Source organism: Stenotrophomonas sp. 28608_Sma, from assembly GCF_056486185.1.
Genome location: NZ_CM151308.1, coordinates 4,081,802 through 4,193,964, shown reverse-complemented (window position 1 = coordinate 4,193,964; position 112,163 = coordinate 4,081,802). Strand labels below are relative to the sequence as shown.

Here is a 112,163-nt window from a genome sequence, read left to right as displayed (position 1 = left end):
GTCGGGCTTGCCGTCATGACGGGTGACCGTGGCGCGCAGGGCTTCGGCCTGCAGCGAGAACGGGCCGCGGATCCAGATGCCTTCCAGGCCGGTGCGGCGGATCTGGTCGGCGGTGACCAGCGCGCCGGAATCGACATAGCGGATGTCGGTCAGGCCGGCTTCCGGACGTGCGCGCAGGCGCGCGCTGGCCTCGTGGTGCACGTCGCGGCCATCGCTGTAACCGCGCGGATTTTCCTGCGAGTAGGCCAGGCCCAGGTGGATCACGTCACCCGGCGCCTTCACCGGGGTCCACACCGCACGCACGGCCTGGGTGGTGCCCGGGTTGTCACCCTGCAGGTCCTTGCCGCCATAGGCGCCGGCCTGCAGCAGGTACTGCGGGCGCTCCAGCACCCATTCCACACCCGTGCGGCGGCCGGCGTAGAAGGCCTGCACGGGCAGCGCGGTTTCCAGGAAGCTGCCGGCGCGCGAGGACGTGTTCGCGTCCAGACCGACCGGGGTCTTCATGTAGCCGAAGCGGAAGCGGCCGATGTCGCGGCCGAAGAAGGCCTTGCTTTCGAAGCGCACGAACACGTCCAGCCAGGTATCGGACTGGAAGTCGTAATAGACCATCGCGTCGTAGACGCCCTTCTTCTTCAGCGTCGCACCGAACTCCTTGCGGCGCACGGCGTCGTCGTCCTCAAGGCCGCTGCCCGAGGAGAAATCGTTGTAGTCGTAGGCGATGTTGGCGGTAGCGGCCAGCTCGGTGCCGTCGCCGAAGGCGTACTTGGTCGGCCAGTTGTCGAAATCGGCAGCCGAAGCGAAGGCGGGAAGCGCGGCCAGCGACAGGGCCAGCAAGGTGGGAATCGGGCGCATGTTGGGTGCGGCTCTCTCAGATTGCGTGTGGACAGGACAACAACGGCCGCAAGGGCCGGAACTTTCGCAATGACGCGCCCGGCCGTTCAGCTCGGGCCACCGGCCTCCCCGTGATCGGGCGGTGCGGCGCCAGTGTAGGCATCGCGGCCACCTGAACCGGGGGGCTAGTACCAATAGGTTATCTGCGCCAGCGAGCCCGGCGCGTACAAAGGCGTCCATTGGTCGCACCCCCTGCGCGTGCTGCACAGGGCCTGCGGTCAGTTTCCACGGTAACGGTTCCCGTGCAGTCCCGGGGCCGTACGTGCCTGAAAATGCCCCTTCCGGAGTCCGCCATGCACATCCCGACCGCAGCACCGGTGCCTGCAAAGCCGTTGCCGATCTATCGCCAGCTGTACTTCCAGGTGATCGTGGCGATCGTCCTGGGCGCCATCCTCGGCCACTACGAACCGTTGATCGGCGAGAAGATGAAGCCACTCGGCGATGCCTTCATCAACCTGGTGAAGATGATCATCGCACCGGTGATCTTCCTGACCATCGTCACCGGCATCGCCGGCATGACCCACCTGCGCACGGTGGGCCGCGTATTCGCCAAGGCGATGGCGTACTTCCTGTTCTTCTCCACGCTGGCGCTGATCGTCGGCATGATCGTGGCGCACGTGGTGCAGCCCGGCGCCGGCATGAACATCAACCCGGCCGAGCTGGACCAGACCGCGGTGCACAGCTACGTCGAGAAGTCGCATGACCTGACCCTGGTCGGCTTCCTGATGGACATCATCCCGAAGACGCTGCTCAGCGCGTTCGTCGATGGCAACATCCTGCAGGTGCTGTTCGTGGCCGTGCTGTTCGGCATCGCGCTGGCATCGGTGGGCGAGAAGGGCAAGCCGATCGTGAACTTCCTGGAGGCGCTGGTCGCCCCGGTGTTCAAGCTGGTGCACATCCTGATGAAGGCCGCGCCGATCGGTGCCTTCGGCGCAATCGCCTTCACCATCGGCAAGTACGGCGTTGGCTCGCTGATCAACCTGGCCTGGCTGGTGGGTTCGTTCTACCTCACCGCCTTCCTGTTCGTGGCGGTCATCCTGGGCCTGGTCTGCCGCCTGTGCGGCTTCTCGGTGTTCAAGCTGGCGCGCTACCTGAAGGCCGAACTGCTGCTGGTGCTGGGCACCTCCTCGTCGGAGTCGGCGCTGCCGTCGCTGATGGAGAAGATGGAACGCGCCGGCTGCAGCAAGTCGGTGGTGGGCCTGGTGGTCCCGACCGGCTACTCGTTCAACCTGGACGGCACCAACATCTACATGACCCTGGCGGCGCTGTTCATCGCCCAGGCCACCAACACCGAACTGACCCTGGGCCATCAGATTGCCCTGCTGCTGGTCGCCATGCTCAGCTCCAAGGGCGCGGCCGGCGTCACCGGCGCCGGCTTCATCACCCTGGCCGCCACCCTGGCCGTGGTGCCGGAGGTGCCGGTGGCCGGCATGGCGCTGATCCTGGGCGTGGACCGCTTCATGAGCGAATGCCGCTCGCTGACCAACTTCATCGGCAATGCCGTGGCCACCGTGGTGGTCTCGCGCTGGGAGGGGGCGCTGGACCGCAACCGCCTGAAGCTGGCGCTGGATGGCCGCGAAAGCGAACTGCCGCCGCTGATCGATGCCGTGCCCGAGGCGCTGCCGGCCAGGGGCTGATCCAGGTGTGTGGTACCGCGGGGCCGATCACGACAGTGGTACGGCCCCGCGGCGTTTCAAGGCGTCCCATGGCTGTCATGGGACGCACCGAAGCTGGTGTCGCGGTACCGTCGCATACGGCACGGAATTGTGCGGTCGCAGCATGCCTGCGACAGGATAGCGACAGGTCCAGACGCTCCAACGGGGGTATCATCCCCTGTCCCTTCTGCCCATTCATGTAACCCACATCGATGTCCAACGAAGATTTCAAACAGGCCGCCCTCGATTACCACCGGATGTCCCCGCCGGGAAAGATCAAGGTTTCCGCTACCAAGCCCATGCTGACCCAGCGCGACCTGTCGCTGGCGTATTCGCCGGGCGTGGCGTACGCCTGTGAAGCGATCAAGGCCGACCCGCAGCAGGCCAGCGAGCTGACCGCCCGCGGCAACCTGGTGGCGGTGATCTCCAACGGCACCGCGGTGCTGGGCCTGGGCAACATCGGCGCGCTGGCCGGCAAGCCGGTGATGGAAGGCAAGGGCGTGCTGTTCCAGAAGTTCGCCGGCATCGATGTGTTCGACATCGAAGTGGACGAAACCGACCCGGACAAGCTGGTCGACATCATCGCCTCGCTGGAGCCGACCTTCGGCGGCATCAACCTGGAAGACATCAAGGCGCCGGAATGCTTCGTGGTCGAGCGCAAGTTGCGCGAGCGCATGAAGATCCCGGTGTTCCATGACGACCAGCACGGCACGGCGATCATCGTCGGCGCAGCGGTGCTCAACGCCATGGCGATCACCGGCAAGAAGATCGAGGAAGTGAAGCTGGCGACCACGGGCATGGGCGCGGCCGGCATTTCCTGCGTGAACATGCTGGTGCAGCTGGGCCTGAAGCCGGAGAACATCCTGGCCTTCGACCGCGAGGGCGTGATCCACACCGGTCGTACCGACCTGGACCCGGAAAAGCAGCGCTATGCGCGCGACACCGACAAGCGCACCCTGGCCGAGATCGTCGACGGCGCGGACATCTTCCTGGGCCTGTCGGCGCCGGGCATCCTGACTGCCGACATGGTCAAGACCATGGCGCCGGATCCGGTGATCTTCGCGCTGGCCAACCCGACTCCGGAAATCATGCCGGAACTGGCGCGCGCCGCCCGTCCGGATGCAATCATCGGCACCGGCCGTTCGGACTACCCGAACCAGGTCAACAACGTGCTGTGCTTCCCGTACCTGTTCCGTGGTGCGCTGGACGTGGGCGCGACCGCGATCAACGAGGAAATGAAGATCGCCTGCGTGCGCGCCATTGCGGCGCTGGCGCGTCGTGCGGCGACCGACATGGGTTCGGCCTATGGCGGCGAGACCCCGAGCTTCGGTCGTGAATACCTGATCCCGCGCCCGTTCGACCGCCGCCTGCTGGTGGAGCTGTCGGCCGCCGTGGCCCAGGCCGCGATGGACTCGGGCGTGGCCTCGCGCCCGATCGACGACATGGGCGCCTACCGCGACAAGCTGGCCCAGTTCGTCTACCGCACCAGCCTGATGATGAAGCCGGTCTACGACCGCGCGCGCAGCGACAAGCAGCGCGTTGTGTATGCCGAGGGCGAAGAGGAAGTGGTGCTGCAGGCGGTGCAGAACGTGGTCGATGACGGCCTGGCGCACCCGATCCTGATCGGCCGCCCGGAAGTGATCGAGTCGCGCATCGAGCGCCTCGGCCTGCGCCTGAAGATCGGCGAGAACGTTGAAGTCACCAACATCAACGACGACCCGCGCTTCAACGAGTACTGGCAGTACTACCACGGCCTGACCGGCCGTCGTGGCGTGACCGTGGCCGCGGCGAAGAACCTGATGCGTTCGCGCCCGACCCTGATCGCGGCGGTGATGGTGGCCCGTGGCGAAGCCGATGCGATGCTGACCGGCATCGTCGGCCGCTTCCACAAGAAGCTGGGTTACGTGCGCAGCGTGCTGCCGCTGGAGCCGAAGGTCACCTCGACTTCGGCGATGACCGGCGTGATCAACCAGCAGGGCGTGTTCTTCTTCGTCGACACCCATGTGCAGGAAGACCCGACCGCCGAGCAGCTGTGCGAAGCGACCCTGCAGGCCGCCTACCGCATGAAGCTGTTCGGCATCGAGCCGAAGGTGGCGCTGCTGTCGCACTCCAACTTCGGCAGCCACGATTCGAAGGACGCGCTGAAGATGCGCCAGGTGCGCGAGCTGCTGCTCAAGCGCAACCCGCGTCTGAACGTGGACGGCGAAATGCAGGGTGACACCGCATGGGACGAAGCGCTGCGCCAGAAGCTGCTGCCGGGCTCGACCCTGCAGGGTCGAGCCAACCTGTTCGTGCTGCCGAACCTGGAAGCGGCCAACATCGCCTACAACCTGGTGCGTGTGTTCACCGACGGCGTGGCGATCGGCCCGATCCTGATGGGCGTGAACAAGCCGGTGCATATCCTGACCACCAGCGCGACCTCGCGCAGGATCCTGAACATGACCGCCATTGCGGCGGTGGATGCGCAGATCCGCAAGCAGCTGGAAGCGGAAAAGAAGGCGTAAGCCTTCTTTCCAGCGTCAGCTGCAGAAGCGCGCCCCCGGGGCGCGTTTCTGTTTCCGCAAAGCGGAAACGGGTAGTGCCGGCCGCTGGCCAGCAACCGCAATCATGTCCACCACCACCGCAGCCGGCCAGCGGCCGGCTCTACCGCCCGCCGGCCTGTGCCACACGCGCTACGCCGCCCGGTCATGTCCCTGCAACGCCGTTGCGGCCCAATACGCCCACGCGGCCCGGCCGTGGGAAGGGACCGGACCGGCCTTCCCACCCTGGGCCCGACCAACTTTTCATGGGCGAGGGTGTCATGCGCAATCGAGTGACGCGGCGGTACTTCCAGCAGCTGTTCGCGCTCTACGCCGGCTTCGTGCGGTCGCGCTGAGGCAGCGATGTGGTAGCGCCGGGCCATGCCCGGCGAGCGCGCAGCGTGGCGAATCAGGCATTTCGCCGGGTGTGGCCTGGCGCTACTGAGCGAACGTGGCAACCAAGGTGTGCCGCAGTGGTAGCTGTTGAGCTACCGAAATATCTCCGATGGTCACCCTTCCTCCGCCACCATATCCCCGGCTACATTGCAGGCCTTGCCGCAGTAGAATTTCCCAACCGACGCTGCGATTGCTGTGCCACCCAGGCACGCGACCACGATCATCAGCCAGCGATTGCGTTTCGACTTTCCTTTCATTTCATTTCTCCTTTTCTTCGATTCGATATCTCGATATGCCATCGGTTCGATTCCCGTTGCTGGTCCGGTGAGAGTTGGCTCCAGAGCCGCTCGGCATAGCGAAGCCCCTTGCCGCCACTGGCCTGGCTGAATGCGCGCGCATAGGCGTGTGCGCGTGCTGCATCGCGAGGCACATGCAGGCCATCCTCAAAGGTGGCCGCAAGAAGCATCAGGGCATTGCTGTCACCCGAGTCCGCGGCTTCGTTGAGGAATCTCACTGTCGCTTCCTTGAATCGCTTGACGAGCTCTTCATCGAACATGGAGTGCTCATCGTCGAACTGATGAGATGCCAGTCCCGAGAACATCAATTTCGCAGTGGAGTCGCCGTCTGACGCCGCGTAGTAGGCGAGGTCATAGATGGAGTGTTCTGATTCAAGAGCGGAGCAGTCTGAGTCACCCAGAGCGTTTTCCCGGAACTCACGCTGCTGGTCGGGAGTCAGTCCCGTCGGAATGTCTGTTTCCGCCAAGCTTGCGGCGTTTGTGCAACGCGCTATGTCCTGCGCCAGCAGAAGGGCCTGCTGGGGCGACAACTTTCGGCGAATTGCAATCAACTGAGTCCCGGCGGCGGCAACGCTTGCGGCCTGCGTCGTCTCGATCGCAGCATCTTTTCCGTTGATACGAACCCGTACGGTCTGCTGCTCTTGGGGGGCAACAGCGAGAACGCTCGGCGTGTTGCTTCTCGTCCAGATCGCGGTCGTAATCAGTGCAATGGCTGCTCCTGTCACCAGCACAACGACCGCTTTGCGCCTACCGACCTTGGTTCTGATTTTCATGCAAGCAAGGTTAGCGACCCTCGCTCAGTCACGATGTCGGTTGCTGCCGCGTGCTGTTGTGAACAGGCGCCTATCCGACTTGTCGGATTACTCCGCGCGAGATCGTAATGAGATCCCGTTGGGCAGGTCGTGCCGGGCCATGCCAGGCGAGCGCGCAGCGCGGCGAAACAGGCGTTTCGCCGGGCAAGCCACGGTGCTACCTGCGGTCAGCGCTTGCCGCGCCGTGCCGGCGCCGGCGCCGGTGCATCCGAACGCGGCTTGGCGTACTGGGCCCACAACGCCGGCAGTGCCTTGCCGGTGTGCTTCTGCCACAGCGCCGGTGCATAGCGGCCGTCGCGCAGGGCCTTGTCCAGTGCCAGCACCAGGCCGGGATGTTCCGCCTCCGCCCACTTCAGGAACGCACCGGTCACCCGGTAGCCGCTGTCGACGTTCTGCCCCTTCTCGACCTTCACCGGCAATGCCCAGCCAGCAGCGGCGTTGTCCATGCCGTAGCGGTCGCGCGCGTAGTCGGCGATGCCTTCCACCAGCCAGCCCGGTACCCGTGCATCGCCGTAGCCGGGATACCCCTGCACGATGTGCATCGCCTCATGGGTGACCAGGTCGATGTCGTTCGGATGCTGCGCCAGCCAACCCGGATTGATGGTGATCGTCGCTGCCTGGTCCTTGTCGCCGACGAAGGCGATGCCGGTGTAGGCCGGATCGATCACGATGCGCACCATTGACGGCGCAGCGGGATGGAAGTCCGCACGTTCGCGCAGGTACGCGAAGAAGAACGTATCGATCACCCGCTTGCGCTGCGGTGCGGCCAGGGCGCCACGGGCGTCCTGGTAGTTCAGCGTCACGCCGTCGCGGGTCAGCTGCGTATCGAACGCCTGGGTCTGGCCGAAGCTTGAGAAGGACAGGGCAACTAGGGCCAGAGGCAGTAGACGGAAGCGCATGCAGTTCATTGTACGGTGCCGGGCGCCAGCAGTTCGATCTCCGCCAGCGGCAGCCGTGCCGGTGCCGCCAGGCGCAGGCGGTACTCGCTGTAGCGGCCAGGCTTGGCGATGCGGAACGGACGGGTCTGGCGGGCGGATGCGAAGTCTTCGCCGCTGCGCTGGTCGAGCACGGCCCAGCTGCCGCCGCCGTTGCGCGCCTCCAGCGTCCACTCACCGCCCTGGATGCGGCCGTCACCGCTGGTCAGCGTGTACATCGTCGGGGTGCCCTCGGCCAGGCCGGTCAGCGCGATGGTTGCACCGGCGCCCAGACCCACCGTGGTGCCGGCATCGTCATCGACCAGCGCGGGCAGGGCACGGCCATCGGCCAGCGTCGCCTTCGCGCCGCTGCCGAGCAGGTCGTGCAGCAGCTGCGGGTGCTGGCCGCGCGCGGTCAACGAGCGCGGCACATCGTCCACGCCGCTGCCCCAGCGCGAGGGGCGGGGTCCCATCACGAAGTCGAGGGTCGCGCCCTTGGCGATCAGGTCGTGCGGCACCCAGGTCTTCGTCCACGGCGTACCGTTGATCTTCAGCGACTGCACGTAGACGTTCTCACGCGAGTTGTTGGCCGCGTTCACGGTCAGCACCGCGCCACCCTGCAGCTCCACCCGTGCATGCTCGAATGCCGGCGAGCCGATCACGTACTCCGGGGCGCCCATGCGCAGCGGGTACAGGCCCAGCGAGGCCAGTACGTACCATGCCGAGGTTTCACCGTTGTCCTCATCACCCGGGTAGCCCTGGCCGATCTCGCTGCCGACGTACAACCGCGACAGGATCTCGCGCACGTGCTGCTGGGTCTTCCACGGCTGCCCGGCGTACAGGTACATCCACGGGATGTGGTGCGCCGGCTGGTTGCTGTGCGCATACATGCCCATGCGCACGTCGCGCGCTTCGGTCATCTCGTGGATGGTGCCGCCGTACGAGCCGGCCAGTGCCGGGTCCGCGGTTTCCGGCGTTGCGAAGAAGGTATCCAGCTTCGCCGCCAGCTTTTCGCGGCCGCCATACAACGCGGCCAGGCCTTCGCCGTCATGGGCGGCGGTGAAGGCGAAGGTCCAGCCATTGGATTCGGTGTAGTCGTGGCCCCACACGCGCGGATCGTAGGCCTTTGCGTCCACGCGCCAGCGACCATCAGCCTTGCGGCCCTGGAAGAAGCCTGCCGCCGGATCGAACATCGTCGCGTAACTGGCGGCGCGATGGCGGAAGTAGTCGGCCTCGGTGCTGTAGCGCTCGCGTGCGGCGGGCGCGGTCGCGCGCTTGGCCAGGGCATCGGCCATGTTGGCGATGCCAAAGTCATTGAGTGCGCCTTCCATCGTCCACGACATGCCTTCGTGCACGTCGGCACTGGCATAGCCGCGGAAGGTCGAACGGTTCATGCCCTTGCGGCCGACATGGCGGTCCGGCGGCACCACGGTCGCGTTCTTCAGCGCGGCGGCATAGGCCTCGGCCGGATCGAAACCGCCGACGCCCTTCAGCCATGCATCGGCGAAGGCCACATCGGAGCTGGTGCCGACCATCAGATCGGCGTAGCCCGGCGACGACCAGCGTGCGATCCAGCCGCCGGCGCGGTACTGCTCGATGAAGCCCTGTACCAGCTGCCCGGCATCGTCGGGCGTGAACAGCGCATAGGCCGGCCAGGTGGTGCGGAAGGTGTCCCAGAAGCCGTTGTTGACGAACACCTTGCCGTCGCGCACGGCGGCATAGCTGCGGGTCGCGCTGCCCTCGGTGTTGTCATCGCTGGCGCTGGCCTGGTTGGCGTAGCGCCACTCCGGTGCGGCGGCGCTGCCCACGTTCTCATGGCCGGAATTGGGGTACAGGAACAGCCGGTACAGGCTGGAGTACAGCGTGGTCTTCTGGTCGTCGCTGGCATCGCCGATGTCGAAACGGGCCAGGCGCGCATCCCATGCATCCTGCGCACGGCCGGCCACGCTTTCCAGCGTATCGGCTGCGGCGATTTCCAGGGCCAGGTTGTGCCGTGCCTGCTCCATCGAGATCAGCGAGGTGGCGATGCGCATGGTCACCCGCCGGTCGCTGCCGGCATCGAACTTGATGTAACCGGTCGGTCGGCCGGTGTTGAGGCGCCCACTGCTGCGCCACGGCCTGTCGAAGCTGGCCACCACGTACATGCGGCTGGCGCCGTTGGACAGGCCGCTGCGCGTATCGGTGTAGCCGGACAGTGTCTGCGTGGCAGCGTCCAGGGTCAGGCCACCGCGTGCATCGACATTGTCGAACAGCAGGTTGGCGTCGCCGCCCTCGGGGAACTCGAAGCGGAACAGCGCGGCATGATCGGTCGGCGCGATGGCGGCCGCGATGCCGTTGTCGAAGCGCACGTCGTAGCGATACGGGCGCGCGCTTTCATGGCTGCGCTCGAATGACAGCGCGCGCTTGCGACGGTCGGCCTCCGGCACGCCACGGCTGGCCGAGGGCATCACCTGGAAGGTCTGGCGGTCGCCCATCCACGGGCTGGGCTGATGGCTCAGCGCAAGCGCCTGCAGCTGCGGACGGTTCTGTGCGTCGTTCTGTTCGTTCCAGCGGTACAGCCAGTTCAGTGCGCCAGCATCGGTCACCGGGGTCCAGAAGTTGAAGCCGTGCGGTACCGCGGTGGCCGGGAAATTGTTGCCGCGCGAGAAGGTGCCGTTGGCCTGGGTGCCACGGGTGGTCAGCACCCAGTCGGAGACGCGCGCTGGCTGCTGACGTGGCACTGTGTCCAGGCGCACGTCATCGATCCAGCCCGAGACCGGTGCACCGTCGGCACTGGCCACCTCCAGTTCGATCGCCACCACGCGGCGGCCCTTCAGCGCGGGCACGTCGCCCAGCCGCACCGCCGTGCGCGCCCACTGCTGCGGATACAGCGTCTTCGAATCGCCCTGCGCGCGCGCACCGATGGCCACGCCATGCTGGTCGCGTGCAGCGCTGGCCGAAACGCGGCTGCCATCGTCCAGCAGCAGGTCCAGTGACACATAGGTCGAGGCCACGGTGTCCTTGCCGACGATCTCCGGCAGCACCAGCCACGACAGGGTGGTATCGGCCTCGATGGTCATGTCCGCCTTGAACAGCTCGCGTCGCGCGCTGCCGCCTTCGCTGCTGTAGCGCAGTGCATGCAGGCCGCTGTAACCCGCATTGCGCTTGGCGGCGTAAGGCGCAGCAGGGCCGTTGCCGATCGTGACCTGCAGTGCGCCTGCGGCCGGTGCCGGAGCCGGCTGGCCCGGTTCGAACGAGGTCTGCAGTCCCTGTGCCAGCACCGGCATCGCGGTAGTCGCACAGGCCAGGGCCAGGGCGAGCGGAAGCAGGGCGCGGCGTGGATCGGACAGGGTCATGCAGGGGTCTCCCGGAAGGGCAGGCGGCGGGCAGAACCCGCATCGGCGGACACCACGGACAGCATCGCTCCGCCCGCCGGGATGGCAGTGGAAGAAGCGATGCCGGTCCGGTGGGGGCGGGCCATGCGATCGGGTCGGATTGGAGTGGGCCGGTTTACGACCTGGCCCGATCCTGCAACAGCCGTGGCAACCTGACAAGTGCCATTTAGTTCGATCCAAATGCGGGAAATATCGTTGTCGGCGGATTTTCGGCGTGAACCTGCAGGATCGATCGGGAATTTCCACCGGCACCCCGTCCCGAGGTGGCATGCAAGGCAGCAGGGAATCGGCCCGGTACGCGCAAAGACCCGTTGCGGCGCAATGTCGGGGCGGCCCAGATGCTAGAATCACAGGCCTCGCAACCCGTTCATCGACATCCGCCATGAGCCATACCGCCACTGCGCCCGCCAACGCCGAGAAGCGCTACACCGTGCACCGCAGCGATCTGCCGCTGAGCTGCCCGACCCCGGAAATGGCGCTGTGGAACTCGCATCCGCGCGTGTACCTGCCGATCGAAGACGAGCCCAACGGCGAAGCGCAGTGCCCGTACTGCGGATCCGTGTTCGTGCTGGCCGACTAAGCGGCCGCCCCTTCGATGCGCCGATTGACCGTGGTGCAGTTGCTGCCGGCGCTGCACTCCGGCGGTGTCGAGCGCTCGACCCTGGAAATCGCTGCGGCCCTGGTCGCTGCCGGCCATCGTGCGTTGGTGGTCTCCGCCGGTGGCCGCCTGGTGCAGCCGCTGCTCGATAGCGGTGCCGAGCACCTCACCCTTGATATCGGCCGCAAGTCGCTGCTGACCCTGCGCCACCTGCCGACCCTGCGCCGCCTGTTCGCTGAAGTTGGCGCCGACATCGTGCATGCCCGTTCGCGGCTGCCGGCCTGGCTGGGCCTGTACGCGATCCGCGCGATGCCTGCCGCACAGCGCCCGCATTGGGTGACCACCGTGCACGGGTTGAACTCGCCCAGCCGCTACAGTGCGGTGATGACCAGCGGTGAACGCGTGATCTGCGTGTCCAACACCGTGCGCGACTACGTGCAGCGGCACTACCCGACGGTTCCCGAAGCGAGGCTGCGGGTGATTCCGCGCGGCGTCGATGTCGCACAGTTTCCCCGCGTGGCCCGCGCCGACCGTCGGCCACGACTGGCGCTGGCAGCCGATTACCCGTGGCTGGCGCAGGTTGAGGGCCCGCTGCTGCTGCTGCCGGGGCGTGGCACCCGGCTGAAGGGGCATGCTCATGCGCTGCAGTTGCTGGCGGATGTACGCGCGGCCGGTGTGCCGGCACAGCTGTGGATGCTGGGCACCGATGAACCCGGCCGTGAAGCCTACGTGGCCGACCTGCGCCGGCAGGCGGCTGCTTTGGGCGTGACCGACGTCGTGCAGATCAGCACGCCGACCGCGCGCATCGCCCAGGCCTATGCGGCCAGCGATCTGGTGCTGCAGCTTTCGGACAAGCCCGAAGCGTTCGGCCGCACCGTGGTCGAAGCGTTGTCGGTCGGTCGCCCGGTACTGGGCTGGGACCATGGCGGCGTCGGCGAACTGCTGCAGCAGCTGCAGCCGGCCGGCGCCGTGCCGCTGGGCGATGCACGGGCGCTGGGTGAACGTGCGCTGGCCCTGCTGGCGCAGCCGCCGTCCTTGCCGACCCGCATCCCGTTTACCCTGCAGGCCATGCAGCGCGACACCCTCCGCCTCTATGCCGACCTCGCCGGCTGACCCCGCAACCCTCGTGCGCGAGGACCGCGCCGGGCGCTGGGCGCCCTGGTGGGTGCTGGCGTACGTGGCGCTGTGGCCGTTGCCGGGCATCGCCGAAACCGTGCTGGGTCTTGGCGCGCTGTATGCCGCGGTGCGCATGATCATGCGCCGCCTGCAGCGCCGCCCGCACCTGCTGACACCCGTCGCGTGGGCGCTGACCTCGATCCTGTTCCTCGGTTACTGGCTGCCGCAGGCGTTCTCCGCCTTCGATGCGATCGATCCGGCGGCGTCGTGGACCAAGGCGGCCGCCGGCCTGCGCTACCTGCCCTTCATGTGGCTGGTGGCGATCGCCGTGGCCACGCCGGAACGCCGGCGGCTGACCTTCGGTGGCCTCGCATTGATTACCGCTGCGTGGACGCTGGATGCACTGGTGCAGGCGGTCGTGGGTACCAGTCCATGGTTCTGGTCACTTGAGCAGCTGAAGTTTGCAGTAAGCGGTCACGCGTTGTGCCCGGCCAGCGAGGCAGCATGGGTCGATCGCCTCAGTGGCGCGCTGGGGCCGTGCAACCTGAAGTTCGGCCAGGTCCTGGCCAGCCTTTCACCGTTCCTGTTGCTGCCGCTGGCGCGCCGCTTCGGCAATCCAGGGTGGGTCCTGGCTGCGGCGGCGCTGGGCTGCGTGCTGCTGCTGGCCGGCTCGCGCGCGTCGTGGATCACCTTCGCGCTGGTGCTGGCCTACAGCGGCGTGCGCCAGTTCGGCTGGAAGCGGTTGGTGCTGCTGGGGCTGGTCGCTGTCCTCGGAGCGGGTGTGCTGACCGCCAGCGTGCCGCAGCTGCGTGAGCGCTTCGCACGTACGGCGATGGCCTGGGAGGGGAGCGAACGCGGTGTCGACGAGGCGTTGTCGGGGCGCGCGCGGATCTGGGACGCCGCGGCCTGCATGATTGAAGAGCACCCGATCAACGGGGTCGGCGCGCGCGGTTTCCGCGATGCCTATCCGGCCTGCGTGTCTGGCGACGAACCGGCGGTGTGGGGCGATGCCCCGGCGTTGCATGCCCATCAGATCGTGCTGGAGATCCTGGCGGAAACCGGCGTGCTCGGCCTTCTGCTGTGGTTGGCTGCGGTGGCCCAGGCCTGGCGGGCCTGGCGATATGCACCGGCCGCCGCCCGTGAGCGTGCGCGCCCGGCGATGCTGGCGCTGGCGGTCACCGTATTCCCGCTCAATACCCATCTGGCGTTCTATTCCGCGTTCTGGGGGGGGCTGACGGTGATGCTGGCCGCGTTGTTCGCCGGCAGCCTGTTGGCCCGCGAAACGGACGACACGCCGACGGTGGTGTGATCGTCCATCCACGCATGGCGTGGCTCTACTCCACGTACCGAACAAACGTCCCCATGGTGGATCCACGCCATGGCGTGCATGGGGCGGTCACCGAACGAACGTCGCCGTAGTAGATCCACGCCATGCGTGGATGGGGCTTTACCGACGCAAACACGCGCCAACCTCCACTAGCCGTGCCTCCGTGTGTATCGCACGCTGAGGCCATGGCCAGCCCAAGACTCCGCTACGGTCGTTACTCCTGCACCGGTAACGTCTATTCATTGACTACGGTAACCCTCGATCGTGAACCCTTCTTTGCCGATGCTTCCAACGTAGCGATTCTGGTTGAAGCACTGCGCTTCGTAGAGCGCAAGGGCGTGAGCCACAGCTTCACCTGGGTGGTGATGCCCGACCATCTGCACTGGTTGATGGAATTGCGCGGGGGAACCCTGGCCGAGTGCATGGCCCTGCTCAAATCACGCAGCAGCCGGCTGCTGAATCGGCGATTGGAGCGGCGAGGGTCGCTGTGGCAGCACGGTTACCACGATCACGCCGTACGCAGCGATGAATCCCTTCACGAGAAGGCGATGTACATCCTGGCCAATCCGATCCGTGCGGGCTTGGCGTGCGTGATGGGGGAGTACCCGTACGCCTGGTGCCGCTGGCCGTTGTGAATCCCGGCACGGAATCGAAGAGCATCCACGCATGGCGTGGATCTACTTCAGAATGCCCCACGTCATTGAATCCACGCCATACGCGGATGAAGCCGCACAAGGCAGTAGATCCACGCCATGCGTGGATGAAGCCATCCCTCCCACCGCTACTTGTAGAAATCGCTCCGGCCGCCGGGCTGGCGCTTGAACCGCCGATGGATCCACAGGTACTGGTCCGGGGCTTCGCGCACCATCTCTTCGATGGCCTGGTTGACCCGCGTGGTATCGGCTTCCACATCCTCGCTGGGGAAATTCTCCAGCGGTGCGCCGATCTTCAGGAAGTACTTTCCGCCCTCGCGGCGGTGGAAGTACGGAATCACCGCGCAGCCGGTCATCCGCGCCAGCTGGTGGGTGGCGGTAATGGTGGATGCGGTATGGCCGAAGAACGGCACGAACACGGTGTCCTTGCCGCGCATGTCCTGATCCGGCGCATACCAGAGGAAGCCGCCCTTCTTCAGGTGGCGCACGGTCGCGCGGATGTCCTCGTTGGCGAACATCGCCTTGGCATAACGCAGGCGGCCGAACTTCACCGCCCATTCGTACACCGGGTTCTTGTGCTTGCGGTACATGCCTGAAAGATCGACGTAGTCGCACAGCAGGCGGCCGCACATCTCCAGGGTCATGAAGTGGCCGGACACCAGCAGCACGCCGCGGCCTTCGGCCTGCATCTGCCGCAGATGCTCGAGGCCTTCGATCTTCACCTGCGGGCGGATGCGGTCGATGCTGCCCCACCAGGCGCGGATGCACTCGAGCACGCCCACGCCCAGCGCGTCGAAGCTGTCGCGCACCAGGCGCTGGCGCCAGGCTTCGTCCTTCTCCGGGAAGCACAGCTGCAGGTTGACCTCGGCGGCGCGACGGCGGCTGCCGAGCAGGCGCCAGCTGATCCAGCCGACGCCCCGGCCGAGCGCACGCTGCAGCATCCACGGCAGGCGGGCGATGGCGAAGGCGCCGAGCATGGCGGCGAACATCGGCCAGTTGCGGGGATCGCGCAGCGACGGGCGGACGGCGGTGGTGGCATCTGACATGGCGCCATTCTACCAACCCGGCTGCGTGTCTTTCCCGGGGGGCTCCCGTATCCTTGCCGCATGCGTAAAGACCCTGTCGAATGGATCCTGCGCGGCCTGTACTCGGCCGTGCTCTACATCCTGCTGCCGATCACCGTGTACCACCTGGTCTGGCGCGGTTTCCGGGTCCGTGAATACTTCCGGCGCTGGGACGAGCGTTATGCCTCGTATCCGCAGCCGACCGGCCAGCCGCGGGTCTGGCTGCACGCGGTCTCGGTGGGCGAGGTCAATGCCGCCGCGCCGCTGGTGAATGCCCTGCGCCAGCAGCGTCCGGACATCCGCTGGGTCATCACCACCATCACCCCGACCGGTTCGGAGCGCGTGCGCGCGCTGTGGGGAGACGCGCTGGACCATGTCTATCTGCCGTACGACGTACCGGGCAGCGTCAACCGCTTCCTCGGCCATTTCCAGCCCAGCCTGGCACTGATCCTGGAAACCGAGCTGTGGCCGAACATGCTGTTCGGCTGCCGCGACCGTCGCATCCCGGTCTACATCCTCAACGCCCGCCTGTCCGCGCGTTCGCTGCGCGGTTACCGGGTGCTGGCGGCGCTGATCCGCCGTGCGCTGCGCACCGTCACCTGCGTGGCCGCGCAGTCGCAGGACGATGCCGAGCGCTTCGTGCAGCTGGGGGCTGCGCGTGAACAGGTGCAGGCGCTGGGCAACCTCAAGTTCGATATCGCCACGCCGGATGTGCAGGGCTTCGTCGAGCAGTTCCACGCCTGCGTGCCCGCCGGGCGCCCGGTGTGGATCGCGGCCAGTACCCACGATGGTGAGGAGCAGGCGGTGATCGACCTGCATCGGCGCCTGCGCCAGCAGCACCCCGACCTGTTGTTGCTGTGGGCGCCGCGGCACCCCGAGCGCTTCCCGAAGGTGGAGGCGCTGGCGCGCGAGCAGGGCTGGAACGTGACGACCCGTCGCGCGAAGCAATGGCCGGAGGCCGGCACGGATGTATTCGTCATCGACACCCTGGGCGAGCTGATGCCGTTCTATGCCTGCGCGCAGGTCGCTTTCGTCGGCGGCAGCCTGCAGCCGATTGGTGGCCACAATCTGCTGGAACCGGCGGCGATGGGCACTGCCGCTGTGACCGGTCCGCACCTGCACAACTTCGCCGAGATCTCACGGCGCATGCGTGAGGCCGGTGCCTTGCTGATCGGCGAGGACGTGCAGGCGGTAGGTGACCTGCTGCAGCACCTGCTGGGCGACGCAGCGGCGCGCGAGGACATGGCCCGTGCTGGATGCACGCTGGTCAGCAATGGCCGCGGTGCCCTGCAGCGCACGTTGGCGCTGGTCGCGCCACATCTGCCGCCGCCGCGCAGCTGAGCCGGGCAGCAACACCGCCAGGGCGGACACTACGTGGACCGACTGACGTGATCGACTGCATCAATTCTGCTTAGCAACCGGATTCCTGTCGCAGCAGGACCGGATGCGTGGCTGCGAACGTGTTTGTGGTCACATCGCGATGCGCACGGTACGGATTCTGATACCGCCCTTTGGCGCAGGCTGCCAGCCTGCTGTCGACCGCGCATGGGCGGAATCAAGAGGGCTTGCGATGGACAGCGACAACCGCCGTGGCCGGCACGCGCTGCTGGGAATGGATCACTTCGCGTTGGTGGCGTTGACCCTGTTGCTGGGGGGCAGCGTGATCGCCCTGGTCGGCCAGTACACCGCCGCCCAGGCCGGCCCGGCCATCGTACTGAGTCTGCTGCTGGCCGCACTGGGCACAGCGCCGATGCTGTATTGCCTGCACGTGCTGAACCAGCAGCAGCCGGAAGCCGATGGCCTGTACGGCCCGCTGCGGGCCGCCTGGGGCCCGGCAGTCGCGCGCCTGCTGGGTGCTGTGCTGCTGCTGGAGCTGGTGGTGACCAGCGCCGGCGTGGCGCAGTCCATGGCGGGCCACGCGCGTGCGGTGTTTGCCAGTCGCGGTATTGAAACCGGCAGCGCATTGCCGGATCCGGTGATGGCCGTCACCAGCCTGCTGGTGCTGGGTGCGTTCGTGTTGCTGCCTCCGCGTCGCATCGCGCTGATGGTCTGCGTGCTGTTGACGGTGAAGATCGGTGTTGGGCTGTTGCTGCTGGCGCTGGCGGTCCGCCACGTGCACTACGCGAACTGGATCCCGTGGCTGCCGGACGCCACCGCGCCCTATCGGTTCGGACCCGGCGGGGTGCTGGCGGCAAGCGTGCCCTTGCTGGCGGTGTTTGCCAGTGTGGGTCTGGCATTGGGGTTTCCTGGGCGTGGCCCGCAGGTGCGTGCGCGGTCACCAGGGCTGCTGGCGGCCGCGCTGCTGCTGGCAATGCTGCTGCTGATCGTGCTGGCGGCGTTGCAGGCCGGCCTGGTCGAGTTCCCGGCATTGGCCAGTACGCGGCCGTTGTCGGTGGCATTGCAGGGCCATCCGCAGTTGCAGTGGCTGCTGCCGTTGCTGCCGCTGGCGGGCATGGCTGGGCTGGCAGCACTGCTGCTGGTGCTGTTGTCGTTGGCCACACAGCTGGCAGCGCAGCTCTGGCCTGTGGCCGTGGATGAAGCGCCCGGGTTCCGGACACGGCTGATACCGGTCACCGTGGTGCTGGCGGCGCTGCTGGCGTTGGGAACGCCCGTCGATGCATTGCCGGTGCTGCCAGGTCCGGCAACCCTGCTGGTGATGGCGGCTTTGTGCCTGGCAGTACTGCGTGTGCGCGCGCCGATGCCGGGTGCTGCGATGGTGCTTGCGCCGCTGGCCGCGGCGCTATGCGTGCTGGCCGCAGTGGAGCGGGCAGGCGCGTGGCCGGGCTGACGGCCGGCGGATCTGCGCCATGTCTGGGTGGGGCCGTACGCGCTGCCCACAAAAAAGCCACCCTCCCGGGTGGCTTCTTCGTTGCCGGCAGGGCGACGACTCAGTGCGTGGTCGTTGCCGGGTTGCCCGCGTCCTGGGTCAGCAGGCGGTTCACGTCCTGCAGCTCGGCCACATCCAGCGCACCCAGCGACTGGCTCAGCAGCAGGCGGTTCTGCAGGAAGGTGTAGCGGGCCTGTGCATAATCCAGCTGCGCCGAGAACAGGATGCGCTGGTTCTGGATCACGTCCAGCACGGTACGGGTACCGACTTCCAGGCCGACCTGCGACGCGTCGTACGCGCTCTGCGCCGAGACCACCGCCAGGCGGCGGGCTTCCACTTCGCTGATGCCCTGCACCAGGGTCTGGTAGGCATTGCGGGTGTTGCGGTCCAGGGCACGCTTCTGCTGCTCGTAGCCGTCCTGGGCGATGTCGCGCTGGGCCAGTGCCTGGCGCACGCCGGACTGGGTGGCACCACCGGCGAAGATCGGCACGCTCAGGGTCAGCCCGATGCTGTTGGTGCGTGCATCCGGCGACAACGAGCCGGCACCGGTGCTGTCGCCCCAGGTGGCGGTCTTGCCCCAGCTGCCGCCCAGCGACAGGGTCGGGTAATGGCCGCCACGAGCGGCCTGCACGCCAGCCTCGGCGGCGCTGACCTTCAGTTCCTGGGCCTTCAGCGCCGGATTCTGGTTGGTGGCCTGGTGCACCAGCTCATCGATGTTGCCACGGTTGGCCGGCACTTCCGGGCGGAAGTCCGCCGGCAGGCCGCGCAGGTTGACCACCGGCTGGCCGGTCAGTTCGGTCAGGGCCTGGTAGTTATCGGCCAGGGTGTTCTGCGCAACGATGGTGTTGGCACGTGCCTGGTCGTACTGGGCGCGTGCTTCGTGCACGTCGGTGATCGGCGCCAGGCCCACTTCCAGGCGCTTGTCGGCGAAGTCGAACTGCTTCTTCGCGGCCGCTTCATTGGTCTGTGCGGCGTTCAGCGATTCGATCGCCACCAGCACGTTGAAGTAGGCCGCCGAGGTGCGCACGATCAGGCTGTCGTTGGCCGAATCGAGGGTGAAGTCCGCCGCCTTGCTCAGCTCGCGCTGCGAACGCAGGTTGTTGATCTGGGTCCAGTTGAACAGCGTCTGGCTCCCTTCGATCGTGTAGTTGCGGCGCTTGCTGGTCACGGTGCCGGAGTTGGCGTCATGGTCCGCCTCGCTGCGCGAGCGGTTCAGCGTGGCCTGGCCGTTGATCTGCGGCAGCAGGGCAGCGCGGGCCTGCACGGCGCCTTCCTTGTCGTACAGCCGGGTGGATTCGGCGGCGGACAGCTGCGGATCGCCATTGCGCGCCATTTCGTAGACCTGCAGCAGGTCGGCGGCATGGGCGGACAACGGCAGCAGGGCAGTGGCCAGCGCAACAGCGAGGGATCGGCGGATCATTGCGGCTTCCTTGGACTCAGAGGTGGAACTGGGGGGCCGGGGCGGCACCACGCAGGTAATCAATATCGGTCTCGAACAGGGACTCGCTGCTGCCGTCGGCCTTGACCAGCAGGGCCTCCATCGCCGGCGAGCGGCCGTGGATCACGAACAGGCGACCACCCGGACGCAGCCACGAGGCGAACTGTGACGGCACCACGTCGACCGCACCAGTGACACAGATCACGTCAAAGCGGCGTTCGGTCTGCCAGGACAGGGCGTCGGCCACTTCCACGCGGACGTTGGTGCCCAGGCCGGAAGCGTCCAGGCGGGCACGCGCGGCGGCGGCCAGTTCCGGGTCGATCTCCAGGCTCAGCACGTCGCGCGCCAGCGCGCCGATGCAGGCTGCCAGGAAGCCGCTGCCGGTGCCGATTTCCAGCACTTCGTCACCCGGCTGCAGATCCAGTGCCTGCAGGGTACGGCCCTCGATGACCGGCTTCATCATCTTCTGGCCATGGCCGATCGGGAGTTCAACATCGGCATAGGCCAGTGCCCGGTGTGCATCGGCGACAAAGGCCTCGCGCGGCAGGCGGGCCAGGACGTCGAGCACCTTGATGTCCAGCACGTCCCAGGGACGGATCTGCTGTTCCACCATCAGTTCGCGGGCGTGGGCGTAATCAATCGTCATGAGGTTCAAATCCAGCGCAGTGGGCCGGCCATTTTACCGGTGCCGGAGGCCGGCGGCGCGCCCAGAGCATCAGCTGCCGGGTGGCCGGGGTCGCAGTGCCGGAAGTCATCGCGACCTCCGGTTCGTTCAGTTTTGGTTATCCGGCCGTCCCGGCCCCTCTTGGCGCGTAGGCGCGCAGGAAGAAGTCGATGCTGGCGGTCACATGGGCAAGAGGGTCGCACTCCACCGGTGACAGTGGCATGCCGCACATCATATGCATGTGCACTTCGCCCTTGACCAGGGTCAGGAACTGCTGGCCAGCCAGGTAATAGTCGGGGATGTCCAGTTCGCCGCGTTCGCCGCGCGCGCGCAGGAAATCGGCCAGGGCCTCGCAGGTACGTTCCGGGCCGGCCTGCCAGAACAGCTCGCGCAGGCGTTCGTCGGTCTCCGGCGCCATCATCATGCGCTGGATCGAGATCGCTGCGTCGGAGGTGATCAGCTCGAAGAAGGCCAGGCCGATGCCGATCAGCTGGTCGCGCAGGGGGCCGTCCGCGTCGGCCACGAACAGCGCATCAGGCAGCATTTCAATGCATTTTGACTGCACGGCCTCGGAGAACAGGGTCTCCTTGTCGCCGAAGTGGCTGTACACGGTCAGCTTCGAGACGCCGGCCTGAGCGGCGATGGTGTCCATGCTCACGCCGGTATAGCCCTGTTCGATGAACAGTGCCTTGGCTGCTTCAAGGATCGCCGCGCGCTTGCCGAGGTCCTTGGGACGCCCGGGTCCGGCGGCCTTGGCAGCGGGCTTGGCCGACGGCTTGCGGGAAGTGGGAGAACTCATCGCGACAATACTAGACCAAGCGGTTCGATATTTATACTATACCGGCCGGTTTATTAAATTGGGCCGGCAGTCGCGGCTCCCCCCTTAGTTGCAACCCTGCGTTTTCAGGACGTTGACCGATGAAGATCGTGCGCTGGATGGGCGGTATGGTGTGGGTGGCTGCGCTGGCAGCCTGTTCGGGACAGGAACAGGCGCCACAGGCGGCCGTACCGGTGCTGGTGGTTCACCCCGGCGAACAGGCCGGGCAGGCGCCGGCGGCGTTCCCGGGCACGGTGCGTGCCCGGCAGGAAAGCCCGCTGTCGTTCCGCGTCGGTGGCAACCTGGTCAAGCGCCATGTCGATGCCGGGCAGCGGGTCAAGAAGGGCGATGTGCTGGCCGAGCTGGACGTGGCCGACTTCGCGCTGCAGGCCCGCGCCTCGCAGGCGCAGCTGGCTGCGGCCGAAGCCGATCTGGTACGTGCCCGCGATGACCTCAAGCGCTACCAGGTGCTGGCCGACCAGCAACTGGTCAGCCGCTCGCAGCTGGACCAGCAGTCCGCCGCCTTCAAGGCCGCGCAGGGCCAGGCCAACGCCGCCCGCGCCAACCTCGATGTGCTGCGCAACCAGGCCGATTACGCCCAGCTGCGCGCACCGGCCGACGGCGTGATCGCCAGCCGCGAGGCCGAGGCCGGGCAGGTGGTGTCGGCCGGCCAGACCATCTTCAACCTGGCCGCCGATGGCGGGCGCGAAGTGCTGATCGACCTGCCCGAGGCCACCATCCGCGACTATGCGGTGGGCCAGCCGGTCGAGGTGGAGCTGTGGAACCGTCCTGGCCAGCGCCTGCCGGGCACGATCCGCGAGATCGCCGCCGCCGCCGATCCGCAGGCACGTACCTACGCGACCCGGGTCAGCCTGGCCGCCGATGCGCTGGCCGATGTCGAACTGGGCCAGAGCGCACGCGTCTACAGCAGCGCCGGCCGCCACGGCACCCTGCAGCTGCCGCTGGGCGCGCTGCAGCGCGGTGCCAACGGTACCGCCAGCGTGTGGCTGGTCGACCCGGCCAACAGCACGCTGAAGGCTGCAGCGGTCACCACCGGTGCGTTTGGCAGTGAGACCGTGCCGGTGCTGTCCGGCGTGAGCGCAGGTGACTGGGTGGTTGCTGCTGGTGGCCATCTGCTGCGTGCCGGTCAGCCGGTGATCGCCGTGGACCGGCAGAACCGTCCGGTGCTGAAGCCGGCCGCGCCGGCCGCTGCCGCCAAGGCCAAGGAGTAAGCCGGTGCGCCGCTTCAATCTCTCCGAGTGGGCGCTGGCCAACCGACCCCTGGTGCTGTTCGCGATGCTGGCGTTCGCGCTGATCGGCGCGTGGTCGTACAAGCATCTGGGCCAGTCCGAGGATCCGCCGTTCACCTTCAAGGCGATGGTGGTGCGCACGCTGTGGCCGGGCGCTACCGCCGAACAGGTCTCGCGGCAGGTGACCGAGCCGCTCGAGAAGGCGCTGATGAATACCGGCGAGTACGAGTTCATCCGCTCGTATTCTCGGCCGGGCGAGTCGCAGATCATCTTCATGGCGCGCGACAGCCTGCGGTCCAAGCAGATCCCCGACCTCTGGTACCAGGTGCGCAAGCGTGTGGGGGACATCCGCCCGACACTGCCGCGTGAAATCGTCGGTCCGTTCTTCAACGATGAGTTCGGCGATACCTACGGCAACATCTATGCGTTGACCGGCAAGGGCTTCGACTACGCGGTGATGCGTGATTACGCCGACCGTATCCAGCTGGAGCTGCAGCGCGTGCCCGACGTCGGCAAGATCGACCTGGTCGGCCTGCAGGACGAGAAGGTGTGGATCGAGCTGTCCAACACCCGCCTGGCCACGCTGGGTGTGTCGATGCAGCAGGTGCAGCAGGCACTGGCCGACCAGAACGCGGTCACCGGCACCAGCTTCTTCGAGACCGCCACCGACCGCGTGCAGCTGCGCGTGACCGGCCAGTTCAACGACATCGACGCCATCCGCCAGTTCCCGATCCGTGCTGGTGACCGCACCGTGCACCTGGGCGACATCGCCGAGGTCAAGCGCGGCTTCGCCGACCCGGCGTCGCCGAAGATGCGCTTCATGGGCGAAGAGGCCATCGGCCTGGCGGTGGCGATGAAGGATGGCGGTGACATCCTCAAGCTCGGCGCCAACCTCGATGCAGAGTTCGAACGCCTGCAGAAGACCCTGCCGGCCGGCATGCAGCTGCGCAAGGTGTCCGATCAGCCGCAGTCGGTGGAGGAGTCGGTCGGCGAGTTCGTGCAGGTGCTGACCGAAGCCGTAGTGATCGTGTTGCTGGTCAGCTTCTTCTCGCTGGGCCTGCGCACCGGCCTGGTGGTAGGTGTGACCATCCCGCTGGTGCTGGCGATGACCTTCTTCGTCATGCACTACTTCGACATCGGCCTGCACAAGATCTCGCTGGGCGCGCTGGTGCTGGCGCTGGGCCTGCTGGTGGACGATGCGATCATCGCGGTGGAGATGATGGCCACCAAGATGGAGCAGGGCTACGACCGCCTGCGTGCGGCCAGTTTCGCCTGGGAGTCGACCGCGTTCCCGATGCTGACCGGTACGCTGATCACGGCGGCCGGCTTCCTGCCGATCGCCACGGCGGCATCGAGCACCGGCGAGTACACCCGTTCGCTGTTCCAGGTGGTGACCATCGCACTGGTGGTGTCGTGGATTGCCGCGGTGCTGTTCATCCCGTACCTGGGCGACAAGATGCTGCCGGACCTGTTCAATCCGCAGCCGCCGAAGCCGGGCAGCTTGTCCGCGCGCTGGCTGGCCAAGCGCCAGCAGTGGGCCGACCGCTATCCGGCGCTGGCCAACCTGATCGCGCCGCCGCAGCACGGGCACGACCATGATCCGTACCAGCGCCCGTTCTATCGCAGCTTCCGTCGCTTCCTGGATGGCTGCCTGCGCCACCGCTGGTGGGTGATCGCCGCGACCATCGCCCTGTTCGTGTTCTCGCTGATGATGTTCCGCTTCGTGCCGCAGCAGTTCTTCCCGGATTCGACCCGGCCGGAACTGATGGTGGACATCGAGCTGGCCGAGGGTGCGTCGTTGCGCTCGACCCAGGCCCAGGCCGAGAAGCTGGAGAAGCTGCTGTCCAACCGCGATGGCATCGCCAACTACGTGTCCTACGTGGGCACCGGTTCGCCGCGCTTCTACCTGCCGCTGGACCAGCAGCTGCCGGCCACCAACTTCGCCCAGTTCGTGGTGCTGGCCAAGGACATCAAGTCGCGCGAAAGCACCCGTGACTGGCTGCTGCATGAGGTGATCCCGAAGTTCCCGGACGTGCAGATGCGCGTGACCCGCCTGGAGAACGGCCCACCAGTCGGCTATCCGGTGCAGATGCGTATTTCCGGCGAGCACATCGAGAAGGTGCAGGCGATCGCACGACAGGTCGAGGCCAAGGTGCGTGAGAACCCGCACGTGATGAACGTCAACCTGGACTGGAGCGAGCCGAGCAAGGTGGTGCGGTTGGTGATCGACCAGGAGCGTGCGCGCGCGCTGGGTGTGAGCAGTGCCCAGGTCAGCCAGTTCCTGTCCAGCTCGCTGGCCGGGCAGTCGGTGAGCGTGTATCGCGAAGGCAACCGCCAGATCGAGATGCTGCTGCGCGGGCCGGCCGATGAACGCAACCAGCTGGAGCTGCTGTCCAGCCTGTCGATGCCGACCGCCAACGGCGGCAGCATCACGCTGTCGCAGGTGGCGACGATGGAGTACGGCTTCGAGGACGGCATCATCTGGCACCGTAACCGTCTGCCGACGGTGACCGTGCGCGCCGACATCAGTGATGGCATGCAGCCACTGGACGTGGTGCATCAGATCCTGCCGACGCTGGATGGCATCCGTGCCGAACTGCCGAATGGCTACCTGCTGGAAACCGGCGGTACCGTGGAGGATTCGGCACGTGGCCAGAACTCGATCAAGGCCGGCATGCCGCTGTTCCTGGTGGTGGTGGCCACGCTGCTGATGCTGCAGCTGCGCAGCTTCTCGCGTGCGGCGATGGTGCTGGTGACCGCGCCGCTGGGCATCATCGGTGCGACCCTGTTCCTGCTGCTGTTCCGCGCGCCATTCGGCTTCGTGGCGCTGCTGGGCACGATCGCGCTGGCGGGCATGATCATGCGCAACTCGGTGATCCTGATCGACCAGATCCAGCAGGACATCGATGCCGGGCATGACCGCTGGCATTCGATCATCGATGCGACTGTGCGCCGTTTCCGCCCGATCGTGCTGACCGCGCTGGCGGCCGTGCTGGCGATGATTCCGCTCTCGCGCAGTGCGTTCTATGGCTCGATGGCGATCTCGATCATGGGCGGCCTGATCGTGGGCACGGTGCTGACCCTGGTGTTCCTGCCGGCGCTGTACGCCGCGTGGTTCCGGGTCAAGCCGGACGAATCCGGGGCGTAATGCCCCGGGTTCGGCGGCCACTGCCCTGGTAGGTGCCAACCTTGGTTGGCACTGATGCACGCATCCACGCATGGCGTGGATTTACCGCAGCGGGTCTTGGCCCTGGTAGGTGCCAACCTTGGTTGGCACTGATGCACGCATCCACGCATGGCGTGGATTTACCGCAGCGGGTCTTTGCCCTGGTAGGTGCCAACCTTGGTTGGCACTGATGCACGCATCCACGCATGGCGTGGATTTACCGCAGCGGGTCTTTGCCCTGGTAGGTGCCAACCTTGGTTGGCACTGATGCACGCATCCACGCATGGCGTGGATTTACCGCAGCGGGTCTTGGCCCTGGTAGGTGCCAACCTTGGTTGGCACTGATGCACGCATCCACGCATGGCATGGATTTACCGCAGCGGGTCTTGGCCCTGGTAGGTGCCAACCTTGGTTGGCACTGATGCACGCATCCACGCATGGCGTGGATCTACTGCAGCTGCAGGCCGCTCCGCAGCACCGGCAGCAGCCATTCGATGAACACCTGCACGCGTTGCGCGCGGTGCTGCCGATGCGGTTGCAACAGGGTCACCGGCAGCGGTTGCGCCACGTGCTGTGGCATCACTTCCACCAGCGCACCGGATTGCAGTTCGGCCTGCACGTCGTAGCGCGGAATCTGCAGCAGGCCGAGCCCCGCCACGCAGCACGCGATCGAGGCCTCGGCGCTGTTTACCCGTACCCAGCCAGGCATTGGCAGCGTGCGCAGCTGGCCACCGTCCTGCCATTCCCACGGTTCCACCCGCGCCGTGGTCGGCGATGCGTAGTTCACCGCGCGGTGCTGCTGCAGGTCGGCAGGATGCTGCGGTACGCCGTGTTCGCGCAGGTAGGCCGGCGCGGCGACGTTGACGAAGTCGAGCTGTCCCAGCATGCGGGCCACCAGGCTGGAGTCACCCAGCTGGCCGACCCGCAGCACCGCATCACAGCCGTCTTCGATCAGGTTCACCGCGCGGTCGGTCATGCCCAGGTCCACTTCAACCTGCGGATGGCGCGCGAAGAAGTCGGGCAGGGCCGGGGCGAGGATGCGGCGGCCGATGCGGCTGGGCACGTCGATCTTCAGCAGGCCCACCGGCTGTGCGTCATCCTGTCGGAACAACGATTCGGCGTCTTCAACCTCTGCGATCAGGCGCAGGCAGCGGGCATGGAACACGTCGCCATCGTGGGTGGTGGAGACCCGCCGGGTCGAGCGCTGCAGCAGGCGGGTGCCGAGCCGCTGCTCCAGCTCCGCAATGGCCGCCGAGACGGTGGAGCGGGGCAGGCCGAGCTGGTCGGCGGCGCGGGTGAAGCTGGCGCATTCCACCACCCGGGTGAAGATGCGGAAGCGATCGATCCGGTCCATTGTTCGCCTATTCTGGAAAGTTAAGTCAATGTGGCGGGCTTTATCCGCATTTTCTGCACGATATCGTCGTCAGGGCAGGGTTGCCACCCCGGGCAGCCCCCTCCTGAGACAAACGCCATGACCGACCATTCCCTCAAGGGCAAGACCGTGCTGATCGCCGGTGGCGCCAAGAACCTGGGCGGGCTGCTGGCCCGCGACTTTGCCAACCAGGGCGCCAAGGCCATCGTCATCCACTACAACAGCGCCGCCACCCAGGCCGATGCAGAAGCAACCGTTGCCGCCGTGCAGGCCGCTGGCAGCAAGGCGGTGGCGCTGCAGGGCGACCTGACTTCGGCCGCAGCGATGGAGCGCTTGTTCGCCGATGCCGTGGCTGCAGTCGGCCGGCCGGACATCGCCATCAATACCGTCGGCAAAGTGCTGAAGAAACCGATGCTGGAGATCAGCGAAGCCGAGTACGACGAGATGAGCGCGGTCAATGCGAAGTCCGCGTTCTTCTTCCTCAAGGAAGCCGGTCGAAACGTCAATGACGGCGGTCGCATCTGCACCCTGGTCACCTCGTTGCTGGGCGCGTTCACGCCGTTCTATTCCAGCTACGCCGGTACCAAGGCGCCGGTCGAGCACTTCACCCGTGCGGCGTCGAAGGAGTTCGGTGAGCGCGGCATCTCGGTGACGGCGATCGGCCCCGGTCCGATGGACACGCCGTTCTTCTATCCGGCCGAGAGTGCCGATGCGCAGGCGTACCACAAGACGGCTGCGGCACTGTCGCCTTTCACCCGTACCGGCCTGACCGACATCGCCGACATCGTGCCGTGGATCCGTTTCCTGGTCACCGATGGCTGGTGGATGACCGGGCAGACCATCCTGGTAAATGGCGGTTACACCACCAAGTAGAGACGAATCACGCGCGATTGGGGAGGACCTGAAGCGTCGCGCCATGCTCGACGCTTCATCCTGTAGGCCGTCCACGGGCACAATAGCCGGCTGTTCTGGGCCCGGAGTGCCAGCATGTTCCCTCGCACGTTCCAAGCTTTCACGTTGATGTTGATTGCCTCCAGCGGCGTTGCCGATGCAACGCCCGCAGGAACCGATGCCCAGCAGTTCCAGCAGAACCTGATCGCAGTGCTGGAATGCCGCGCGACACCTGCGGTGCGGCAGGCACTGGGCAGCCAGCTGCGGGTCGTCCGCTATGGCTCTGCAACGGAACGACCTGCGCACCTGCGTGGCTGGCGCTTCATCGCAGCCGATCACCCCGAGATCGAGAGCGCGGTCACGCGCATCGAACTGCCTGGGCCCATCACCGCCAACGGCATCACCACCCGCGAGCTGCTGGCTGACGACCTCGGTCTGGGCATGTTCCTCGATGCGGTGCAGCGTGAGCGGATTGTGGCTGAGGACGGCCTGCGGATGCGGACCAGCACGCTGCACGAGCCGTTCCGGGCCTGGTGGCAACCAGCGTCGGACGTTGCTGCGGCGGCACAGGCCTGGCGGGTGATACGAAGCGAAGGCGCAGGCAACCGCCTGTCGTGTGATTACCTGGAGCGATATCAGAAACTGGACGACCAGCAGGCGGCCGACCGCCTGCGCGAGGACCTGGTAGCGGTTCTGGAGTGCCGCGCGGACGCGGCGGCCTGGCAGCGCTTTGGCGAATTCTGGACGCGTGTCAGCGCGCACAGCCCGCTTGGGTGGCCGGCGCAGGTACGCGCGCTGGACGCACCTGCATGCATGGCTCGCGAAGGCGGCTCCCGTTGTGAGCGGATAACGCTCGATGCGCCGATCACCGTGCATGGCCTGACCGTGTCGTCGGTGATGATCGAGCCCAGCTACGCGTCAGGCCATGTTGCAGCGGACCTGGGCATGGTGCCCGTCGACGATGCACTTCAGGCGGCGATTCCAGGTGCTAAGGCGGCCGGGGAAATCATCTGGACCTTGCCGGCATCACCTCTGCAGGAGCGGCCGCGCGAGCGCTTCGTGGTGCGCACCGCCGATGGGCGCACACTGATGGGGTGTGCGACGTCCAAGGCGGTCCACAGAGGACGGTAGCCCTATGCGTGCATGACGGTGCCGGGCAATGCCCGGCACCGTCATGCATCAGCCCAGCTTCGCCAGCACCGCATCTGTCGCGGCGGCGGTACTCACCGCCTGGCCCTTGGCGGCCAGGTCGGCAGTGAACACACCATCATCCAGCACGGCGTGCACCGCCGCTTCAACCGCGGCGGCTTCCGCTTCCAGCCCCAGCGAATGGCGCAGCAGCATCGCCGCACTGAAGATCGTTGCGTAGGGATTGGCGATGCCCTTGCCGGCGATGTCCGGGGCCGAGCCATGGATCGGCTCGTAGATGCCGACTGCGCCCGGCTCACCCAGCGAGGCCGACGGCAGCAGGCCGAGCGAGCCGGCCAGCATCGAGGCTTCGTCGGTGAGGATGTCGCCGAACATGTTCTCGGTCACGATCACATCGTACTCGCGCGGCTTGGCCAGCAGGTGCATCGCCATCGAATCGACCAGCTGGTGCTCCAGCGCAACGTCCGGGAACTCCTCGCGGCCGATGCGCGCGGCCACGTCACGCCACAGGCGCGAGGTTTCCAGCACATTGGCCTTGTCCACCGAGGTGACCTTGCCGCGGCGCTGCCGGGCCAGGCGGAAGGCACTGCGCAGCACGCGTTCGATCTCGGCCACGGTGTAGCGGCACAGGTCGCTGGCGCTGTCGGCGTCGCGGGTCTTGTCGCCGAAGTAGATGCCACCGGTCAGCTCGCGTACCACCACGAAGTCCACCCCCTGCAGCAGCTCGGCCTTGATCGGCGAGGCGTGCAGTGCGGCTTCGTGGGTACGCACCGGGCGCAGGTTGGCATACAGGCCCAGCGCCTTGCGGATCGCCAGCAGGCCCTGTTCCGGGCGCACCTTGGCGTTGGGATCGGACCACTTCGGGCCGCCGACCGCACCCAGCAGCACCGCGTTGGCGGCCTGGCAGGCGGTCAACGTAGAGGCGGGCAATGGCTCGCCATGGCGATCGATGGCGACGCCACCGATGTCGTGCTCGCTGAAGGTGAAGGTGTGGTTGAAGCGTTCGGCGACGGCCTTCAGGACCGCAACCGCGGCGGCGGCCACTTCCGGGCCGATGCCATCACCGGGCAGGACAACAATTTCAGCGTGCATGCTCACTCTCGTAACGTTCAATTTCAGGGACACGGCCCAACAGATACCCCAACTGGTCGACACCTTCCAGCAGGCAGGTCTGCGAGAAGCCATCCAGCGGGAAGGAATAGACGCGCCCATCGGGCGTGCGCAGCTCACGCGCGGCCACGTCGATGGTCAGCTCGTCGTCCGGGCGCTGCATCAGCGCCTGCACGTCGGCTTCGTCCAGTAGGATCGGCAGCAGGCCGTTCTTCAGCGAGTTGCCGCGGAAGATGTCGGCGATCTCGCTGCTGACGATGGCGCGCAGGCCCAGGTCGGTCAGTGCCCACGGTGCATGCTCGCGCGACGAGCCGCAGCCGAAGTTGCGGCCCGCCAGCAGGATGCTGCGGCCGGCGTTGTGCGGCTGGTTGAAGGCGAAGTCGGCCACCGGCGAGCCGTCGGCCTGCCAGCGCCAGTCATTGAACGCGTTGCGGCCCAGGCCGGCGCGTTCGGTGGTGGACAGGAACCGCGCCGGAATGATCTGGTCGGTGTCGATGTTGGTCTGGCGCAGCACCACGCTGGCCGAGGTCAGGGTACGGAAACCGGCCATCACGCCACCTCCTGTGCGAACAGTTCGCGGGTATCGGCGACGTGCCCGTTCACCGCGGCCCACGCCGCGCTCATCGGTGAGGCCAGCAGCGTGCGCGAACCGGGTCCTTGGCGGCCTTCGAAGTTGCGGTTGCTGGTGCTCACGGCCAGCTGCCCGGGCGCGACCAGATCGCCGTTCATGGCGATGCACATCGAGCAGCCCGGCTCGCGCCACTCGGCACCGGCCGCGCGCACGATCTCATGGATGCCTTCGGCCTCGGCCTCGCGCTTGACGATCTCCGAGCCCGGCACCACCAGCATGCGCACCCGCTCGGCGACGCGGCGACCGCGCAGCACCTGGGCCACTTCGCGCATGTCGCTCAGGCGGCCGTTGGTGCACGAGCCGACGAACACCACGTCCACCGGCGTACCTGCCAGCGCCCTGCCGGCCTGGAAATGCATGTAGTCCAGGCCTTTCTGTGCGGCAGCATCGTTGGCCGCCGGAATCGGCGCATCCACTGCGATGGCGGTGCCCGGATGGGTGCCCCAGGTCAGGGTCGGGCGGATATCGGCAGCGTCGATGTGCACTTCACTGTCGAAACGCGCGCCCTCATCGCTGCGCAGCTGCTGCCAGCGCGCCACGGCAGCGTCGAAGTCGGCGCCCTTGGGACCACGTGGGGTCGCGGCGACGAAGTCGAAGGTGACCTGGTCCGGCGCCACCATACCGGCGCGTGCGCCGGCCTCGATCGACATGTTGCACAGGGTCATGCGCTGTTCCATGTCCATCGCTTCGATGGTGCTGCCACGGAATTCGATCACGTGGCCGGTTCCGCCGTTGACGCCAATCACGCCGATGATGTGCAGGACCACGTCCTTGGCGCCAACGCCGGGAGCCAGCGGCCCATCAACAGTGATCGCCAGCGTCTTCGCCTTGCGCTGCAGCAGGCACTGCGTGGCCAGCACGTGGCCGACTTCACTGGTACCGATGCCGAACGCCAGCGAGCCGAAGGCCCCGTGGGTGGAGGTGTGGCTGTCGCCACAGACGATGGTCATGCCGGGTTGGGTGAAGCCTTGTTCCGGCGCGATCACGTGGACGATGCCGCGATTGTCCGAGGCCATGTCGAACAGCTCGATGCCGTGCTCGGCGCAGTTGCGTGCCAGCGTGGCGACCTGGGCTTCGGAGGCGGCGCTGGCATAGGGCAGCGTGCCATCGGCGGCAGCCGGCAGGGTCGGCGTGGAGTGGTCCATCGTCGCCTTGGTGCGATCCGGGCGGCGCGGCGACAGGCCGCGCTCGCGCAGTTCGGTGAACGCCTGCGGCGAGGTCACCTCGTGGATCAGGTGCAGGTCGATGTACAGCACGGCGGGCGCGCTGGCGGATTCAGGGACAACCACGTGGGCGTCCCACAGTTTGTCGTACAGGGTGCGGGGTGCGGAAGTCATGCGGGTGCCTGGCAGAAGTACGAAGGTGCGGACATCAGGAAAGATAGCGAAAAGGTCATGTCAGCGACGGCGGGCGAGCACCCGCAGCCGCACGTAGTCGGCCAGCGGCTGGCCGGCGGCATTGCGCGGCAGCTCGGCCAGCAATGCGGTGGCGGCCTCGCGCACGGTGGCGCGTGCCTCGGCCGGCAGGTCGTCCAGCAGCGGCGCAGCGAATACCCGCAGCCAGCCGGCAACGCCGGTAGGCAGTGCGGTCGGGCGCGGCGTGCACTCGATCAGCTGCACCTGGAAACCATGCTGGCGCAGGCGGTCGGCATAGGCATCGGCAGTGGGGAAGTACCACTGGAAGGCACTGGCGCCGTGGCCGTGGGCCACGCGCGCGGCCTGCACCGCCGCGATGATGGTGGCCACGTTGCCATGGCCGCCGAATTCGGCGACGAAGCGGCCACCGGGGCGCAGGGCGCGGCGCACACCTTCCAGCACCTGGTCGGGGTTGCTCATCCAATGCAGCGCTGCGTTGCTGAATACCGCATCGAACTCACTGTCGAACGACAGCGCGTGGCCATCCATCACCTGCGCATCGACGCCGCGCGCACGCGCGGCGATCACCAGCTCCGGCGAGGCATCCACGCCGTGGATGTGTGCGCCGCTGAGCGCCAGCTCAGTGCTGAGCACGCCATCGCCACAGCCCAGGTCGAGGATGCGTTCACCGGCGCGCGGGTCGAGCAGGCGCGATACCGCGCCGCCGAGCAGCGGCACGAAGCCGGCGTCGATCGCATAATCCTGGGCGTTCCACTGCTGGCCAGCGGCGCTGGTCGGGGTGGGGGTGTCGAAGGCGCTCATGGCGGGGTCCTCAGGCGGTGGCGGGGGTGGCAACGTCGGTGTTGCTGTGGGCGGCAGCCTGGCGCTGGCGCAGCAGGCGGTTGGCCACATCCAGCCAGGCCAGCGCAGAGGCTTCGATGATGTCCTTGCTGGTGCCGGTGCCGTCGTACTCCACGCCCTCGTGGCGCACGCTCAGATTGGCTTCGCCGCGTGCATCGGCGCCGATGCCGACGCTGTGCACGTGGTAGCTGTCCAGCATCAGCTGCACGCCGGTAGCGGCCGACAGCGCGCCGAACAGCGCATCGACCGGGCCATCGCCCTGCGCGGTCTCGGCCACGCGGTTGCCGTCCGGGTCGGACAGTTCCACCAGCGCATTGGCGCGGCTGCCGACGTCGCTGATGGTCATCGACGCCAGGCGATAGCCCTGCGCGTTGGAGCCGCCCTGCATCAGCGTCTGCAGGTCGGCATCGGTGACCACGCGCTGCTGTTCGCACAGGCCCTTGAACTGCTCGAACACCAGCTTCAGTTCGTCTTCGTCCAGCCAGAAGCCCAGCGCACGCAGGCGCGCTTCGACGGCGGCGCGGCCACTGTGGCGGCCCAGCACCATCTGCGAATCCTCCCAGCCCACGTCTTCCGGACGCATGATTTCGTAGGTGCCGCGATGACGCAGCATGCCGTGCTGGTGGATGCCCGATTCGTGGGCGAAGGCATTGGCACCGACGATGGCCTTGTTGCGCTGTACCGGCATGCCGACCAGGCGCTGCAGCAGCTGCGAGGTGCCGACGATGCGCGGGGTGTTGATCGAGCTGTCCTGTTCGTAGAAGGCCTGGCGCACCTTCAGCACCATCGCGATCTCTTCCAGCGAACAGTTGCCGGCGCGCTCGCCGATGCCGTTGATGGTGCACTCGACCTGGCGTGCACCGCCTTCGATGGCGGCCAGCGAGTTGGCCACGGCCAGGCCCAGGTCGTTGTGGCAGTGTGCGCTGAAGATCACATTGGCGGCATTCGGCACGTCGGCGACGCCGGCGATGACCTGCTGGAACATCGCGCGGATCTCTTCCGGCGTGGTGAAGCCGACGGTGTCGGGCAGGTTGATGGTGGTGGCGCCGGCAGCGAGGGCCATGCGCGCGACTTCGATCAGGTAGTCCAGCTCGGTGCGGGTGGCATCCTCGGCCGAGAATTCGACATCGTCGATATAGGACCGGGCCAGCGATACGTGCTTGCGTACCGACTCCAGTACCTGCTCGCGGGTCATCCGCAGCTTGTGCTCGCGGTGCAGCGGGCTGGTCGACAGGAACACGTGCAGGCGCGGGTTGGCAGCGGCCTCCAGCGCACGTGCCGAGGTTTCGATGTCGGCCTGCAGGCAGCGCGACAGCACCGCCAGGGTCAAGCTCGGGCGGCGCAGTTCGCGGCCGATCAGTGCCATCGCCTCACGGTCGGACTGCGAGCTGGCCGGGAAGCCGGTCTCGATGATGTCCACGCCCAGTTCGTCCAGCGCACGCGCCATCACCAGCTTCTGCGGCGGACTCATGCTGCAGCCGGGGGACTGCTCGCCGTCACGCAGGGTGGTGTCGAAGATGCGGATGCGCGGGGTGGTAATTCGTTCGATGGTGGTCACAGGGAAATCTCCTCGACAGCGGGTGCGACGGCTTGCAGGGGGGAAGGGGAAGAGGTGGGGGAAGCGATGGCGCTGGGCTTGGCGGGCGAGCGCGGTGTTTCGCTGCGCCGTCGCCGTGGTTTGCGTGGCGGGCGCGGGCGGATGTCGGTGAGCAGGCCGGCGAGGACGCCGGCATCGATGTTGCCGCCGGAGACCACCGCACACTTGCGGCGGCCGGCGACGCGGCGGCCGGCGGCCAGTGCCAGCGCACCGGCGCCCTCGGCGATGATGTGTTCTTCCAGTGCCAGGCGGACCAGGGTTTCGCGCAGTTCGGCTTCGCGCACGATCACCACATCGTCCAGCAGCGAGGTGCACAGGCGGCGGGTCAGGAAGCCGGGAATCTTCACCCGCACGCCGTCGGCCAGCGAAGCAACGGGGGCGATCTCGCGCACGTCACCGTGGATCGCGCGGGCCATCGAATCGACGCCTTCCACCTGCGCGCCAACGACGCGGACGCCCTGCGATTTCAGTGCCAACGCAACGCCGGAGGCCAGCCCGCCGCCGCCGATCGGCACGATCACCACGTCCGGCGCGTGTGCGGCCAGCTCGATGCCGACCGTGCCCTGGCCGGCGATCACGTCGGCATCGTCGAACGCGGACAGGAAGCGGTAGCCGTGGCGTTGTGCCAGTTCGACCGCGAAGGCGTAGGCCTCGTCATAGCTGGTGCCGTGCTGGCGCACGGTCGCGCCCCAGTGGGCGACGCCGGCGATCTTGGTGGCGGGCGCGCCATGCGGCATCACGGTGATGGCCGGCACGTCCAGGCGGTAGGCCGCCCACGCCACGCCCTGGGCATGGTTGCCGGCCGAGGCGCAGATCACTGGCCGGGTATCGCCGCGCTCGCGGCCGGCCAGCAGCGCATTCAATGCGCCGCGTACCTTGTAGGAACCGGTGCGCTGCAGGTTCTCCAGCTTCAGCCAGGTACCGAAGCGTTCGGCATGGTGCAGCGGGGTGGGCGGCAGGAAGCGGCGCAGACGAGCCTGCGCCGCCAGTACGTCGGCGACGCTTACGTCGCCGACATCGCTTTCCTGGCTGGTGTCAGCGGCCGGCATGGGCCACCAGCGCAGTGCAGAAGACCGCCGCATGCGGGCACGGGCGGCGAAGAAGACGCCTCCGTACCGGCACCGTGGTCGCTACGGTACGGGTGTTCATACGGATGCTCCTTCCACGGCGGTGACCTGCACGGACACGCAGTCGTAGATCTTCTCGATCTGCCGGCACAGCGTTTCCGCCGGACGCTGGCCATCCACCACCAGCTGCAGGTGCCAGCGGCCATCGTCGGCGGCCACCGGCGCACCACTGATCGCACGCGGCGCGAAGCCACGGCGTTCGGCCATGCCGATCACGCGCAGCAGCGCGCCTTCGGCCGGGTGCAGCACCAGGTCAAGCCGGTATTGCATTGGGGGTCTCCTGGCGGGCGTGGGCGGGATTGCTTTCCAGCATCGTGCTGTTGGCAGTGTTCGGCGGCACCAGCGGCCACACGTTGGCGCGTGCATCGATGGCCACGTGCAGCAGCGCCGGGCCTGGTTCGGCCAGCAGTGCGGCCAGGCCGCCCTCCACGTCGTCGCGGTTGTCGATGCGGGTGGCGGCGATGCCGAACACCTGCGCCAGTGCCACGAAGTCCGGGTTGTCGGACAGGTCGATCTCGCTGTAACGCTCGGCGAAGAACAGCTCCTGCCACTGCCGCACCATGCCCAGCGAACTGTTGTCCAGCAGCACGATCTTCACCGGCAGGCGGCAACGCGCGATGGTGGCCAGCTCCTGCACGTTCATCATGAAGCTGCCGTCGCCGGAGACCAGCACCACGGTGCGCTCGGGGCATGCGAACTGCGCACCCATCGCGGCCGGCAGGCCGAAGCCCATGGTGCCCAGCGCGCCACTGGTCAGATGATTGCGCGGGTGGTTGAAACGGCAGTGCTGGGCGACCCACATCTGGTGCTGGCCGACATCGCAGGCGATCACTGCATCTGCCGGTGCCAGCTCGCTCAGGCGCTTCAGCAGCGCCGGGGCGTAGATATGCTGGCCGGGGGCGTCGTAACGCGCAGCGAAACGATCACGATGCTGTGCACAGCGCTTGCGCCAGGCGTCCTGGTGGGCCTTGGGGGAGGGGAAGGCCGCACGCAGGGCGCGGATGGCGTGGCCGACATTGCCGGGCACGGCGACGTCGGCGCTGCGCAGCTTGGAGATCTCGTAGGCGTCGGCGTCGATGTGGACGACGCGGGCGAACGGTGCGAACTCGGCCAGCTTGCCGGTGGCACGGTCATCGAAGCGCGCACCCAGCACCAGCAGCAGGTCGCTTTCCTGCACCGCCATGTTGGCCGCGCGGGTACCGTGCATGCCCAGCATGCCCAGCGACTGCGGGTGGTTGGCCGGCAACGCGCCCAGCCCACGCAGGGTCATCACCGTGGGGATGGCACTGGCCTCGACGAAGTCGCGCAGGTCCTGCACCGCGTCGCCCAGCGCGATGCCACCACCGGCGTAGACCACCGGCTTTTCGGCGGCTGCCAGTGCGGCGATGGCCTCGGCGATGGCCGCTTCGGCCGGCGCAGGCGGCGGCTCGATGCTGCTCGGCACGTGCGCTGGCAGATGACTGGCATCGGCCAGCTGCACGTCCTTGGGCAGGTCGATCAGCACCGGGCCGGGCCGGCCTTCGCGGGCGATGCGGAACGCATCGGCGACCACGCGCGGCAGGTCATCGACGCTGCGCACCAGCCAGCTGTGCTTGACGATCGGCATCGTCAGGCCGAACACATCCAGTTCCTGGAAGGCGTCGGTGCCCAGCAGTGGCGTGCCGACCTGACCGGTGATGCAGACCATCGGTACCGAATCCAGCATCGCATCGGCAATGCCGGTGACCAGGTTGGAGGCGCCCGGGCCGGAGGTGGCCACGCAGACACCCACCTGGTTGCTGGCGCGGGCGAAACCGTTGGCGGCCAGCGCCGCGCCCTGCTCATGGCGTACCAGGATGTGCTTCAGCGACGAATCCACCAGCGCGTCGTAGAACGGCATGATGGTGCCACCGGGATAGCCGAACAGCGTGCGGACGCCTTCGGCCTCCAGCGCCTGGGTCAGCCAGCGCGCGCCGTTGGGCGGCGCGCTGCGATGTGTCGAAGAGTTCATGGGGGAACCTTGCAAAGCGGGTGGGGGAGGGCCGCGCGGTTACGCGGCCTGTCCTTGCAACCAGACCATCTTGGCGCGCAGTTCCTTGCCTACCTTTTCGATCGGGTGCTCCAGGTCGGCCTGCTTGAACCTGTTGTAGTTCGGCAGGCCCGCTTCGTACTCGGCCACCCAGTTCTTGGTGAAGGTGCCGTCCTGGATGTCCTTCAGCACTTCCTTCATGCGTGCCTTGGTGCCGGCGTCGATCACCCGCGGGCCGCTGACGTAGTCGCCGTACTGCGCGGTCTCGGAGATGAACTCCAGCATGCGCGAGATGCCGCCTTCGTAGAACAGGTCCACGATCAGCTTCAGTTCGTGCAGCACTTCGTAATAGGCGATCTCCGGCTGGTAGCCGGCTTCGACCAGGGTTTCGAAACCGGCCTGCACCAGCGCCGAGGCGCCGCCGCACAGCACCGCCTGCTCGCCGAACAGATCGGTCTCGGTTTCTTCCTTGAAGGTCGTCTGGATCAGGTTGGCGCGGGCGCCGCCGAGGCCGGCCGCATAGGCCTGCGCGTGCTGCGCAGCCTTGCCGCTGACATCCTGGTAGACCGCCCAGATGCACGGTACGCCGCGCCCGATCTCATACTCACGACGCACCAGCGCACCCGGGCCCTTCGGCGCAACCAGCACCACGTCCAGGTCGGCGCGCGGCTCGATCATGCCGTAGTGCACGTTCAGGCCATGCGCGAACAGCAGGCAGGCGCCCTGCTTCATGTTCGGCGCCAGCACGTCGTTGTAGAGCTTCTTCTGCACCATGTCCGGGGTCAGCACGGCGACCAGGTCGGCGTCTTTCACCGCTTCAGCGGGCGCGATCACGGTGAAGCCATCGGCCTGCGCCTTGGCTTCGGTCGGGCCGCCCGGACGCAGGCCTACCACCACATCGAAGCCGGATTCACGCAGGTTCAGCGCGTGGGCGCGGCCCTGGCTGCCGTAGCCGATGACGGCGATCTTGGTCTGGGGCAGGTCGTTGGTGCTCATGGGGGAGGTTCCTTGCGGTGGGAAGAAAAAAGAACGGCCGGTCGTCGAGGTGACGTGCCGGCCGGTCAGGGGAAAGCGGTGGAGGAGGCGCCGCGCGTTGCACAGGCACAGCCACCACGAGGCGTCGCGGTGGTGCAGGTCCGGGTTGTGCGATCGGCGTTGTGCATGGTGGTTGCGTCTGAAACCAGGTTCTGAAATGAAAAAACCCGCACCGGGGCGGGTGCGGGTTTTTGAAGAGTTCCGGTGTGTTTGTTGCTTACACGCTGGCTCGTCCCGCACCTGTTGGTTGGGTAATAAGTACGAGCACAAGAATCGAACGCAGCGAGGCGGCGCCGATGTCGGCGGCTTCGATGTGGGTTCGCGGTGGCGTGTTGTGATGCAACATGTGATCGAGAGAAACACAGCCGTTTCGGCGCTGTCAACCCTCGCAACGGATTTTCTATCGGTTTCCGGTGCATCCAGCGCAATCGCTTGCGGCACAAGGATGGTTGCCGCTGAAAGTGTTTCGGTGAACCCCAATTCACTCCTTTCAGGCCGGCTTTTGCGCGGAATTCGGCGGATTTTCGCCTTGGCGGGTGCGGAGCTTCCGCACCCCGTCCCAGGATCAACGTCCATGACCTCTGCCCGATACCGCGTGAAGGCCGCAGCGGCGAAGATCGAGGGACCACCCTTCCATCGGAACCCGACCGTGTCCCGACGCCTTGCCCGTTCCCTGCTGGCCGCTGCTCTACTGGCCGCTGTGCCCGCACTGTCTTCTGCCGCCGACCGCATCACCGGCCACACCTTTGCCACCCGTTCGGAGGTGATCGCCCCGCATGCGATGGCCGCCACCTCGCAGCCGCTGGCCACCCAGATCGCGCTGGACGTGATGAAGGGTGGTGGCTCGGCGGTGGACGCGGCGATTGCCGCCAACGCCGCGCTTGGCCTGATGGAGCCCACCGGCAACGGCATCGGGGGCGACCTGTTCGCCATCGTGTGGGACCCGAAGACGCAGAAGCTCTACGGCTACAACGGCTCGGGCCGCTCGCCGAAGTCGCTCACCCTGGCCGAGTTCCAGCGCCGTGGCCTGAAGGACATCCCGGCCACCGGTCCACTGCCGGTGTCGGTACCGGGCGCTGTCGACGGCTGGTTCGCACTGCACGACCGCTTCGGCCGCAAGCCGATGGCGGACAACCTGGCACCGGCCATCCGTTACGCCCGCGAGGGTCACCCGGTGGCTGAGGTGATCGCCTACTACTGGGACCGCTCGGTGCCCAAGCTGTCGCAGTATCCGGGGTTCAAGGAACAGTTCACGATCAACGGCCACGCCCCGCGCAAGGGTGAGATGTGGAAGAACCCGAATCTGGCCAGTACGCTGCAGAAGATCGCCGACGGTGGCCGTGATGCCTTCTACAAGGGCGATATCGCCCGCACCATCGGCGACTATTTCAAGGCCAACGGTGGCTACCTGAGCTACCAGGACATGGCTGACCACCACGGTGAGTGGGTCGAACCGGTCAGCAGCAACTACCGTGGCTACGACGTCTGGGAACTGCCGCCGAACAGCCAGGGCATCGCCGCGCTGCAGATCCTCAACGTGCTGGAAGGCTACGACTTCTCGAAGATTCCCTTCGGTTCACCGGAGCATGTGCACCTGTTCGTTGAAGCGAAGAAGCTGGCCTTCGCCGATCGCGCGCGCTTCTATGCCGACATGGCGTTCCAGCCGGCGCCGGTGCAGAAGCTGATTTCCAAGGACTACGCCGCACAGCGCCGCGCGCTGATTTCCATGGACAAGGCGCTGAAGGAAGTGCAGCCGGGCACGCCGAAGCAGCTGGAAGAAGGCGACACCATCTACATGACCGTGGCCGACGCCGACGGCATGATGGTTTCGCTGATCCAGTCCAACTACCGCGGCATGGGCAGCGGCATGGCGCCGCCGGGGCTGGGCTTCATCCTGCAGGATCGTGGCGAGATGTTCGTGCTGCAGAAGAACCATCCCAACGGCTATGCACCGGGCAAGCGCCCGTTCCAGACGATCATCCCGGCGTTCATCACCAAGGGCGGCAAGCCGTATGCCAGCTTCGGCGTGATGGGTGGCGCGATGCAGCCGCAGGGCCACGTGCAGATCGTGATGAACCTGGTGGATTTCGGCATGAACCTGCAGGAGGCCGGTGATGCACCGCGCATCCAGCATGAAGGCTCGACCGAACCGACAGGTCAGGCCACGGCGATGACCGACGGTGGTGAAGTGAATCTGGAAACCGGCTTCCCGTATGAAACGGTGCGTGCGTTGATGCGCAAGGGGCATCGCATCGTGTTCGCCGATGGTCCGTATGGTGGGTATCAGGCGATCATGCGTGATCCGGAATCCGGCGTTTACTACGGTGCGTCTGAGAGTCGAAAGGATGGGCAGGCGGCGGGGTATTGAGGTTTCCCGGCCACCGGGCGCAGCCCCCTCTGCGGTGATGGTTCAGCGATGCTTGGCTTGGCCGGGCGGGTGGGCTGGTCGGGGGACGCCGTGAATCCGTCCCTGGAGGCTTGGCCGCGGCATCCATGCCGCGGACACCCCCGCCCAGCCCACCCGCCCGGCCACGGATAGTTTCCGTGTCCATCACCGCAGGAAAAGAAAAAAGAAGATCAAGAGCAAAGGCAATGGCAACAGCCGCGTGCTGTGGGTTGGGGTCGGATCCGTTTTCCACAGGAAAACGAATCCGACCCCTTCTTGTTTTCCGATACACCTCATCCACGCATGGCGTGGAAAACCCACCGTCACCGGGAAACTGTCGGAGGCGGAGAGGGGGCAGATGGCGGGACCGTCCACGGCATGGATGCCGTGGCCGAGCCTTATCTGATCGGAATCTGGCAGCGTAGGCGTCGAGAGCCGGCGTGGGCCGCCGTGCGAGCCTAGATCTCGACGATCCGTAACCAGGATCGCGACGATCGCCATGTAGCTTGGCGCCCACGCCGGAATCTCCCTTGATCCGCCCGAACAGTTGCTGGAGCGACCACTCGAAGCGATAAGACTGGGCAAGCGGGGGAGCTCTCGACCCTTCCAGACTATACGGAGTCAGGTGATGAACGGGATCGGGATTGATGTCAGCAAGCGTCAGCTGGATATCGGTACGACGGACGGAGAAACCCTGCAGGTCGGCAACAACCGCTCCGGGTTTTCTGAACTGGATGTTTGGCTGAAGAAGCGTCCGACCCGCCAGATCGTGCTTGAAGCCACAGGTGGCTATGAGCAGCCGGTGCTGGATTTCCTGCACAAGGCCGGTCATCCGGTGGTCCGTGCCAATGCCTTGCGCGCCCGGAAACTGGCTCAGGGGTTGGGTCAGATTGCCAAAACCGACCGTTTGGATGCCTACGCGTTGGCGCAGATGGCCGCCCTGGTGAAGCTGCCTCCCTATCAGCCGCTGCAGTCTTGGCAGCAGAAGATGCGGGAGTTCGTTCGGGCACGTCGGCAGGCGATGGACGCCCTGACCATCGCGCGGCAGCAGCAGGAAATGGTGCTTGATCGTGAACTGCGCCGACTACTGCAGGGCAACATCACCCGCCTACAAACGTTGGTTGAGCGTCTGGGCAAGCAGATCGTCGAGCAGGTTGGTCAGCAGCCTCAACTGAAGATGCTGAAGTCGATGAAGGGCGTAGGGCCTGTGCTGCAGGCAGTTCTAGCCAGCTATCTGCCAGAGCTTGGCAGGATCACTGGCAAGCGCATCGCCAGCCTGGTCGGGGTAGCCCCGATGTCCCACGACAGCGGCACGATGAGAGGAAAACGAAGCATCCACGGTGGAAGAGCCGAAATCCGGCAAGTGCTCTACATGGCGGCAATGTCGGCCATGCGGCATGAACCTCGGCTGCGCGATTTTTACCAGTCGCTACGAGCCCGCGGCAAGGAAGGCAAGGTGGCCATCGTGGCAGTAATGCGGAAGATGCTGGTCATCCTCAACGCCCGTGTGCGCGACGCTGAAAGCGAGCTAGTCCCCGCCTGAGGCGAGCCAGGGCGAAAGACCAAAGGCTGCCGGCCAGCGGCCGGCACTACCGTGCCCGTTTACCTGACGGGCCTGAGACTCTCCAGCAACACAGTTGCTACAGGGACGTACTTGCGGCGTGTCCCGCCATCTGCCCCCTCACCGCCAAACCAGCAGCAACCCAGAGCCGCTTGTGAAGTTGCTGTTGCAGTTGCCGTTGCTTGAGAAAAGCGGTGCAGCCGCAGGCTGCAAAACACCCTCAATCCTGATCGTGCGCGCGCGCCGCCTCCGCCTGGGTCTCCTCCTGCGCCGCCATCTCGCGCGCGATCCACGCATCGATCATATGCCGCTGGCGCTGCGCCTGCCGCCGCTCGCGCGTGTACTCCTGGTCCAGCACCCGGTACAGCGACACCATCACCAGCACCATCAGCAGCGCGAATGGCAACGCCGCAATCGTGATCATGCCCTGCAGTGCATCCAGGCCACCGGCCAGCAGCAACGCCGCTGCGATCAGCGCCACCGCGATGCCCCAGGCCAGCTTGCGCTTCAACGGCGGATCGCCTGCCTCGTCAGTGGACATGCTGGCCAGTACCAGCACCGCCGAATCGGCTGATGTCACGAAGAAGATCATCAGCAGCACCAGTGCGGTGCAGGAAAGCAGCAAGGGCAGCGGCATGCTGTCAAACAGGGTGAACAGCACCGTTTCATAGCCATTGCCCAGCGCCTGCACCAGGTCGGCGTGGCCGAAGATCTGCGCCCACAGCGCAGTACCACCAAACACCGCGAACCAGAAGAAGCCCAGCACCGTGGGTGCCAGCACGACGCCGATGACGAACTCGCGGACGCTGCGCCCACGCGAGATGCGCGCGATGAACGAGCCGACGAACGGGGCCCAGGAAATCCACCACGCCCAGTAGAAGATGGTCCAGTCCGCCACCCATGTGCTGCCCGAGAACGGCGACATGCGCAGGCTCATCGTCACCAGCTGGTTGAGGTACGACCCCAGTGTGGTGGTGAACGTATCGAAGATGAATCCGGTCGGACCCAGCACCAGTACGGTGGCCGCAAGAAGCGCGGCCAGTGCAAGATTGAAGTTGGACAGCCACTTCACCCCGCGCTCGACACCGCTGGCGGTGGAGGCCATGTACAGCACGAACGCGATGGCGATGATGGTCAGCTGCAGTGGCACACCCGCGTGCAGGCCGAACACGCGTTCCATGCCGGCAGCGATCTGGATGGTACCGAACCCCAGCGTGGTGGCCACGCCAATGGCAGTGGCAACAACCGCGGCGATGTTGACCACGCGTCCGATCCAGCCGCGATGGTGCCGGCCGATGATCGGTTGCAGCATGTCACTGACCAGTCCACGGCCATTGCGGTTGAACTGGAACCAGGCCATGGCCAGGCCGATCAGCGCGTAGATCGCCCATGGATGCAGACCCCAATGGAAGAATGCATAGCGCATCGAAGCCCGCGCCGCGTCCATGCTCTGCGGTGCGAGGCCTTCCGGAGGCTTGGTGAAGTGGGAAATCGGCTCGGCGGCGCCCCAGAACACCAGGCCGATGCCCATGCCGGCGGCGAACAGCATCGACATCCAGCTGGCGCGCGAGAACTCCGGCTCGGCATCTTCACCGCCGATGCGCAGGTTGCCGAAGCGACCGAATGCCAGGTACATCAGGAAAGTCAGCGCCAGGAACACGACCAGAAGATAGAGCCAGCCGACACTGCGGATGACATCGGCCAGTACCGACTGCACCACGGTATTGAAGGGGCCGGGTGCAACACCGGCAAGCAGCACCAGAAGCAGAACCAGTGCGATGGAAACGCGAAACACCATGAAGGAGCTTCTCCGATCAAGGGATTGAGGGGAGCGAGCAGAGCTTGCTGCGAGGGGCCGGCGACATGCAGCACAGACCGGGCAGGGGCCGCGAAGGCGGCGGGGAAACACCGGCCGCAGCGGCACGATGCGCGTGCACGTTACTGAATGCGATGTCACGGTTCTGTTAATACAGAAACAGCGGATCCACGCCGTGCGTGGATGGAACAGCCAGGAGCTGCAGTGCGTTCTATGCTCTAATGCACACCAAGAAGCGGGGGTACCGCGGCCATGTGGCCACGGTTGAGACAGTCCCTTGGAACCTGATCCGGCTCATACCGGCGTAGGGAAGCTTTGCAGTGCAGCCATGTCCGGACTCCGCCCAAGGACCGTCCGGGCGCGGCAGCAGTGCGCCGCCGCTTCGTCCCTGACCTTCCTGGACGATGCCCGATGAACGCACAGCTCTCCGCCCTGCAGCAACAGGCCCAGCAACTCTCCGAATCCGTGACCCGGCCCATTCCCGGCTCGCGCAAGATCCACGTGCCCGGTTCACGTCCGGATCTGCAGGTGCCGATGCGCGAGATCGCGCTGACCCGCACGCCGACCTTGTTCGGCGGCGAAGAGAATGCACCGGTGACCGTTTACGACACGTCGGGCCCGTACACCGATCCGGAGGTGCGCATCGATCTGTCCGCTGGTTTGCCGGCACTGCGTCGCGGCTGGGTGGAAGAACGCGGTGATACCGAGCGGCTGGAAGGACTGAGCTCTTCGTTCGGTCGCGATCGCGAGCATGACCCGAAGCTCGATGCGGTGCGCTTCCCCGCGCGCAGCCTGCCTCGCCGTGCGCGTGCAGGTGCCAACGTCACCCAGATGCACTACGCGCGCCGCGGCATCATCACGCCGGAAATGGAATTCGTCGCCATCCGCGAGAACCAGCGGCTGGACGCGATCCGCGATGCCGGCCTGCTGCAGCAGCACCCGGGCGAGGCGTTCGGCGCTTCGATCCAGAAGATCATCACCCCGGAGTTCGTGCGCGACGAAATCGCCCGCGGCCGTGCGGTGCTGCCCAACAACATCAACCATCCGGAGAGCGAGCCGATGATCATCGGCCGCAATTTCCTGACCAAGATCAACGCCAACATCGGCAACAGCGCCGTGTCCTCGGGCATTGCCGAGGAGGTGGAGAAGCTGGTGTGGGCGATCCGCTGGGGCGGTGACACGGTGATGGACCTGTCCACCGGCAAGCACATCCATGAGACCCGCGAGTGGATCATCCGCAACTCGCCGGTGGCGATCGGTACCGTGCCGATCTACCAGGCGCTGGAGAAGGTCGATGGCCGCGCCGAAGCACTCACCTGGGAGATCTTCCGCGACACACTGATCGAGCAGGCCGAGCAGGGCGTGGACTACTTCACCATCCACGCTGGCGTGCTGCTGCGCTATGTTCCGCTCACCGCCAAGCGGGTCACCGGCATCGTCAGCCGCGGTGGCTCGATCATGGCCAAGTGGTGCCTGGCACACCACAAGGAGAACTTCCTCTACACGCATTTCGAAGACATCTGCGAAATCATGAAGGCCTACGACGTGACCTTCTCGCTGGGCGATGGCCTGCGCCCGGGCTGCATCGCCGATGCCAACGATGCCGCGCAGTTCGGTGAGCTGGAGACGCTGGGTGAGTTGACGAAGATCGCCTGGAAGCACGACGTGCAGACCATGATCGAAGGCCCCGGCCACGTGCCGATGCAGCTGATCAAGGAGAACATGGACAAGCAGCTGCGCGAGTGTGGCGAAGCGCCGTTCTATACGCTGGGCCCCCTGACCACCGATATCGCACCGGGCTACGACCACATCACCAGCGCGATCGGTGCGGCGATGATCGGCTGGTTCGGTACGGCGATGCTCTGCTACGTGACGCCGAAGGAACACCTCGGCCTGCCCAATCGCCAGGACGTGCGCGACGGCATCATGGCCTACCGTATCGCCGCGCATGCGGCGGACCTGGCCAAGGGACACCCCGGCGCGCAGGTGCGCGACAACGCGCTGAGCAAGGCGCGCTTCGAGTTCCGCTGGGAAGACCAGTTCCATCTCGGGCTGGACCCGGAGAAGGCCAAGGAATTCCATGATGAGACCCTGCCGAAGGATGCGCACAAGCTGGCGCACTTCTGCTCGATGTGCGGCCCGCACTTCTGCTCGATGAAGATCACCCAGGACGTGCGCGACTACGCCGAGGCCGGCATGAAGGAGAAGTCGGAAGAGTTCCGCGCCGCCGGCACCGAGGTCTATCACCAGGGCTGACGTGTAACGGGTAGTGCCGGCCGCTGGCCGGCATTCCGTCGTGCGTGGGACCGGGGAGAGTGCCGGCCAGTGGCCGGCACTACCGCTCATCACGCCGCTCCCGGCTATCCTCCGCCCATCACCCTGGGGAAAGGACGCCATGCCCGTTGCCATCACCACCCGCTGGCTGGCCATTGCCCGCCGCCATCCTTCGGCCTGGCTGCTGGGTGCCCAGTTGATCGCGGTGCTGCTGTATCCCGCACTTGATGACACCGCCGGCGGCCGTGCGGCACTGGGCATGTTCGGCATGGCGGTACTCGGCCTGGCGCTGTGGGTGGTCCAGCGCAGTCCGCTGGGCACCTGGCTGGCACTGCTGCTGGCCATTCCTTCGGTGGTGTTCTCGCTGGTCGGCGCACTGCTGGATCGCAGTGCGCTGCTGACCACCGCGCAGCTGCTGGAAAGCCTGCTGTACTTCTATACGGCCGGTGCGCTCATCGCCTACATGCTCCAGGACCATAAAGTCACCCGCGATGAACTGTTCGCAGCAGGTGCGACATTCACATTGCTGGCGTGGGCCTTCGCGTTTGCTTTCGCCGTGTGCCAGCAATGGTATCCGGGCAGTTTCCAGGGCACCGGTGGTGGCGCGCAGCGCACCTGGATGGAGCTTCTTTATCTGAGCTTCAGTTTGCTCTCGGGTGTTGGCTTGAGCGACGTTGTGCCACTGCATCCGCAGGCGCGCGCCTTGGTCATGCTGGAGCAGTTTTCAGGCGTGATGTACGTAGCTTTGGTGGTTTCGCGACTGGTTGGATTGACCATGCTGCGGCGCATGTGAAAATGAACGCCAGATAAAAATTTCGCGCCCCGCAGGGCGCGAATGGTGCAGCAAATTATGTGAATGCGTCGGCGAGAGAGAGCCTGGATGTCGACCACGCGATAGGCGAGGTAACCCGCATAGGCTAGTATTCGCCCGCTTCATTGTTTTTGCGGTATGCGCCGATGCTTTGTGCGGAGTCTGGCTTTTTGCTGTTCCCAGGACGGGAGGGTATCGAAGGCAAACGCTGCCCCGGACCTGTCTCTACTGTGTAGCGGAAAATGAACAGCAGTGAAAACCAGCCCCCCGGATTCGATCGGATCCGGATAGGAGAGTGCACTGTCACTCTGTCCTCGCGCGAAGTCGAGGTCGTGGGTGCGCGTCGCCCGCGTCGGCTGACGCCGAAGGCGCTGGGCGTGCTGCGTGTGCTGCTGCGCCAGCCGGGGCGTGTTGTCACCCGCGATGAACTGTTCGCGGAAGTCTGGCCGGACACGCTGCCGACCAATGATGTGCTTACCCAGGCCGTCACCCAGCTGCGCAAGGCGTTCAGCAACGACGACGACAACGGCCAGGCCTATATCGAGACCATCGCCAAGACCGGCTATCGCCTGCTGGTGCCGGTGCAGGTACTGGACGATGTCGAGCCGGCGCCGCCCGCGGGAGCCGATGACGAAATCGTGGACATGCAACCGGCGATGGCCATCGCCGAGGTGATGCCGCCACACGTGCAGGCATCGCGCCGCCGCTGGCGCCACGTCCGCCGACGCGTACTGCTGGTGCTGGGCGTGCTGATGCTGGCCACGGTGGTGGTGCTGACCGCGCTGCTGCTGCAGCGGGCACCGGCCAGCAGTTCAGCTGTGGACGCGGCCGTGGAGAACGGCACGCGCGTGATCGGCAGCCCGCAGCGTCCCTATCGGTTGATCACCGCGACCAGCGGCTTTGAAACCTATCCCACGCTTTCACCCGATGGTTCATTGGTGGCCTATGAGGGCGCCAACGAAGACGGGCAGGGCGGTGGCGCGATCAAGGTGCAGACCTCCGGCAACGCGCCTGCGCGGCAGCTGCTGGCTCCGCCGGCCGGCTCGGTCGATCGCTTCCCGAGCTGGTCGCCGGATGGACGCGAGATCGCCTTCGCGCGGTTCAGCAACAACGGCGGTTGCCAGGTGCTGATCGCCAGCGCGACCGGTGGTGCCCTGCGCCAGGCCACACGGTGCGATGGCACCGAGCTGCTCAGTTTCGACTGGACTCCGGACGGCCGTGGTCTGGTGTTCGGCAGCATGGTGGGGCGCTATGCCCATCGCGGCATCCGCAAGCTTGATCTGGCCAGTGGCCAATGGGAGGCGCTGGACTACGGTGTCGCCGAGGATGACTTCGACTATGCGCCGCGCTACTCGCCTGATGGCAAGTGGCTGGTATTCGTGCGCAATCCGCAGCTGGGCGACCTGTGGCGCATGCCGGCCGCGGGTGGCACGCCCGAGCAGCTGACCAACGAGGCCGCTGAACTGCGTGGCTGGGCCTGGTTGCGTGATGGCCGGACGATCGTGTTTGGACGCCGTGTCGACAGTGAGGTGCGCCTGTATTACCTGGACGTCGAGAGCCGCACGCTGCGCGACGCCGGGCTCGACGACGCACAATGGCCGGCGACGGCGCGCCGCGCGGGGATGCTGGCCTTCGTTCACCGCCGCGCGCAGTTCGGCATCTTCAAGGTGCCGATGGAGGGCGGTTCACCCCCGCAGCGCCTGTTTGCATCCAGTGGTCGGGATGGGCAGCCGATGGCGGCGCCGGATGGACGCCAACTGGTGTTCACGTCCGATCGTTCAGGCAGCTTCGCGCTGTGGTGGGCGGACATGGAGCGCCCCGATTCGCTGCGGCCTATCGAAGGATTGCGGCCTGAGGCACGTCAGGCACCGGACTGGTCGGCCGACAGCCGGCGGTTGCTGGTGGTCGGGCGCGACGAACACGGACGTACGGTGGTCTATGAGATCGCACCGCGTGACGAACGCGTCCAGCCGTTGCCGGTACCGTCGGAGCAGCCGCTGCAGGCACTGTACGGCGCAAACCCGGACCAGCTGCTGGTAGTCGAGCGCGATGACCAGCAACAGACCCGGCTGAGCCTGTTTGATCGAAGCGTGCAGCCTTGGCGCCGCCTTGCCAGCATCGAGGGCGTGTCTCAGGCGCGGTTCGATCGCAGCAGCGGGCGAGTGCTGTTCACCCGCCTGGCGGCAGGTGGCCTGTGGTCGGTGGATGCGGCGCTGGCGCCAGGCAGCGTGCAGCAGATCAGCGATGACCAGCCCAGCCGGTGGCGGTACCGGGCCTGGACCGTGGCCGGCAACAGTGCGATCGGCTATCTCGGTACGTCCACCCGCTGCGGTACGACACTGGTGCTGATCCAAGCCGGGCGCGAGGAACCGGAACGCTGCCTGGATGCGGAACGCCTCAGTGCCGGCAACGGGCTGAGTGCCGGCGCCGATGGGCGCACCCTGTTCGTGGCAATGGCGGTCAGCGACGGTGCCGACATCGGTGTGATGCGTTTGCCCGAGCGCTCGCCGATGCTGCTTCCGGCGTTCTCCAAGTTGTTGTTGTTCAACGGAAATGGGCCTTCGTAATTTCTTCGTGGCGACCTCGCCGCGAATTCGTGGCGATCTCGTCTGACTTTCCTGACGTGGTGCCGCCTGATTTGGCAAAACGGAGGCCTGTACTAGGCAAATCCGTGGTGCCCCCATGCGTCAACTCTCGCTGGCCGATCGCGGCCAAACCGTCTCTCTGGACCGGTCGCTCGACGATGCTGCGCCGACCTGCCTGGGCGTGGCCCGGCTCGGCAGCCTGCAGACCGCAGGCAGCAGCTTCACTGTGTGGATGCAGGTGCGCGGCAGCTCCTGGGTGGAAGCCAAGGAAGGACGCTTCCGCTTGCGCCAGGGCGAGTGGATCGCCTTCGAGAAGGAGTCGCGGCCGCTGGTGCAGGCCGGTCGCAACGGCTTGTGCGTTGGCCTGAACCTGACGGTCGAAGCGCTGCGCGTGCTGGCCGAGATGGCCGATTGCGGTCTGTATGCCGGGCGTGGCCGCATGAACCGTGGCGATGCCCGCGTTGCGCTGCGCCTGTGGCGCGATGCGCTTGCCAGTGGCCAGCCGGCACAGGCACTGCGCCCGCTGCTGCTGCACCTGGCGGGCCTGCAGCGTGGGCTGGCCGACAACGTGCAGCGTTGCCCGGGGCGCTCGCGCAGCCGCAAGCGCCAGGTGTTCGGCCGCATGCAGCGCGCCCGCCTGTACCTGGAAGGCAACAGCCACCGCGTGGTGCGCATCGGTGAACTGGCCGAGCTGACCAACTTCTCCAGCTGGTATCTCTCCAAGACCTTCCAGAGCCTGTACGAGGAAAGCCCGCAGTCGCTTTCGGCGCGGCTGCGCCTTGAGCGCGCTGCCGACCTGCTGCGTGACACTGACATGATGGTCGGCGAAGTTGCTGCAGCCAGTGGCTTCGACAACTGCTGCAGCTTCGCGCGTGCGTTCCGCGCCCGCTACGGCCAGTCCGCATCGCGCTTCAGGGAGAACGGCGGCTTGCTGCCGCCACAGTCTGCAAAGTCTCCGGTTGGTTCGCGCAAATACAGCGCTGCAACGCAATCGTAACGTGCTGGGGTGTTTTAACACGCTGCTAACACGTACCTTGGAGAGATAGATGAACGTTCGTAATCCCGCAGTGCGGCTGGGCCTTCTGCCGGCTGGCATTGCGTTGGCGCTGACGCCCGCCTTTGCTTCTGCACAGGAAGCAAAGGATGCGACCACCCTGGATCGCATCGAAATCACGGGCTCGCGCATCCGCGGCGCCTCGATGGAGACCCAGCAGCCGGTCCTCACCCTGAGCCGTGAGAACCTGGAAAAGCAGGGCTACACCACCGTCGCCGATGTCCTGCAGAACCTGACCTCGGCAGGTTCGCCGGCCATTTCCCGTGCGGACTCGCTGTCCTCCGGCGAAAACGTTGGCGGCTACTACGTCGACCTGCGCAACCTGGGCGCGCAGCGCACCCTGGTGCTGATGAACGGCAAGCGCCTGGGCGCGACCACTGCCGGCTACCAGGATCTGAGCCAGATTCCGATGGCCGCCGTCGAGCGCATCGAAGTGCTGAAGGATGGCGCCTCCGCCATCTACGGTTCGGACGCCATCGCTGGCGTGGTCAATGTGATCACCCGCAAGCGCTTCGACGGTGCTGAAGCCAGCGTCTACGTCGGCCAGTACGGCCGCGGCGACGGCGACACCAACACCTACTCGTTCACCCTCGGCTCCGAAGGCGAGCGTGGCGGCGTGACCCTGTCGGCCGAATACTCCAAGCAGGATCCGGTGTGGGCGAAGGATCGTTGGTTCAGCCGCGACGGCGGCCTGGGCCCGAACACCACCTCCGGTGATTGGAGCCCGCTGAGCCAGAACAGCACCTGGTGCGACCCGCGCGTGTGGGGCGACTGCAAGCCGCGCGCTGCAGGCCAGCCGCAGCCGGAGTGGATGACCCTGAATCCGGGCGGTGACCCGAAGAATGCGGCCGACTACCACCAGCTGACCCCGGCCGAGTACTCCAATGCCAACCAGCAGATGATGGTGCAGACCGGCATCGAGCGTAAGTCCGTGTACGTCAACGGCAGCTACGATCTGGCCGACTCGATCACCTTCAATGCTGACGTGCTGTACAACCAGCGCACCACCGACCAGCAGATCGCGGGTTACCCGTACCAGTCGCTGTCGTTCGGTACCCCGCTGTCGAAGGACAGCGCGTTCAACCCGATCGGTCAGGACGTCGAGTTCCGTCGCCGCCTGTGGGAAGTGCCGCGTACCACCAAGAGCGATCTCAAGACCCTGCGCTTCGCGCCGAGCCTGAGCGGCTTCTTCGAATTCGCTGGCAAGACCTGGGATTGGGACGTCGGTGCGCTGTGGAACCGCAACGAGCTGACCAAGACCGGCTACGGCGACATGAGCCTGATCGCATCCGAGCAGGCACTTGGCAAGTCGTTCATCAACGGCCAGGGTGTTGCCCAGTGCGGCACCGCCGCCAACCCGATCCCGCTGAGCCAGTGCCGTCCGTGGAACCCGCTGCTGCCGTATGGCGTCAACGGCCAGGGCTCGCTTGCCGACCGTGATCTGCAGAACTTCCTGTTCCCGACCTACACCGACACCGGTGTGACCAAGACCACCAGCTACACCGCCAACCTGTCCGGTTCGCTGTTCGAGCTGCCGGCCGGTGACCTGGGCGTGGCCATGGGCTACGAGCACCGCAAGGAAGAAGGCCGCTTCGTGCCGGACGCCTTCCGTCAGTCGGGCCAGTCGACCGGCCTGGCGTCGACCACCACCTCGGGCAACTACTCGCTGGATGAGTTCTACCTGGAACTGAACGTGCCGATCCTGTCGGACCTGCCGTTTGCCAAGGAACTGACCTTCAACGTCGCCAGCCGCTACTCCGACTACAGCAACTTCGGTGACACGATCAACTCGAAGTTCGGCCTGGTGTGGCGCCCGATCGAAGAGCTGCTGGTCCGCGGTACCTACGCAGAAGGCTTCCGCGCGCCGACCGTCGACGATCTGTACGGCGGCACCAACTCGAGCTTCGAGCGTTACACCGATCCGTGCGGTTCGACCTCGCCGGGCAACGTCGCTGGCAATGCTGCCTGCGCCGCGGCTGGCGTGCCGGCCAACTACGTGCAGGTCGGCCAGGGCTTCGCACCTTGCAGCACCTTCCCGTGCGCGACCCCGGACCAGTTCGTCAGCGGTTCGAATTCGGCTCTGAAGCCGGAAACCTCCAAGAGCAAGACGGTTGGCCTGGTCTGGAGCCCGCGTTGGGTGCAGGGCCTGGACATCTCGCTCGACTGGTACCGCTACGAGCTGAAGAACATGATCATCGCTGACAGCGTTGATCGCATCCTGCGTGACTGCTACGTGCTGGGCAACGCAGCCCGCTGCGAAGGCGTCACCCGTGCCGCCGATGGCCATATCGAGGCGCTGACCTACGGCCTGGCCAACCTCGGCTCGATGGAGACCGAAGGCTACGACCTGGGTGTCAAGTACCGCCTGCCGGAACTGTCGATCGGCAAGTTCAGCATCGACTGGCAGACCAGCTACCTGGCCAAGTACGACGAAGCCGGCCAGAACAAGAAGGGTGAGAACATCACCATCGGTCGCGTTGGTGAGCCGGGCCTGTTCCGCGTCCGTTCGAACCTGGGCGTGAACTGGGAGCTGGGTGACTTCGGTGTCAACTGGACTGCTCGTTACTACTCGGGCATGAAGGAAAGCTGCATCGACGACGCATGGTGCGACGCCCCGAACCACTACGCCAATGGTGAGCCGGATCCGCTGCGCCACACCGGCTCCAACACCTTCCACGACGTGCAGGTCAGCTGGAAGGCTCCGTGGGATGCCACCATCGCCCTGGGTGCGAACAACGTGTTCGATCACCGCGGTGCGCTGCAGTACTCGGCGCCGAACTCGAGCTTCGCCTACTACGGTGGCTTCGACGTCGGTCGCTTCCTGTACATGAAGTACACCCAGCGCTTCTGATCGTTCGAAGTGCGATAGCAATACCGGGAGGGCGGACCGCAAGGTCCGCCCTCTTTTTTTGTAGGGGAATTCCGAAATGTCGTGGAAGGTGAGCAGAGTCACGTTCCTGTCGTGTCGTAATCAACACAGTTGCTGGGTCCACTTGCGGACACTTGCACATGGAGAGAGCGATGAAGAGCACGCTGTTGCACAAACTGTCTGCTGCTGCACTGATCTATGCAACATTGGTGGGTGCGGTGTTCGCCCAGACCGGTGGCGTCTGTGGGGGCGGGCTGTACTGCGAAGAGCTGCGCCAGCAATGCCTGGCTGCAGGCAATTCGAAGGTCATGTGCGATCTGCAGTATCGCCACTGCGTGCAGGACGCCTGCGGCGCGCGCTGATGCAAAAAAAGGCGCGCCTTTGGGCGCGCCTTCGAGGTTGTTCCTGCGTTGACAGCTCAGGCCTCGCTGGGTACCAGTCCCATCAACGCATTGGCATGCTCGCGCCACTGCGGCAGCCTGTTGAGTACACCTGCGCGCTGCAGGTAGTCCTCATCCACCGGATCGCCGTTGACCAGCGCCAGCGCCACATGCACCGCACCGGTCACCCAGAAGCTGCGCGTATTGGCGCGCTGCGGCTGCAGGTGGAAGGCAACCGCTTCGATGATCGGCATCGGCAGGCCCCACAGGCCCAGCAGGTAGGCGCCGGCCTCGGCATGGCCGGGGCGGGTGTCACCGGCCAGCGACGGTTCGCTGCGCTCGTTGCGTACGCCGGGCAGCAGCAGGCCGATGTCGGCCAGCAGAGCGGCGGTCGCGCCCAGTTCGGCACTGGATTCGGGCAGCAGGCGCGCGGCCAGGCGCGAGGCGAGCAGGGCGCGCTGCTGCAGCGAATTGCGTTCGGCGGTGGACAACGTGGGTGCGGAAAACACCTCGCTGGCCAGCACGAGGTCGCGCAGCGTCGACAGACCCAGGCGGGTCACGGCCGTGCGCAGGTCAGCGATGGTGCGTCCCTGGCTGAAGAACGCCGAGTTCGACAGCTGCAGCACCTTCGCGGCAATGGCCGGGTCGGCCGCCACCAGCTTGGCGACGTCGGCGCTGTCAGCGTCGTCGTCATGCTCCAGCGCCTGGGTCAGGCTCAGGTACAGGTGCGGCGGCGAGGGCAGCTTCTCGATACGGCCGATGGCATCGCGCAGGCGTGGGCTGTCCAGTACTTCGCGCAGCTCTTCCAGGCTGGTCAGCGCTTCCAGCAGCACTTCCGGTGCCAGTGGCAACGGCAGGAAACGGTGAGCGACACCGATCAGGCGTGCCGGCGGCGGCCGGTTGCCGTGCTGGGCATCGATCAGCGCGATGCGGATGGTTTCCGGGCGCAAGGTCCGGATCTGGCCCAGCAGCGTGGTGGCATTGAGATCCGGCAGCTGCGGGCAGACGATCACCGCATCCACGCCCTGCGTGGCCACCGCAGTCATCGCGGTCTGGCCATCGGTGGCGGTCAGCGGCTGCCAGTCTTCCCCAAGATCGGCAATGAATTCGGTCAGCTCGGCCGGCAGGCTGGCTGCATCCCCAACAAGCAGAATACGCACGACACATTCCCCTGGCTGTCTCGACGATGGATGTCGACGACGTGTGAAGTGACGCAATTTACCTAATACGGCGGCACGTGTGATGTGCCGTCGTCATGAAACGTGACCCGCATCGCTCCGGCGGGGTGCCGCCGGAGCGATCCGGTTCAGGCTCAGGCCTTGCTGTCGAGATGGCGCTGGTGCGCCTCGATCAGGATCTGCTTGGCCTCAGCGGCGCCGCCCCAACCGTCCAGCTTGACCCACTTGCCCTTCTCCAGGTCCTTGTAGTGCTCGAAGAAGTGGCCGATGCGCTCCAGCCAGTGGCTGGACACCTGGGCGATGTCTTCGACGTGGGCATAGCCACTGAAGATCTTCGACACCGGCACGGCCAGGATCTTCTCGTCGCTGCCCGCCTCATCGCTCATCTTCAGCACGCCGACCGGACGGCAGCGCACGACCGAGCCCGGCACCAGCGGCAGCGGCAGCACCACCAGCACGTCGGCCGGATCGCCGTCGCCGCACAGGGTGCTCGGCACGTAGCCGTAGTTGCAGGGGTAGCGCATCGGGGTGGACAGGATACGGTCGACGAAGATCGCGCCGGTTTCCTTGTCCACTTCGTACTTCACCGGCTCCGAGTCCTTCGGGATCTCGATGATGACGTTGATTTCTTCCGGCGGGTTCTTGCCGGGCGAGACGAGTTCCAGACCCATGGTCGTGCTCCAGGTGGGGGATGTAGGCGGATAGCCCCCCATTTTATGCCTTTGCCGGGCGCTGTGCAGAGGGAGGGGCCGACGGCGCTGCGGGGCGGGGGCCTACCGGGCAGGCCGGGATTGGCTGATGGGGGCGGCCGGCATGGGAGCGCAGGCTGGACCAACCTTCCCAAGGAGTCTGCCCATGAACGTGTCTGCCCTGTCGTTTGGCCTGACCTGCATGTTGCTGGTTGCGCCTTTGGCCCAGGCGTCCCCTTATGTCGACCTGATCGACTACCCGCACCAGGAGGCCAACTGGGACCGCTTCTTTGCCCTGGAAGGCCGTTTGCAGCATGGCTTCGATGCCATCTGTGGCGACACCTTCTGCGAGGGCGAATACAGCGATATCCGCGCCCTGCGCCTGCGCTGTTCGGTGGATGCGGTGCGGGGAACCGTGCATGAATGCCTGTGGGCATTCGCCGCCAGCGATCTGGAGGTGTCCCGCAACGATGGCGCGATCGTGGCCCGGCAACCGACCTGGTTGTGCCGCCTGCCGCTGGTGGCGGGAACCCCGGTGGAAGCCTTCCATGCCGCGCTCGCCGCCCGCAATCCACTGCATGACCCGCTGCCGGGGATCTCGCAGAGCGTCTATGACGGGCTGACCGGGTGCATCCATTGATGAGAACGTGACTGATTCTCATTAACGGAGTAGCATGCGCGGCGCCTTCCGTCTGTCGTCCCGGTTCCGCGCATGTCCTCCAATGCCGCCTCCCTCACCGAACTGCTGATCCGCGAGCGGCCTGCGTTGCTGCGCCGGGTGCAACGCATCCTGGGGGGCGACAACGGCGCCGAGGACGTGATCCAGGCGGTGTGGTTCAAGGCACGTGGCGTCGATGACAGCCAGGCCATCGACAACCCGCGCGCCTATCTGTACCGGCTGGCCGCCAACCTGGCCACCGACCATGGCCGCGAATCGACCCGGCGCAACCGTCTGCTGGCCGACCACTACCTTTGGGGGCCGGACGAGGTGATCTCGACCGAGGAGCAGGCGATGGCACAGGACGAGCTGCAGCGGGTGCTCGACGCGGCGGGACACCTGCCGGAGCCGACCCGCACCATCTTCCGGCTCAACCGCCTGCAGGGCCTGACCCAGGCCGAGATCGCCCGCCGTCTGGGGGTGTCGGTGACTACCATCGAGAACCATGTGCGCACCGCGCTGCAACGCCTGGCCTGGGCGCGCAGCGGCCGATGATCGCCCCGGCTTGGGGTTGGCCCTCGCTGAAACGTCTTGATCACTGGACCGCGGATGCGGTCTAGTTCCTCCGCCCGCGCTTGAATGCGCCTGTCCGCCAGCCGATGAGCCCGCCGAACACGCTGCCCGCCGCCAATGACGATGCCCTGGCCGAACAGGCCCGGGGCTGGATCGCGTGGCTGGCCTCGGGTGACATCGGCGAGGGGCGCATGCATGAGTTCGAACGCTGGCTGGCACAGCCGGGGCACCGTCGGGCCTTCGAGCACGAGCGCGCGCTGTGGCGCAGCGTCGGACCACGCCCGCAGGCCCGGCCCGCCGAACGCCGGCGCACGCGGCGGCTGCGCTGGGCAATGGCCGCTGCAGCTGCGCTGGCGATGCTGGTGGCATGGCCGGAGGCCTGGTTGCGGCTGCAGGCCGACCATCGCAGTACGCATGTCGTGCAGAACGTGCAACTGCCCGATGGCAGTCGTGCCGTGCTGGATGCGGACAGCGCGATCGCCGTGCGGTTTGATGCCGATGCACGCCGGATCGAGCTGTTGCGCGGGCGCGCCTGGTTCGAGGTCAGCCCGGATGCCCAGCGGCGTTTCAGCGTGCGCGCGGGCAATGGCGTGGTCGAGGACATCTCGACCGCGTTCTCCGTCGCACGCGACAACGATCAGGTGGAAACCCAGGTCGGACAGGGCAGGGTGCGCGTGGCCAGCCCGGCCGACGGTGGCTGGACCTACCTGCAGGTGGGACAGCGTGCGGTCTATGGCGAGCGCAGTGGCGTGACGCGTCTGGAAGATGTGGCGGCCAACAGTGTCGGCGCGTGGCGGCAGGGTGAACTGCTGCTGGAGCAGGCCAGCGTCGCCGAGGCCGTGCAATGGGTCGGGCGCTATCGCGCTGGCCCGACCTTCGTGCGTGGCGATCTGTCGCAGCTGCCGGCCGTCAGTGCAGCATTGCGCATCGATCGCCCGGAACAGGCGCTGGATGCGTTGGCGGCAACAGCAGGTCTTCGGGTTACTCGTCTTCCATTCGGCGTCGCCATCGTGCAGTAGATCCACGCCATGCGTGGATGACCGTCCCTGTGCCGACCAACGGTCGGCACCCACCGCGGCAACCAGCCGACCCACGGTCGGCACCTGCCGCGGCCGCAAATCGCTCTTGGGGTTGCCACGCTTTCATCCGTCTTACTCCGCGAACGTACCCGCCGCCGCCAGTACGTCGCCGTGTCCGCCCGTGTTGCGGATGTCGCCGCGCCCGCGGCACCGATTACCTGACAGGTTCCCCCATGTTCGATTTCCATCGTCCGGGCCGCATGCCGCGCCCGTCCCGCCTGTGCATCGCCCTGCTGGCGGCCGGCCTGGCCAGCGCCGCGCCCTCCGTACTCGCGCAGGATGCCAGCGGTGACCACGCTGCCGTGCAGCGCTTCGATATCCCCGCGCAGCCACTGGACGAGGCGCTGCGCAGCTACATGCGCCAGTCCGGCGTGCAGGTCGTGTACCCGGCCACTCTGGCCCGGGGTGTGACCTCGCGTGCGGTCAGCGGCAGCCTGTCGGCCAGCGAGGCTTTGCAGCACCTGCTGCAGGGCAGTGGCCTGGCGGTGCGCCGGGTCAGTGCCGATGCGGTGACCCTGGAAGCGGCAGCGTCGGCGCAGGCCGACAGCGGTGTGATCGTCACCGATACGCTGAGCGTGGCCGGCGACCGTATCGACAGCGGCGCAACCAGCGACGAGGCGCGCCTGCTCGACGGCTATCGCAGCGTTGGCTCCACCACCACGCTCAACCGCACGCACCTGGAGCGATTCCGCGGTACGTCCAACGGCGACATCGTCAAGGGCGTGGCTGGCGTCACCGCCGGTGATCCGCGCGTGGGCAACGGCTTCGACGTCAACATCCGTGGCATCCAGGGCCAGGGCCGTGTGCCGGTGATCATCGACGGTGGCCAGTCCAGCATGGATACCTACCGTGGTTATGCCGGCCAGTCGCAGCGCACCTACCTCGACCCGGACCTGATTTCCAGCCTGACCATCACCAAGGGCCCGAGCCTGCAGGCCAACGCCTCCGGTGGCATCGGCGGCGTGGTCGAGATGGAGACGCTGAAGATCGGTGACGTGCTGCGCGAAGGGCGGGACTTCGGCGTGCGCGTGCGTGGCGGCCTGGCCAACAACAGCGCCAACAACCTGCCGTCCTACAGCGCCGCGCCGCGTACCGACCGCAGCGCCACCGGCAGCCAGTTCTTCAATGTGGCCGCTGCGGGACACTGGGATCGCTTCGATCTGGTTGCCGCCTACGCCTACCGCGACAACGGCAACTACTTCTCCGGCAAGCATGGCTACGATGACTTCCCGCAGACCCGGCGCACGCTGGCGCCGCTGAACCCGCCGCGTACAGAGGTGTTCAATACCTCGGCCCGCTCGAAGTCGGCGCTGCTCAAGGGCACCTGGCGCATCGACGATGCACAGACCCTGGAAGCGGGCTACCGCCGCTACGAGGGCACCGCCGGCGAGATCATGGCCTCGCAGATCATCCGTATGGATCGTGACCGCATTCCGCAATGGGACCCGGGCCACGTCGACATGGACAGCTACACCCTGCGCTATCGTTTCAACCCGGACAGCGAGCTGGTCGACCTGCGCGTCAACGCCACGTACACCGATACCGACAGCGTGATGTACAACAGCCTGACCGGCATCACCCCCTGGTACTTCGATCGCCGCACCGAGTGGTACGACGCGCCCAGCTTCAGTGGCGACCCCGGTTACAAGGATGCCTACCGCAATCCGCTGCGGCAGAAGCGCTTCGGCCTGGATGCCAGCAACACCTCGAAGTTCGATACACACGCCGGTGCATTCACCCTCGACTACGGCCTGTCCTACAGCGATGAGGACATTGCACCGGGCAGTTCGGGGCCGGTCATGCACGATGACCTGATCAACAACCGCTTCCTGCGCAACGCCGAGCGCAAGGAATACAGTGCCGTGGCCTCGCTGAAGTGGCAGCCCGATGAGCATTGGGAACTGCTGGCCGGCGGCCGCTGGAACCGCGTGGATGTGCATGACCGCAACCGCCTGGCCACGCCCGATGCCTACGAGGTGCAGGGCCAGTACCGCTACACCGAGCTGCTCAATGGCAACCCGGCGCTGCCGTCGTGGCGAGCCAAGCGCATCGCGCTGCTGAACTGGTATCCGGACGCCAACGGCAATTTCACCCAGGAATCGCTGCTGGCTTCACCGTACAAGAAGGGTACGGTGGGCGACATCGGTGGCTGGAACTTCTACGACGCCGGCAAGGCGCAGGACCTGGAGGTGCCGGTCAGCTGGACCTGGTCGCAACCGATCCGCCGTCGTGACACCGCGTTCTCGCCGACCGCCAGCGTGGCCTACCGCTTCAGCGAAGACACCATGGTCTACGTGAAGTACGCCGAAGGCACCAAGCTGCCGAGCCTGTTCGAGACCACGCTGGGGCTGTTCACCGCCGCCAAGCCGGTGGGCGAACTGAAGCCGGAGCGTGCGCGCAGCTGGGAAATCGGTGCCAGCACCATCCGCTACGATCTGTTCACTGCCGGCGACCGCCTGGCACTGAAGCTGGCCTACTTCGATACCCGCATCGATGACCTGATCACCCGCGACTACCGCACGCTGTCGGCTGGCCTGATCCGCAACGTCGACCAGTTCAAGGTTTCGGGCATGGAGTTCCAGTCCAGCTATGACAGCGGCAAGGTTTTCGCCGACCTGTCCGCGCACTACTACTTCAAGGCCAAGACCTGCGCGCCGGACATCGCCGCCGAGCGCCGTGCCTATGGTGCGCAGCGCAGGAACGATGAACTGGCCAACACGCCCAACTGCGTGGACGGCGGCTTCGAGGGCTCGTACACCAATACCCAGAACCCGCCGCGCTACATGGTCAACCTGACCCTGGGCTCGCGCCTGTTCGACGAGCGCCTGACCTTCGGTACCCGCGTGGTCCACAACGCCGGTCCGATCAGCAAGCTGGACAAGGACTGGAACGTGGGCCTGTCGGCGATCCAGCAGCTGTACCGGCCGACCACCCTGGTCGACCTGTTCGCCAGCTGGAGCTTCAACGACCAGCTGTCGGTGGAAGCCGGCGTGGACAACCTGACCGACCGCTACTACCTGGACCCGCTAGCCCTGGGCGTGATGCCGGCCCCGGGCCGCACCGCGCGGCTGGCGTTGACCTGGAAGTACTGATCGTCGGGGTCGGATCCCTTTCCTGCAGAAAGGGCTCTGACCCCAGCGGGAGACAACGGTAGCGCCGGGCCATGCCCGGCGCCTTCCTCCAGCCAGTTACAGCCCGGTCGCCGCCTTCACGGCATCTTCGTGCAGCGACTCGTTCAGCTCATCCACCACCGTGGTCCATGCCGCATCGGCCTGCAGCGACTCGGACAGGAACTGGCGCTGGGCATCGTTCCAGTACGGCGCTTCGACCACTTCCACATCGGTGGCCAGCTGGTGTTCGCGGATGAAGCGGGCGATGCCCTCGGCGCTGGCATCCAGGCCCAGCTGCAGGAACAGGTTGGTCATGCGCGGTTCGGTGGTGATCATCGTCGGTTCCTGCGGGAAGAAGGGATACGCCATTATCGGTGCACATGGCCTTGGGGAAAGCCCCATGGCGAACGTCTACAGCAGGACGACCCCCTTGGCATCCCCCATGAACGCACACATCGCCCCTGAAGACAGCCGCAGCCTGCGGCTCAAGGCCGCCACCCGCGACAGCCATGGCGCGCTGGACAAGCGCATCATGGCTGGCGACATCTTCGCCGACCGCAGCAACTTCGCCCGTTTCCTGCGCGTGCAGTACCGCTTTCATCGCAGCATCGATGCGCTGTATGCCAACCCTGCGCTGGATGCACTGCTGCCGGACCTGGGTGAGCGCCGCCGCCTGACCCAGGTGGCGCGCGACCTGCAGGATCTGGAGCAGACCCTGCCGGGGGCCGACATCGCGGCGTTGCCGTCCGATCTGGAGCTACCCGCCGCATTGGGGTGGCTGTATGTGGCCGAAGGCTCCAATCTCGGCGGCACCATTCTGTACAAGATGGCTGCCAAGCTCGGCCTGGACCGCGACTTCGGCGCCCGTCACCTGGCCGCGCACCCGGATGGCGCGGCGCGCCACTGGCGTGAATTCACCGCTGCGCTGGATGCGGTGCCGTTGAGCGCCGAGCAGGAGCAGCAGGTGATCGATGCGGCGGACGCCGCCTTCCGCAGCGTGCACGGCCACGTCGAAGTGGAATTCGCCTGATGCACGCCTCCCGCCTATCGGCGCAACGCTGATGCGCTGGCTCTGGTTCGCGCTGGGCTGGGTGATGGTCGGCCTCGGGGTGATCGGCGCGCTGCTGCCGGTGATGCCGACCACCATCTTCCTGATCCTGGCCGTGGGCTGCTTCGCGCGCAGTTCGCCGAAGTTCGAGCAACGCCTGCTGGCGCACCCGCGCTACGGCCCGTCACTGCGGCTGTGGCGCGAGCAGGGCGCGGTGTCGCGCAAGGGCAAGGCGTTTGCCAGCGCCGGCATGGCGGTGGGCTTCGCGCTGTTCTGCTGGGGCGCACATCCGTCCTGGCGGCTGCTGCTGGGCGTGGGCCTGTTCTTCGCGGTCAGCGCCGGCTACGTGCTCAGTCGGCCCGCACCGCGGCTGGAGCCCAACCCGGTCGTGGAAGTGGACGACGCCAATGATCCGCGCACGACACGCCGCCGTGCAGCGACCCCTGATGCTGATGGAAAACGAGACGATGCTGCCTGCTGACCTGGCCCCCGTGGCTGCTCCTGCACTGACCCCGTGGGGCATGTACCTGGCCGCCGATGTGGTGGTGAAAACGGTGATGATCGCGCTCGCGCTGGCGTCGCTGGCCACCTGGACCGTGCTGCTGGCCAAGGGCTGGGAACTGGCCCGCCAGGCACGGCAGCTGCGCGCAGCGCGTGCGCTGCTGCTGCAGGCGCCGAGCCTGCCCGGCGGGAGCGCCGACGCCAGTATGCAGCAGGGTACCGCACTCGCCATGCTGGACGCAGCGCGCACCGAACTGCGCCTGTCGCAGGAACTGGATAGCCGCGACGGCATCAAGGAGCGCGTGGCCTCGCGCCTGGACCGCATTGAACTGGAAACCGCGCGCGTGCAGCGACGCGGCATCGGCGTGCTCGCCAGCATCGGCGCGGTGGCGCCGTTCGTCGGCCTGTTCGGCACGGTGTGGGGCATCATGAACAGCTTCATCGGCATCGCGCACAGCAACACCACCAACCTGGCGGTGGTTGCGCCCGGCATCGCCGAGGCTCTGCTGGCGACCGCGCTGGGTCTGGTCGCAGCGATTCCCGCCGTGCTGGTCTACAACCACTTCAGCCGTGTGCTGGCCGGCCTGCGGGGTCTGCTCGGCGATCTGTCCGCGGCTGTGCAGCAACTGGTCTCGCGCGATCTCGATCGTGCCGTTCCGCGTACCGCAGCGGCGCCGCTGCGTGCGGTGCACTGAGGCGCGTCGATGGCGATCAGGACCGCGTCCGACCGCGACGATGTGCCGGAAGAAGCACACGAGATCAATGTCACGCCCTTCATCGACGTGATGCTGGTGCTGCTGATCATCTTCATGGTGGCCGCACCGCTGGCCACCGTGTCGGTGCCGGTGCAGCTGCCGGCCAGCAATGCCAGTGCCACGCCGCCGGAACAGGCACCGGTGTACGTGACCGTCCAGGCCGATCTGTCGCTGCGCGTTGGTGAACAGGCCGTGGCGCGCGACAGCCTGGCGGCTGCATTGCAGGCGGCCACTCACAGTGACACCACGCAGCGCATCTTCCTGCGTGCCGATACCCGTGTGCCCTACGGCGAACTGATGGCCACGCTGGATGCGCTGCGCGCGGCCGGCTACCTGAAGGTGGCACTGGTCGGCCTGGAGCAGGGCGCACGATGAGTGGACTGCGGCGCTGGGCGACCAGCCTGGCGATCGTGCTGCTGGTGCATGCGCTGTTGATCGGCGCGGCCTGCTGGTGGGCGGCCCGTGCGCCGGCGCTGACGGCTGCGGTTCCGCCTGCGGCGCTGATGCTGGAACTGGCGCCGATGGCACAGGCACCGCCGGTGCCGCCGCGCGAGGTCGCGACCGGGCCGCTGCAGCAGCAACAACAGCGGCAGGCGCCGACGCCGGCCCTGCGTGAACAACCCAAGGCGCCGGTGCAGCCGCAGGGTGACCTGCCGCCGCCGCGTACACCGGAGCCGACGCCGTCGCCGGACACCGCTGACGCCAACGTCGCGCAGACCAGCGCACCGCCGCAGGTGGCGGCTGATGCGGCCACACGCTACACCGCACCGCAGACCACGGCGGGTGAGCGCAGTCGTGCCGAGGCGACCTGGGAAGGACGCCTGCTCGGGCACCTGCAGAAACACCGCCGCTATCCGCGCCAGGCCGAGCGGCTGCGCCAGCAGGGTGTGGTCTACGTGCGCTTTGCGGTTGCCCGCGATGGCGCGGTCTCGGGGTTGAAACTGGGCCGCAGCAGTGGCTTCGCGCTGCTCGACCAGGAGACGCTGGACACCGTGCAGCGGGCCAGCCCGGTACCGGCGCCGCCGGCCGAAGTGGCCGGCGACCCGGTGGAAGTGATGGTGCCGGTGTCGTTCTTCCTGCGCGGGCGGTGACCGCTTTGGTAGACCCGGCCCCATGCTCGACTGCTCTGCTCTTGCTGCCCTTGTAGAGTCGAGCTTGCTCGACTGCTCCTGCGGTGCGGGCCAGAAGCAGTCGAGCAAGCTCGACTCTACGGGTTTGCGCATGGTGTGGATCTACAGCAGCGGCACCAGCAGCAGCGCCACGATGTTGATGATCTTGATCAGCGGATTGATCGCTGGGCCGGCGGTGTCCTTGTAGGGATCGCCGACGGTATCGCCGGTTACCGCCGCCTTGTGCGCCTCGCTGCCCTTGCCGCCGAAGTGGCCGTCCTCGATGTACTTCTTGGCGTTGTCCCAGGCACCGCCGCCGGTGGTCATCGAGATGGCCACGAACAGGCCGGTCACGATCGTGCCGATCAGCAGGCCGCCCAGTGCGCGCGGCCCCAGCAGCAGGCCGACCACCACCGGCACCGCCACCGGCAGCAGCGAGGGCACGATCATTTCGCGGATCGCCGAGCGGGTCAGCATGTCCACCGCCTTGTCGTACTGCGGCTTGCCGGAGCCCTGCATGATGCCGGGGATCTCGCGGAACTGGCGGCGCACTTCTTCCACCACCGCACCGGCGGCGCGGCCGACCGCTTCCATCGCCATCGCACCGAACAGGTAGGGAATCAGGCCGCCGATCAGCAGTCCGATGATCACCGTGTGGTCGCTGAGGTCGAAGCGGAATTCCTGCCCCGGATGTGCTGCCTGCAGGTTATGGGTGTAGTCGGCGAACAGCACCAGTGCCGCCAGTGCCGCAGAGCCGATCGCATAACCCTTGGTCACTGCCTTGGTGGTGTTGCCCACCGCATCCAGCGGATCGGTGATGTCGCGGATCTCCGAGGGCAGCTCGGCCATCTCGGCGATGCCACCGGCGTTGTCGGTGATCGGTCCATAGGCATCGAGGGCGACGATCATGCCGGCCATCGACAGCATCGCGGTGGCGGCGATGGCGATGCCGTACAGGCCCCCAAGCGCGAACGCGCCCCAGATTGCCGCACACACCGCCACCACCGGTAGCGCGGTGGACTTCATGGAAATGCCAAGGCCGGCGATGATGTTGGTGCCATGCCCAGTGGTCGAGGCCTGTGCCACGTGCTGCACCGGCTTGTACTGGGTGCCGGTGTAGTACTCGGTGATCCACACGATCAGGCCGGTCAGTACCAGCCCGATCAATGCGCAGCCATACAGCGCCATCGGCCCATGCACGTTGTCACTCATCAGCCCGGTGGTGATCGGGTAGAAGGCGATGGCGGCCAGAACGCCGGAGACGATCACGCCCTTGTACAGCGCGCCCATGATCGAGCCGCCTGGCTTCACCTTGACGAACAGTGCGCCGATGATCGAGGCGATGATCGACACGCCGCCCAGCACCAGCGGATACAGCACCGCATTGGCGCCTGCCTCGGCCAGCATCAGGCTGCCCAGCAGCATGGTGGCGATCACGGTCACCGCGTAGGTCTCGAACAGGTCGGCGGCCATGCCGGCGCAGTCACCCACGTTGTCACCGACGTTGTCGGCGATCACCGCCGGGTTGCGCGGGTCGTCCTCGGGAATGCCGGCTTCGACCTTGCCGACCAGGTCGGCACCGACGTCGGCACCCTTGGTGAAGATGCCGCCGCCCAGGCGCGCGAAGATCGAGATCAGCGACGAGCCGAACGCCAGCCCGACCAGTGCATGCAGCGCCTGGTCCATCTGCAGGCCCAGGCGCAGCAGCAGCGCGTAATAGCCGGCCACGCCCAGCAGGCCGAGCCCTACCACCAGCATGCCCGTGATCGCACCGCCGCGGAAGGCGACGTCCATCGCCGCGCTGATGCCGTGGCGGGCAGCTTCGGCGGTGCGCACGTTGGCGCGTACCGACACGTTCATGCCGATGTAGCCGGCCGCGCCGGACAGCACCGCACCGATGGCGAAGCCGATCGCGGTGTACCAGCTGAGGAAGATGCCGACCAGCACGAACAGCACCACACCGGCCACGCCGATGGTCAGGTACTGGCGGTTGAGGTAGGCACGCGCACCTTCCTGGATCGCGGTGGCGATCGCGACCATGCGTTCATTGCCGGTGGGTTGGCGCAGGATCCAGCGCGCCGAGACGATTCCGAACAGGATCGCGAGAATGGCGCAGCCCAGCGCCAATGACAGCCCGTGACGTTCCAGCATTAGACCCCTCCGCAGAATGGATGTAGGCATCCAGTGGCGATGAACGGCACCACGAGGGGGACGACGGGCTGCAGCCTGGAACCAACCCGTACCGACCTTGGTGGTCGTCCGACGTATGGCGGTGTTCAGCATTCCCTGGTGCCCGCAGTATGCGTGCCGCGCACTGTAGAGTCGAGCCGTGCTCGACTGGTTTTTACGAGCCCCGCCGCATGCCGCCAGTCCATGGGCATGATTCGAAAGCCGCAGGCCTTTGCACCCCGTTAAGCCAGCCTCTGCAAGCCTGCGCCCAGTCCCGTAGGAGATTCCCCATGCGCCTGTCCCTGTTGATGCTTGCCGCCCTGGTCCCGGCCGTACCGGCACTCGCCGCGGAAACCCCGGAGCTGCAGCGCGCCGTGGGTGCCCCCCAGGCCGTGGGCGCGGTGCACACCCTGCGGCAGATTCCCGAGGCCTGCGCGCGCCTGGAAGGTGCCTTCACCGGTCAGGCGGCCGAGCCGTATCGCTTCGCGCCGGTGCGGACCAGCGAGCAGTGCCAGCCGCGCGCGCGTTTCGTCGACTATGCCAAGGCGCAGCCAAGCGCCGACAAGGGCTGGAAGCTCAATGATGTGATCCGCGTACCCAATGCCGCGTGCCCGGCGCAGCAGGCGGTAGTGCGGGTGTGGCGCCTGCCGTCGAGCAACAAGGTCGAGCTGGACGGGCAGGGCCAGTCGCGCATCTATCTGGAAGAGGCCAAGAAGCAGGCCGCTGCCGGCCAGATTCCGCAGGTGACGATGTTCGCCGCGCAGCTGCAGATGGAAGGCAAGGCCTGCAATTGAGGCCTTCCAGCAGCGCGCATCCACGCACGGCGTGGATCTACTTCGCTGCGCATCGGTAGTGCCGGGCCATGCCCGGCGGGCAACCTGGTAGTGCCGGCCGCTGGCCGGCAACCCTGCCATCATCACTCCGCCAGCATTGCCCCACGTGCCACCAGCAGCTCGCGCAATGCCCTGCGATGGCAATGCGCTTCATCCTCGCAGTAGCACCCCACGCTGATGTCGCTGTGCTGTGACATCGCGGCCAGCAGGTCCAGCGCGTGGGCCGCGTCCGGCGCCTTCATCTCGGCCTTGTAGTGGCGGAAGAACGCATTCCAGTCGGCCGCGGTTTTCGCTTCGTGCGCCCGCTTTACCAGTTCCGCGCTGGGTGACAGGGGCGGGAACCAGACGTCGTACCAGTCCTGTGTCGCGAATTCGCTGCGTGGTACGCCGCGCGGTGGTCGTCGCACGGTACCGATACGCAGCCCTTCGCCGGGGTGGCGCGGCGTACCCAGTCGAACAACACGCAGTGCCATGATGACCTCCGGGCGGGGCATCCATCATCCTGCGATGCACGTGCGCCAGGTGTGAACCGCTGTGGAAACGAAAAGGCCCGGGCGCCTGCGCACCCGGGCCTTTTCCCATGCTGGCAACGATCAGTTGCCGCGGCAGTCCTTCAACCACAACACACGACCAATCTGGTCGTAGCTGTCGACCACGCCGGTCAGCGTCACCTTCTCGCGCGGGCGCAGGGCCAGCGCATACGCGGCCTGGTTGGCTGCAAACGAGCAGGAAATGGCCACGCGCTCAAAGTCGATGCTGCCATCGCTGGGCAGGTCGAAGCTGGTGTTGTAGGTGCCGCCACTGCGCAGCACGGAGGTGATGCGACCGGTGATGGCGTAGGTCTTGCCCTTGTAGCGCGGCTCGACCGCGGCCGGGTTGTCCTTGTTCTGGTTGCGCAGCTGGAAGCCGAAGCGGTCGGCGGCAATCGTCACCACCGACGCCTGCGGAGTGGCCTTGGCTGCCTGTTCGCCAGCCTTGCCCGGCTTGATCTGGTTGAGCAGCTTGCACATTTCTTCGCGCACGCCATCGGCCGAGGCAATGGCGCCCTTGTTGACCTTCACCACCATGCCGACGGTGCCCTGGCCGCCTTCGGAGGTGGCACTGATGATCATCGGAATCGGCTTGTGGGCCATGGATTCCGGCTCTTCGATCAGCATCGAGCCGCCTTCCACGTCCTCGCTGAGGACGTCCATGTTGGCGTTCTTGGCGATCACCCGCATCTGGCCGATGGCACTGGCCACGGTCAGGTCCGGATGGGTGACCGATGAGGTGAAGGTCGTGCCGACGAAGGGATTGCCCTTCTTCTGGAAGTTGCTTTCGCAGGTCGCAGCGAAGGCCGGCGCGGCGGCACCGGACAGCAGCGCGGCGATCAGGATCGGGTGCTTCATGGTTACAGTCCTTGTGAAATGGCAGCACAGGCCCGGGCCTTGAAGGCCGGGCAGCGTCGAATCTGGCTTGCGGCGGCCCCTTTGCCCCGGGCCGGAGCCCGATTGTGGGGTGCTTCGGCGGCCGCCGCAATGTGCCCTGCGCTCCGCACAGGGCTCAGCACAGAGGGGCGTATACGACTTAATCCCCTCCGTCCCCTTTTTCGGCTCAGCCCTCGAAGGCCGGCAGCTTCTGCTTCACGGCCACGTTCTTCAGCGTCACGTACTTCGGCAGGCCGTCGGTGCCGTACGGCAGCGGGGCTTCGCCCTTGATCAGCGGCGACAGGTAGGCCCGCGCCTTGGCGGTGATGCCGAAGCCGTCGCGGCGGATGAAGCCGGCGGGCATCTTCTTTTCATGATTGGCGATCTTCGACAGCGGCGCCGCTTCGATCTTCCAGCGATAGGGCGCATCGCTGCTGCGCACGATCACCGGCATTACGCCGTTCTGGCCCTTCAGCGCCAGCTGCACGGCGGCCTTGCCGACCGCCTGCGCCTGCTCCCAGTCGGTCTTGCTGGCCAGGTGGCGGGCCGAGCGCTGCAGGTAGTCGGGCAGCGCCCAGTGCACCTTCAGGCCCAGCTGGTCCTTGACCCGGCCGGCCAGGTGCGCCGCCACGCCGCCCAGCTGCGAGTGACCGAACGAGTCCTTGCCGCCGCCCGCGTCGGCGACGAAGCGGCCATCGGCGGTGGCGATGCCTTCCGACGCCACCACCACGCAGTAGCCGACGCGCTCGACCACCGCCTTGACCTTGGCCAGGAACGCCGCTTCGTCATAGGCGCGTTCGGGCAGCAGGATGATGTGCGGGGCCTCGTCATCGCCATTGCCGGCCAGGCCGGCGGCCGCAGCCAGCCAGCCGGCGTGGCGGCCCATGGCCTCGTAGATGAAGACACGGGTGGAGGTCTCGGCCATTGCCGCCACGTCCAGCGCCGCCTCGCGCACCGAGACCGCGGTGTACTTGGCCGCCGAGCCGAAGCCGGGACAGGTGTCGGTCACCGCCAGATCGTTGTCGATGGTCTTGGGCACGCCGATGCAGGTCAGGTCGTAGCCGGAGGCCTTGGCCAGGTGCGAGACCTTCAGCGCGGTGTCGGCCGAGTCGTTGCCGCCGTTGTAGAGGAACCAGCGCACGTCGTGTGCGCGCAGCACTTCCAGCAGGCGGTCGTAGCGGGCGCGGTCGGCATCCAGCGATTTCAGCTTGACCCGGCACGAGCCGAAGGCGCCGCCCGGGGTGTGGGCGAGGGCGCGGATGGCCGCAGCACTCTCCTTGCTGGTGTCGATCAGTTCCTCGCGCAGCGCGCCGAGGATGCCGTTGCGGGCGGCCAGGACCTTGATGCCCTTGGCCCGGGCCTGCTCGATCACCGCCGCTGCAGTGGCGTTGATGACGGCGGTGACACCGCCGGACTGGGCATAAAGGAGAGTACCGTTGCGCATGCTTCTACCTGCTCGGGGGAGGGGACATTGCAGGGACATTACCCGGATGCGGTAAAGTGGCGCTATTGCGGTGCAGCGATACCGGTCCGTCCGGGACGCGAACCTTCTTTGTTTTCAACACGTTGGAGTCAGGTCAATGCGATTGGTTCTGTTGGGACCGCCCGGTTCGGGCAAGGGGACACAGGCGACGCGCCTGAAGGAAAAGCTGGGGATCGCCCACATTTCGACCGGTGACATGCTGCGCGCGGAAATCGCCGCGGGCACGGAGCTGGGCAAGCAGGCCAAGACGGTGATGGATGCCGGCAACCTGGTGTCGGACGACATCCTGCTGGGCATGCTGGAGTCGCGCCTGACCCAGGCCGATGTCGCCAAGGGCTTCATCCTCGATGGCTACCCGCGCAATGTGGCCCAGGCCAATGCGATGGACGGCCTGCTGGCCAAGATCGGCCAGCCGCTGGATGCCGTGGTGCAGCTGGACGTGGCCACCGAGCTGCTGGTCGAGCGCATCGCCGGTCGTGCCAAGGAGCAGGGCCGCGCCGATGACACGCCGGAAGCGGTGCGCCAGCGCCTGCAGGTCTACAACGACCAGACCGCCCCGGTGGTCGACTTCTACGCCGGTCGTGGCACCCTGGCCCGCGTCGACGGCGTCGGTGAGCTGGACGAGATCGAAGCCCGCATCCTGGCGGCGATCAAGGGTTGATCCTGCAGGGCCGGTGCACTGCCGGTCCTTCGGGCGCAAAAAGCACAGGCCTGGTCCGCGAGGACCAGGCCTGTGTCGTTTGATAGGCGCCAGCAGAGGGCTTGCTCAGGGCCCCGCAGCATGAGCTCCCTTGGGGATGGCCTCTTGGGGAGTAGGACCGGTTCGGGTACTGCGGCTGGCAGTTCGAATTGTGTCCGGGTTCACAGAACATCGCTATCGGGATTTCCCTGACAGATGATTGGAGTTTTCTCACATCCTGTGTAGGACTTGTCTTACCCCGGATCGGACATTGGCCCTATACAGCCGTCATCGGTCACAATCCTCGGTCATGAGCAGCGTACATATCCTTGCAATCGCCGGCACCTTCATGGGCGGCGTGGCCGCCCTGGCGCGGGAACTGGGCCATACGGTCAGCGGCAGCGACCAGGCCATCTATCCGCCGATGTCGACCCAGCTCGAACAGCTGGGCATCACCCTGGACCAGGGTTACCGCGCCGACAGCGTGCCGGCCGGCACCGACGAGGTGGTGATCGGCAACGCGCTCTCGCGCGGCAACCCGGCCGTGGAGGCCGTGCTCGACGCCGGCCAGCGCTACATCTCCGGCGCCCAGTGGCTGTCCGAACAGGTGCTGCCGGGCCGCGACACTCTGGCCGTGGCCGGTACCCACGGCAAGACCACCACCACCACCATCCTCACCTGGCTGCTGGAAAGCGCCGGTCGTTCACCCGGTTTCCTGATCGGCGGCGTAGCCGAGGATTTCGGTGTCTCGGCCCGCCTGGGGCAGGGCCGCGAGTTCGTGGTCGAGGCCGACGAGTACGACACCGCCTTCTTCGACAAGCGCAGCAAGTTCGTGCACTACCGGCCGCTGGTGGCCATCCTCAACAACCTTGAATACGACCACGCCGATATCTTCCCCGACGTGGCCGCGATCCAGCGCCAGTTCCACCATCTGGTGCGCACGGTGCCGGCGCGTGGCCGACTGATTGTCAACGGCGAGGATCAGCATCTGGCCGAAGTGCTGGCGATGGGCTGCTGGACGCCGGTCGAACGCTTCGGATTCGATCCGTCGCTGGAATGGCATGCCGAGCTGCTGGCCGCCGATGGCAGCGCCTTCCGCGTGCATCACCGCGGGCAGGCAATGGGCGATGTGCAGTGGTCGCTGCTGGGCCGCCACAACGTGCTCAACGGCCTGGCTGCGCTGGCCGCCGCGCATGCGGTGGGCGTGGCACCGGCCGACGTGATTCCTGCACTGGCACGCTTCCGCAGCGTCAAGCGCCGCATGGAAGTGATCGGCCAGCATGACGGCATCACCATTTACGACGATTTCGCCCATCACCCGACCGCGATCGCCACCACATTGGAAGGCCTGCGTGCCAAGGTGGGTGATGCGCGCATCGTGGTCGCGATGGAGCCGCGCAGCAATTCGATGCGGCTGGGCGCACACGCGCAGGCGCTGGCTCCGTCGCTGGCGCTGGCCGATGAAGTGGTGTTCCTGCATCGCCCGGAACTGGCCTGGGATGCCGCTGCGGTGATCGCCGCGGTGCGTGGCGAAGCGCACGCGGTGCCCGATATCGACGCGTTGCTGGCGCAATTGCAGGCCAGCGCGCGCAGTGGTGACCACGTGGTGTTCATGTCCAACGGTGGCTTCGACGGCGCGCCGCGTCGCTTCCTCGCCGCGCTGCAGGCCCGATGAGCGTCGACGGTTCGCTGCCGCTGTTTCCGCTGCACACCACGCTGGTGCCGGGTGCGGCGGTAGGCCTGCGCGTGTTCGAGCGCCGCTACCTGGATCTGGTCCGCGACAGCGGCCGCAGTGGTGAGGGGTTTGGTGTCTGTCTGATCCTCGATGGCGAGGAAGTCGGCGCACCAGCGACGCCGGCCGCCTATGGCGTGCAGGTACGCATCGAAGACTTCGATGTCGGCGCAGACGGCGTGCTGCAGTTGCGCCTGCGTGGTACCCGCCGCTTCCATGTCGAGCGCACCCGCGTACGCGACAACGGTCTGGTGGTAGCCGACGTGCGTTGGTGCGACGAAGATCCGGACGATGAGCTACGGCCGCAGCATGCGCTGCTGGCCACGGTGCTGGGGCACATCATCGAACAGGCCGGCGAGGCCTATGCGCCGGCCAACCCGGCGTTGCTGGACCAGGCCAGCTGGGTCGGCTGGCGGTTGGCCGAACTGCTGCCGCTGAGCGAGCAGCAGCGCCTGCAGTTGCTGCAGATGGATGACCCGCACCAGCGGTTGCAGCAGTTGCTGGGCTGGATGCCGTAGCCGATAACCGCCAACCAAGGTTGGCGACTACCAGGGCGCAGCGGAACCGGGAAACGCCAACCAGGGTTGGCGACAGCCAGAGCGCGCCGGAACCGGGAAACGCCAACCAGGGTTGGCGACAGCCAGAGCGCGCCGGAACCGGTAGATGCCAACCTTGGTTGGCGGCCTTTTCCCGAAGAGCCAACCAAGGTTGGCGACTACCAGAGAAGCACCGGCTCGATCACGGCATGGTCTTCAACCGCAACACCGGCAGCCCGGTTTCGCTGTGCACATCCTCCCGCTGCGGCAGGTCCTGCACGGCGTCCTTCACCGCGTTCAACGCCGGGTCGACACCCCGCAGCGGGTGCCACATGCCGATCCATTCGAAGTGGCGCTCGTAACGCAGGGTCTGTGCACTGCCCAGCCACAGCGGCGTGTTGCCCGGCTGCAGCTGCGCGGGTGCCGGCCACAAGCGCAGCACATAGCGCTCATCCGGCTTCGCGCCCTGGCGCACCATCAGCAAGGCTTCCACGCGGGTGTCCAGCGTTGCCGGCAACACCGGCAGCTCGTCGGCACCGGTGTTCTTGTCCAGCATCAGCAGCGCCTGCTGCCAGCCGGCCTGCTCCTGCCGCTTCCAGCCGCGGGCTTCCAGCTGCGCCTGCAGCGGCGCCAGCGGGCCCGCCACCTGCACGTCCAGCGGCCAGCGCTGGTCGTCGTCGAACTCGTTGCGGCGCGCCGGCAGCGTGGCCCAGTCGTGCTGCCACCAGGCTTGCGCATCCATCGCCTGCGGTGCCGGCAGGGTCGGCTCGAACCGCTCCAGCTTCACCGGAATGTGGCGCGGCGCGTACCACATCGCCGCCACGGCGAATACGCCGTAGAACAGCCAGGCCACCGGCTTCACCCAGAACGAGCGGTTGAAGCGGCGGCGATAGGCGATGCCCAGCACCAGCAGCCAGAACGTGCCGAACAGCATGCCGCCGATCACATCGCTCAGCCAATGCGCGCCCAGGTACAGGCGCGAGAAGCCGATCAGGCTGACCACGATGCCCGACACCAGGTACGGCCAGACGCGGGTGCGACCGGGCATCTCGCGGGCGATCAGCACCGCGAAGAAACCGAAGGTGATGGTGGCCATGGTCACCGACACCGACGGGAAGCCAAAGCCGCTGCTGGCATCGACCGGGCGCACCACATCCACGGTGGCGCCGAGCAGCATGGTCAGGGCCAGGCCGAAGGCAAGCGCGGCCAGCCAGTGCGCGGCTGCCATCCAGCGCCGGCGCCAGATCAGATAGCCCATCGCCGCCGCGGTGGCCGGCAGCAGTACCTGCCAGGCGCCCAGCGATGCCAGCGCGGCCATCGGGTAGTCGGCCAGCGGATTGCGCAGCGCCAGCATGGCCTGGTGCACCAGCAGGTCGATCGCCAGCGGCTCGCCGTGTGCGACCACCACGGTCAGCAACGCGAACCAGCCCCAGCCCAGTACCAGCAGCATCAACGCCAGCATTGCCAGCGGCACGGACTCACGCCGCTTCGGGTCCAGCACGCCAACGGTGTAGCGGCCCAGCGTCGGGTGACGGTTGGACCAGTCCAGCAGGCGCGCCAGCCAGTTGTCCATACGCGCGGCCGACCAGCGATAGCCGTACAGAACGATGGCCCAGACCAGGCCGAGGATCACCGCCAGCAGGCCGACCACCACCACCAGTCGTCCGGCCACGGCGGCCACGGCGTCATACGCCTCGCCAAGAATCCAGCCCGGCGCCAGGAACAGCACGGCCCAGGAGATGCTGGCGATGCCGCTGGCCTGCACGTAGCGGCTGGCCGGCATCTTCATCATGCCGGCGATGGCCGGCACGAACGGGCGGATCGCGCCCACGTAGCGTGCGATCAGGATGCTCTTGAAGGCGTTGCGGCGGAACAGGTTCTCGCCGCGGTCGAGCAGCTGCGGGTAGCGGCTGAACGGCCAGATGCCGCGCAGGCGGTCGCCCCAGCGTCGGCCGATCCAGTAACTGATACCGTCGCCGGCAAATGCGCCCAGGGCTGCAGCCGCCACCGCGTACGGCCCGGAGATCTGGCCCAGGCCGATGAACACGCCCACCGCGAACAGCAGCGGCAGCGCCGGCACGATGGCGCCAAGAATGATCACCGCATCGCAGAAGGCGATGAGGAAGATAACGGCACCCGCCAGCACGGGGTGAGCGGCAATCCACGCGAGCGTGGCGTCGATCCATGAAGAGTCCATTGCCCGATTATAGGGGCGTGAAGGTGACTGGTTCCCAGCCGCTTCGTGACCGTTTGCAACCGGCGCCTTCGCCTAGAATGGCCCCATGCCGCATACGCCAGACGCTCCACCGCATGCTTTGAAGGCCGACAGCTTCGGCCAGATTCTTCTTGTGAAAGGGCCCGATGGCCCCTTCGTGCGCCGTGATCTGGGCGCCACGCCGCTGTGGCTGCGGCTGCCGGCCTGGTGGCTGGCCCGCCGCGAAGCACGCGCGCTGCGCCACATCCACGGCATGGCCGATGTGCCGCAGCTGCTGGCGTGGGATGGCCGTCACCTCGACCGCAGCTTCATGGCCGGCGATGCCATGTACCAGCGTCCACCACGCGGTGACCTGGCCTGGTTCCGCTCGGCGCGTCGACTGCTGCAGCAGCTGCACCGCAATGGCGTGGCTCACAACGACCTGGCCAAGGAAGCCAACTGGCTGGTCACCGAAGACGGTCGTCCAGCGCTGATCGACTTCCAGCTGGCGGTGATAGGCAACCCGCGCTCGTGCTGGATGCGGCTGCTGGCCCGCGAGGACCTGCGCCACCTGCTCAAGCACAAGCGCATGTATTGCCGCGAGTCGCTCACCCCGGTGGAGAAGCGCGTGCTCAAGCGCACCTCGTGGGTGCGCGAACTGTGGTTCGCTACCGGCAAGCCGGTCTATCGCTTCGTCACCCGCCGCATCCTGCATTGGGAAGACAACGAAGGGCAGGGGCCGAAGCCGTGAGCAGTGCGTCCGTCGTGAGCAGGCCGCCAACTGCCTGCAGCGTGCTGCGTGCGCAGTTGCCCGGTGCCGACTTCGTGCACGCCTGCCAGGCGACGACCTGTCGCGATGGGCGCTCGGCCCTGCAGGCCTATCGCGATATGGCGGCGACCATTCCCGGCTGGTTCGATGGGCTGATGGCACTGCGCAATCGCGGCATGCGCCTGCTCGGCATGAAGCACCTGGGCTCGTTGCGTGCGGTGCAGGATGTTGAGGATCCTCAACCCGGCCAGCGGCTGGGCATCTTCACCCTGCAGTCGCTGGACGACGATGCCATCGTGCTGGAAGACGACGACCGCCATCTTCGCGTACAGCTGGCGCTGCAGTGGCAGGGCGACGTGCTGGAAGTGGCCACTGTGGTGCATACCCATAACGCGTTCGGCCGGGTCTACATGCTGCCGGTTGCGCCGGTACATCGATTGATCGTGCCGCACCTGTTGAAAAAGCAGGTGCGCGCCTATCGGTAGCGCCGGGCCATGCCCGGCGGCATTGAACGTTGCGTCCGCCGGGCATGGCCCGGCGCTACCTGCTTACGGCGTTGCCGGCACCACCTGCTGGCCGATGAAGTTGCGCTTGGCGTCGAAGTCATAGGCGATCTGCAGCTGCCCCACGTCCGGGCAGGCGTGGCAGTCGCGCAGCGGCGTGCGGTACAGCAGGCGGATGCCGCCGTTATCCAATGGCGAAGCGCCGGCCGACTGTGCCGGCGCGAACGGCGTGGCCTGCGGGCTGGCCTTCAGTAGTTCCTGCACGGTCGGGTCGGCACGCAGGGTGTCGTCCAACTGCACGGCATCCACGTCGATGCGCTTGCCGCTGGCATCGACCAGGCGGGTGCCTTCATTGGTGTTGGCGCGGAACGGATACTCGACCGTGGCAATGCCCAGTCCTTCGTTCTCGTGCCAGGCGGTCACATAGGCCAGCTCACCGCCGCTGGACAACTGCTCGGCGGCGGTAACGGCATCGGTACTGGCGCCACCGGCGCGCATCGCATCACGCAGGCAATCGCGGGTCGCAGCATTCTCGCCCTGGCGGCAGGCGTTGAGATCGCCATCCCAGACCACCGCCTCGCTCCAGCGCATCTTGCCGTCGGCGGCGGCCTTCTCCGCGCTGGGCGCGTCACCGGCGGGCGGCTCCTTTCCGGGTTCCGGCGAACGGCCCTGGCAGGCAGTCAGCAGGGCAAGCCCCAGGGCAGGCAGCAACAGGCGGGAACGGCGCATGGCGTGGACCTCGTGCGTTGTCTGGAGGCCCGAGTATCGTCAAGGCCGGGTGAACTCCGCGTCGGCGCGGCATACTAGCGGCTCATTGCATACGCTGGAGTGTGGAACGTGGGCAGTCTGCAGGGCAAAACGCTTTTCATCACCGGTGCCTCGCGCGGCATCGGCCTGGCCATCGCACTGCGCGCTGCGCGCGACGGCGCCAATGTGGCCATTGCGGCCAAGTCGTCGGTGCCGAACCCGAAGCTGCCGGGCACCATCCATACCGCGGCCGAAGCGGTAACGGCGGCTGGCGGCCAGGGCCTGGCCCTGAAGTGCGACATCCGCGAGGAAGAGCAGGTGCAGGCGGCGGTGGCGGCCACGGTCGATACCTTCGGTGGCATCGACATCCTGATCAACAACGCCAGCGCGATCTGGTTGCGCGGCACGCTGGATACGCCGATGAAGCGTTTCGACCTGATGCAGCAGGTCAATTCGCGCGGCAGCTTCCTGTGCGCGCAGGCCTGCCTGCCGTACCTGCAGCAGGCGCCGAACCCGCACATCCTCACCCTGGCGCCGCCGCCGAGCCTGGAGCCGAAGTGGTGGGCACCGCACACCGGCTACACGCTGGCGAAGATGGGCATGAGCTTCGTCACCCTGGGCCTGGCCGCCGAATTCGGTCCGCAGGGCGTGGCGGTGAATGCGCTGTGGCCCCGCACGGTGATCGCCACCGATGCGATCAACATGATTCCGGGCGTGGATGCGGCTGGCTGCCGCACGCCGCAGATCATGGCCGATGCCGCACATGCGGTGCTGGTGCGTGAAGCGGCCGGCTTCCACGGCCAGTTCCTGATCGACGATGAAGTGCTGGCACAGGCCGGTATCACCGATCTTTCCGGATACGCGGTGGATCCGTCGCGGCCGTTGTTGCCGGATCTGTTCCTGGATTGACCGCGCGTCGCTGGAAGAGGCCGAGGGCTGCGACCCTCGGCCTGCTGCGCTAGAATGCGTGGCTGTAATCGTTTTCAACAAGGATGTGAGCACATGTCACGCACTCTTTCCGTCGCGGCGCTGGCCGCTTCGCTGTCGTTGATCCTGACCGCCTGCGGTGGCAAGGCCCCCGCAGCTGCAGGCGGCGCCGCTGCCTCCGGCACGCCGGATGCCAGCGCGGCCCCGTCCGATACACAGCAGCAGTTGACCGCCAAGCTCAACGCCTACATCGGCTGCTTCAACGCGCTGGATTCGAAAACCCACGGCAGCATCCAGTCCTACACGCGCTGGATCAAGGATGTCGACGCTGGCCCGACCGGACGCGAGACGCACGTGTACGGCCCGTTCGAGATCAGCGACTACGACATGAAGCAGTGCGACGCTCCGGTGACCGAGGCGATTGCTGCCAAGCCGGCGCTGGCCGATCTGGATGCCGCTGCAGGCCATTACCAGCAGGCGCTGAAGGCGCTGGTGCCGCTCAGCAAGGACGCGCATGACTACTACGATCGTCAGGACTACGAAGACGACCAGTTCGCCAAGGGCAAGCAGCTGCACGCGCCCTTGATGGCCGCCTTCAAGGATTTCGTGGCTGCCAGCGAAACGTTCAATGCCGAGCTGGAGCGCCAGAACGACGCCGCCCAGCGCGAGCAGCTCAAGGTTCTGGAACAGGCCGAGGGGCGCACGCGCGAGTACTACCGTCTGGCGATGATGCTGGAAGCCAAGGCCATCATGGATCTGATGAGCGAGGATGATTTCGATCAGGCCAAGGCCCGCGAACGCCTGGATGCCTTCAACCGCATTTCCGATGAAGCGCACGCCAAGGTTGCCGACCAGGAACCGGGCAAGTCGGACTGGGAAGGCTTCGAGCGTGGGGCTGAGAATTTCCGGCGCGAAGGCAAGGAGCGGCTGCAGCGCGTCAGCGAGAAAAAGCCTTACACCGATTTCGAACGACGCATGCTTGATTCGCCGTCGATGGCGCCGCGTGGCTCTGCCAGCAAGCTCATGCAGGAATACAACACGCTCGTTTTCCAGAGCAACCGCCAGTGACCGGCGCGTCAGCACCCATGCGAGAGACCATGATGACTTCCTGTCTGCGTATCGTGCCGCTGCTGCTGATCGGCGCTGTGGCTGGCCTGAGCGGCTGCAACAAATCGGCAGGGTTGTCGCTGGCCGACCCCAGCCTGGAGAAGGTGAACGCCTACATCGAGTGCTACAACGGCGTTGAACAACCCATTCACCAGGGTTTCCAGACCTACACCAGCTGGATGAAGGACCCTGAAGCCGGCCCGACCGGCAAGGAAGCGCAACCGCGTTCGCCCGGTAAGGTGCTGTCGCACCGCGTCGAGTACTGCGGCCAGCCACTGACCGACGCGCTGGCGAAAACCCCGGCCCTGCCGATGGATGGCCCCGCGCGTGACTATCAGCAGGCCTTCCAGGCATTGAACACCCTGGTCGAGCGCGCCGATGGTTACTTCACCCGCGAGGATTATCGTCGTGATGGCGGTGAAGGGATGCGCAGCCAGCATGCCCCGCTGATGCAGGCCTATGCTGATTTCTTCAAGGCCAGCGAAGCGATGGATGTGGCGCTGGAAAAGAACGAGAACGATCGCCGTGCCGCGCAGCTGAAGCAGATCGAGGAGAGCGAAGGGCGCTCGCTGGCCTACTATCACCTTCGCCTGCTGGGCGACGGCAAGCTACTGGCCACGGCGTTCCAGGACGACGCACCGGATGTTGCGGCGCTGCGCGTGCAGCTGGCTGACTATCAGGCACTGGTGACGGAAATCCAGAACGGCGGTGTCGGCAAGGACGACCCGATGTGGGGCCACGTGCAGCGTTCGGCGGACAAGCTGGTGCGTACTGCGGGACGTGGCGTCGAGCGCCTGGAGCAGCACAAGCCGATCACCGCCGAAGCGCTGGCGGCAGAGCGGAAGGCGTCGGGCAGTTGGCTCACCACCGACCCGGAAGGAGCGCAGTCAACGATCCTCGCCGCATACAATGATCTGGTGACCACCAGCAACCGCATGCGGTGAGCAACGGCACACGCATCCATGCGTAACCGCCGAGAGGTAGTGCCGGCCGCTGGCCGGCATGTGCCTCAATGGTTGAACGCATCCGGCAGCTTGCCGCCGCACTTGCGGCAGTGCAGTGCATCCGGTTCATGGCCTTCCAGCCCACAGTCCGGGCAGCCGCGCGCATCGCGGCGCGCGGCCTGCTCGGCTTCACGCATGGTGCTGGCCAGTTCGGCGGTATAGATGCCGGTGGGCACGGCGATGATGCTGTAGCCGATCAGGATCAGCACCGAGGTGACGAAGCGGCCGAGCACGGTCTGCGGCACGATGTCGCCGAAACCGACCGTGGCCATGGTCACCACCGCCCAGTACATGCTGGCCGGGATGTTGGTGAAGCCATGTTCGGGGCCCTCGATCACGTACATCAGCGCACCGGCGATGATGGTGATGGTGATGACCGTGAACAGGAACACCAGCACCTTGCGCCGGCTGCGCCACAGTGACGTCATCAATACGCCGCTTTCCTCGATGTAGCGGGTCAGCTTGAGGATGCGGAACACGCGCAGGATGCGCAGCGCACGCACCACCAGCAGGCTCTGCGCGCCGGGGATGAACATCGACAGGTAGGCGGGCAGGATCGACAGCAGGTCGATGATGCCCCAGATGCTCACCGCGTAACGCAGCGGGCGTTTGACCACCGCCAGCCGCAGCAGGTACTCGGCGGTGAAGATGATCGTGAAGCCCCATTCCAGGATGTACAGGCCGGTGGACCATTCGGCATGCAGGTGCTGCACGCTGTCGATCATCACCACCAGGATGCTGGCGATGATCGCCACCACCAAGATCAGGTCGAAATTGCGCGAAGGCCGGGTGTCGTGGCGGTAGATGATGTCGAACCACCGACGGCGCCAGCCGGTCTCGGTGGCGGGGTTCAGCTGGGGGGCGGAGAACGGTCGCATGGGCGCATTGTGCCGCAGGGGTTCCGGCGCGAGAATGGGTGTTCCTGAACCCTGCCGACTGCCATGACCGCCGCTACCGATCCGCTGATCTCCCTGTCGCACTATTACCTGCCGGTCTACAAGCCCCGCCAGGTGGTACTGGAGCGAGGCCAGGGCGCCCGCGTGTGGGACAGCCAGGGCCGTGAGTTCATCGACCTGGCCGCCGGCATCGCCGTGTGCGGCCTGGGCCACAACGACCCGGACCTGGTCGCCGCGCTGGTCGAGCAGGCCGGCAAGCTCTGGCACACCAGCAACGTGTTCTACAGCGCGCCGCCGTTGCACCTGGCCGAGGAGCTGGTGAAGGCCAGCCGCTTCGCCGAGCGCGTGTTCCTGTGCAACTCCGGCGCCGAAGCCAACGAAGTGGCGATCAAGTTGGTCCGCAAGTGGGCCTCCAGCCAGGGTCGCCCGGCCGACAAGCGGGTGATCATCACCTTCCGTGGCAGCTTCCACGGCCGCACCATGGGCGCGGTGACCGCCACCGCCCAGCCGAAGTACCAGGAAGGCTACGAGCCGCTGCCCGGTGGCTTCCGCTACATCGATTTCAACGATGAGGTGCAGCTGGAAACCGCGATGGCCGCCGGCGACGTGGCTGCAGTGATGCTGGAGCCGATCCAGGGCGAGGGCGGCGTGATGCCGGCCAAGTCCGGTTTCCTCAAGCGCGTGCGCGAACTGTGCGACCAGCACAACGCGCTACTGGTGCTGGACGAGATCCAGGCCGGCATGGGCCGCACCGGCACGCTGTTCGCGCACTGGCAGGACGATGTGGTACCGGACATGGTCACCCTGGCCAAGGCGCTCGGCGGTGGCTTCCCGATCGGCGCGATGCTGGCCGGCCCGAAGGTGGCTGAGACCATGCAGTTCGGCGCGCACGGCACCACCTTCGGTGGCAACCCGCTGGCGGCCGCAGTCGCGCGCGTGGCGCTGCGCAAGTTGGCCTCGGCGGAGATCGCCGCCAACGTCAGCCGCCAGTCGAAGGCGCTGCGCGATGGCTTCGCCCGCATCAACGACGAGTTCGGTGTGTTCAGCGACGTGCGTGGCCGTGGCCTGATGCTGGGCGCGGTGCTGAGCAAGGACTTCGCCGGCCAGGCCGGTGCGATCCTCGACCACGCCGCCGAGCAGGGCCTGCTGACCCTGCAGGCCGGCCCGGACGTGCTGCGCTTCGTGCCGTCGCTGAACATCACCGACGAAGAAGTGGCCGAAGGCCTCAAGCGCCTGCGCGCGGCGATTGCCGCGTTCATCGCCGCGCGCTGAATCTGCTGAGGTCGGACCCCTCTCCTGCGGAGAGGGCTCTGACCCCGATCAGCTCACCGCGTAACGCTTCAATACCTTGCCCAATCCCCGGCCATCGCGCACGGTTTCCGCGTGCAGGCCGGCGGCGCGTGCGCCGCGCACGTTGGCGAACAGGTCATCGACGAACAGCGTGCGCGCAGGTGCCACGCCGAGTACCTCAAGCGTGCGCAGGAAGACTTCCGGCGCCGGTTTGCGCAGGCCGAAATCGGCGCTGCAGAACACGCGGTCCTGCAGGGCAGGGAACAGTTCCGGTAGCAGGTTGGGCAAGGCCTGTTGCATCAGCGCGCCGTTGTTGGTCAGCACTGCCATCGGCAACTGCAGGGCCTGCAGCCGCTGCAACACGGCAGCCTGCGGATGGCTGGCGGCCCGCCGCGCCGCGGTCCAAGCAGTCACATCGACCGTCGTGCCTAGAAGCTCTCCCAGCTGCGCCAGATAGGCCGGGCCATCCAGCGTGCCATTGTCATGTGCCGCTTCCAGCCCGCTGTCGTACAGCGCGGCCTGCACGGTTTCCGGCACGACATCCAGCGCCTGCGCAAGGTGCAGTACGCGCTGCGCGCGCTGGTACTGCACCAGCACGCCATCCACGTCCAGCAGCAACAGGTCGATCCGCATTGGTCGAGCATGCCATTGCAGTGAACACGCGGGAAACCCTGGAGCAGCCATGCGACAGACGGTCGCAGACGCGGCCGCAGGGGCCTGCCTAGAATGGCGCTTGAATCCGCAGGAGACGCAACGATGAAGGCTTGGATGGTGGCAGTGGGACTGGGCGCGCTGATGCTGGCGCCGTCGGCGATGGCGCGGGTGTGTGCGGTGAGCATCGACAGCACCGACCAGATGAGCTTCAGCAGCCGCGAGATCAAGGTGGCCGCTGATTGCACCGCCGTGGATCTGACCCTGCGCCACACCGGCAAGCTGGCCGCTACCGCGATGGGCCATAACTGGGTGCTGACCCGCAGCGCGGATTACCAGCCGGTGGCGATGGCCGGCATGCGCATGACCCTGGCCGACAGCTACCTGCCGAAGGCCGACAAGCGCGTGCTGGCGCACACCAAGGTGATCGGCGGTGGCGAGACCACGCGCGTGCGCTTCTCTACCCAGGGCCTGCAGAAGGGTGGGGATTACACCTTCTTCTGCTCGTTCCCCGGCCACTTCGCGATGATGAAGGGCAAGTTCGTCTTCGGTTGATGCCCTGTGTAGAGTCGAGCCATGCTCGACTGCTCTGTGCCAACCAAGGTTGGCATCTACCAGATGCGGCAGTGCCAACCGAGGTTGGCACCTACCAGAGCGGGCTCAGCCCTTGGCGGCCTTGAACGCCACGCGTGCAGCGGCGAGGGTGGCCTCGATCACCGCGTCATCGTGAGCGCTGGACAGGAAGCCGGCCTCGTACGCCGACGGTGCCAGGAACACGCCCTGGTCCAGCATCGCGTGGAAGAAGCGGTTGAACGCCGGGATGTCACAGGCAGTGGCCTGCGCATAGGTCTCCACTTTTTCACTGGTGAAGAACAGCCCGAACATCGCGCCCACGCAGGTGGTGGTCACGACCACGCCGGCGTCGGCGGCGGCCGCTTCCAGGCCGGCACACAGGCGCGCGGTGCGCTCGGCCAGGTCGGCGTGGAAACCCGGCTGCTGGATCAGTTCCAGCATCGCCAGGCCGGCGGCCATCGCCACCGGATTGCCGCTCAGCGTGCCGGCCTGGTAGATCGGGCCGGCCGGTGCGATCTGCTGCATCAGCTCGCGGCGACCACCGTAAGCACCCACCGGCATGCCACCGCCGATGATCTTGCCGAAAGTGGTCAGGTCCGGGGTGATGCCGTAATGCGCCTGCGCACCGCCGAGGGCAACACGGAAGCCGGTCATCACCTCGTCGAAGATCAGCAGCGCGCCATGCTTCGTGCACAGTTCGCGCAGGTGCTGCAGGTAGCCTTCGCGTGGCGGAATGCAGTTGGCGTTGCCGACCACCGGTTCGATGATCAGGCCGGCGATGTCGTCACCCTGCTGTTCGAACAGAGCAGTAGCCGCTTCGAAGTCGTTGTAGGGCAGGGTCAGGGTCAGTTCGCTGAGGCCGGCCGGCACGCCGGGGGAGGTCGGCACGCCCAGCGTCAGCATGCCGCTGCCGGCCTTGACCAGGAACGAGTCGCCGTGGCCGTGGTAGCAGCCTTCGAACTTGACGATGCGGTTGCGGCCGGTGGCGCCACGCGCCAGGCGGATCGCCGACAGCGTGGCCTCGGTGCCGGAGTTGACCATGCGCACCATCTCGCACGATGGCACCAGGCGGGTGATGGTCTCGGCCATGGTGACTTCGGCCGCGCACGGCGCACCGAAGGACAGGCCATTGTCGATCGCCTTCTTCACCGCCTGGCGCACGGCCGGGTGGTTGTGGCCGACGATCATCGGGCCCCAGGAACCGACGTAGTCGATGTAGCGGTTGCCATCGACGTCGTACAGGTAGGCGCCATCGGCGCGTTCAACGAAGAACGGCTCGCCGCCGACCGACTTGAACGCACGTACCGGCGAATTGACGCCGCCCGGCAGCAGCTGCTGGGCACGGGAGAACAGGGCGTGGGACTGGTCGTGGTTCATGCGGATTTCCTGGGCATTACGCGAACTGGGCGAGGTAGGCGCGCTGGGTCGCGACCGGGTCCGATGCGGCATAGATACCGCTGACCACGGCCACCAGATCGGCGCCGGCGTCGATGATGGGACCGACATTGTCCGGCGTCAGGCCGCCGATCGCCACCCGCGGCACGCCGAGTGCGGCGCTTTGCCGCAGCAGGTCGGTGTGGGCGCGGCTGCTGGTGACCTTGGTGGTGGTCGGGAAGAAGGCGCCGAAGGCCACATAGCTGGCGCCGGCCGCCACGGCCTTCTCGGCATTGGCCAGCTGGTCGTAGCAGGAGGCGCCGATGATGGCCTCGGCACCGAGCAGCGCGCGCGCGCTGGGGATGTCCCCGTCGGTGCCGCCCAGATGCACGCCGGCGGCGCCCACGGCCTTGGCCAGCACCGGATCGTCGTTGACGATCAGCGGCACGCCGTGGGCGGCGCACAGGCCTTGCAGGGCCGTCGCCTGTTCCTGCCGCAGGGCATCGCTGGCGGTCTTGTGGCGGTACTGCAGCCAGGTGGCACCAGCGGCCAGCAGCGGCGCGGTGCGGGCCAGCAGGCGTGCGGTATCGGGCTCGTCCGGGGTGATCAGGTAGACGCCGCGGGGCGCCGGGGAAGCAGAAGTCATCGATGGCTACCGGTGAGTGGACCGCGATGGGACAATGGCGGCCCGTGAATCCAGCCCTGATTATCTGATGAGCGATGCCACCCCCACCACCTTGCGTACCTGGATGTGCGTGGTCTGCGGCTTTCTTTACAGCGAAGCGGAAGGCTTGCCGGAAGAAGGCATCGCGCCGGGGACGCGCTGGGAAGACATTCCCGAGACCTGGACCTGCCCGGATTGCGGCGTGACCAAGGCCGATTTCGAGATGGTCGAGGTCGATTGATGGCGGGGCCTGCAGGCCCTTCTGTGGGTGCGGACCGTTGGTCCGCACACCGGACACCCTCAATGCAGCCGCGGCACTGGCCCGCCGAGGTCGATCAGCTTCTCGCGCAGCCACTGCGCATCGCTGGCTTCCGGGTTGCGCTTCAGATACTGCCCCAGGTCGTGGCGGGCACCGGCCAGATACTCCAGCTGCAGGTAGGCCAGGCCACGGTCACGCAGCGCGTCGTCCTGCTCCGGGGCCAGCTTCAGCAGGCGGTCGGCACTGCGTGCGGCACGGTCCCATTCGCCCGCTTCGGCATACACACCGTGCAGGTTGCGCAGCATCCGCATCAGGATCGCGCGCGCAGGGGCCGGGTCGAGGATCTGCGCCAGCACCTGGTCGTCGGGCATCTGCCCGCCCAGGTGTGACTTGGCCCGCTCGCGCAGTTCGTCCACGTCCAGCGGGCGGCCGCCATTGAACGGGTCCATCACCAGCACACCGTCGTCCACCGGCAGGCGCACCAGGAAGTGGCCGGGGAAGGACACGCCGTCGAGCGGGATTCCCAGCCGGCGCGCGACTTCCATCTGCACCAGTGCCAGCGAGATCGGGTTGCCCAGGCGGCGCTCGAATACCTGGTTGAGGTAGCTGTTGCGCGGGTCGTAATACTCGTCGTGGTCGCCGCTGTAGCCCAGCTCGTCGAACAGGTGGCGGTTGATCGCCGCCATCTTCAGCGGGCTGTTGTCGATGCTGTCCACTTCCGAGCGGAGGTGGTCGACGTGGCTCTGGATCAGCGCGTCGTAGGTGGACGGCTGTAGATCGGGGTATTCATCGCGCGCGATCAGCAGCGCGGTCGGCAACAGTGGCAGCGCCTCGTCTTCGAGGTCGGCCAGTGCATCCCAGTCGGGGAGTGAGATCTGGTCCTGCATGACCACAGACTGGCGGCAATTGCAGGCGGTTTCAAGCGGTGTCGCGTGAAAAATCCGGGGGTCAGATCCCTTTCGCGTGCGAAAGGGATCTGACCCCTGCAGGGTTGCCGGCCAGCGGCCGGCACTACCGCGGGCAGAACCCTGTTACTCGATGCCTGGGCCGAATTTCAGCTCCGTGCCGTCCTTCAGCTTGAGCTTCTCGGCCTGACCGGCGTTGAGCTCCAGCACATAGCGCGCCGGTCCACCGCTGGGGTAGGGCGGGCACATGTCGCCGGCCGAGCACGGCGGCACATCGCGCTGCTGGCTGACCAGCTTGCGCTGGCTGTCGAAGTACAGGATGTCCAGCGCAAGCTTGGTGTTCTTCATCCAGTACGCCTGCATTTCCTCGCGGTCGTGGATGAACAGCATGCCGTGATCGGCGGCCATCTGGTCGCGGAACATCAACCCGCGCGCGCGGGTTTCATCGTTGGTGGCCAGCTCCACCTGGTAGCGGGCGCCATCCAGCTCGACCCAATGGCTGGCCGCGTCGGTAGCACAGCCGGCCAGGGCCAGCAGCGGAAGCATCAGCAGCGAACGCAACAGCGACATCGTCAGGATCCTTCGGAAGGGTCAGAGCACGACCGGCGGCTCGCCGCCGACGATCACCACATCGGCGCGACGGCGCGCGAACAGGCCGACGCAGACCACGCCCGGCAGCTGGTTGAGCTCGCGCTCCAGCTTTTCCGGATCGGTGATCTGCAGGTTGTGGATGTCCAGGATCTGGTTGCCGTTGTCGGTGACCACGCCTTCGCGCCAGGTCGGCTGGCCGCCGGTCATGTCGCGGATCTGGCGGGCGACCAGGCTGCGCGCCATCGGGATCACTTCCACCGGCAGCGGGAACTTGCCCAGCACCGGCACCTGCTTGCTCGGGTCGACGATGCAGATGAAGCGCTCGCTGGCCTCGGCGATGATCTTCTCGCGGGTCAGTGCGGCGCCGCCGCCCTTGATCAGGCACTTGTTGGCATCGCACTCATCGGCGCCGTCCACGTACAGCGACAGGTTGCCGCTGTGGTTCAGCTCGATCACCTCGATGCCGTGCTGCTTCAGGCGCGCGGTGCTCTGTTCGGAGCTGGACACGGCGCCCTTGATACGGTGCTGGATGCGGGCCAGGGCATCGATGAAATAGGCCACGGTGGAACCGGTGCCGACACCGACGATCATGCCGTCTTCAACGTACTCGATGGCTTTCTCGGCGGCCAGGCGCTTGGCTTCGGACATGGGAGAACTCTCAGGCAGGGAATCAGGATTTCTTTTCCAGCGACAGCAGCAGCTTCCACTGCGCGGCGGTCACCGGGAACACCGACAGGCGGTTGCCCTTGGCAACCAGCGGGAAGCCCTCGCCGAGTTCTTCGGCGTGCAGCTTGATCTCGTCCAGCGCGATCACCTGCTTGAGCTTGCGGTCGAAGGCCACGTCCACCAGCATCCAGCGCGGGTTCTCGCGCGTGCTCTTGGGGTCGTGGTAGTCGGATTTCGGGTCGAACTGGGTGTCGTCCGGATAGGCCGGGCTGGCCACCGTGGCCAGGCCGACGATGCCGGGCACCTTGGTATTGGAGTGGTAGAACAGGATGCCGTCGCCCACCTGCATGCCATCGCGCATGAAATTGCGCGCCTGGTAGTTGCGCACCCCGTTCCAGGGTTCGACCTTGACCTTGGCCAGGTCATCGATGGAGAAGGCGTCCGGTTCGGACTTCATCAGCCAGTAGCGCTTGCGGGCGGTCATGCGTTCACGGGGGCAGCGGAGGGGAACAGGGGGCCGTCTTCGGTGCAGATCGCATCCACCGGCACGTCCCACGACGCCACCGGCAAGGACTCGACCTGCTGCACCGCGAACGCAGCACCGACCAGCCAGGGCGGCGCCGGCCGGTCGTGGCGGAAGGCGAAGCTGCGATCATACCAGCCGCCCCCCATGCCCAGCCGCCGGCACTGTGTGTCGAAACCCACCAGCGGGGTCACTACCAGCGCCATCTGCGCCGGTTCCAGGGTGTCTTCCACCGCCACGTCCGGCTCGGGAATGCCATAGCGGTTGCTGGTCAGCGGCTGCCCGGGGCGCCACGGTGCGAAGCGCAGCACGTCACCCGCCAGTACCGGCAGGCAGTAGGTCAGTGTGTCGGGTAGCTGCAACTGCCAGCGGTGCAGGGCAATTTCGCCATCCAGCGCCCAGTAGCCGGCCACGGCGCCTTCGCGCGGGGCGAACGGCAGGGCCAGCAGGGCATCGGCAAGCGATTCGGCGGCGGCGATGCGCTCAGCGGCGGAAAGGTCGCGGCGGCGTTGCCGCAGGTCGTGGCGCAGGGCCTGGCGCGGGTCGGTCATGGCAGCGTGCGGCAAGGATCAGCCGTCATTGTGCCGGAAAGAACAAGGGCGACGCCCGAAGACGCCGCCCTTGCTGGAATATTGCATTCTCCGCAATGTCGATGCATGCGAAACGACCTTGAACCCGGGGGCTCAAGTGGGAACGCTGGAGAACCATCGGGCTTCCCGCTACAAGGCGGACCTGCACTCCCGGCGCTGTCGCGCTCCCGGTGTCGTTCTTAAGGGACAAGGCGAATGTTTGCACATGCCGTCGAGTACCGCAGAGAACGCGTGGCCATTATAGCCAGCACGCAGGATCTGGATAGGCCGTTCGTCGGCAACAGTCCGTGCCAATTCAGATATGAGAAAAGGGGACGGAGGGGATTAAGACGTTTCCGGCACGGAAGGGGCGAATGCGCCTTGATTCCCTCCGTCCCCTCTTCTACGGGGTGCCGTCGATCGCGCGGTCCAGGCGCCGGTTCAGGTCGGCCAGCGTCTGCTGCAGGGCGACTGCCTGGCGGGCGTTCTCGTCGCGCAGCAGTTGCAGTTCATGGGCCAGGTTCAACGCCGCCAGCACGGCGACGCGGTCGACCGCGGCCATGCGGTTGCTGCCGCGGATTTCGCGCATGCGCGCATCGAGCAGGCGCGCGGCCGCCATCAGGCTGTCGCGTTCATCGCCGCCGACACCCACGGTGTATTCACGATCGAGGATGCGGACACTGACCGGTTCGGCGCTCATGTGTGCTGCTCCAGGGATTTGAGCCGGCTGATCATTGCTTCCACCCGCGAGCGTGCCTGCTCGTTCTTGGCCAGCAGCGTGGAACGCTCGGCCACCAGCTGTTCCTGCTGGTGGCGCAGGCTGCGGTTCTCCTCGGCCAGGCGCTGGTTGCGTTCAAGCAACGCTTCCACGCGGGCAGCGAAGTCCTGCAGCTGGGCAAGGGGATCGGCGGGTTCCATACGGGCACGATAGGCAAGCCGGGTAAGGGCGGTCAAGCGTTGTCGCAGCAAGGCCTGACGGTCGCAGAGAGGATGCCGTCGGGTTGCTACACTACGGGGTCTCACGGGCGCGCGCGTGCGCGCCCGGGTTTCCTTTCCGAACGAGCCGCACGATGACCGAACTTCCCTCCGTCGACGACGTTACCCGCGCCAGCCAGGAGCTGGGCCTGGGCGCCACCGCTGCCGAGCTGCACGGCGCACTGTGCGGCTGGCTGGCCGCCGGTGGTGCCCCCGGCAATGATTGGCCGGCGCGTGTGCTGGCCGACGACAACCTGCCGCCGGTGGCCGCCGACAGCGTGCTGGGGCAGCTGCTGCAGGTCACCATCAAGCAACTGGAAGACCGCGATTTCGCCTTCGAACTGCTGCTGACCGATGGCGACGACGTGTCCGCGCAGGCTGATGCCATGTTCAGCTGGACCCGTTCCTTCCTGGGCGGCTTCGGCCTGGGCAGCGGCGGCCGCCGCCCGACCCTGTCCGAAGAGGGCGAAGAAGCGCTGACCGACATGGCCAGCCTGGCGCGTGCCTCCAGCGAGGATTTCGAGGCCGGTGGCGATGACGATGACGAAGCCCTGTCCGAGATCGAGGAATTCATCCGCGTGGCGGTGTTGCTGCTGCACGGTGACGTGGTGCTGGCCTCGCGCCATCGGCAGCGCCTGAACTGATGGACATCAAGCAGCGCACCGGCATCGCGGCCGGCGAATACAAGCGTCGGCGCCGCCAGCTGATGGACATGGCCGGCGAGGATGCGATCCTGGTGCTTCCCGCCGCCGCCGAGAAGGTGCGCAGCCTCGATACCCATTACCCGTTCCGGCAGGATTCGGACTTCCAGTACCTGAGCGGCTTCCCGGAGCCGGAAGCGGTGCTGGTGTTGATCCCGGGCCGCCGCCACGGCGAGGCCATCCTGTTCTGCCGCGAGCGCGATGCCGAGCGCGAGGCCTGGGACGGCAGCCGTGCCGGCCAGGAAGGTGCGGTGGCGCAGTACGGCATGGACGATGCGTACCCGATCGACGATCTGGACGACATCCTGCCGGGCCTGCTGGAAGGGCGTTCGCGCGTCTATTACCACTTCGGCCGCGACGCCGATTTCGACCTGAAGCTGATCGGCTGGGTCAACCGCGTGCGTTCGCAGGTGCGCCACGGTGCGCAGCCGCCGCATGAGTTCCTGGAGCTGGGCCACCTGCTGCATGAGCAGCGCCTGTTCAAGTCCGGCGCCGAAGTGGCGCTGATGCACCACGCCGCGCAGATCAGTGTACGTGCGCATCTGGCAGCAATGAAGGCGGCCAGGGCAGGCATCCACGAGTACGAACTGCAGGCGGAGCTGGAACGCGTGTTCCGCGCCAACGACGCGGTGCCGGCCTATTGCAGCATCGTCGGTGCAGGTCGCAACGGCTGCATCCTGCACTACCGCGACAACAACGCACGTTCGCGCGATGGTGAGCTGGTGCTGATCGACGCCGGTGCCGAATACCGCGGCTATGCCAGCGACATCACCCGCACGTTCCCGGTGAACGGCCGCTTCAGCGCCGAGCAGCGCGCGCTGCACGACCTGGTCGGTGACGCGCAGGCCGCGGCACTGGCCCAGGCCAAGCCGGGCGTGGCCTACGAGATGGGTCACCTGGCGGCGGTGCAGACCCTGACCGAAGGCCTGCTGCGGCTGGGCCTGCTGAAGGGCACGCTGGAAAAGAACCTGTCCGAGGGCCTGTACCAGCGTTTCTACCGGCACAAGACCGGGCACTGGATCGGCATGGACGTACACGACGTGGGTGACTATCGCCTGGCCGGCGATTCGCGCCTGCTGGAGCCGGGCATGGCATTCACCATTGAGCCGGGGCTGTACATCGGTGTGGACGATACGACGGTGGAGCCGCGCTGGCGCGGTATCGGCATCCGTACCGAGGATGACGTGCTGATCACCGATGACGGGCATCGCGTGCTGACCGAAGGCCTGGCGCGCAGTGCCGACGAGATCGAAGCGGTGATGGCGGGGTAAAGGGTTTCGGCAGGGCTTGCAGCCCTGCACCTGCTGCAATCAACGGCAACGTCAAAAACCGAAGCGGCATTCCGTGGGAGGGCGGGGCACTGTGGGTTTGCGGGGACGCCGCAAGTACGTCCCTGTAGGCTTGGTCGCCGCATCCATGCGGCTCACACCCCGCAAACCCACAGTGCCCCGCCTTTGACAGGTTCAGGCGGCTGTTGGTGGGTGCCGACCGTTGGTCGGCACATCTGTCAGATATCGAATGAATCCTCCACGCATGGCGTGGATCTACTGGCGACTGCGGCCGTTGGAACGCGCGGCTGTTGGTAGGTGTCGACCTTGGTCGACACAGAGCGAGCGCAGCGAGCGACCCGCTTCTGCTTTTCTTTTTCTTTTCCGTGGTTGAACGCGGCAGGAAACTGTCAGAGGTGGGGCGGGTGGGCCATGCAGGGGCGTTGGCGCCATGGATGGCGCCATCGAGCTTACAGGGACGTACTTGCAGCGTCCCCTGCATGGCCCACCCGCCCCGCCAAACCCATGAACCGCTTTCCGCGACCAACCACGAGGGGCTCAGCCGTTCGCCGCCGCAAACTCCGGCCGCGTCAGGTTGTCCGCCTCGCCCTCAGTGCACAGCACTTCGTCTTCGATGCGGATGCCGCCATACGGACGGAAGAAGTCCACGCGGTCCCAGTTGATCGCATCGCCATGGCCGGCATCCTTCACTTCATTCAACAGCATGTCGATGAAGTACAGGCCCGGTTCGATGGTCACCACCATGCCCGGTTCCAGCACGCGGGTCAGGCGCAGGTACGGGTGGCCCGCCGGGCGCTCGATGCGGCCACCCTCGTCGCTGGCCGCGAAACCGGCCACGTCGTGCACCTGCAGGCCGATCAGGTGACCGATGCCATGCGGGAAGAACGCGGCGCTGACGCCGGTTTCCACTGCGGTCTGCGGCGAGACCTTGATCACGCCGAAGTCCTTCAGCACGCCCATCAGCGAAAGATGTGCGTCCACGTGCAGCTGCTTGTAGTCGAAGCCCGGGCGCACCGCTGCGCACATCTGCTGCTGGGCAGCGTCGACGGCGGCGATCATCGCGGCGAACTCGTCGTGGCCCTGCGCGGCGTAGGTGCGGGTGATGTCGCTGGCGTAGCCGTGCGCGCTGGCACCAGCATCGATCAGGAAGCTGCGCAGCGGCTGCGGCGCCTTGCGGCCCAGCTCGGTGTAATGCAGCACAGCGGCGTGTTCGTTCAACGCCACGATGTTGCCGTAGGGCAGCTCGTTGGCATCCTGGCCGACGGCCTGGCAGTACGCCATGTGGATGCTGAACTCGTCGGCGCCGTTGCGGAACGCGGCTTCGGCGGCACGGTGGCCGCGCACGCCCAGCACCTGCGCCTGGCGCATCAGCGCGATTTCATACGGCGTCTTGCTGCCGCGGTGCCATTCCAGGTAGTTCACCACCGGTGCCGGGTTGTTCGGCACGTAGTTGCCCAGCGTGCTCTGCGGCTCGCCGAGGATCGCGCAGCGCGACGGGTCGGCCGGCAGCAGGGCCAGCGCCTCTTCGGGCTTGCGGATGATGTGGATGTCGAAGTGCTCCACCCACCAGCCGCTGGGGGCGTCCGGTACCACGTGCCAGTAATCGAACGGCTGGTGGAAGATCACCGCCGGGCGCTTGCCGGGGGTGAACACGATCCAGCTGTTGGGCACGCGGGTCAACGGCAACCAGGCCTTGAACTGCGGATTCACCGCATACGGGTAGTCGCGATCGTCGAACACCTGGTAGTGCAGGGTGCCGCTGGGCACCACCAGGTGATCGAAGCCGCCGCGGGCCAGCGCCTGTTCGGCGCGTCGGCACAGCACGGCCAGGTGGTCGGAATACAGGGCGCCGGGGTCTTGCTGGATCATTGCGGTGGCTCGACACGGAAAACGGCCCTAGATTCTGCCGCATACCGCGAAAAACCGCTGTGCCGGAACCGGCACTCAGGCCGTCGAAACCGGTCCCTCGTCGCTGTCCTCGCCCACCCACTGGCGCAGCAGCTGCCGATGTTCGCGCGACAGGGTCAGGAATCGGAAGCCGGTCCAGCTCTGGCCGGGTGCATGTGCGGGCTCGCTCCACAGCAGGTGCACGCCCACATCGATGGCCTGCTGGCGGCCATCACCCAGTGGCAACGGGAAGCGCAGCTGGTACAACGCATCCTCGCGCAGCGGCACGCTGGCGAGCATCAGCATGCCGGTTTCGGAGACATTGCCGAGGCGTCCGACCACGCACTCGCGCATCTGGTCGGTGACCGGCACCAGGTCCGAGACCTGGCGGCGCGGCGCGCGGCGGGTGTCCTGCGGCGGTACGGCTTTCATGCGGGGGTCTCCTGTGCGCGGCCCGTGGCCAGTGCGCGCAGCGCACCAAGGCTGGCTTCCCAGGCACGGTCGACCAGCCGGCCCTTGTCTTCGGTGACCAGTTGCGCGCGCCCGGCACTGATCTGCCGTGCCAGCGTATCCAGGTCGGTATCGGTGATCTTCTGCCCGCGTGGATTGACGAACAGGGCGTGGCCGGTCAGCAGGCTGTACCAGGACAGGCGCTGCCGGCGCAGCGTGCCATCACCGGTATCGATGTCGAACCAGCTGCCGAACGGCAGCGTGGACAGCTGCTGGTAGGCGGCCTCTTCGGCGCTGCTGCGCGGTGCGAGCGGGGCATTGCCGCCGCCGCTGGCGGCATGTTCGCCCAACCGTGCACGCGCCTTCAGGCGGGCACTGAGTTCGGTACGCGAGGTGCTTTCATCCTCGCCGCCGGGCGTGGCCAGCCTGCGCGCGACGGCGGCGGCTTCCTCGGCGTGGTAGCCGACCTGCAGCAGTGCGGCCTCCACGTCCGCTGCCAACGCGGTATCGGTGCCGCCGGGGGCGTCGATGGCCTGTGCGGTGATGGCAGCGATGCGCTCGGTCTGTTGCAGGCGTTCCTGCCACTGTGGCGAATCATCGCCATGGCGCAGGCGGGTGAGGGTCAGTGCATCGGCCCAGGCCTGGCGCAACAGGGTCTGCACGAAGCGCGGTGGCGACTGCGTGTCGCAGCACTGGTCGATCTGTGCGGTGGCCTGGCGGCGGGCCAGTTCCAATCGTTCCTTGCCGCGCGCGGCTTCCACGTGGCGGCGCTCGGCCAGTTCGGCACGATGGGCCGCCGCGCGCTGGTGCTGCTGCACGTCTTCGTTGGCAGCGGCGAAGGCTTCCGGCGCGCGTGCATCCTGGCCGAGCAGGTCCTGCACGCTCTGCGCCATGCGCTGCAGCAGCTGCGGGTCGACATCGTCGTCGCCCAGCCAGTTGGCGCCGACTTCGGCAATCTGGTTGAGGAGCTCGCGCGCGGGATGTTCGTCGCGTACGAAGAAGCCCGGATCGGCCATTGCCGCACGTGCCAGGGGCACCTGCAGGCGGGCCAGCAGGGCGGCCGGCACCGGATCGGGACGCTGCTGCTGTTGCACCTGCTGCATCAGCATGCGCAGCAGGTCCAGGTTGTCCCGATCGTGACTGCCCAGCTGGGCCTGCGCACCATGCTCGCTGCGCAGCTGCGCGACCACGGCGGCCTGCAGGTCGGCCACGCCGGTTGCCGCGCTGGACTGAGCCTGCAGACGCGCGAGTACCGCGTCGACTGCCGCACTGGGCACTGCGCCGCTGTCCGCCGGGGCAGGGTTGGCGTGCCGGGCCTGCTGCAGCAGCTCATGCAAAGCACTGCCGGTGGATGTGGTCACGCCCGGCGTGGCGGGGCCGGCTGCGCCACCCTCGTGGAAGGCGTCCTGTACCAGGCTGGACCAGGAGCCGGCCGGTGCCGAACCGTTCCAGCCGGTCAGTGGGGCCGCGCTGCGCTTGGCCGGCTGCGTGGTGCGGCCGCCACCCACCGACTGGGTGATGATCCGCCGCGTGCTCGACGAGCGTGCCAGGTAGGGGGTGTAGACCAGCCCCGGCAGTACGCCGGACTGGGCCAGCAGGGCATTGGCACGGTCAAGGATATCGCCCAGCCGTTCCAGCACCTGTCGTTCGAAACTGCGATACAGCGCCAGCTGTACCTCGACGCTCAGCGCGTCCTGTTCGGCAATCCGGCGCACCATCGCGCACAGTGCCTGCGGCGCCAGCGGCAGGGTGTCGGCCTCGAAGGCCGGCGCCGCCGCCAGTACCCCCAGGCGTTGGCCCAGCAGGTTCAGTGTGTTGGTTGAACGCAGGGTCTCGCGCCGCACCATCTCGGTCAGCAGCAGGTCGCGATCCACTTCGTGCTCATCAACCAGCGACAGCCCGAGCATGCCCGGCAGTGCTGGAGGCGTAGCACTGGTGCTGACACCGCTACCCGGTTCGCGCAACCGTGCGAGGGCGTCGGCAACGGCATCAAGCATGCGGTCGGCGAAGTGGCCGGCGAAGGCGTGCAGCTGTCCACGCTGGGCCATCAGTTCGGCCTGCTGCTGCGGATTGCGTGCGCGATCGGCGTCGTGCAGCAGGGTCTGCTCCAGCGCTTCGACAGTCAGGATCAGGGGCGCGGCCAGCGTCTGCCGGCACAGGCCGATCAGCGCGCCCAGCAGCTCACGTACCCGCGGTGGCAGGTCGCTGGCGGCCAGGCGGTTCTTGTCGGCAGGAGTGATGGAAAAGACAGCTGACATCGGCAGGCGGTATCCGGATTCCCGCGGATCGATCTGGTGAATCTACCGTGTCGGCCGCTGTCGGCGCTACTTTAGGGCGAATGTGCATCCCATTCGCCAGGCATGGCCCGACCGATGAACGGTAGTGCCGGCCGCTGGCCGGCAATCCGCGCCGATCGAGCTGCCGGCCAGCGGCCGGCACTACCCCCTGTCAGGCGAGGATCACTCCTCCAGGAACAGGCTCACCACATCGTTGGTGAAACGGCGGCCCAGTTCGGTCGGCTGCACATGGCCATCGGTCACGTCCAGCCAGCCGCGCTGCACGGCCTCGGCCAACGGTGCATCCAGCACGCTGCGCGACAGCCCGGTACGCGACTCGAAATCGCGCAGGCCGAAGCCTTCGTGCAGGCGCAGCAGATTCAGCATGTACTCGAAGGGCAGACGCTCAGGCGCGATCACATCGTCACCCCCGAACGAGGCCGGGGTGCCCGCACTGTCCAGATAAGCCTGCGGATGCTTCAGCTTCCAGCGTCGCAGCACGTGTTCCTCGGCGCCCGAGCTGATCTTGCCGTGCGCGCCGGCACCGATGCCCAGGTAATCGCCGAAGCGCCAGTAGTTCAGGTTGTGCGCGCTCTGCCGGCCAGGGCGTGCGTAGGCGCTCACCTCGTACTGGCCGAAACCGGCCTGCGCCAGCAGCGCCTGGCAGTGTTCCTGCATGTCCCAGGCGTTGTCTTCATCGGGAATGCCCTGCGGCGGCCGCGCGAAGAACACCGTGTTCGGTTCCAGGGTCAGCTGGTAGTGCGAGATGTGTGCCGGCTGCAGCGCGAACGCGCGTTCCAGATCAGCCTCGGCACCGGCCAGGGTCTGTTCCGGCAGCGCGTACATCAGGTCGATGTTGAAGTTGTCGTAACCCGCGTCCTGCGCCATCTTCACCGCGCGCTCGGCTTCGCCACTGTCGTGGATGCGGCCCAGGCGCTTGAGCATCGCATCGTCGAAACTCTGGATACCGAAGCTGAGGCGGTTCACGCCGGCCGCGCGATAGCGGTCGAAGCGGCCATGCTCGGCGGTGCCCGGGTTGGTTTCCAGGGTGATTTCGGCATTGGGCGCGAAACGCAGGCGTGCGCTGGCCTGTTGCAGGAAACGGTCGATTGCTTCCGGCGGGAACAGGCTGGGCGTGCCGCCACCGAAGAACACGCTGTGCACCACCCGGCCCCAGACCAGCGGCAGGTCCTGGTCGAGGTCGCGCAGCAGCGCATCGATGTAGGCATCGAACGGCAGCTCGCCCTTGGCCTGGTGCGAATTGAAATCGCAGTACGGGCATTTGCGCACGCACCACGGCAGGTGCACGTACAGCGACAGCGGGGGTGGCACCAGTCGTACCGAAGTGTCGTGGTCCGCCGAACAGGCTTCGCCGGGCAGGTGGTTGCAGTGGTCGTGGGCGTGCGGCATGGGCTTCTTCGGTAGTGCCGGCCGCTGGCCGGCTTCCCTGGTTTGATCGGGTGGCGTCAGTACAGCGTCGCCAACTGCTGCTTGAGCTGTTGCAGGGCGAGGGCACGGTGGCTGATGGCGTTCTTCAGTGCCGGCTCCATCTCCGCAGCGGTCAGGCCGTGGGTGGTGTCAAGGAACACCGGGTTGTAGCCGAATCCATTCGTGCCGCGCAGTTCACGGATGATCTGGCCCTCCCAGCGACCTTCGCAGATCAGCGGCTGCGGATCGGTGGCGTGGCGCAGCAGCACGATCACCGCATAGAAGCGGGCACCGCGCTGGCCATCGGGAACGTCGGCCATCGCGTCCAGCAGCTTGGCGTTGTTGGCCGCGGCATTGGTCGGGTGGCCGGCATAGCGCGCGCTGTACAGGCCGGGTGCGCCGCCGAGGGCATCGACGATCAGGCCGGAATCATCGGCCAGCGCCGGCAGGCCGGTCGCTTCGCAGGCCGCGCGCGCCTTCAGCAGCGCGTTCTCGACGAAGGTCAGGCCGGTTTCTTCCACGTCGCCCAGGCCCAGCTCGGCGGCCGAGGTGATCTGCAGCGGCAGGTCGGCGAGGATCTCCTGCATCTCCACCAGTTTGCCGGCGTTGTGGCTGGCCAGTACCAGTTTCTTCATTGACGGGGCTCCAGCAGGTCCCAGGTGTTGCCATACAGATCGCGGAACACCGCGACCGTTGCATAGGGTTCTTCGCGCGGTGCTTCCAGGAACTCGACCCCGGCGGCCAGCATCGCCACGTGGTCGCGGTGGAAGTCGTCGGTGTTGAGGAAGAAGGCGACGCGGCCACCGGTCTGGTTGCCGATGCGGCTGCGCTGTTCCTCGTCGCTGGCGCGGGCCAGCAGCAGGGCGGCAGCGCTGCCGTCGGTCGGCCCCACAACCACCCAGCGCTTGTGGCCCTGGTCGATGTCCTCCAGCAGTGCGAAGCCGAGCTTGCCGGTGTACCAGGCAATGGCTTCGTCGTAGTCGGCCACCACCAGGGTGGTCAGGGCGATGCGCCGGTTCATGCCGACAGCGCTGCCTGCTGTGCGGCCAGCAGTTCGGCCACGCCCTTCTCGGCCAGGCCCAGCAGCGCGTCCAGTTCATCGCGGCGGAAGGCATGGCCTTCGGCGGTGCCCTGCAGCTCGATGAAGCCACCGCCGTCGTTCATCACCACGTTCATGTCGGTGTCGCAGTCGCTGTCTTCGGCGTAGTCCAGGTCCAGCACCGGGGTGCCGCGGTAGACGCCGACCGACACCGCTGCCACCGCGCCCAGGATCGGGTTGCGCTTGATGTCGCCGCGCTTCATCAGCACATTCACCGCATCGACCAGGGCCACGTAGGCGCCGGTGATGGCGGCGGTGCGGGTGCCGCCGTCGGCCTGCAGCACGTCGCAGTCGAGGGTGATGGTGCGTTCGCCCAGCGCGTTGCGGTCCACGCAGGCACGCAGGCTGCGGCCGATCAGGCGCTGGATCTCCAGCGTGCGGCCGCCCTGCTTGCCACGGGCCGCTTCGCGGTCGCTGCGGGTGTGGGTAGCGCGCGGCAGCATGCCGTATTCGGCGGTCACCCAGCCTTCGCCCTTGCCGCGCAGGAAGCCCGGCACGCGGTTCTCGACGCTGGCGGTGCACAGCACACGGGTTTCACCGAAGCACACCAGCACCGAACCTTCGGCGTGGCGGGTGAAGCCGCGTTGGATGACGACCGGGCGGAGCTGGTCGGGCTGGCGGCCGCTGGGGCGGGAATCGGACATGGTGCGGGTTCCGTAATGGCGAGGGAGTACGCCGCCACGCCCGCGGCCTTCACGGGGCGGGCAAGGGGGCTCTGGTGAGGACGCTAGGGTACCATTCCCCCTTTGCACGCACCGGACACAATCCATGATTCGAAGCATGACCGCCTATGCCGGCGGCGAGCGGGTCACCCCGTGGGGCACGCTGGGCTGCGAGCTGCGCTCGGTCAACCACCGCTTCCTGGAGGTCGGCACCCGCCTGCCCGAGGAACTGCGGGCGCTCGAGCCGCAGCTGCGCGAGCGTATCGCCGCGCGCCTGAGCCGCGGCAAGCTGGATCTGGTGATGCGCCTGCGCGCGCCGGAAGCGGCCGCCAACCTGCAGGTGGACGAGGCCCTGCTGGGCCAGCTGGGCCGCCTGGCGCACCGCCTGACCTCCGATTTCCCCAATCTGCAGGTCAGCTTCACCGATCTGCTGCAGCTGCCGGGCGTCACCCGTGGCGAGGCCACCGATGCCGCCGCCCTGCAGGTCGAGGCACTGGCCCTGCTGGATCAGGTGCTGGATGGCTTCGTCGAGGCCCGTGAGCGCGAAGGCGGCAAGTTGTCCGCGGCCATCAGCGAGCGCGTGGACGGCATCGAACGCATCGCTACCGAAGTGCGCACCTTGATTCCGGCCATTCGCGACGGCCAGCGCGCCAAGCTGGCCGCCCGCCTGGCTGACCTGCCGCACCCGGTCGACCCCGGTCGCGCCGAGCAGGAACTGGTGCTGTGGCTGCAGAAGCTGGACGTGGATGAAGAGCTGGACCGCCTCGGCAGCCACATGGTCGAGATCCGCCGCGTGCTCAAGCAGCGCGAGCCGGTCGGCCGCCGCCTCGACTTCCTGCTGCAGGAGTTCAACCGCGAAGCCAACACGCTGGGCTCGAAGTCGGTGGACAGCCGCACGTCCAATGCCGCGGTGGAGCTGAAGGTGCTGATCGACCAGATCCGCGAACAGGTGCAGAACATCGAGTGATGTTCTGCGCAATCGCCTGGGAGGATCACAGTCCTTCCAGGTAGTCCGCAGCTATCGCGACGCAGTGGTCGAAGTCTGGCGTGTAGTCCAGCGTGTCGATGGCCTTGAACGCAATCTTCAATGTCGGATGGGGATTGCGGATCTGATCAAGAAACGTTGATCGATGGCGGACCAGCGCGTGCGCGGCGGCCGCCAGCGCGTCCGGCTCGCGTTCGATGACCAGCGCAAGATCGAACAGGTCTCGGGCGGTTGTTCGATGCCCGCGATGGAACATTTTCTTGGCGATGATTTCCGCCGACGTTTCCACCCGTATGCGCTGACCATCGATCGTCCACTCCTCCCAGGCATCATCGAGAAGATTGGGGGCCGCGACGAAATCCACCTCGCCTTCCTCGAACTGCAGCTTGACCCATGCGCTGGGATCTTCGCTGTAGTCGCCGGTAAGGCTCGCGGCCACATCGCTCAAGCGGGGAGTGACGAAGCCCAGGTACTGGGGGTTCGGCACGAAGATGTCGATGTCCTTGCTGAGCCGGTGCCGATGTCGAAACATCAGTACCGTTCCGCCACCCAACGTCCAGAACGGATCGGTGATGCCGCCGTGACGCCGGATCTCCCCGATGAGGACAAGCGCCCGGGGTAGCAGCGCCTGCCAGGCGCCGGCCGGCAATTCGCGGTTCACATCCACAGGTCCTTGCGGTGAGCAGAAAGTGTGTTGGCCATCTTCGCCACGTTGCGCCAGATGCGTCGTGGTGGCATCTGCGCGCCGATTGCAGCTTCCTCGACCGCCATCACCATCATGGCGGGAGGGGCTTCATCCAGCAGGTGCGCCATCTGCGCCGCGTAGGTGGCAGGAACCTCCCCGCTGACCAGTACGCGGGCCAGCTCGCCCGCAGTCAATTCGCTTGCGTAGCTCACGTTCGCGGTTCGCGCGGCCATTTTCAGGCCTTGCTTGCGCAGCCGGTTTTCGGTGGTGGGTGCCGGAACATCCAGACCGAGCACGGCCATCAGCTGTCCCACGCGATTGACGCCCAGATCACTAAGGGTGCCCCCTTCCAGGCCGACCACGGTCTGCCGGGAAAGGCCGCTGAGATGAGCCAGTTGGCCTTGCGACAGGCCAAGCTGCTCACGGCGGGTACGAACCGCCTTGCCGATGTCGATCAGGTTCATGGCTTAAGTGTCCAATATTTTGGACATTATTCAAGTGCCCGGAAGTGGCACGTTGGCAAACCTTCACGTCTCAAACCACGCTGACGCCCGGCGCTCCTTCGCTCAAACGCCCGACCACGGCCGCCTGGCCGAATCCGGCGTCGTGGAAGCAGGCCAGCACCGCATCCACCGCTTCCGGGGCACAGGACACCAGCAGGCCGCCGCTGGTCTGCGGGTCGGTCAGCAGCGGCTGCCAGTGTGCGGCCAAGCCCTCGTCGAAGCGCACCTCGGCACCATACGAGGCCCAGTTGCGGCTGGAGGCACCGGTCACGCAGCCACGCTGCAGCAGGTCCAGGCTCTGCGGCAGCAGCGGCACCTGTGCACTGTCCACTTCGGCGGCGACGCCGCTGGCGCGGCACACTTCCAGCAGGTGGCCGAGCAGGCCGAAGCCGGTGACGTCGGTCATCGCGTGCACGCCGTCCAGCGCGGCCAGTGGCACGCCCACGCTGTTCAAGCGGGTAGTCGACGCGATCATCTGCCGGTAGCCCTCGGCATCCAGGACTTCTTTCTTCAGCGCCGATGAATACACGCCCACGCCCAACGGCTTGCCCAGCACCAGCACATCACCGGCGCGGGCATCGGCATTGCGCTTGAGCCGCTGCGGATCGAGCACGCCGATCGCGGCCAGGCCGTAGATGGGTTCCACCGAATCGATGCTGTGGCCGCCGGCCACCACGATGCCGGCATCGGCGCAGGCGCGCTCGCCACCCTGCAGGATGGCGCGGATGGTGTCCTGCGGCAGGGTGTTGATCGGCATGCCGACGATGGCCAGCGCGAACAGCGGGCGCGCGCCCATCGCATACAGGTCCGACAGCGCGTTGGTGGCGGCGATGCGGCCGAAGTCGAACGGGTCGTCGACAATCGGCATGAAGAAGTCGGTAGTGGCGACGATCGCCTGATGGTCATCAAGGCGATACACCGCCGCGTCGTCGCTGGTCTCGCGGCCGACCAGCAGCTCAGCCGGTGCCGGAAGCGCGGGGACCCCGCGCAGCAGATCAGCCAGCACGCCCGGCGCGATCTTGCAGCCGCAGCCACCGCCATGCGCGAGAGACGTCAGTCGTTGCGGGACATCGGCCGTTGAAGGAGCGGGGGACTGCGCGTGCGTGGCCATGCCGACATCTCCTGCGGAAACACGAATGGCGGAAGGCAGCAGGAGTCGAACCTACCAGGGAACGATCGACGCCCCCTACTGGGTTTGAAGCCCAGCCGCATGCCCGGATGCGCATGCCTTCCGAAAGTACGGCGGTACCGGTGGGCTCACTCGTGGGCTGCGTTCCACTGCAGGTCGCCGCGCGGCCGATGCTGGTCACCGACGCGCCGAGTGTAGCCAACGCGATTGAAGAACTCCAAGATCTGGATGCTGCGTTTGCGGCCCAGGCCGATGGCATCGCGGAACGCCGCCGCATCCACCGTGCCGCTGGCCTGTGACAGCTGCGCGACGATCGCGGCCAGCTCGGCGATGCGGGCCGGTGCATAGAACAGGTCGGGCACCACCTGGAACAGTTCACCACGCGCGGCGGCCCGCCGCAGGACCGCGCGGAGCTCATCCTCGGCCAGGCCGATGTCGGCCGCCAGGGTGCGCACCCACGGTGGATCGAAGCCACCGGCGTGCAGTTGCGGCAGCACGCGTTCCAGCAGGAGACGTTCGCGTTCCGGTGGCGCATGGTGATGGCCGGGCAGGCGCCACCACGCGCCCACGCGCTGCAGCGTGCCATCGGCCAGCAGGTCCTGCAGCAGCGCATTCCACAGGTCGCTCGCCAGCATGGGCAGGGTGCTGCGCTGCAGGCGTCCGCTGTCGACGCCGGGTTCGTCGGGGCGTCGCTCGTGCCAGCCGCGCAGCGAAATGATCACCTGCTCGCGCAGCGCCTGCCAGTGCGAGGCGAGGATGATCACCGCGTCATCGCGGGTCGCGATGCGTCGCGCGTCCTCGGGCAGGTCGATGCGGTCGGCGGCGCGTCGGCAATAGCGTTGCAGCGCGGTGAGGGGAATGCCGGCAGGTGCCTGCTGCAGCAGCGGGACAACACCGGCACCGGCCGCCAGCTGCTCCAGTGCCTCCAGCCAGGCCAGTCGTGCAGGACTGCGCCGACGCCGCTGCGGAGGATCCGGATCGAGCACGACGCCACCGCCCAGCGTGTGGGTCGCGGCGGAATCGCGGGCGATGAAGCGATCGCCACACATCGCGCAGACCTCTGCATCGAACACCAGCTGCACCAACTGACCATCGCCGTGGTCGTGGTCTTCCAGCAGTACTACATGGGCCTGCCGGTGCGTCGTGCCCCAGTGAATATGCAGCGGTGCCCAGTCGCGCAACGGTGCGGCCAACGCGGACAGCCGCAGGCGCACGTCGACGCGGGTAGTGGCCAGCAGCGCGCGTGGATCGGCAATCCAGTCGCCACGGCGGATGTCGTCGCGGGCGATGGCGGCCAGGTTCAGCGCGCAGCGTTGCCCAGCCATCGCGTGCTCGCTGGCCTGGTTCTGCGCATGGATGCTGCGCACGCGCACGTCGGTGGCGGCCGGCATCAGCTGCAGATGCTCACCCACCGCGGCGATGCCGCCATGCACCGCGCCGGTCACCAGCGTGCCGTGGCCGGCCAGCGAGAACACGCGGTCCACCGGCATGCGGAACAGTTCGCTGCGCAGCTCGGCCTGGCGTGTGCTGGCGTCGTCCGCCGCCCATGCGTGCAGCTGGGTACGCAGTGCGCTGATGCCGGCATCGTCGGGTGCGGTGCTGTTGCAGGCGAACAGAGGAGAATCCTGCAGCGGTGTCGCGGCCAGCAGCGCGGCAATCTCGATCTCGACCCGGGCGAGGCGCGCCGCATCCACACGGTCGATCTTGGTCAGGGCCACCGCGCCGCGATCCACGCCCAGCAGCTGCAGGATGGCCAGATGCTCGCGGGTCTGTGGCATCACGCCGTCGTCGGCAGCGATCACCAGCAGGGCGACATCGATACCCGTGGCGCCGGCCACCATCGTGTGCACGAAGCGCTCATGGCCTGGCACGTCGACGAAGCCGAGCGTCGCGGCGGGGCCTTCGACGTCCCTGCTTTCCACCGGGACATAGGCGTAGCCCAGTTCGATCGATATACCGCGCGTTCGCTCTTCCTGCAGGCGATCGGTTTCGATGCCGGTCAGTGCGCGTACCAGGCTGGTTTTGCCATGGTCGATATGCCCGGCGGTGCCGACGATCATGCCTGCAGCGTGCTCCACTGGGCGAGGAAGTCGGCTTCGTCGGCCGGTTCCAGGCAGCGCAGGTCCAGCCACAGCGCGTCATCGGCAATGCGGCCCAGCACGGGCCGCGGCAGCTGACGCAAGCGCTTGGCCAGGCGATCCAGTCCGCCACGGCGCGCGCTGGTAATGCGCAGTCCGGCGCTGGCCAGCTGCGCCTGTGGCTGGGCGCCGCTGCCGAACTGGCTCTGCATTGGTGACCGTTCAAGATCGTAGTCGGCCGCCAGGGCGGAACGCATCGGCTGCAGCAGGCGCTGGGCCTGCACATCGATGTCCTCCTGCGTACGTGACAGGGTGCGCAGGGTGGGCAGTCGCTGTGCCAGCAGCTCCGGTTCGCGGTACAGGGCCAGCACCGCTTCCAGTGCAGCCAGGCCCATCTTGTCCATGCGCAGTGCCCGCTTCAGTGGGTTGCGGTTGATCCGCGCGATCAGGTCGGCGCGGCCAGCGATGATGCCGGCCTGCGGCCCGCCCAGCAGCTTGTCGCCACTGAACGACACCAGGTCGGCGCCGGCCGCCAGCGTTTCCTGCACGGTGGGCTCGTGCGGCAGGCCGAAGACCGCCAGATCGCACAGACTGCCGCTACCCAGGTCCACCACCAGCGGCAGGCCGTGCTCGTGCGCGATCGCGGCCATCGCCGCGGTGTCGACCTTGGCGGTGAAGCCGGTGATCGCATAGTTGCTGGCGTGCACCTCCATCAGCAGCGCGGTGCGCGTGCCGATGGCATTGGCGAAGTCAGCCGGATGGGTACGGTTGGTGGTGCCGACTTCCAGCAGCCGCGCGCCGGCACTGCGCATCACATCGGGAATGCGGAAGGCGCCACCGATCTCCACCAGCTCGCCGCGCGACACCACCACCTCGCGGCGGTTGGCCAGGCTGTTGAGCAGCAGCAGGACCGCCGCGGCATTGTTGTTGACCACGGTGGCGGCTTCGGCGCCGGTCAGCTCGCAGATCAATGCCCGCACCCGGGCATCGCGATCGCCGCGGCGGCCGCGGCTGATGTCGAATTCCAGGTCAACCGGCGCGGTCATCGCGCGGGTGACGGCATGCACGGCGGCATCGGGCAGCAAGGCGCGGCCGAGGTTGGTGTGCAGCACGGTGCCGGTCAGATTGAACATCGGCTGCAGATCCTGCCGTGCGTCAGCGGCCAGTGCGGCCTCGACTGCTGCCACCAGCGCCGGGCCGTCAACCGCTTCCTGCAGCTGCGTGGCCGAGAGCTGGCCGGCGCTGATACGGTCGCGCAGCACCTGCAGGTGCGAACGCAGCAGCTGGGTGATACGGCTGCGGCCGTGGCCCTCGATCAGTGCTGCCAGGGCAGGCAGACGCAGCAACCGGTCCAGCGAGGGCAGGGCGGAAACCGGTGCCGGGGTTGGGAGCGTGGCTGTCATCGCCTCACTCGCCGTCGGATTGCCACAGCAGCGGATTCTGGCTGGCACGCGCATACCCTTCCTCGCCCAGCAGCAGGTCCAGCGCCAGCGTGCCGAGGTCGTCGGCCACCGGCTCCAGCGACGGGTCTTTCTCCAGATACAGGATCTTGCGGTAGCTGTGGCAGTGGTCGCAGGTCTCGGCACGGACCGCGCTCTCGCGCACCGCCTCGCCGCTGTCGCCGTCCACATCGGCCAGGGCGCGATAGGCGATGTCCTTGCCGGCGGCACCACACTGGCTGCACTGCACGCGTACGTAGTGCCACTGGCAGGCACACAGCGAGCACGACAGGTAGCGGTAGGAGGCATAGGGCGGCCGCGCCTGCACCACGCTGACCACCGGCAGGGTGCCGCACAGCGGGCACAGCCCTGGCGCATCAGCCAGCGGCTTCAGATCGGTAGGGCGGAAGCTGGCTGCGAGCACCGCCCAGTAAACCTGCAGTGCGTTCATCACCAGCAGCGCAGCGACCGCATCCACCGACGGCGCGTCATCGCGCTCCAGCACCGCGTGCGCCTGAGCATCCAGCCAGGCGTCGTCGGCCGCCGCGACGCGTTGCAGCTCCTGTCGGGTTTCCAGCGGCAGCCCCGTTTCGTCGGCACAGTGCTGGCACAGCGTGCGCAGCCAGTCGCGCCAGCATCCATCCAGCTGAAGCGTGTTGGCCGGCCGCAACGGCATGCCGGCACCGGCCGCCGCACTCGACTGCTGCGCACGCGCCTGTGCCTGAAGTTCCTCGCGTTGCTGCGGTGTCAGATCCTCCAGCAGCGCCTGCTGCGCATCGGCCAACGCCGCCAGCAGCTGCAGGTAGCCGCCGATGGCACTGTGTGCAGCCAGACTGCGCAGGCGGTCCGCACGTCCGGCAAACAGCGACGCGGTATCGGGCAGGATGATGCGCGGCACATCGCGCGAGGCGAGCGTCTCGATCTCACCGGGTTCAAGGATGCGTTGCGCCATGCAGGGCCAGCCAGAAGAACCAGGCTCCATCCTCGCCGTTGTCGACGCCGGCGTCCAGCGTGTCGAGGCAAAGCAGTCGAGCATCGCTCGACTCTACAAAAGCCGGTTTCGATCATTGCCATGTTCATCGTGTCGACCAAGGTCGACACCCACCAAAAGCACCGCGGACCTGTCGAGGGCGACCGGACCCACCCCGCCATCCCTCAGGAAACCCGCTCTTGACGTTGATGTTGACGTTGATCCAACGGGTGCAGGGCCGCAGGCCCTGCCGCTACCCCTCTTCCCGCCGTCCGCGCAGGATGTCCCGGAACCACTGCCGGTGATGCTTGTACGCCCACCCGTAGGTCACCTTGCCCTGGGTCATCGCCCGCACCGAGCCCTTGATCCAGATCGCTGCATAGATGTGCACCACGATCGCGCAGATCAGCACCCAGCCGAACAGCGCGTGGGCCAGCACCGAGAAGCGGATCACCCCGATCGGGAAGAAGTGGCTGAAGTACTGCCGCCAGATCACGAAGCCGGTCAGCAGCAGCGCCGAAAGGCAACCGATGATGGCCCAGAACAGCAGCTTCTGGCCGGCATTGAAGCGGCCCACCGGCGGCAACTTCTCATCCTCGTTGCGCAGTACATCGCGCATGCCGCGCATCCACTTGCCATCGTCGGCGGTCGGCAGATTGTCGCGCCACATGCGGAACGCCAGCAGCGCAAAGCCCACCACCATGGCCAGGCCGATGAACGGGTGCAGGATGCGCGTCCATGGCCCACCGCCAAACAACTGGGTCAGCGGGAACAGGGCAGGGTGGAACAACGCCAGCCCGGACAGCGCGGTCAACACGAAGCAGATCGCCACAATCCAGTGATTGATGCGGGTCGGCGCGCGGTAGCGGATGATCTGCCGCGGGTGCGGGGCGTACTTCATGGCCGCTGCTCCTCTTCGATCTTCTTCGCCTCGTGCTCGGCTTCCTCTTCTTCCTCGTCATTGACCGTGTTGCGGCCGATGCCGATGTAATGCAGGAAGCCGGCGAAGGCGGTAGCGGCAATCGCCAGCACGCCCAGCGGCTTGGCCACGCCCTTCCACACCTCCACCATCGGGCTGATGCGCGGGTCCTTCGGCAGGTCGGCATACAGTTCCGGCTTGTCCACGTGCTGCAGCACGTACATCACATGGGTGCCGCCCACACCCTGCGGGTCGTACAGGCCGGCGTTCTCGTAGCCGCGCGATTTCAGGTCTTCCACGCGTCCCGCCGCGTGCTCGGTCATCGCCTGCTTGCTGCCGAAGGTGATCGCGCCGGTCGGGCAGGTCTTCACGCAGGCCGGTTCCTGGCCCACCGCCACCCGGTCCGAGCACAGCGTGCACTTGTAGGCCTTGTGGTCCTTCTTGGAGATGCGCGGCACGTCGAACGGGCAACCGGTCACGCAGTAGCCGCAGCCGATGCAGTTCTCTTCCTGGAAGTCGACGATGCCGTTGGCGTACTGGATGATCGCGCCCGGCGACGGGCAGGCCTTCAGGCAGCCCGGATCGCTGCAGTGCATGCAGCCTTCCTTGCGGATCAGCCACTCCAGCTTGCCCTTCTCGTCCTCGTACTCGCGGAACTTCATCACCGTCCACGACTGTTCGCTCAGGTCGGGCGGGTTGTCGTAGCTGCCAACGCAGCTGCCGACCTCGTCGCGCAGATCATTCCACTCCATGCAGGCGACCTGGCAGGCCTTGCAGCCGATGCACTTGCTCACATCGATCAGCTTGGCGACCTGGCCGGTGTGCGCGCCACGCGCCTCCGGCGAGGGCGTGGTGGTGGCCGAGCGGCGGATGATGTCCAGGGATTGCAGTGACATGGCGTGTCTCCTACACCTTCTCGACCTTGACCAGGATGCACTTCGATTCGGGCGTCTGCGAGTTGCCGTCACCGATGGCGTTGGTCAGCGTATTGGCGATGTATCCGGGCTTGGCCGCACCGAGGAAACCCCAGTGGATCGGCACGCCCACCTGGTGCACGGTTCTGCCATCAATCTGCAGGGCCTTGATGCGCTTGGTCACCATCGCCACCGCTTCGATGTGCCCGCGCTTGGAACTGACCCGCACGCGGCTGCCGTTGTTGATGCCCAGCTCATCGGCCAACGCCGCGCCGATCTCGACGAACTGCTCGGGCTGGATGATGGCGTTCAACTTGCCGTGCTTGGTCCAGAAGTGGAAATGCTCGGTCAGGCGGTAGGTGGTGGCTACATGCGGGAACTCGTCCGGCGAACCGATCTGTGCGCGATCGCTGGCGAACACGCGCGCCGCCGGGTTGTTCAACGTCAGTGCCTGGCCCGGGCTGAGCGGGTTGCTGCGCAGCGGGGTATCGAACGGTTCGTAGTGCTCCGGGAACGGGCCCTCGGCCATGCCGGCCTTGGCGAAGAAGCGGGCGATGCCTTCCGGATTCATGATGAACGGGCCCATGCCCCCGGCGGGATCTTCATCGGCCTTGAAGTCCGGCACGTCCACGCTGCCCCAGTTCTTGCCGTTCCAGGCCAGCAGCGTGCGCCGCGGATCGAACGGCTGGCCGGCCACGTCACACGAGGCGCGGTTGTACATCACCCGGCGATTGGCCGGCCACGCCCAGGCCCAGCCCAGCGTGTTGCCGATGCCGGTGGGGTCGCTGTTGTCACGTCGCGCCATCATGTTGCCGGTCGGGCCCCAGGCGCCGATGTAGATCCAGCAGCCGGAGGACGTGCTGCCGTCGTCGCGCAGGTCGCCGAACGCCGCCAGCTGCTCGCCGGCCTTGCGCACCAGCTTGGTCGGGTCCTTCGGATCGAACACGTCGGCCAGTGCCTTGCCGTTGTATTCCATCGCCAGTTCTTCCGGCGTCGGCAGTTCCGGGTTGGAGTACTTCCAGGCCAGGTCGCGCACCGGCTCCCACCACGCACCGCCGTCCTTTTCGTACATCGCTTTGATGCGATGGAACAGCTCGGACATGATCTCGATGTCGCTGCGCGCTTCGCCCGGCGGATTGGCACCCTTCCAGTGCCACTGCAGCCAGCGCGAGGAGTTCACCACTGCACCGTTCTCCTCTGCGAAGGAGGTGGTCGGCAGGCGGAATACTTCGGTCTGGATCGCACTGGGATCAACATCGTTCAGTGCGCCGTGGTTCTGCCAGAACGCGATGGTCTCGGTTTCCAGCGGGTCCATGCTGACCATGAACTTCAGCTTGGAGAACGCGCTGATCAGCTTGCCCTTGTTCGGCGCCGA

At 66.8% G+C, this 112,163-nt stretch carries 101 protein-coding genes, 1 tRNA gene, 1 other RNA gene and 1 riboswitch (2 of these 104 running past the window's edge); of the genes, 44 read left to right on the top strand and 59 right to left on the bottom strand.

The window, feature by feature from the left end; all coding sequences use genetic code 11:
* Positions 1-852, bottom strand: partial view of an OprO/OprP family phosphate-selective porin gene (locus ACZLHH_RS19810; protein ID WP_180845220.1) — the 5' portion only. The gene continues 318 nt to the left of window position 1, outside the view; the window shows 852 of its 1,170 coding nt (coding positions 1-852); its start codon is at positions 850-852; the stop codon falls past the left edge of the window.
* 332 nt (positions 853-1,184) lie between these two features.
* Between ACZLHH_RS19810 and ACZLHH_RS19805 the strand changes: the two genes are divergently transcribed.
* Complete coding sequence (locus tag ACZLHH_RS19805) at positions 1,185-2,528, top strand: dicarboxylate/amino acid:cation symporter (protein WP_049398388.1); 1,344 nt, start codon at positions 1,185-1,187, stop codon at positions 2,526-2,528.
* A gap of 230 nt (positions 2,529-2,758) precedes the next feature.
* A complete protein-coding gene (locus ACZLHH_RS19800) occupies positions 2,759-5,050 on the top strand; it encodes an NADP-dependent malic enzyme (RefSeq protein ID WP_032129106.1) in 2,292 nt (763 codons plus the stop codon).
* A gap of 524 nt (positions 5,051-5,574) precedes the next feature.
* Here ACZLHH_RS19800 and ACZLHH_RS19795 read toward each other — a convergent pair.
* The 4 genes from ACZLHH_RS19795 to ACZLHH_RS19780 all read right to left on the bottom strand — a co-directional run bounded on the left by ACZLHH_RS19795 (position 5,575) and on the right by ACZLHH_RS19780 (position 10,818).
* Positions 5,575-5,718: a hypothetical protein gene (locus tag ACZLHH_RS19795; RefSeq protein WP_180845221.1), complete on the bottom strand. Its 144-nt coding sequence runs from the start codon at positions 5,716-5,718 to the stop codon at positions 5,575-5,577.
* The gene (locus ACZLHH_RS19790) at positions 5,715-6,530 is read right to left on the bottom strand and encodes a hypothetical protein (RefSeq protein ID WP_180845222.1); all 816 of its coding nucleotides are present in this window, start codon (positions 6,528-6,530) and stop codon (positions 5,715-5,717) included. Before ACZLHH_RS19790 ends, ACZLHH_RS19795 begins: the two co-directional genes overlap by 4 nt.
* Before the next feature lie 206 nt (positions 6,531-6,736).
* Positions 6,737-7,477 carry a basic secretory protein-like protein gene (locus tag ACZLHH_RS19785; protein WP_071228139.1) on the bottom strand — a complete coding sequence of 247 codons (741 nt, stop codon included), beginning with the start codon at positions 7,475-7,477 and terminating at the stop codon, positions 6,737-6,739.
* A complete protein-coding gene (locus ACZLHH_RS19780; protein ID WP_478478731.1) occupies positions 7,474-10,818 on the bottom strand; it encodes a GH92 family glycosyl hydrolase in 3,345 nt (1,114 codons plus the stop codon). The genes ACZLHH_RS19785 and ACZLHH_RS19780 overlap by 4 nt, the downstream gene beginning before the upstream one ends.
* 421 nt (positions 10,819-11,239) lie before the next feature.
* Here ACZLHH_RS19780 and ACZLHH_RS19775 point away from each other — a divergent pair, with 421 nt between their 5' ends.
* From ACZLHH_RS19775 to ACZLHH_RS19760, 4 genes are all read left to right on the top strand, one after another.
* Complete coding sequence (locus ACZLHH_RS19775; RefSeq protein WP_005410967.1) at positions 11,240-11,437, top strand: zinc-finger domain-containing protein; 198 nt, start codon at positions 11,240-11,242, stop codon at positions 11,435-11,437.
* Positions 11,438-11,452: 15 nt separating this feature from the next.
* A complete protein-coding gene (locus tag ACZLHH_RS19770; protein ID WP_180845224.1) occupies positions 11,453-12,568 on the top strand; it encodes a glycosyltransferase in 1,116 nt (371 codons plus the stop codon).
* A complete protein-coding gene (locus tag ACZLHH_RS19765; RefSeq protein ID WP_180845225.1) occupies positions 12,549-13,880 on the top strand; it encodes an O-antigen ligase family protein in 1,332 nt (443 codons plus the stop codon). Before ACZLHH_RS19770 ends, ACZLHH_RS19765 begins: the two co-directional genes overlap by 20 nt.
* A gap of 203 nt (positions 13,881-14,083) precedes the next feature.
* Complete coding sequence (locus tag ACZLHH_RS19760) at positions 14,084-14,533, top strand: REP-associated tyrosine transposase (RefSeq protein ID WP_180845226.1); 450 nt, start codon at positions 14,084-14,086, stop codon at positions 14,531-14,533.
* Between the two features lie 146 nt (positions 14,534-14,679).
* Here the strand turns inward: ACZLHH_RS19760 and ACZLHH_RS19755 are convergent, their stop codons facing one another.
* Positions 14,680-15,597 carry an LpxL/LpxP family Kdo(2)-lipid IV(A) lauroyl/palmitoleoyl acyltransferase gene (locus ACZLHH_RS19755; protein WP_049398382.1) on the bottom strand — a complete coding sequence of 306 codons (918 nt, stop codon included), beginning with the start codon at positions 15,595-15,597 and terminating at the stop codon, positions 14,680-14,682.
* Positions 15,598-15,657: 60 nt separating this feature from the next.
* Between ACZLHH_RS19755 and waaA the strand changes: the two genes are divergently transcribed.
* Both waaA and ACZLHH_RS19745 read left to right on the top strand, forming a co-directional pair.
* A complete protein-coding gene (gene waaA, locus ACZLHH_RS19750) occupies positions 15,658-16,956 on the top strand; it encodes a lipid IV(A) 3-deoxy-D-manno-octulosonic acid transferase (protein ID WP_049398381.1) in 1,299 nt (432 codons plus the stop codon).
* Positions 16,957-17,185: 229 nt separating this feature from the next.
* Positions 17,186-18,403 (top strand): APC family permease, encoded by a 1,218-nt coding sequence (locus tag ACZLHH_RS19745; protein WP_180845227.1) that lies wholly within the window; start codon positions 17,186-17,188, stop codon positions 18,401-18,403.
* A gap of 100 nt (positions 18,404-18,503) precedes the next feature.
* On the opposite strand, the gene ACZLHH_RS19740 is transcribed toward ACZLHH_RS19745, so the two are convergent.
* The 3 genes from ACZLHH_RS19740 to ACZLHH_RS19730 form a co-directional block, all read right to left on the bottom strand.
* Complete coding sequence (locus tag ACZLHH_RS19740) at positions 18,504-19,862, bottom strand: TolC family outer membrane protein (RefSeq protein ID WP_132810755.1); 1,359 nt, start codon at positions 19,860-19,862, stop codon at positions 18,504-18,506.
* A gap of 16 nt (positions 19,863-19,878) precedes the next feature.
* Complete coding sequence (locus ACZLHH_RS19735) at positions 19,879-20,526, bottom strand: protein-L-isoaspartate O-methyltransferase family protein (RefSeq protein WP_049421767.1); 648 nt, start codon at positions 20,524-20,526, stop codon at positions 19,879-19,881.
* Positions 20,527-20,662: 136 nt separating this feature from the next.
* Positions 20,663-21,343, bottom strand: coding sequence for a TetR/AcrR family transcriptional regulator (locus tag ACZLHH_RS19730; RefSeq protein WP_049398377.1), 681 nt, complete (start codon positions 21,341-21,343; stop codon positions 20,663-20,665).
* A 119-nt stretch (positions 21,344-21,462) separates the two neighbouring features.
* Here ACZLHH_RS19730 and ACZLHH_RS19725 point away from each other — a divergent pair, with 119 nt between their 5' ends.
* Positions 21,463-22,593, top strand: a complete 1,131-nt coding sequence (locus ACZLHH_RS19725; RefSeq protein ID WP_032129094.1) for an efflux RND transporter periplasmic adaptor subunit — start codon at positions 21,463-21,465, stop codon at positions 22,591-22,593.
* Positions 22,594-22,597: 4 nt separating this feature from the next.
* Entirely contained in the window at positions 22,598-25,759 is a 3,162-nt protein-coding gene (locus tag ACZLHH_RS19720; protein ID WP_100437662.1) for an efflux RND transporter permease subunit, read from the top strand.
* Positions 25,760-26,225: 466 nt separating this feature from the next.
* On the opposite strand, the gene ACZLHH_RS19715 is transcribed toward ACZLHH_RS19720, so the two are convergent.
* Positions 26,226-27,131, bottom strand: coding sequence for a LysR family transcriptional regulator (locus ACZLHH_RS19715; protein ID WP_180845424.1), 906 nt, complete (start codon positions 27,129-27,131; stop codon positions 26,226-26,228).
* Between the two features lie 117 nt (positions 27,132-27,248).
* Here ACZLHH_RS19715 and ACZLHH_RS19710 point away from each other — a divergent pair, with 117 nt between their 5' ends.
* The gene (locus ACZLHH_RS19710) at positions 27,249-28,022 is read left to right on the top strand and encodes an SDR family oxidoreductase (protein WP_180845423.1); all 774 of its coding nucleotides are present in this window, start codon (positions 27,249-27,251) and stop codon (positions 28,020-28,022) included.
* Positions 28,023-28,169: 147 nt separating this feature from the next.
* Positions 28,170-29,171 carry a hypothetical protein gene (locus tag ACZLHH_RS19705; protein ID WP_478478730.1) on the top strand — a complete coding sequence of 334 codons (1,002 nt, stop codon included), beginning with the start codon at positions 28,170-28,172 and terminating at the stop codon, positions 29,169-29,171.
* 48 nt (positions 29,172-29,219) lie between these two features.
* On the opposite strand, the gene leuB is transcribed toward ACZLHH_RS19705, so the two are convergent.
* The 9 genes from leuB to ilvC form a co-directional block, all read right to left on the bottom strand.
* Positions 29,220-30,281, bottom strand: coding sequence for a 3-isopropylmalate dehydrogenase (leuB, locus tag ACZLHH_RS19700; protein ID WP_180845421.1), 1,062 nt, complete (start codon positions 30,279-30,281; stop codon positions 29,220-29,222).
* Positions 30,271-30,849 carry a 3-isopropylmalate dehydratase small subunit gene (leuD, locus tag ACZLHH_RS19695; protein WP_180845420.1) on the bottom strand — a complete coding sequence of 193 codons (579 nt, stop codon included), beginning with the start codon at positions 30,847-30,849 and terminating at the stop codon, positions 30,271-30,273. Before leuD ends, leuB begins: the two co-directional genes overlap by 11 nt.
* Entirely contained in the window at positions 30,849-32,267 is a 1,419-nt protein-coding gene (leuC, locus tag ACZLHH_RS19690) for a 3-isopropylmalate dehydratase large subunit (protein WP_071228152.1), read from the bottom strand. Before leuC ends, leuD begins: the two co-directional genes overlap by 1 nt.
* A 60-nt stretch (positions 32,268-32,327) precedes the next feature.
* Positions 32,328-33,107 (bottom strand): class I SAM-dependent methyltransferase, encoded by a 780-nt coding sequence (locus tag ACZLHH_RS19685; protein WP_180845419.1) that lies wholly within the window; start codon positions 33,105-33,107, stop codon positions 32,328-32,330.
* 10 nt (positions 33,108-33,117) lie between these two features.
* Positions 33,118-34,704 (bottom strand): 2-isopropylmalate synthase, encoded by a 1,587-nt coding sequence (locus tag ACZLHH_RS19680; protein ID WP_180845418.1) that lies wholly within the window; start codon positions 34,702-34,704, stop codon positions 33,118-33,120.
* Positions 34,701-35,792, bottom strand: a complete 1,092-nt coding sequence (locus ACZLHH_RS19675; protein WP_071228155.1) for a threonine dehydratase — start codon at positions 35,790-35,792, stop codon at positions 34,701-34,703. The genes ACZLHH_RS19680 and ACZLHH_RS19675 overlap by 4 nt, the downstream gene beginning before the upstream one ends.
* A gap of 96 nt (positions 35,793-35,888) precedes the next feature.
* Positions 35,889-36,140, bottom strand: coding sequence for an ACT domain-containing protein (locus ACZLHH_RS19670; RefSeq protein ID WP_014038403.1), 252 nt, complete (start codon positions 36,138-36,140; stop codon positions 35,889-35,891).
* Positions 36,124-37,860 (bottom strand): acetolactate synthase 2 catalytic subunit, encoded by a 1,737-nt coding sequence (gene ilvG / locus ACZLHH_RS19665; protein ID WP_049462520.1) that lies wholly within the window; start codon positions 37,858-37,860, stop codon positions 36,124-36,126. The genes ACZLHH_RS19670 and ilvG overlap by 17 nt, the downstream gene beginning before the upstream one ends.
* Before the next feature lie 39 nt (positions 37,861-37,899).
* Entirely contained in the window at positions 37,900-38,874 is a 975-nt protein-coding gene (gene ilvC, locus ACZLHH_RS19660) for a ketol-acid reductoisomerase (protein WP_032130453.1), read from the bottom strand.
* A 613-nt stretch (positions 38,875-39,487) separates the two neighbouring features.
* Between ilvC and ggt the strand changes: the two genes are divergently transcribed.
* Entirely contained in the window at positions 39,488-41,281 is a 1,794-nt protein-coding gene (gene ggt, locus ACZLHH_RS19655; protein WP_219635142.1) for a gamma-glutamyltransferase, read from the top strand.
* A gap of 183 nt (positions 41,282-41,464) precedes the next feature.
* Here ggt and ACZLHH_RS19650 read toward each other — a convergent pair whose 3' ends face one another.
* Positions 41,465-41,800, bottom strand: a complete 336-nt coding sequence (locus ACZLHH_RS19650; RefSeq protein ID WP_440977442.1) for a hypothetical protein — start codon at positions 41,798-41,800, stop codon at positions 41,465-41,467.
* A 127-nt stretch (positions 41,801-41,927) separates the two neighbouring features.
* On the opposite strand from ACZLHH_RS19650, the gene ACZLHH_RS19645 reads away from it, so the two are divergent.
* Positions 41,928-42,842: an IS110 family RNA-guided transposase gene (locus tag ACZLHH_RS19645; protein WP_180844144.1), complete on the top strand. Its 915-nt coding sequence runs from the start codon at positions 41,928-41,930 to the stop codon at positions 42,840-42,842.
* A gap of 238 nt (positions 42,843-43,080) precedes the next feature.
* On the opposite strand, the gene ACZLHH_RS19640 is transcribed toward ACZLHH_RS19645, so the two are convergent.
* On the bottom strand, positions 43,081-44,658 hold the full coding sequence (locus ACZLHH_RS19640) for a BCCT family transporter (RefSeq protein WP_180844145.1): 1,578 nt from the start codon (positions 44,656-44,658) through the stop codon (positions 43,081-43,083).
* 245 nt (positions 44,659-44,903) lie between these two features.
* Positions 44,904-45,005: riboswitch (TPP riboswitch) on the top strand.
* Between the two features lie 82 nt (positions 45,006-45,087).
* On the opposite strand from ACZLHH_RS19640, the gene thiC reads away from it, so the two are divergent.
* The 6 genes from thiC to ACZLHH_RS19610 all read left to right on the top strand — a co-directional run bounded on the left by thiC (position 45,088) and on the right by ACZLHH_RS19610 (position 54,631).
* The gene (gene thiC / locus ACZLHH_RS19635; protein WP_180844146.1) at positions 45,088-46,932 is read left to right on the top strand and encodes a phosphomethylpyrimidine synthase ThiC; all 1,845 of its coding nucleotides are present in this window, start codon (positions 45,088-45,090) and stop codon (positions 46,930-46,932) included.
* Between the two features lie 139 nt (positions 46,933-47,071).
* Positions 47,072-47,743, top strand: a complete 672-nt coding sequence (locus ACZLHH_RS19630; RefSeq protein ID WP_180844147.1) for an ion channel — start codon at positions 47,072-47,074, stop codon at positions 47,741-47,743.
* 260 nt (positions 47,744-48,003) lie between these two features.
* On the top strand, positions 48,004-50,328 hold the full coding sequence (locus ACZLHH_RS19625; protein WP_180844148.1) for a winged helix-turn-helix domain-containing protein: 2,325 nt from the start codon (positions 48,004-48,006) through the stop codon (positions 50,326-50,328).
* Between the two features lie 115 nt (positions 50,329-50,443).
* Positions 50,444-51,343: a helix-turn-helix transcriptional regulator gene (locus ACZLHH_RS19620; RefSeq protein WP_032128400.1), complete on the top strand. Its 900-nt coding sequence runs from the start codon at positions 50,444-50,446 to the stop codon at positions 51,341-51,343.
* A gap of 49 nt (positions 51,344-51,392) precedes the next feature.
* On the top strand, positions 51,393-54,251 hold the full coding sequence (locus ACZLHH_RS19615) for a TonB-dependent receptor (protein WP_071228160.1): 2,859 nt from the start codon (positions 51,393-51,395) through the stop codon (positions 54,249-54,251).
* Positions 54,252-54,421: 170 nt separating this feature from the next.
* Positions 54,422-54,631, top strand: a complete 210-nt coding sequence (locus ACZLHH_RS19610) for a hypothetical protein (protein WP_032128398.1) — start codon at positions 54,422-54,424, stop codon at positions 54,629-54,631.
* Positions 54,632-54,687: 56 nt separating this feature from the next.
* On the opposite strand, the gene ACZLHH_RS19605 is transcribed toward ACZLHH_RS19610, so the two are convergent.
* Positions 54,688-55,809 carry an HDOD domain-containing protein gene (locus ACZLHH_RS19605; RefSeq protein ID WP_032128397.1) on the bottom strand — a complete coding sequence of 374 codons (1,122 nt, stop codon included), beginning with the start codon at positions 55,807-55,809 and terminating at the stop codon, positions 54,688-54,690.
* A gap of 152 nt (positions 55,810-55,961) precedes the next feature.
* Positions 55,962-56,498 (bottom strand): inorganic diphosphatase, encoded by a 537-nt coding sequence (ppa, locus tag ACZLHH_RS19600; protein WP_005410935.1) that lies wholly within the window; start codon positions 56,496-56,498, stop codon positions 55,962-55,964.
* Positions 56,499-56,682: 184 nt separating this feature from the next.
* Between ppa and ACZLHH_RS19595 the strand changes: the two genes are divergently transcribed.
* The 4 genes from ACZLHH_RS19595 to ACZLHH_RS19580 all read left to right on the top strand — a co-directional run bounded on the left by ACZLHH_RS19595 (position 56,683) and on the right by ACZLHH_RS19580 (position 61,918).
* Positions 56,683-57,156 (top strand): hypothetical protein, encoded by a 474-nt coding sequence (locus tag ACZLHH_RS19595; RefSeq protein WP_180844149.1) that lies wholly within the window; start codon positions 56,683-56,685, stop codon positions 57,154-57,156.
* A 72-nt stretch (positions 57,157-57,228) separates the two neighbouring features.
* Positions 57,229-57,729, top strand: a complete 501-nt coding sequence (locus ACZLHH_RS19590; RefSeq protein WP_132810745.1) for an RNA polymerase sigma factor — start codon at positions 57,229-57,231, stop codon at positions 57,727-57,729.
* Between the two features lie 104 nt (positions 57,730-57,833).
* Positions 57,834-58,766, top strand: coding sequence for a FecR family protein (locus ACZLHH_RS19585; protein ID WP_180844150.1), 933 nt, complete (start codon positions 57,834-57,836; stop codon positions 58,764-58,766).
* A gap of 233 nt (positions 58,767-58,999) precedes the next feature.
* On the top strand, positions 59,000-61,918 hold the full coding sequence (locus tag ACZLHH_RS19580; RefSeq protein ID WP_180844151.1) for a TonB-dependent receptor: 2,919 nt from the start codon (positions 59,000-59,002) through the stop codon (positions 61,916-61,918).
* Positions 61,919-62,014: 96 nt separating this feature from the next.
* Here ACZLHH_RS19580 and ACZLHH_RS19575 read toward each other — a convergent pair whose 3' ends face one another.
* Positions 62,015-62,272, bottom strand: a complete 258-nt coding sequence (locus tag ACZLHH_RS19575; protein ID WP_006390068.1) for a DUF2789 domain-containing protein — start codon at positions 62,270-62,272, stop codon at positions 62,015-62,017.
* A 106-nt stretch (positions 62,273-62,378) separates the two neighbouring features.
* Here ACZLHH_RS19575 and ACZLHH_RS19570 point away from each other — a divergent pair, with 106 nt between their 5' ends.
* Genes ACZLHH_RS19570 through ACZLHH_RS19550 form a run of 5 tightly spaced genes read left to right on the top strand, consistent with a single transcriptional unit; the run spans position 62,379 to position 65,331 of the window.
* Positions 62,379-62,966 (top strand): biliverdin-producing heme oxygenase, encoded by a 588-nt coding sequence (locus ACZLHH_RS19570; RefSeq protein ID WP_049400694.1) that lies wholly within the window; start codon positions 62,379-62,381, stop codon positions 62,964-62,966.
* A gap of 31 nt (positions 62,967-62,997) precedes the next feature.
* A complete protein-coding gene (locus tag ACZLHH_RS19565) occupies positions 62,998-63,465 on the top strand; it encodes a YbaN family protein (protein WP_032128408.1) in 468 nt (155 codons plus the stop codon).
* On the top strand, positions 63,452-64,180 hold the full coding sequence (exbB, locus tag ACZLHH_RS19560; RefSeq protein ID WP_180844180.1) for a tonB-system energizer ExbB: 729 nt from the start codon (positions 63,452-63,454) through the stop codon (positions 64,178-64,180). The genes ACZLHH_RS19565 and exbB overlap by 14 nt, the downstream gene beginning before the upstream one ends.
* A gap of 9 nt (positions 64,181-64,189) precedes the next feature.
* The gene (gene exbD / locus ACZLHH_RS19555) at positions 64,190-64,615 is read left to right on the top strand and encodes a TonB system transport protein ExbD (RefSeq protein ID WP_107431600.1); all 426 of its coding nucleotides are present in this window, start codon (positions 64,190-64,192) and stop codon (positions 64,613-64,615) included.
* Positions 64,612-65,331 (top strand): energy transducer TonB, encoded by a 720-nt coding sequence (locus ACZLHH_RS19550; RefSeq protein ID WP_071228168.1) that lies wholly within the window; start codon positions 64,612-64,614, stop codon positions 65,329-65,331. The genes exbD and ACZLHH_RS19550 overlap by 4 nt, the downstream gene beginning before the upstream one ends.
* A gap of 141 nt (positions 65,332-65,472) precedes the next feature.
* Here ACZLHH_RS19550 and ACZLHH_RS19545 read toward each other — a convergent pair whose 3' ends face one another.
* On the bottom strand, positions 65,473-67,500 hold the full coding sequence (locus ACZLHH_RS19545; RefSeq protein WP_180844152.1) for a sodium-translocating pyrophosphatase: 2,028 nt from the start codon (positions 67,498-67,500) through the stop codon (positions 65,473-65,475).
* A gap of 308 nt (positions 67,501-67,808) precedes the next feature.
* Here ACZLHH_RS19545 and ACZLHH_RS19540 point away from each other — a divergent pair, with 308 nt between their 5' ends.
* Positions 67,809-68,312, top strand: a complete 504-nt coding sequence (locus ACZLHH_RS19540; RefSeq protein ID WP_032128388.1) for a hypothetical protein — start codon at positions 67,809-67,811, stop codon at positions 68,310-68,312.
* Positions 68,313-68,434: 122 nt separating this feature from the next.
* Here the strand turns inward: ACZLHH_RS19540 and ACZLHH_RS19535 are convergent, their stop codons facing one another.
* The 3 genes from ACZLHH_RS19535 to ACZLHH_RS19525 all read right to left on the bottom strand — a co-directional run bounded on the left by ACZLHH_RS19535 (position 68,435) and on the right by ACZLHH_RS19525 (position 71,201).
* Positions 68,435-68,824, bottom strand: a complete 390-nt coding sequence (locus ACZLHH_RS19535) for a DUF488 domain-containing protein (protein WP_180844153.1) — start codon at positions 68,822-68,824, stop codon at positions 68,435-68,437.
* A 120-nt stretch (positions 68,825-68,944) separates the two neighbouring features.
* Positions 68,945-69,739 (bottom strand): hypothetical protein, encoded by a 795-nt coding sequence (locus ACZLHH_RS19530; RefSeq protein WP_032128387.1) that lies wholly within the window; start codon positions 69,737-69,739, stop codon positions 68,945-68,947.
* Between the two features lie 205 nt (positions 69,740-69,944).
* Entirely contained in the window at positions 69,945-71,201 is a 1,257-nt protein-coding gene (locus ACZLHH_RS19525) for a 6-phosphofructokinase (RefSeq protein ID WP_180844154.1), read from the bottom strand.
* A 136-nt stretch (positions 71,202-71,337) separates the two neighbouring features.
* On the opposite strand from ACZLHH_RS19525, the gene ACZLHH_RS19520 reads away from it, so the two are divergent.
* The 3 genes from ACZLHH_RS19520 to ACZLHH_RS19510 all read left to right on the top strand — a co-directional run bounded on the left by ACZLHH_RS19520 (position 71,338) and on the right by ACZLHH_RS19510 (position 74,169).
* Complete coding sequence (locus ACZLHH_RS19520) at positions 71,338-71,901, top strand: adenylate kinase (protein ID WP_032128385.1); 564 nt, start codon at positions 71,338-71,340, stop codon at positions 71,899-71,901.
* Between the two features lie 328 nt (positions 71,902-72,229).
* Positions 72,230-73,594: a UDP-N-acetylmuramate:L-alanyl-gamma-D-glutamyl-meso-diaminopimelate ligase gene (mpl, locus tag ACZLHH_RS19515; protein WP_180844155.1), complete on the top strand. Its 1,365-nt coding sequence runs from the start codon at positions 72,230-72,232 to the stop codon at positions 73,592-73,594.
* Entirely contained in the window at positions 73,591-74,169 is a 579-nt protein-coding gene (locus tag ACZLHH_RS19510) for an LON peptidase substrate-binding domain-containing protein (RefSeq protein WP_032128383.1), read from the top strand. The genes mpl and ACZLHH_RS19510 overlap by 4 nt, the downstream gene beginning before the upstream one ends.
* A 220-nt stretch (positions 74,170-74,389) precedes the next feature.
* On the opposite strand, the gene ACZLHH_RS19505 is transcribed toward ACZLHH_RS19510, so the two are convergent.
* Positions 74,390-76,384, bottom strand: coding sequence for a bifunctional DedA family/phosphatase PAP2 family protein (locus ACZLHH_RS19505; protein ID WP_134951654.1), 1,995 nt, complete (start codon positions 76,382-76,384; stop codon positions 74,390-74,392).
* A gap of 85 nt (positions 76,385-76,469) precedes the next feature.
* On the opposite strand from ACZLHH_RS19505, the gene ACZLHH_RS19500 reads away from it, so the two are divergent.
* The gene (locus tag ACZLHH_RS19500) at positions 76,470-77,132 is read left to right on the top strand and encodes a serine/threonine-protein kinase (protein WP_478478729.1); all 663 of its coding nucleotides are present in this window, start codon (positions 76,470-76,472) and stop codon (positions 77,130-77,132) included.
* A 14-nt stretch (positions 77,133-77,146) separates the two neighbouring features.
* Positions 77,147-77,635, top strand: coding sequence for a DUF2867 domain-containing protein (locus ACZLHH_RS19495; protein ID WP_429000433.1), 489 nt, complete (start codon positions 77,147-77,149; stop codon positions 77,633-77,635).
* Between the two features lie 63 nt (positions 77,636-77,698).
* On the opposite strand, the gene ACZLHH_RS19490 is transcribed toward ACZLHH_RS19495, so the two are convergent.
* Positions 77,699-78,382: a hypothetical protein gene (locus ACZLHH_RS19490; RefSeq protein ID WP_107431535.1), complete on the bottom strand. Its 684-nt coding sequence runs from the start codon at positions 78,380-78,382 to the stop codon at positions 77,699-77,701.
* Positions 78,383-78,490: 108 nt separating this feature from the next.
* Between ACZLHH_RS19490 and ACZLHH_RS19485 the strand changes: the two genes are divergently transcribed.
* The 3 genes from ACZLHH_RS19485 (at position 78,491) to ACZLHH_RS19475 (ending at position 81,378) form a co-directional block, all read left to right on the top strand.
* A complete protein-coding gene (locus ACZLHH_RS19485; protein WP_032128377.1) occupies positions 78,491-79,309 on the top strand; it encodes an SDR family oxidoreductase in 819 nt (272 codons plus the stop codon).
* 93 nt (positions 79,310-79,402) lie between these two features.
* Entirely contained in the window at positions 79,403-80,395 is a 993-nt protein-coding gene (locus ACZLHH_RS19480) for a YiiG family protein (RefSeq protein WP_107431536.1), read from the top strand.
* 32 nt (positions 80,396-80,427) lie between these two features.
* Positions 80,428-81,378: a YiiG family protein gene (locus ACZLHH_RS19475; RefSeq protein ID WP_107431551.1), complete on the top strand. Its 951-nt coding sequence runs from the start codon at positions 80,428-80,430 to the stop codon at positions 81,376-81,378.
* A gap of 65 nt (positions 81,379-81,443) precedes the next feature.
* On the opposite strand, the gene ACZLHH_RS19470 is transcribed toward ACZLHH_RS19475, so the two are convergent.
* Positions 81,444-82,316 (bottom strand): ion transporter, encoded by an 873-nt coding sequence (locus ACZLHH_RS19470; RefSeq protein WP_032128376.1) that lies wholly within the window; start codon positions 82,314-82,316, stop codon positions 81,444-81,446.
* Between the two features lie 63 nt (positions 82,317-82,379).
* Here ACZLHH_RS19470 and ACZLHH_RS19465 point away from each other — a divergent pair, with 63 nt between their 5' ends.
* Entirely contained in the window at positions 82,380-83,606 is a 1,227-nt protein-coding gene (locus ACZLHH_RS19465; RefSeq protein ID WP_107431537.1) for an acetylornithine transaminase, read from the top strand.
* A 48-nt stretch (positions 83,607-83,654) separates the two neighbouring features.
* On the opposite strand, the gene ACZLHH_RS19460 is transcribed toward ACZLHH_RS19465, so the two are convergent.
* A complete protein-coding gene (locus ACZLHH_RS19460) occupies positions 83,655-84,257 on the bottom strand; it encodes an HAD-IA family hydrolase (RefSeq protein WP_132810732.1) in 603 nt (200 codons plus the stop codon).
* Between the two features lie 123 nt (positions 84,258-84,380).
* On the opposite strand from ACZLHH_RS19460, the gene azu reads away from it, so the two are divergent.
* A complete protein-coding gene (gene azu / locus ACZLHH_RS19455; protein WP_006389875.1) occupies positions 84,381-84,830 on the top strand; it encodes an azurin in 450 nt (149 codons plus the stop codon).
* A 105-nt stretch (positions 84,831-84,935) separates the two neighbouring features.
* On the opposite strand, the gene hemL is transcribed toward azu, so the two are convergent.
* Both hemL and thiE read right to left on the bottom strand, forming a co-directional pair.
* On the bottom strand, positions 84,936-86,225 hold the full coding sequence (gene hemL / locus ACZLHH_RS19450) for a glutamate-1-semialdehyde 2,1-aminomutase (RefSeq protein ID WP_107431539.1): 1,290 nt from the start codon (positions 86,223-86,225) through the stop codon (positions 84,936-84,938).
* Between the two features lie 16 nt (positions 86,226-86,241).
* Complete coding sequence (gene thiE / locus ACZLHH_RS19445; RefSeq protein ID WP_049460853.1) at positions 86,242-86,868, bottom strand: thiamine phosphate synthase; 627 nt, start codon at positions 86,866-86,868, stop codon at positions 86,242-86,244.
* 34 nt (positions 86,869-86,902) lie between these two features.
* Between thiE and ACZLHH_RS19440 the strand changes: the two genes are divergently transcribed.
* Positions 86,903-87,127, top strand: coding sequence for a rubredoxin (locus ACZLHH_RS19440; RefSeq protein ID WP_081352290.1), 225 nt, complete (start codon positions 86,903-86,905; stop codon positions 87,125-87,127).
* A 59-nt stretch (positions 87,128-87,186) separates the two neighbouring features.
* Here the strand turns inward: ACZLHH_RS19440 and ACZLHH_RS19435 are convergent, their stop codons facing one another.
* The 8 genes from ACZLHH_RS19435 to ACZLHH_RS19400 all read right to left on the bottom strand — a co-directional run bounded on the left by ACZLHH_RS19435 (position 87,187) and on the right by ACZLHH_RS19400 (position 91,317).
* Positions 87,187-88,032: a SirB1 family protein gene (locus tag ACZLHH_RS19435; RefSeq protein WP_049400716.1), complete on the bottom strand. Its 846-nt coding sequence runs from the start codon at positions 88,030-88,032 to the stop codon at positions 87,187-87,189.
* Positions 88,033-88,176: 144 nt separating this feature from the next.
* Positions 88,177-88,620, bottom strand: a complete 444-nt coding sequence (locus tag ACZLHH_RS19430; protein WP_180844156.1) for a DUF192 domain-containing protein — start codon at positions 88,618-88,620, stop codon at positions 88,177-88,179.
* A gap of 21 nt (positions 88,621-88,641) precedes the next feature.
* Complete coding sequence (gene rpiA, locus ACZLHH_RS19425) at positions 88,642-89,289, bottom strand: ribose-5-phosphate isomerase RpiA (RefSeq protein WP_006389802.1); 648 nt, start codon at positions 89,287-89,289, stop codon at positions 88,642-88,644.
* A 22-nt stretch (positions 89,290-89,311) separates the two neighbouring features.
* Positions 89,312-89,791 carry an EVE domain-containing protein gene (locus ACZLHH_RS19420; protein WP_032128370.1) on the bottom strand — a complete coding sequence of 160 codons (480 nt, stop codon included), beginning with the start codon at positions 89,789-89,791 and terminating at the stop codon, positions 89,312-89,314.
* Positions 89,788-90,381 carry a 5-formyltetrahydrofolate cyclo-ligase gene (locus ACZLHH_RS19415; protein ID WP_071228184.1) on the bottom strand — a complete coding sequence of 198 codons (594 nt, stop codon included), beginning with the start codon at positions 90,379-90,381 and terminating at the stop codon, positions 89,788-89,790. Before ACZLHH_RS19415 ends, ACZLHH_RS19420 begins: the two co-directional genes overlap by 4 nt.
* An 83-nt stretch (positions 90,382-90,464) precedes the next feature.
* A non-coding RNA gene (ssrS, locus tag ACZLHH_RS19410) (6S RNA) lies at positions 90,465-90,650 on the bottom strand.
* Between the two features lie 152 nt (positions 90,651-90,802).
* Positions 90,803-91,099 (bottom strand): cell division protein ZapA, encoded by a 297-nt coding sequence (locus ACZLHH_RS19405; RefSeq protein ID WP_005410899.1) that lies wholly within the window; start codon positions 91,097-91,099, stop codon positions 90,803-90,805.
* Positions 91,096-91,317: a TIGR02449 family protein gene (locus ACZLHH_RS19400; RefSeq protein ID WP_005410898.1), complete on the bottom strand. Its 222-nt coding sequence runs from the start codon at positions 91,315-91,317 to the stop codon at positions 91,096-91,098. Before ACZLHH_RS19400 ends, ACZLHH_RS19405 begins: the two co-directional genes overlap by 4 nt.
* Positions 91,318-91,469: 152 nt before the next feature.
* Here ACZLHH_RS19400 and ACZLHH_RS19395 point away from each other — a divergent pair, with 152 nt between their 5' ends.
* Complete coding sequence (locus ACZLHH_RS19395) at positions 91,470-92,018, top strand: YecA/YgfB family protein (protein ID WP_032128368.1); 549 nt, start codon at positions 91,470-91,472, stop codon at positions 92,016-92,018.
* Between the two features lie 5 nt (positions 92,019-92,023).
* Positions 92,024-93,346 (top strand): aminopeptidase P N-terminal domain-containing protein, encoded by a 1,323-nt coding sequence (locus ACZLHH_RS19390; RefSeq protein ID WP_132811155.1) that lies wholly within the window; start codon positions 92,024-92,026, stop codon positions 93,344-93,346.
* 555 nt (positions 93,347-93,901) lie between these two features.
* Here ACZLHH_RS19390 and pepQ read toward each other — a convergent pair.
* The 7 genes from pepQ to rph form a co-directional block, all read right to left on the bottom strand.
* The gene (pepQ, locus tag ACZLHH_RS19385) at positions 93,902-95,233 is read right to left on the bottom strand and encodes a Xaa-Pro dipeptidase (RefSeq protein WP_132810728.1); all 1,332 of its coding nucleotides are present in this window, start codon (positions 95,231-95,233) and stop codon (positions 93,902-93,904) included.
* A gap of 75 nt (positions 95,234-95,308) precedes the next feature.
* Positions 95,309-95,683 (bottom strand): PilZ domain-containing protein, encoded by a 375-nt coding sequence (locus ACZLHH_RS19380; protein WP_049400720.1) that lies wholly within the window; start codon positions 95,681-95,683, stop codon positions 95,309-95,311.
* Positions 95,680-97,959 carry a DUF1631 family protein gene (locus tag ACZLHH_RS19375; protein ID WP_180844157.1) on the bottom strand — a complete coding sequence of 760 codons (2,280 nt, stop codon included), beginning with the start codon at positions 97,957-97,959 and terminating at the stop codon, positions 95,680-95,682. Before ACZLHH_RS19375 ends, ACZLHH_RS19380 begins: the two co-directional genes overlap by 4 nt.
* Positions 97,960-98,160: 201 nt before the next feature.
* Entirely contained in the window at positions 98,161-99,387 is a 1,227-nt protein-coding gene (gene hemW / locus ACZLHH_RS19370) for a radical SAM family heme chaperone HemW (RefSeq protein ID WP_049461727.1), read from the bottom strand.
* A gap of 56 nt (positions 99,388-99,443) precedes the next feature.
* Entirely contained in the window at positions 99,444-100,040 is a 597-nt protein-coding gene (gene rdgB / locus ACZLHH_RS19365) for an RdgB/HAM1 family non-canonical purine NTP pyrophosphatase (protein WP_180844158.1), read from the bottom strand.
* Complete coding sequence (locus ACZLHH_RS19360; protein WP_180844159.1) at positions 100,037-100,426, bottom strand: VOC family protein; 390 nt, start codon at positions 100,424-100,426, stop codon at positions 100,037-100,039. The genes rdgB and ACZLHH_RS19360 overlap by 4 nt, the downstream gene beginning before the upstream one ends.
* Complete coding sequence (gene rph, locus ACZLHH_RS19355; protein ID WP_049426699.1) at positions 100,423-101,148, bottom strand: ribonuclease PH; 726 nt, start codon at positions 101,146-101,148, stop codon at positions 100,423-100,425. The genes ACZLHH_RS19360 and rph overlap by 4 nt, the downstream gene beginning before the upstream one ends.
* Before the next feature lie 124 nt (positions 101,149-101,272).
* Between rph and ACZLHH_RS19350 the strand changes: the two genes are divergently transcribed.
* Complete coding sequence (locus ACZLHH_RS19350; protein WP_180844160.1) at positions 101,273-102,133, top strand: YicC/YloC family endoribonuclease; 861 nt, start codon at positions 101,273-101,275, stop codon at positions 102,131-102,133.
* A gap of 25 nt (positions 102,134-102,158) precedes the next feature.
* Here ACZLHH_RS19350 and ACZLHH_RS19345 read toward each other — a convergent pair whose 3' ends face one another.
* The 10 genes from ACZLHH_RS19345 to fdnG all read right to left on the bottom strand — a co-directional run.
* Positions 102,159-102,812 carry a nucleotidyl transferase AbiEii/AbiGii toxin family protein gene (locus ACZLHH_RS19345; protein ID WP_180844161.1) on the bottom strand — a complete coding sequence of 218 codons (654 nt, stop codon included), beginning with the start codon at positions 102,810-102,812 and terminating at the stop codon, positions 102,159-102,161.
* Positions 102,809-103,300 carry a helix-turn-helix domain-containing protein gene (locus ACZLHH_RS19340; RefSeq protein ID WP_024956756.1) on the bottom strand — a complete coding sequence of 164 codons (492 nt, stop codon included), beginning with the start codon at positions 103,298-103,300 and terminating at the stop codon, positions 102,809-102,811. Before ACZLHH_RS19340 ends, ACZLHH_RS19345 begins: the two co-directional genes overlap by 4 nt.
* A gap of 70 nt (positions 103,301-103,370) precedes the next feature.
* Complete coding sequence (selD, locus tag ACZLHH_RS19335) at positions 103,371-104,450, bottom strand: selenide, water dikinase SelD (RefSeq protein WP_180844162.1); 1,080 nt, start codon at positions 104,448-104,450, stop codon at positions 103,371-103,373.
* Between the two features lie 26 nt (positions 104,451-104,476).
* Positions 104,477-104,572 (bottom strand) — tRNA-Sec (locus tag ACZLHH_RS19330).
* 24 nt (positions 104,573-104,596) lie between these two features.
* Positions 104,597-106,528, bottom strand: coding sequence for a selenocysteine-specific translation elongation factor (gene selB, locus ACZLHH_RS19325; protein WP_180844163.1), 1,932 nt, complete (start codon positions 106,526-106,528; stop codon positions 104,597-104,599).
* Positions 106,525-107,949 carry an L-seryl-tRNA(Sec) selenium transferase gene (gene selA, locus ACZLHH_RS19320; RefSeq protein WP_180844164.1) on the bottom strand — a complete coding sequence of 475 codons (1,425 nt, stop codon included), beginning with the start codon at positions 107,947-107,949 and terminating at the stop codon, positions 106,525-106,527. Before selA ends, selB begins: the two co-directional genes overlap by 4 nt.
* 4 nt (positions 107,950-107,953) lie before the next feature.
* On the bottom strand, positions 107,954-108,937 hold the full coding sequence (gene fdhE / locus ACZLHH_RS19315; protein ID WP_180844165.1) for a formate dehydrogenase accessory protein FdhE: 984 nt from the start codon (positions 108,935-108,937) through the stop codon (positions 107,954-107,956).
* Positions 108,938-109,208: 271 nt separating this feature from the next.
* Entirely contained in the window at positions 109,209-109,856 is a 648-nt protein-coding gene (locus ACZLHH_RS19310) for a formate dehydrogenase subunit gamma (RefSeq protein WP_054172435.1), read from the bottom strand.
* Positions 109,853-110,770, bottom strand: coding sequence for a formate dehydrogenase subunit beta (fdxH, locus tag ACZLHH_RS19305; protein WP_012481154.1), 918 nt, complete (start codon positions 110,768-110,770; stop codon positions 109,853-109,855). The genes ACZLHH_RS19310 and fdxH overlap by 4 nt, the downstream gene beginning before the upstream one ends.
* Positions 110,771-110,780: 10 nt before the next feature.
* Positions 110,781-112,163, bottom strand: the final stretch of a protein-coding gene (fdnG, locus tag ACZLHH_RS19300; RefSeq protein WP_152593489.1) for a formate dehydrogenase-N subunit alpha. It continues 1,686 nt past the right edge of the window; the window shows 1,383 of its 3,069 coding nt (coding positions 1,687-3,069); its start codon lies off the right edge, out of view — the gene reads right to left on this strand; the stop codon is at positions 110,781-110,783.

Excerpts from the sequence above, each read along its gene's own strand:
- ACZLHH_RS19625 (WP_180844148.1), top strand. The coding sequence starts at position 48,004 with ATGAACAGCAGTGAAAACCAGCCCCCCGGATTCGATCGGATCCGGATA.
- ACZLHH_RS19725 (WP_032129094.1), top strand. The coding sequence starts at position 21,463 with ATGAAGATCGTGCGCTGGATGGGCGGTATGGTGTGGGTGGCTGCGCTG.
- ACZLHH_RS19480 (WP_107431536.1), top strand. The coding sequence starts at position 79,403 with ATGTCACGCACTCTTTCCGTCGCGGCGCTGGCCGCTTCGCTGTCGTTG.
- ACZLHH_RS19590 (WP_132810745.1), top strand. The coding sequence starts at position 57,229 with ATGTCCTCCAATGCCGCCTCCCTCACCGAACTGCTGATCCGCGAGCGG.
- ACZLHH_RS19765 (WP_180845225.1), top strand. The coding sequence starts at position 12,549 with ATGCCGACCTCGCCGGCTGACCCCGCAACCCTCGTGCGCGAGGACCGC.
- hemW (WP_049461727.1), bottom strand. The coding sequence starts at position 99,387 with ATGCCGCACGCCCACGACCACTGCAACCACCTGCCCGGCGAAGCCTGT.
- rpiA (WP_006389802.1), bottom strand. The coding sequence starts at position 89,289 with ATGTCCGAAGCCAAGCGCCTGGCCGCCGAGAAAGCCATCGAGTACGTT.
- ACZLHH_RS19380 (WP_049400720.1), bottom strand. The coding sequence starts at position 95,683 with ATGAAAGCCGTACCGCCGCAGGACACCCGCCGCGCGCCGCGCCGCCAG.
- azu (WP_006389875.1), top strand. The coding sequence starts at position 84,381 with ATGAAGGCTTGGATGGTGGCAGTGGGACTGGGCGCGCTGATGCTGGCG.
- ACZLHH_RS19755 (WP_049398382.1), bottom strand. The coding sequence starts at position 15,597 with ATGTCAGATGCCACCACCGCCGTCCGCCCGTCGCTGCGCGATCCCCGC.
- ACZLHH_RS19405 (WP_005410899.1), bottom strand. The coding sequence starts at position 91,099 with ATGAGCGCCGAACCGGTCAGTGTCCGCATCCTCGATCGTGAATACACC.
- ACZLHH_RS19640 (WP_180844145.1), bottom strand. The coding sequence starts at position 44,658 with ATGGTGTTTCGCGTTTCCATCGCACTGGTTCTGCTTCTGGTGCTGCTT.
- ACZLHH_RS19585 (WP_180844150.1), top strand. The coding sequence starts at position 57,834 with ATGAGCCCGCCGAACACGCTGCCCGCCGCCAATGACGATGCCCTGGCC.
- ACZLHH_RS19395 (WP_032128368.1), top strand. The coding sequence starts at position 91,470 with ATGACCGAACTTCCCTCCGTCGACGACGTTACCCGCGCCAGCCAGGAG.
- ACZLHH_RS19740 (WP_132810755.1), bottom strand. The coding sequence starts at position 19,862 with ATGATCCGCCGATCCCTCGCTGTTGCGCTGGCCACTGCCCTGCTGCCG.
- ACZLHH_RS19420 (WP_032128370.1), bottom strand. The coding sequence starts at position 89,791 with ATGACCGCCCGCAAGCGCTACTGGCTGATGAAGTCCGAACCGGACGCC.
- mpl (WP_180844155.1), top strand. The coding sequence starts at position 72,230 with ATGAGCAGCGTACATATCCTTGCAATCGCCGGCACCTTCATGGGCGGC.
- ACZLHH_RS19465 (WP_107431537.1), top strand. The coding sequence starts at position 82,380 with ATGACCGCCGCTACCGATCCGCTGATCTCCCTGTCGCACTATTACCTG.
- leuD (WP_180845420.1), bottom strand. The coding sequence starts at position 30,849 with ATGGCCGGTTTCCGTACCCTGACCTCGGCCAGCGTGGTGCTGCGCCAG.
- ACZLHH_RS19645 (WP_180844144.1), top strand. The coding sequence starts at position 41,928 with ATGAACGGGATCGGGATTGATGTCAGCAAGCGTCAGCTGGATATCGGT.
- ACZLHH_RS19440 (WP_081352290.1), top strand. The coding sequence starts at position 86,903 with ATGGCGGCCCGTGAATCCAGCCCTGATTATCTGATGAGCGATGCCACC.
- ACZLHH_RS19505 (WP_134951654.1), bottom strand. The coding sequence starts at position 76,384 with ATGGACTCTTCATGGATCGACGCCACGCTCGCGTGGATTGCCGCTCAC.
- pepQ (WP_132810728.1), bottom strand. The coding sequence starts at position 95,233 with ATGATCCAGCAAGACCCCGGCGCCCTGTATTCCGACCACCTGGCCGTG.
- ACZLHH_RS19790 (WP_180845222.1), bottom strand. The coding sequence starts at position 6,530 with ATGAAAATCAGAACCAAGGTCGGTAGGCGCAAAGCGGTCGTTGTGCTG.
- ACZLHH_RS19675 (WP_071228155.1), bottom strand. The coding sequence starts at position 35,792 with ATGCCGGCCGCTGACACCAGCCAGGAAAGCGATGTCGGCGACGTAAGC.
- ACZLHH_RS19570 (WP_049400694.1), top strand. The coding sequence starts at position 62,379 with ATGAACGCACACATCGCCCCTGAAGACAGCCGCAGCCTGCGGCTCAAG.
- ACZLHH_RS19610 (WP_032128398.1), top strand. The coding sequence starts at position 54,422 with ATGAAGAGCACGCTGTTGCACAAACTGTCTGCTGCTGCACTGATCTAT.
- ACZLHH_RS19580 (WP_180844151.1), top strand. The coding sequence starts at position 59,000 with ATGTTCGATTTCCATCGTCCGGGCCGCATGCCGCGCCCGTCCCGCCTG.
- ACZLHH_RS19430 (WP_180844156.1), bottom strand. The coding sequence starts at position 88,620 with ATGTCGCTGTTGCGTTCGCTGCTGATGCTTCCGCTGCTGGCCCTGGCC.
- ACZLHH_RS19535 (WP_180844153.1), bottom strand. The coding sequence starts at position 68,824 with ATGGCACTGCGTGTTGTTCGACTGGGTACGCCGCGCCACCCCGGCGAA.
- ACZLHH_RS19490 (WP_107431535.1), bottom strand. The coding sequence starts at position 78,382 with ATGCGCCGTTCCCGCCTGTTGCTGCCTGCCCTGGGGCTTGCCCTGCTG.
- selD (WP_180844162.1), bottom strand. The coding sequence starts at position 104,450 with ATGGCCACGCACGCGCAGTCCCCCGCTCCTTCAACGGCCGATGTCCCG.
- ilvC (WP_032130453.1), bottom strand. The coding sequence starts at position 38,874 with ATGAGCACCAACGACCTGCCCCAGACCAAGATCGCCGTCATCGGCTAC.
- ACZLHH_RS19770 (WP_180845224.1), top strand. The coding sequence starts at position 11,453 with ATGCGCCGATTGACCGTGGTGCAGTTGCTGCCGGCGCTGCACTCCGGC.
- ACZLHH_RS19520 (WP_032128385.1), top strand. The coding sequence starts at position 71,338 with ATGCGATTGGTTCTGTTGGGACCGCCCGGTTCGGGCAAGGGGACACAG.
- ACZLHH_RS19310 (WP_054172435.1), bottom strand. The coding sequence starts at position 109,856 with ATGAAGTACGCCCCGCACCCGCGGCAGATCATCCGCTACCGCGCGCCG.
- ACZLHH_RS19550 (WP_071228168.1), top strand. The coding sequence starts at position 64,612 with ATGAGTGGACTGCGGCGCTGGGCGACCAGCCTGGCGATCGTGCTGCTG.
- ggt (WP_219635142.1), top strand. The coding sequence starts at position 39,488 with ATGACCTCTGCCCGATACCGCGTGAAGGCCGCAGCGGCGAAGATCGAG.
- ACZLHH_RS19715 (WP_180845424.1), bottom strand. The coding sequence starts at position 27,131 with ATGGACCGGATCGATCGCTTCCGCATCTTCACCCGGGTGGTGGAATGC.
- ACZLHH_RS19735 (WP_049421767.1), bottom strand. The coding sequence starts at position 20,526 with ATGACGATTGATTACGCCCACGCCCGCGAACTGATGGTGGAACAGCAG.
- ACZLHH_RS19340 (WP_024956756.1), bottom strand. The coding sequence starts at position 103,300 with ATGAACCTGATCGACATCGGCAAGGCGGTTCGTACCCGCCGTGAGCAG.
- thiC (WP_180844146.1), top strand. The coding sequence starts at position 45,088 with ATGAACGCACAGCTCTCCGCCCTGCAGCAACAGGCCCAGCAACTCTCC.
- ACZLHH_RS19470 (WP_032128376.1), bottom strand. The coding sequence starts at position 82,316 with ATGCGACCGTTCTCCGCCCCCCAGCTGAACCCCGCCACCGAGACCGGC.
- hemL (WP_107431539.1), bottom strand. The coding sequence starts at position 86,225 with ATGAACCACGACCAGTCCCACGCCCTGTTCTCCCGTGCCCAGCAGCTG.
- ACZLHH_RS19630 (WP_180844147.1), top strand. The coding sequence starts at position 47,072 with ATGCCCGTTGCCATCACCACCCGCTGGCTGGCCATTGCCCGCCGCCAT.
- selB (WP_180844163.1), bottom strand. The coding sequence starts at position 106,528 with ATGATCGTCGGCACCGCCGGGCATATCGACCATGGCAAAACCAGCCTG.
- ACZLHH_RS19710 (WP_180845423.1), top strand. The coding sequence starts at position 27,249 with ATGACCGACCATTCCCTCAAGGGCAAGACCGTGCTGATCGCCGGTGGC.
- ACZLHH_RS19745 (WP_180845227.1), top strand. The coding sequence starts at position 17,186 with ATGGACAGCGACAACCGCCGTGGCCGGCACGCGCTGCTGGGAATGGAT.
- ACZLHH_RS19475 (WP_107431551.1), top strand. The coding sequence starts at position 80,428 with ATGACTTCCTGTCTGCGTATCGTGCCGCTGCTGCTGATCGGCGCTGTG.
- rph (WP_049426699.1), bottom strand. The coding sequence starts at position 101,148 with ATGTCCGATTCCCGCCCCAGCGGCCGCCAGCCCGACCAGCTCCGCCCG.
- ACZLHH_RS19375 (WP_180844157.1), bottom strand. The coding sequence starts at position 97,959 with ATGTCAGCTGTCTTTTCCATCACTCCTGCCGACAAGAACCGCCTGGCC.
- ACZLHH_RS19595 (WP_180844149.1), top strand. The coding sequence starts at position 56,683 with ATGAACGTGTCTGCCCTGTCGTTTGGCCTGACCTGCATGTTGCTGGTT.
- ACZLHH_RS19565 (WP_032128408.1), top strand. The coding sequence starts at position 62,998 with ATGCGCTGGCTCTGGTTCGCGCTGGGCTGGGTGATGGTCGGCCTCGGG.
- ACZLHH_RS19435 (WP_049400716.1), bottom strand. The coding sequence starts at position 88,032 with ATGCAGGACCAGATCTCACTCCCCGACTGGGATGCACTGGCCGACCTC.
- ACZLHH_RS19670 (WP_014038403.1), bottom strand. The coding sequence starts at position 36,140 with ATGCAATACCGGCTTGACCTGGTGCTGCACCCGGCCGAAGGCGCGCTG.
- ACZLHH_RS19760 (WP_180845226.1), top strand. The coding sequence starts at position 14,084 with ATGGCCAGCCCAAGACTCCGCTACGGTCGTTACTCCTGCACCGGTAAC.
- ACZLHH_RS19525 (WP_180844154.1), bottom strand. The coding sequence starts at position 71,201 with ATGCGCAACGGTACTCTCCTTTATGCCCAGTCCGGCGGTGTCACCGCC.
- ACZLHH_RS19730 (WP_049398377.1), bottom strand. The coding sequence starts at position 21,343 with ATGAGTTCTCCCACTTCCCGCAAGCCGTCGGCCAAGCCCGCTGCCAAG.
- ACZLHH_RS19530 (WP_032128387.1), bottom strand. The coding sequence starts at position 69,739 with ATGAAGCACCCGATCCTGATCGCCGCGCTGCTGTCCGGTGCCGCCGCG.
- ilvG (WP_049462520.1), bottom strand. The coding sequence starts at position 37,860 with ATGAACTCTTCGACACATCGCAGCGCGCCGCCCAACGGCGCGCGCTGG.
- selA (WP_180844164.1), bottom strand. The coding sequence starts at position 107,949 with ATGACAGCCACGCTCCCAACCCCGGCACCGGTTTCCGCCCTGCCCTCG.
- ACZLHH_RS19510 (WP_032128383.1), top strand. The coding sequence starts at position 73,591 with ATGAGCGTCGACGGTTCGCTGCCGCTGTTTCCGCTGCACACCACGCTG.
- ACZLHH_RS19400 (WP_005410898.1), bottom strand. The coding sequence starts at position 91,317 with ATGGAACCCGCCGATCCCCTTGCCCAGCTGCAGGACTTCGCTGCCCGC.
- ACZLHH_RS19620 (WP_032128400.1), top strand. The coding sequence starts at position 50,444 with ATGCGTCAACTCTCGCTGGCCGATCGCGGCCAAACCGTCTCTCTGGAC.
- exbB (WP_180844180.1), top strand. The coding sequence starts at position 63,452 with ATGCTGCCTGCTGACCTGGCCCCCGTGGCTGCTCCTGCACTGACCCCG.
- ACZLHH_RS19650 (WP_440977442.1), bottom strand. The coding sequence starts at position 41,800 with ATGGCGATCGTCGCGATCCTGGTTACGGATCGTCGAGATCTAGGCTCG.
- ACZLHH_RS19545 (WP_180844152.1), bottom strand. The coding sequence starts at position 67,500 with ATGCTGGAACGTCACGGGCTGTCATTGGCGCTGGGCTGCGCCATTCTC.
- ACZLHH_RS19460 (WP_132810732.1), bottom strand. The coding sequence starts at position 84,257 with ATGCGGATCGACCTGTTGCTGCTGGACGTGGATGGCGTGCTGGTGCAG.
- exbD (WP_107431600.1), top strand. The coding sequence starts at position 64,190 with ATGGCGATCAGGACCGCGTCCGACCGCGACGATGTGCCGGAAGAAGCA.
- leuC (WP_071228152.1), bottom strand. The coding sequence starts at position 32,267 with ATGACTTCCGCACCCCGCACCCTGTACGACAAACTGTGGGACGCCCAC.
- ACZLHH_RS19685 (WP_180845419.1), bottom strand. The coding sequence starts at position 33,107 with ATGAGCGCCTTCGACACCCCCACCCCGACCAGCGCCGCTGGCCAGCAG.
- ACZLHH_RS19785 (WP_071228139.1), bottom strand. The coding sequence starts at position 7,477 with ATGAACTGCATGCGCTTCCGTCTACTGCCTCTGGCCCTAGTTGCCCTG.
- waaA (WP_049398381.1), top strand. The coding sequence starts at position 15,658 with ATGCGTAAAGACCCTGTCGAATGGATCCTGCGCGGCCTGTACTCGGCC.
- ACZLHH_RS19795 (WP_180845221.1), bottom strand. The coding sequence starts at position 5,718 with ATGAAAGGAAAGTCGAAACGCAATCGCTGGCTGATGATCGTGGTCGCG.
- ACZLHH_RS19415 (WP_071228184.1), bottom strand. The coding sequence starts at position 90,381 with ATGACCGACCCGCGCCAGGCCCTGCGCCACGACCTGCGGCAACGCCGC.
- ACZLHH_RS19540 (WP_032128388.1), top strand. The coding sequence starts at position 67,809 with ATGCGCCTGTCCCTGTTGATGCTTGCCGCCCTGGTCCCGGCCGTACCG.
- thiE (WP_049460853.1), bottom strand. The coding sequence starts at position 86,868 with ATGACTTCTGCTTCCCCGGCGCCCCGCGGCGTCTACCTGATCACCCCG.
- ACZLHH_RS19575 (WP_006390068.1), bottom strand. The coding sequence starts at position 62,272 with ATGATCACCACCGAACCGCGCATGACCAACCTGTTCCTGCAGCTGGGC.
- ppa (WP_005410935.1), bottom strand. The coding sequence starts at position 56,498 with ATGGGTCTGGAACTCGTCTCGCCCGGCAAGAACCCGCCGGAAGAAATC.
- ACZLHH_RS19615 (WP_071228160.1), top strand. The coding sequence starts at position 51,393 with ATGAACGTTCGTAATCCCGCAGTGCGGCTGGGCCTTCTGCCGGCTGGC.
- ACZLHH_RS19800 (WP_032129106.1), top strand. The coding sequence starts at position 2,759 with ATGTCCAACGAAGATTTCAAACAGGCCGCCCTCGATTACCACCGGATG.
- ACZLHH_RS19350 (WP_180844160.1), top strand. The coding sequence starts at position 101,273 with ATGATTCGAAGCATGACCGCCTATGCCGGCGGCGAGCGGGTCACCCCG.
- ACZLHH_RS19805 (WP_049398388.1), top strand. The coding sequence starts at position 1,185 with ATGCACATCCCGACCGCAGCACCGGTGCCTGCAAAGCCGTTGCCGATC.
- ACZLHH_RS19780 (WP_478478731.1), bottom strand. The coding sequence starts at position 10,818 with ATGACCCTGTCCGATCCACGCCGCGCCCTGCTTCCGCTCGCCCTGGCC.
- leuB (WP_180845421.1), bottom strand. The coding sequence starts at position 30,281 with ATGCACGCTGAAATTGTTGTCCTGCCCGGTGATGGCATCGGCCCGGAA.
- fdhE (WP_180844165.1), bottom strand. The coding sequence starts at position 108,937 with ATGGCGCAACGCATCCTTGAACCCGGTGAGATCGAGACGCTCGCCTCG.
- ACZLHH_RS19500 (WP_478478729.1), top strand. The coding sequence starts at position 76,470 with ATGCCGCATACGCCAGACGCTCCACCGCATGCTTTGAAGGCCGACAGC.
- ACZLHH_RS19705 (WP_478478730.1), top strand. The coding sequence starts at position 28,170 with ATGTTGATTGCCTCCAGCGGCGTTGCCGATGCAACGCCCGCAGGAACC.
- ACZLHH_RS19775 (WP_005410967.1), top strand. The coding sequence starts at position 11,240 with ATGAGCCATACCGCCACTGCGCCCGCCAACGCCGAGAAGCGCTACACC.
- rdgB (WP_180844158.1), bottom strand. The coding sequence starts at position 100,040 with ATGAAGAAACTGGTACTGGCCAGCCACAACGCCGGCAAACTGGTGGAG.
- fdxH (WP_012481154.1), bottom strand. The coding sequence starts at position 110,770 with ATGTCACTGCAATCCCTGGACATCATCCGCCGCTCGGCCACCACCACG.
- ACZLHH_RS19360 (WP_180844159.1), bottom strand. The coding sequence starts at position 100,426 with ATGAACCGGCGCATCGCCCTGACCACCCTGGTGGTGGCCGACTACGAC.